The organism is Kitasatospora sp. NPDC001159, from assembly GCF_053598235.1.
Window position 1 is genome coordinate 1 of the sequence record NZ_JBSFJV010000015.1, and the last position, 97884, is coordinate 97884.

Genomic DNA, 97884 nt, shown 5'->3' on the forward strand with positions numbered 1-97884 from the left:
ATCGGCTCCGGCTCGATCGAAGGCGTGGACGGCGATACGCCCAGCTCGTTGGACAGACGGTTAGCGTCGAACCCGCCGCTGTTGTACTTCAGCTCGCGGGCGACCTTCGTCTGCTTGGCCTTGGCCCGGCCGCGCCCCATGGGTCGACCCCCTCAACGATGGGGCTCACGGCCCCGAGTCTGACACGTGTTCATGATCAGGACCGGCCTGCCCGAATGGGAGGACCGTCCCTTGGAGCATTAACGGTACCTGTTTCCGCCGCTGGACGGTACGTCGTCGGTGTGACGTGGCGCGCACCGACTGCACCCGAGACCGAGTCTTCCCAGGTCAGGGGATGTTTTGCGGCGATTTGCGCGCTGTCCGGAGGTGTCTGAGGTCCGTCGTTCCAGGACTGATTATCCCCCCTAGGGGGACCTCGGATCACCCGTTCGGGCGGAGAAGTGAGAATCCGGTTCCACATCGTGATGCGCGGGGAGCGGTTGGGTGGAGCCCCCCGCGCATCCGATCACCGGAGCGGGTCCGATCAGGCGCGGCGGGCGCCCGGCAGCAGGACCGTGCGCAGCGCGCTGATCTCGCGCATCCGCTTCTCGGCCAGGCGGTCGGCGGCGACCGCCGGCGGGATGCCGTCGGAGGTGGCCCGGGTGAAGATCTCCAGGGTGGTGTCGAAGATCTTGGTGGCCTTGTTCTTGGCCCGCTCGAAGTTGAAGCCCTCGATCTCGTCGGCGACCTGGATCACGCCGCCGGAGTTCACCAGGTAGTCGGGGGCGTACAGGATGCCGCGGTCGGACAGGTCCTTCTCGACACCCGGGTGGGCCAGCTGGTTGTTGGCCGCGCCGCAGACGATGGAGGTGCCGAACTCGCCCAGGGCGGCGACGACGGCGTCGGTCAGCGCGCCGCCGAGGGCGCAGGGGGCGTAGACGTCCAGCTTGGCCTGGAGCAGGGCGGCGGTGTCGGCGACCACCTCCACCTCCGGGTGCGCGGCGCGCACGCGGTTGACGGCGGCCTCGAAGGGGTCGGTGACGACGACGGTGGCGCCGTCCGCGACCAGGTGGCCGACCAGGTAGTGGCCGACCTTGCCGACGCCCGCGACGCCGACCCGCTTGCCGCGCAGGGTCGGCTGGCCCCAGCGGGCCTGGGCGGAGGCGCGCATGCCCTGGAAGACGCCGAAGGCGGTCAGGATGGACGAGTCGCCGGCGCCGCCGTGCTCGGGCGAGCGGCCGGTCACGAACCCGGTCTCGCGCGCGATGACGTCCATGTCCTGCACGTAGGTGCCCACGTCGCAGGCGGTGATGTAACGGCCGCGCAGGGACTCCACGAAGCGGCCGTAGGCCCGGAGCATCGCCTCGTTCTTGTCCTTGTTCGGGTCGCCGATGATGACGGCCTTGCCGCCGCCGAGGTCCAGCCCGGCCAGCGCGTTCTTGTAGGACATCCCGCGGGACAGGTTCAGCGCGTCCTCCAGGGCCGCCTCCTCGGAGGCGTACGGGAAGAAGCGGGTGCCGCCGAGGGCCGGGCCCAGCGCGGTCGAGTGGATGGCGATGATGGCCTTGAGCCCGGAGCTGCGGTCGTGGCAGAGGACGACCTGCTCGTGGCCGTCGCCGGGGGCGCCGTCCTGCTCGGTGCGGAAGATCCTGCTGAGCACGCCGGGTGCGGGGTGCGTGGCGGGGGTCTGTACGTCGGTCACTGTGGTGACTCCAGTAGGGAAGGCCCGCTGCTGTGGTGCGGGCGCCTATGGCGAAGAGTAGTCGCGCGCGGGCCGCTGATCCGCCCTCTTGTCCGAGCTTGTGCCGGTTGTCCGAGGGGTGAGACGAGAGGGGCTGCACGGTGCGGGCGCGAACGGTTCGGGGGCGCGCCCTCCCGGGGCCGGGCGGCCCGTGCGACCATGCAGGACGTGACCGTCGTACGCACTTCCGTACAGCCGCCCTACGCCGCCCACCTGCGGGTCTACGAGCCGCTGGCCGCGTACCCGGAACCCGAGCGGGCGCGTTGGCAGGCGTACGCGGCGGAGCACGGGCCGGACGCCGCGGAGGCGGCGCAACCGGTGGCGGCGGCGGTGCTGGAGGAGCAGCGGGAGGCGCTCGCGGAGGTGGCCGCCCGCACGCCCCGGGCGCTGCCGGAGCGGGAGAGCGAGCGGGCGTACCTGCGGGTGGTGGACGGCGTACTGTACGTGTGCCCGTGGGCGACCAGACTGCGGAGCTGGCAGGCGCTGGAGGAGCTGCGGGAGGGGGCTCCGGCGGCCCTGCTGGACACCGCGGTGCCGCCGGTGGCCCGGGCGGCCGCCGAGGCGGACCGGGAGCGCTGGTGGGCCGAGCACCCGGACGCCCGGCCGTGGATCCTGACCAGCCGGTGGGAGGTGCCGGTGCGCTGGTTCCTGCCGTTCGGGGACGAGGACCGGTGCTTCGTGCCGGGGGGAGCGGGAGCGGAAGGGACGCAGGGGGAGCGGGGGCGGCCGGCGGCGCTGTTCTACCTGGTGCCGATGGCCCAGGCACGGCGGCGGGTGGCGCGGGCCTTCCGGGCGCTGCGCGAGGCGGTGCCGGACGGGGAGTTGGTGCGGGGGGCGGAGCGGGTCGGGCGGTGGCTGGAGGAGTTCCACCCGCGCTCGCTGGTGGAGCTGGACTACGGGGGGCTGGTGCATCTGCTGGGGCCGGCACGGCTGTTGGCGGACCGTTCGGCGGGGGAGCTGGAGGAGGGGCTGAGCGCGCTGCGGGCGGGGGACACCGCGGAGGCGCTGCGCGTGTACGGGGAGCTGACGGCGCGGTGGCGCCGGGTGCTGGCGCTGCGGCATGCGAACTGACGTCACACCGCCCGTGTATGACTGCAAGAGGCCCTGGCCGCAACTCCGATGACCAAGGTCCCGGTTCGGGTCAATAGCTGCCGAACGTGACACTACTCACCGTTGACGCGAACTTACCCCTATGTGCAAAAATGGGACAACCAGCCCAACTTCACGTGAGCGTGCCCACTTTTGGGTGGTTCTGGAGTCGATGCGTGCTTTGTGGGGAAACGGAGGGTCTGGTCACCTCGTAACCGGATGTCACTGCAGTGTGACTGTCCGTTATGGGGTGGTCCATCGCCATCCGTCGGCCTTGAGCCCGTGAGGGGTCAATTTTGGCGGTTTGGTCGATAGGGCTGGACGGATGGTGTAGTTGTAGACACCAGGACAAGCCGTTCGTCCTATAACCGACTCGGCCCGTCTATGCCATTTCGGGCATCGCGGGCCAAGGTGCAGAATTTGAAGGATAGAACCGCCCTGGTTCGGTTCTCCCGAGGAGGCCGCTCATGACCGCTCGTACCCCTGATGCTGAGCCGCTGCTGACGCCGGCAGAGGTTGCCACCATGTTCCGCGTGGACCCGAAGACGGTTACCCGCTGGGCCAAGGCAGGCAAGCTGACGTCGATTCGCACGCTCGGTGGTCACCGCCGTTACCGCGAGGCGGAGGTGCGCGCTCTGCTGGCCGGGATTCCCGCTCAGCGCACTGAGGCCTGATAGGCCAAAGGCTCTTTAAAGGGGCCGCTAACCGGACTCCGCCGGGTCCGGTTGGCGGCCCCTTTGTCGTGCTCGGCTGCCGACTCCCGGAGGCCTTCCGGTCCGTCGGAATGTTGAGCTCCGGATACCGATTTGATGCGCGTGGGGCGGGGGGGATTTACAGTGAATAAAAGTGCAATTTTACATATTAAATTAGCAGGGTCTCCGAGAGGTCGTTCCGGGTCCGATTCGCGGAGGGGGGCGAGTGACGACTGTCACACGGTCTGTCACTTGCGGTCCGGGCCTGGTCCGGGGCACAGACCTGGACCACAAAAAGCGAGAGGCCCGGAACCTGACGGTTCCGGGCCTCTCGCGTTACGGCGATCCCGACGGGACTTGAACCCGCGACCTCCACCTTGACAGGGTGGCGAGCTAACCAACTGCTCCACGGGACCAGAGTGTTCTGATCTCGTTCACTCGCTTGCCGCGCTGCGAACAAGACAGATCGTAGCCCATGGTGGGCCCCCAGGTCGAACTGACTCCTGAAGGCCCACCCGCAGCTCAGGGCGTCGCCCCGCCGCCCGGGTCAGAGCGTCGCCCGGGCGGCCTCCATCGCCTTCACGATCCGCTTCTCCGAGACCGGGCTCGGCGTGCCCAACGACTGGGCGAAGAAGCTGACCCGCAGTTCCTCGATCATCCAGCGGATCGCCCGCACCTCCTCCGACGGTTGGCGTCCGGCCGGCACCGCCGCCAGCAGCTCCCCGTAGGCCTGCTGCACCTGCTGGACCTTCAGCAGCTGCTGGGCGTCCCGCTGGGGGTGGTTGGGCAGCGCCTCCAGCCTGCGGTCCACCGCCAGCAGGTAGCGCTTGAGGTCGGGCAGCCGCTGCCAACCGGTGGCCGTCACGAAGTCCGGGTGCACCAGCGAGGCCAGGTGCAGCCGGACGTCGTTCACCGCGTTCAGCAGCACCGGGCTGCTCACCGTCTTCAGCCGGGTCGAGGCCTTGTGGAAGGCGATCAGCGCGGTGGCCGTCTTCAGCGTGGTGTCCGCGGACAGGTCGTACAGGTCCGCGCGCACCTTGTCGTGCAGCTTGCCGAAGGCCGCCTCGTCCCAGGCCGGGCCGCCGTTCAGGGCCATCAGCCGGTCGGTCGCGGCCGACACGATGTCCTCGAAAAGGGCGGTGATCGAACCGTGCGGGCTGTGCGAGAGCGCCAGCTTCGCCTGGTTGCCCAGCCGTCCCTGGATCGACTTGGCCGGGGAGTTGACGGTCAGCATCAGCAGCCGGCGGGTGCCCTCCCACATCGCCCGGGCCTGCGCCTCCGGGGCGTCGAACAGCCTGATGCCGACCGAAGCCCCCTCGTCCACCAGCGCCGGGTAGGCGCGCAGCGCGTGGCCGCGGGAACGCTGCTCGAAGGTGCGCTGGAGCACCGGCAGCCCGGCCGGCCAGGCGGTCAGCCCGCCCTGCTCGATGCCCTGGCCGGAGGCCGCCGAGGAGAGCGTCTCCTTCAGCTTCGGCTTGAGCCTCAGCCGCAGCTCCTCCAGGTCCTTGGACTCGGCGAGCTTGCGGCGGCCGTCCACCACCCGGAAGGTCACCTTGAGGTGGTCCGGCACCCGCTCGTCGTCCCAGGCCTCAGGCGGCACGGTGACCGCCGTCAGCCGCTTCAGGGCGTGCTCCAGCGACGGCAGCAAGGGCTCCTGGCGGTCCTTCACCCCGCGCAGCGCCGCCTTGGCGAAGTCCGGCGCGGGGACGAAGTTGCGCCGGATCGCCTTCGGCAGCGACTTGATGTACGCGGTGACCAGTTCCTCCCGCAGACCGGGGATCTGCCAGTCGAAGCCCTCCGCGGTGACCTGGTTGAGCACCGGCAGCGGGATGTGGACGGTCACGCCGTCCGCGTCGCTGCCCGGTTCGAACTGGTAGGTCAGCTTGAAACGCAGCTTGCCCTGTTGCCAGTAGTCCGGGTAGTCGGCCTCGGTGACGCCGTCCGCGGCGTCGTTGATCAGCATCGACTTCTCGAAGTTCAGCAGGTCCGGCTGCTCGTGCCGGGCCTTCTTCCACCAGGAGTCGAAGTGCCGGGTGGAGACGATGTCGTCGGGCAGCCGGGCGTCGTAGAAGTCGAACAGGGTCTGGTCGTCCACCATGATGTCCCGGCGGCGGGCCCGGTTCTCCAGCTCCTCGACCTCGCCGAGCAGCTTGCGGTTCTCGGCGAAGAACCGGTGGTGGGTCTCCCAGTCGCCCTCGACCAGGGCGTTGCGGATGAACAGCTCGCGGCAGAGCTCCGGGTCGATCCGCCCGTAGTTGACCTTGCGCTGGGCGACCACCGGCACCCCGTAGAGGGTCACCTTCTCGTACGCCAGGACGGCGCCGGCCTTCTTCTCCCAGTGCGGCTCGCTGTAGCTGCGCTTGATCAGGTGGCCGGCCAGCGGCTCGACCCACTCGGGCTCGATCTTGGCGTTGATCCGCGCCCACAGCCGGGAGGTCTCCACCAACTCCGCCGACATCACCCAGCGCGGCGGCTTCTTGAACAGGCCGGAGCCCGGGAAGACCGCGAAGCGGGCGCCGCGCGCACCGCCGTACTCGCGCTTCTCCACGTCGAACAGGCCGATGTGGGAGAGCAGACCGGCCAGCAGCGACTGGTGGATCCGGTCCGCGTCCGGCTCGGCATCGAGGTGCGGCTCCTCGATTGTGACGCCCAACTGCTTCGCGACGGTGCGCAGTTGGGTGTAGATGTCCTGCCACTCCCGTATCCGCAGGTAGTTGAGGAACTCGGCCTTGCACATCCGGCGGAAGGCCGAGGAGGAGAGCTCCTTCTGCTGCTCCCGGATGTAGCGCCACATCGACAGGTAGGCGAGGAAGTCGGAGGTCTCCGAGTTGAACCGGCGGTGCCGGTCGTCGGCGGCCTGGCGCTTCTCGGCGGGGCGCTCGCGCGGGTCCTGGATGGAGAGCGCGGCGGCGATCACCATGACGTCGCGCACGCAGCCGTTGCGGTCCGCCTCCAGCACCATGCGGGCCATCCGCGGGTCCACCGGGAGCTGGGCGAGCTTGCGGCCGAGCGGGGTCAGGCGCTTGCGCGGGTCCTTCTCGTCCGGGTCCAGCGCGCCCAGCTCGTGCAGCAGGTGCACGCCGTCCTTGATATTGCGGGAGTCCGGCGGGTCCAGGAACGGGAAGGCGGCGATGTCGCCGAGGCCGGCCGCGGTCATCTGCAGGATCACCGAGGCCAGGTTGGTGCGCAGGATCTCGGCGTCGGTGAACTCGGGGCGGGAGAGGAAGTCCTCCTCCGAGTACAGCCGGATGCAGATGCCGTCCGAGGTGCGGCCGCAGCGGCCCTTGCGCTGGTTGGCGCTGGCCTGGCTGATCGCCTCGATCGGCAGCCGCTGCACCTTGGTGCGGTGGCTGTAGCGGGAGATCCGGGCGGTGCCCGGGTCGATCACGTACTTGATGCCGGGGACGGTCAGCGAGGTCTCGGCCACGTTGGTGGCCAGCACGATCCGGCGCAGGTTGGAGCGCTGGAACACCCGGTGCTGCTCGGCCGAGCTGAGCCGGGCGTACAGCGGCAGGACCTCGGTGTTGCGCAGCTTCAGCTTGGTGAGCGCGTCGGCGGTGTCGCGGATCTCGCGCTCGCCGGAGAGGAAGACCAGGATGTCGCCCGGGCCCTCGTCCTGCAGTTCCTGGGCGGCGTCGCAGATCGCCTGGACCTGGTCCCGGTCGCGGTCGGCGGCGTCGTCGTCCTCGTCCTCCTCCAGGATGGGCCGGTACCGGACCTCGACGGGGTACGTGCGGCCGGAGACCTCGACGATCGGGGCGTCGCCGAAGTGCCGGGCGAAGCGCTCCGGGTCGATGGTCGCGGAGGTGATCACGATCTTGAGGTCGGGACGGCGGGGGAGCAACTGCTTGAGGTAGCCGAGCAGGAAGTCGATGTTGAGGCTGCGCTCGTGCGCCTCGTCGATGATCAGGGTGTCGTACTGGCGCAGATCGCGGTCGGTCTGGATCTCCGCCAGCAGGATGCCGTCCGTCATCAGCTTGACCAGGGTGTCCTGGCCGACCTGGTCGGTGAACCGGACCTTCCAGCCGACCGCCTCGCCGAGCGGGCTGTTCAGCTCCTCCGCGACGCGCTCGGCCACCGTGCGGGCGGCGATCCGGCGCGGCTGGGTGTGGCCGACCAGGCCGCGCACGCCGCGGCCCAGCTCCAGACAGATCTTCGGGATCTGGGTGGTCTTGCCGGAACCGGTCTCACCCGCGACGATCACCACCTGGTGGTCCCGGATCGCCTCCAGGATGTCGTCCTTCTTCTGGCTGACCGGCAGCTCGGCGGGATAGCTGATCCTCGGGACGGCGTTCCGGCGCTGCTCGACCAGCAGCTCGGCGCGGTCGATGTCGGCGGCGATCTCGGTGGCGATCTTCTGCCGGGCCTCGGCCTTGCGGACCCGGCGGGCCCCCTCCAGCCGGCGCCCGATCCGGACCTGGTCGCGCAGGGTCAGCTCGGGCAGGCGGGCGGCCAGCTCACCGATTCCGGGACCCTCGGCGGGTGCGGGGGCGGACTGGACTGCGGGAGAACTCACTGCGGGCATCCCTCTAGGTTCGCAAGGAGGTGCGGCGGAGCGCACCTCGGTTTTCGAGCCCCTCCAGTGTCACAGCCGCCGGTGGGGAATCGCGAACGACGGGCAACGGTCGGCGCGGGTTCTGGGCTCTGGGGGGTCGAGGAGGTGCTCATGGGAGCCCAGAAGACCGCACGGGACGAGGAGTTCCGGGCGTTCACCGGCAGTGCGTGGTCGCGGCTGCTGCGGACGGCGTACCTGCTTGCGGGGGACCGGCACGGCGCCGAGGACCTGGTCCAGCAGGCGCTGGAGCGGGCCTACGTCGCCTGGAGCAGGGTCCGGGCGGCGGACGACCCGAACGCCTACGTGCGCCGGATCCTGATCAACGAGCACGCCCGGCGGTTCCGGCGCAGACCGGCCGAGTACCTGGTCAACGCCGTTCCCGACCGGCCCGCCCCGATCGGGCCCGACCCGGACGACCGGGCCGTGCTGCTGACCGCGCTCGCCGCCCTGCCCCCGCGCCAGCGCGAGGCCGTGGTGCTGCGGTACTGGGAGGACCTCAGCGAGTCCCAGACCGCGGCGGCGATGGGCTGCTCGGTCGGGACGGTGAAGAGCCAGGCGGCCAGGGGACTGGCCAAGCTCCGGGAGGCCTCCACACTCAACGGGCTGACGACCATCGGAGGCGGAAGATGAGCAACGAGGACATGGCCGGGGCCGAGGCCGCGGCGTCGTACGGGCTGAGCGACGTGGCCGAGAGCATCGAGATCGGGGCCGTTCCGTACGACCGGCTGATGGCCGGGGGCCGGCGCCGGCTGCGGCGCCGGCGGCTGGTCACCGCAGGGGCGGCCGCGGCGCTGGTCGTGGTCGTGGTCGGGGCGGGGACGGCGATCGGCGGGTACGGGCGGGGAGCCGACGGGGCCTCGGTGGCCGTCGTTTCCTCCGCGGCTGCGACCGCTTCGGGCACGCCGTCGGCCCCGGGTACCCCGACGGCCACCCCCACCCCGACGGCCATCCCCACCCCGACGGCTTCGGCCGCTCCGTCCGGGACCGCGCGGGACCCGTTCACACCGATCCGGGTCAAGGTCCGCGAGGGCACCGCGAACGGCCACGCCCTGGAGGCCTGGATCGCCCTGTGGCCGGCGGCCCCTACTGCTGAGGACGGCCTCAAGCAGGGCCAGCTGATCTGGGAGGAGCGGCACGCCGCCGACCCGAACCTGTCGCCGAGCTCCCAGCAGGACGTCGACGCGGTCTGGGACCCGCACATGGACCGGGTTGACGTCTATCTGACCGCGGACGGCAAGCGGCAGCCCGGCGACCACGTGGAGTCGACCACCGCCCCGGGCGGGACGGCGAAGGACGGCTCGGAGGCCGTCATCAACGGCGTGGTGCTCAACCGCGTGGTCGGGGCGGCGGGCATCCCGGAAGCGGTGGTCGTCCGGGTCAGGCCCGAGGTCGCGAAGGTCGTGGTCACCTGGAAGACCGGCGGCTCCGTCGAGGCGGTGCCGGTCGCGGTCGGGGACTCCCCGTTCCGCTGGTACGCCGTCGTCCGCAGGCCGGGTTCCACCGACAACACCGCCACCTCCTACGCCGCGGACGGGTCGGTGCTGCGGACCCAGACCACCTGGTGGTGATCCGGCGCCGGGTCGCGGGTTGAGCCGCCGCCGCACCCGATTGTCAGTGCCGTGCGTCACAGTGGACCGGTGGCGCGACGAAGCGTCAACGATCGGGAAGGCGGTGGCCGGTGAGCGGCGCGAAGGGTCTGTCCAAGGACCGGTGGGGGCGGATGCGCGACGTGTTGTCCGGGCACGTCGAGCGGGGCGGGGTGCCCGGCCTGGTGGCCGCCGTCGTGCGGGACGGCGACCTCCGCGTCGAGGTGCTCGGCAGCCGGGACGCGGCCGGCACCGCCCCGATGCGGCGGGACACCCTCTTCCGGATCGCCTCGATGACCAAACCGGTCACCGCGGTGGCCGCGCTCACCCTGGTCGAGGAATGCCTGCTGCGGCTGGACGACCCGGTCGACCACCTGCTGCCCGAGCTGGCCGACCGCCGGGTGCTGCGCCGGCCGGACGGCGAGCTCGACGACACCGAGCCCGCCGTCCGGCCGATCACCCTGCGCGACCTGCTCACCTTCGGGCTCGGCTACGGCTTCGCGATGCTCCCGCCGTCCGCGCCGATCGTCCGGGCGACGGCCGAGCGCGGCGTCGACGTCCGGCCACCCCGGACGGACTACCCCGAGCCGGACGAATTCCTGCGCCGCCTCGGCGAGTTGCCGCTGCTGCACCAGCCCGGGGCGGGCTGGCACTACCACACCGGCTCGACCGTCCTCGGCATCCTGCTCGCCCGCGCCTGCGGCAAGCCGCTCGGCGAGGTGCTGCGCGAACGCGTCCTCGACCCCCTCGGCATGCGGGACACCGGCTTCACCGTCCCCGCCGACCAGGTGCACCGGCTCCCCGTCGAGTACGTGCGCGACCGGGCGAGCGGGCGGCTCGTCCCGTACGACGACCCGGCCGACAGTGCCTGGGCCCGGCAGGCGCGCCTCGACGACGGCGGCGGCGACCTGGTCTCGACGCTGGACGACTACCTCGCCTTCGCCCGGATGCTGCTGGCCGGCGGCGAGGGCGCCGGAGGCGTCCGGGTCCTCTCCCGGCCGGCCGTCGAGCTGATGACCACCAACCACCTCAGTTCCGTCCAACTCGCCGTCTCCGCACCACTGTTGGGGCGCAAAGAGCTCACCGGCTGGGGCTTCGGCGTCTCCGTCGCCACCACCCGCACCGGCCTCGCCGCCCCCGGCCGCTACGGCTGGGACGGCGGACTCGGCACGGTCTGGTTCAACGACCCGACCGAACGGCTGACCGGCGTCCTGCTCACCCAGCGGATGTTCGAGAACCCCGCTCCACCGGCCGTGGCGCGCGACTTCGAGGTGCTCGCGTACCAGGCCCTGGCGGGGTGAGCGCGGCCTCATCGGCGTCCGGGAGCCAGTCGCGGGCCGGGTCGTACTCCAGCCACCGGCTGCGGGCCGCCTCCGTCGTGAACGCCTCCAGCAGCTCTTCCAGCCGGGGGTGCGGGTCGGTGCCCGCGCCAGCTCGCCAGAGCAGCGACCAGGCGTAGAGCGGGGTCGGACCGGCCAGCGGGATGGTCCGGACGCCGGGACGGTCGGGGAGCGGGCCGTCCGCGGGGACGAGCGAGAAACAGGTCGGATCGGCCCGGACCTGATCGACGAAGTGCTCCAGGCCCAGATTGGTCGAACCGACCCGGTCGGTGATGCCGAAGCGGGCGGCGAAGCGGGTCAGGAAGTCCAGCCGGTCCACCGCCGCCGGATAGCGCAGCACACTGCCGCGCAGCTCCGCCGGACTCAGGGTGTCCCGGCCCGCCAGCGGGTGGTCGGCGGACAGCAGCGCGTCCACCGGCTCCAGCCGGACCAGCCGGTGCGTCAGCCCGGCGTCGGCGCCGTCCGGCAGGGCGTGCACCCGGCCGAACCCCGCGTCCGACTCCCCGCGCAGCAGCGCTGCCGCGACCGACGGCAGATCCCGCCCCGGCACCGGCTCCACCTCCAGCCCCGGCGCCGCGTCCACCGCCTGCGCCAGCGTCCGCATCGGCGCGTACAGGTGCCCCCACACGTCGATCCGCAACGGCCGCCCGGCCCCCCGCACGGACGCCACCGCCCGCTCCCCCTGCGTCAGCACCCGCCGGGCCGGCTCCAGGAACCGCCGCCCCGCCCCGGTCAGCCCCACCCCGCGTGCGTCCCGCTCCAACAACCGCACCCCGAGCGCCGCCTCCAACCGCGCCACCCGCTTCGACAGCCCCTGCTGACTGATCCCCAGCCGCCCGGCCGCCCGCCCGAAGTGCAACTCCTCGGCCGTGACGACGAACGCCCGCACCTGCCCCAGATCCAGATCCACCCGGGCACCTTAGGCGGTGGGCCGGGCGCGGTGGCGGTGAGGGAGGCGCCGTGGGTGGGGCGTTCACGTGTGGGCCTTCGCGGCGTTGCTCGGGGGCGGTGCTTTCCGGCCCGTGGCGCACCCCCTTCCTCCTCGCCCGACAACCGTCGGTTGTCATCGCCCGTCGACGGTTGTTGGACCGGCCGGTGGTGGGCGCGGTGAGCTGGGGGTCCGATCGAGCGGAGGGAGTGCGGGGATGAAGGCACTGGTGGCGGAGGGCGGGGCGGTGCGGTTCGCGGAGGTGGAGCAGCCGCGGCCGGGGGCCGGGGAGGCGCTGGTGAAGGTGGAGGCGTTCTCGGTGAACCGTGGCGAGACGTTCCAGCTGGAGGCGCCCAGGCCCGGGTGGCGGCCGGGGAAGGACGTCGCCGGGCTGGTCGTGCAGGCCGCCGCCGACGGGTCGGGGCCAGGGGCGTGCCGGCGGGTGGTCGGCCATCCGCCGGCAGGGGGGTGGGCCGAGTACGTGTGCGTGCCGACCTCCTCGCTCGCCGAGCTGCCCGACAGCCTGGACGCCGTACGGGCCGCCGCGCTGCCGCTCGCGGGCCTCACCGCGCTGCGGCTGCTGCGGACCGCCGGGGCGCTGGCCGGGCGGCGGGTGCTGATGACCGGGGCCTCCGGCGGGGTGGGGCACTACTTCACCGAGCTGGCCGCCGCGGCCGGGGCCGAGCTGACCGTCGTCACCGCCTCCCCGGAGCGCGGCCGCCGGCTGGCCGAACTGGGGGCCGCCGAGGTGCTGCACGACCTCGGCGAGGCGCGCGGCCCGTACGACCTGGTGCTGGAGTCCACCGGGGGCGCCGCCCTGCCGCTCGCACTGGCCCGGCTGGCCCGGCGCGGCACCCTGATCTGGTTCGGCCAGGCCTCCCGGACGCCCGCCACGCTCGACTTCTTCGACTTCTTCGAGGGCCCGGAGTCGGCCACCCTGCGGCACTTCCACTACGCCGACTCCGACGTGCCCGACGGCGCCGACCTGGCCACCCTGGTGCGCCTCGCGGCGGAGGGCCGGCTGACCCCGGAGCTCGGCCGGGTGGCGCCCTGGGCGGAGACCGCCGCCGTGCTCACCGACCTGCGCGAGCGCCGGATCCGCGGCAAGGCCGTCCTGACCGTCGCCTGAACCCCCCTCCTTCCGGAAAGGAACTCCCACCGTGTCCTTCGTCGACGACGCCGACCAGCTGCCCGCCTTCGTGGCGGCCAACCGCCCGCGCGCCCACGGCGCCGGCCTCGACCCGTACGAGTACGCCCGGGTGACCGCCCCACTGACCACCCTGCGCGACTGGCCGGCCGCCTTCGGTGCCGTCGGCCGCCGGTACGCCGTGGCGGCCGAGCGCGCCGCCGTCGAGGGCCGTACGGTCACCGCCGGCACCGCCTACCGCGACGCCGCCCGCTGGTTCCACGCCGCCGGGCTGCTCCCGCACCCCGACCGGGCCGCCGCCGCCCGCCTCGCCGCCGAGGCCGACGAGGCGATGCGGCGGGCGCTGGCGCTGCTGGACCCGACCGCGGAGCGCGTGGAGGGCGAGGGCTTCGCGGGCTGGCTGCGCCGCCCGGCCCCGGCGGGGGAGCCGGCCCCGGTGGTGGTGGTCGTACCGGGCATGGACTCCGGCAAGGAGGAGTTCCACGCGGTCGCCGAGGCCCTGTTGGTTCGGGGTGTCGCGGTGCTCGCGATCGACGGGCCCGGGCAGGGCGTCCTGGCCGCCACCAGCGCGCCGGAGCCGGACTACCACCGGGTGGTCGGCCGTGCCCTGGACGCGCTCGCCCACCGCGACGGCCTGGACCCCGCCCGCACCGCCGTGATCGGCCTGAGCCTGGGCGGCTACTACGCCGCGACGGCCGCCGCCCGTGAGCCGCGGCTGCGCGCCGCGGTGACCGTCAGCGGCCCGCACCGGCTGGACTGGGAGCACCTGCCCCCGTTCGTCACCGAGACCCTCGCCCAGCGCTGCGGCGGCCCCGAGGCGGCCCGCGCGTTCGTCGAGCGGCTCGACCTGACCGCCCTCGCCCCGGCGATCACCCTCCCGCTCCTGGTGGTCGAGGGCGGCGAGGACCGCATCCCGGGCGTCACCAACGCGACCGCCCTCGCCTCACACGCCCCGAACGCCGAGCTCCTCCTCGTCCCCCACGGCAACCACCTCCTGGGCACCGCCCTCCCCGACTGGCTCCCCGCCGCCGCCGACTGGCTCACCACCCGGCTCGCCTGAGCGGACCAGAATCCGCCGACGCCGGACACCCGGCGTCGGGACCCGACCGCCCGGAACGGCGAAAGCCCCCTGGAAACCGTCAACTCGCCACGGGGGCTTCCCGGTTGTGGCCAGGGTCGGGGTCGAACCGGTGATCTTCCGCTTTCCAGGCCAGGCCGGGGCGTTGATATGCCCCAGTTCGGGAGATCCTGCTGTCCGTAGAAGGCCGCCTTCGGACACCGTCGTTCGGGCCGATCGGCGTCAGCGTTGCCGGCTCGACGACCGGGCTCTGCGCGGGTGACGCCATCACTTCGTGAGGGACCACCGTCCGCAGGAGTGCGTCTTCGGATGCCCCGTCCACGTCTGGTTGCGTCAGCGTCGGCGTCAAACGACGGTGGAAGGGTCCCTGGCTTCAAACCTCTGGTCCCGTCCCCGCTGGCGGTTCACTACGCTTGGTGTGGTGAAAGCAGCACGAAGCCTCGCGATTTGGCTGGCCGACCGTACTCCTTCGCAGCTGACCGAACTGCTGGAGCAGCGCGAACTTCCCTACGCGGCCAGGGTGGCGAGCCTGACCGACCTGGCCGGCCACCTGCTGACGGACGCCTCGACGGCCCTGGGGCTGAGCGAGATCAGCCTCGGGGACCTTCAACTGCTGGTCGCCGTGGCGACCTTGGCCGAACGATTGCACGGTCCGCTACCGGCCGTCCCGCCGGCACATCACCTGTTCATGGGCTACGGCGGCCGTTCACCGCGGCTCGACGCGTCTGCGGTCGACCCCGCTGACCGGTCCGTGACCCGGGACCAGCTCTTCCGGTTCCTGCAACTCGACGGCGCGGGTCGGTCCGCGGCCGAGGCCGCGCTGTCGCGGCTGACCGAGCGGGCCCTGGTGCTGCCCTCGTCCGGAAGCAGGGTCACCGTTCCGATCCTGGTCCACCGTCAGGCGGCCGAAGGCGGCGGTTACGGCCGGCCCGCCGAACAACTGCTCACCGAGGCCTTCAACGCTCCGGAGATTCACCGCATCGCGCAGGGGCTGGGGCTCGCGAAGACGCGGACTCGAGACGAGGCGCAGCGGCAGATCGTGGACGTGCTCAGGGACGCGAAGCGCGTGCGCGCCATGGCCGCCGAGGCGCCGCCCGCGGCCTTGGACCTGCTGGACAAACTGGTTCCGGGCCCGCCACTGCTGCGCACGCACTGCTTCGTCTCCCGGTACGGCGGCGGCTTCTACCCGGGCTCCGGAGGCAAGTTCACCTTCCGGGAAGGCGGCTCGGGAGATCCCGGTACGGACTGGCTGGCCGCCCGCGGCCTGGTCGTTCCGGTGGATGAGGACCTGGTGGAACTGCCGCGCGAGGTGGCCGACGCGTTGCGTGACCACGACCGTGCGCCGAGTTACCAGTCTGCCCCGCCCCCGGTCGAGGGCACGGTGGAGATCCCCGGTGGTGCGGTCGAGAGTCAGGCGCAGGCGGCGTTGGCCGGGGCGGCCTCCCGGGTCGAGCTGATGCTCCGCCAGATGGTCGTGCAGCCGCTCGCTGTGCGCAAGGCGGGCGGAATCGCAGTCCGGGACACCCGCCGGCTGGCGAAGGCGGTCGGCATGCCGGAGGAACAAACCCGGTTGTGGCTCGACCTGGCGAACAACGCGGACCTGATCACCCCTTGCGCCGAGGAACCGGAGGCCCCGGCGAGAGGACGGGGCCGCGCGCGTCGGCCGGAATCCGAGCCACCCGCCCGGATGCTGCCCACCGAGCGGTACGACGAGTGGCTGGCGGCTCCACCCGCTCAACGGCTGCTGCCGCTCGTCGCCACCTGGGCGGTGGTGCCCGAGGTGTTCAGCTATTGGCCGGACGAGAACGACACCCCGGTCGCGCTGGTCACGCCGGAGGACGGCGAGGCTGTCGATCTGCGCTATGCCGTGCTGGAGGCTCTGGCCACCGTTCCGGCCGGGCACGGAGTCGCCACCGGCAAGTCCGCTCGCGCGCGGGCGACCGCTCTCGCCGGTCTCATCGCCACGGCCGCCTGGTTCCGCCCGACTGCCCTCGCCCAAGGTTCGTGGGAGACCGAGCGGGTCGAGGCGACCCTGGCGGAGGCGGAGCTGCTCGGGGTCGTCGCCCACGGAGCGCTGACTTCGCTCGGGCACGCCGTGCTCGGGCTCCTGAGGTTGGGTGCACACCGCCACTTCCCCGCCGTTCCGGGCGCCGGGCCGGCGCTGCGCGACCGTCCCGCTCTGGACGACGCGGTTCGGCAGTTGTCCGCGGCCCTCGACGCGCTGCTGCCCGCGCCGCAGACCACCGCCCGGTTCCAGGCGGACCTTACGGCCGTGGTCGCCGGAGCTGCCGCACCAGAGCTGACCGACCTCCTGGCCGCCTGTGCGGACCGGGAGTCGGAGGGCCATGCCGTGGTGTGGCGGATCACCCCTGTGGCGGTCCGCCGGGCGCTGGACTCCGGATGGGAAGCCGCCGACCTGCTGGCTCGACTGGCCGACGTCTCCGAGGGCGGGCGGCCGCTTCCGCAGCCCCTGGAGTACCTGATCAAGGACACCGCGCGGACCCACGGCCGGATGCGAGTGGTGCGCTCCGCCTGCTGCATCCGCTCCGACGACGAGGCACTGGTGTCGGAGCTCGCCGCGGCCCGTGCGCTGTCGAGGCTCGGGTTGCGACGGATCGCGCCGACCGTGCTGATCAGCACGGCCGAGCCCGAAGCGACCCTTGCCGCGCTTCGGGCTGCCGGCTACGCCCCCGTGCTGGAGGCGGAGACCGGGACGACCGTCATCGAGAAGGCCCGTCAGGAACGCGGTCCCAAGCGCATGCCGTCACTGTCCGGAGCGCGATCGCGCCACAGCAAGGGACCGGGCACTGCCCAGTCGCTGGCGGGCGCGTTGCTGGCCGGCCGGTGACCAGGAGGATCGCCCCAAGTGCTCGGGCAGGGCGATGTGCGCGGCATCGTGGCGGTGTAGTCGCCTCGGAGCCCCCGGACCCGGGGTGGGAGCTCGGCACACCGGGCGTGTTGAATCGGCAGCGAGGGCAGCGTGTCAGTGGCCCTCGGTCCAGAATTGTTGGATCCGGGCGATCGCTCCTGCCCTGTCCATTTTCGCGATCTCGTCCTCCGCGAGCCCTACGCGGTTGATCAGCATGTGGACCAGGTCCGCAGGAAGTGCCTCACGTGGCGGCTCCGGTGCGCCACGGTCGGGCAAAGTGCCGTCCAGGACGCAGGGCCAGAACTCGTCCTCTGCCACGTCCAACTGGTCGCGGAGGATGTGTGCCCACATGCTCGCGCCGTACACCGTCCGGTCCACTGGGTGGGACACCCGGGTTCGGAGGATTCGCCCGTCGTAGAGGCCGAGCTCGTACGTCACATGGTGGGTACCCGTTCGGCCGCGCGCGTCACGTACGCGGTCCCAGCCTTCAACCTTGCAGAACTGCTCGTGCCGTTCGCGGGTCGGCTGAGGCCAGGTCACTTCGCGACTCCGAGCAGCCAGTCGCGGAGCTGCGCGTCGTCGCTGAGGCCGATCAGCTGAACCAGGCCCCAGTTGTCGCGGTGGTTCGGAGCGCTCAGGAGTCGGTCCTGCCAGTCCTCCGCGTACTCGCGGAGCGCGTCGACCATCTCGTCGATGGCCTCATCGAACGTGCCGCCGTCTGCGGCGACCGGGAGGCCGGGGAAGAACACCGACCAGCCGCCACCCTCGGCGACCACCTCGGCCTTCGACGGGCACAGCAGCGTGAGGGCGTGGCGCAGCCGCCCCGCGTCGACCACGGCCGCACGGCCGGTGTCTCGGCGAACGGTCGCGACCCTGCCCTGCCCGGCTGCGTCCAGCAGGTCCTTCAGGTGTGCTCGGGCTTCGGTGTAGCTCTCGTAGTGGACTGCTGTCATTGGGAGCCTCCTCGTCCGAGAACCAGGGTCGCGCCCCGCTGCGAAGTACGTCAAGTACGTCACGTACCTGCCGTCGGGCAGGAAGATGGTGATCGTCCGCTGTCCCGTTGGCGTCAAACGACGCGAAAATGCCCCCGAAGCGATCTGCTTCGAGGGCATCATGCCTGGTCAAACACTGTGGCCAGGGCCGGGGTCGAACCGGCGACCTTCCGCTTTTCAGGCCAAGCCGGGGACGCTATATGCGCCGGTTCGGGCGATTCTGCCGTCCGTGGAAGGCTGCCTTCGGCCCTCGTCGTTCATGCCGGTTGGCGTCAGCGTTGGCGTCATCCGGTACGCACGAGCCGGTTGGGCTCACCAGCCGAGAGCGCGGAGCCGCTGGTTCGTCCGGTGCAGGTCGAAGCGGGTCGGGTCGAAGCCGGCCGCTGTTTCGAGGCCGAGCCAGCACAGCAGATCCTCGCGCTCGGGATGGGAGGGGTCGCTGAGGGCCTGCTTGAGGTCGTCGTAACCGGGCGCGCCGCCGCAGTCCTCGGGCGGGCAGGCTCCTGCCCCGTCGATGCACAGAGGGTAGTGGTGGCCCGCCTCGGCAGCCAATTGGCGCTCGACGAGGATGCGGTGCTCCCACGAGTCACCGAAGTCGTAGGTGTAGTCGAGGAACTCTCCCTCCTTGACCACGGCGTCCAGGGCGGCGGCGGTCTCGTCGACGAAGTCGAGTTCGGAAGAGGGATGGCCGTAGTTGACGCCTTTCACGTCGAACGCGTGCAAATGGCAGTTCTGCCAGCCCATGGCGGCCTGGATGACCAGGTGCAGTCGGTCGAGGCGGAATCCGGCGGGGACCTGAACGCGGCGCCAGACAGCGGGCTGTTCCACATCGGCGAGTTCGATGCGGAGCTGGTAGACGGGATCACCGGGACGTGCTTCCCCGCGCAGCTGGGCCATGGCTTGACGGCCCCGCGAGGTGAGGGCGACGGCGTCGCCGACGTGCTGGACCGAGCCGAGGCCGAGGAGCGTCGCGAGGACGCGGTCCACGTCGCGGTCGTTGCTCCGGCGCAGCAGCCGGAGGCGGTCCTCGGGAAGATCGTCGAGGACGTAGAACCCGGAGACCTTGTCCCACACCGCAGCCTGCAGCTCGTGCTCGGGAACCAGGTCGTCGGCGGCATACAGGCTCGTCAGCAGCACCCGAAGCCCGGCCGGGTACTCCTCGGCGAAGATCGAGCCGAGCCACCCGGAGGGGAGCACCGCCTCGCTGATGCGCGGCAAGGCCTCGAACAGTGCGTCGAGGATAAGCTCGGGGTTCTCCAGCATGCGCGCGTTCTTCTTGACCGGCACCAGACGGCCGCCGACGACCCGCAGCAGCCGGGCCGCCTTGGCCCATTCCACCAGTAGGTTCAGGTGGTGGAGCTCCTGGCTCGACTTGGTCTTGAAGGTCCTGTCACCGATGGCCGGGTCGATGGTGTCGCCGGTCTCCAGGAGCGCGACCAGGGTTCGCGCATCCGCGAGGGTGACCTTGCCCGTCTGGGTGAGCTTGCGCCCCGCGCCGATCCAGCTGACGAGACCTCGGATCTGCTCGACGGTGCGTGGCTGCTCGGATTCCATCATCGGTTCCTGACTGCCTTGGGCTTGACGGATTCCATCATCGAGGATCGGCAGACCCGCTAGGGTCGCGGCGATGAGCGAGTACCAGTACTACGAGTTTCTGGCGATCGACCGCCCGCTGACTCGAGAGGAGCAGGAAGAACTGCGATCGCTGTCGACTCGGGCCCGGATCACCGCGACCAGATTCACCAACGAATACCAGTGGGGCAACTTCCGAGGCGACCCCAGGCGGATGGTGGAGCAGTACTACGACGCTCATCTCTACCTGACCAACTGGGGCACCCACCAGGTGATCCTGCGCGTGCCCAAGGGACAGCTCGCACAGCGAGCGGTGGAGCCGTACTGCTTCGACGAGTGTTTCGAGGCATGGACGACCGAGACCCACCTCATCCTCGACCTGCGCAGTGAGGACGAGAGCGGAGACTGGGACGAGGGTGCCGAGGACTCGCTCGGCGCCATCGCCGGGGTTCGGGCCGAGCTGGCCTCCGGGGATCACCGCGCCCTGTACCTCGCATGGCTGTCCGGCATCGGCGCCTGGGCACTCCAGGACGACGACGAGGAGGCTTACCAGGCAGTGGTCGAGCCCCTGGTCCCGGCTGGGCTCGATCGGCTCACCGCACCGCAGCGGGCGCTCGCGGACTTCCTGCGCGTCGACGCTGACCTGCTGGCGGTCGCCGCCCAGGCCAGCCCGCCCGCCCCCGCGCCTCGAAAGCGGCCCGGGAAGAAGGAGCTGACGCCGCTGATCGCCGCGCTTCCCGAGAAGGAGAAGGACGATCTCCTGTTGCGCCTTGCACTGGGTGATGAGCCTCGCCTGGGAGCCGAACTGTTGCGCCGCCTGCTCGGCGAGCCGTCTGTTGTGACCGTGCCGGGACAGCGCTCAGCCGCAGAACTGCTGGATGCCGCGCACGCGCGAGCCACTGAGCGCCGGCAGCGCGGTGAGCGCGTTCGAGTCGAGGCACGGGCGAAGAAGCTGACCGCTCTGGCCGCCGAGGAGGAAGCGATCTGGCGTGAGGTCGAGAACCACGTCGCCCGTAAGCAGACGGCCCGCTACGACGTCGCCGTGGCCCTCCTGGTCGAGCTCCGTGACGCCTGTGACCACGTCGGGCGCGGCCTTGAGTTCCGGCAGCGGCTCGCAGCACTCCGCGACCGGTACCAGCACCTGCCGGCCTGCTGCGCCGACTCGACGAACGGGCACTGCGGGGCTGACGCCCGTCCGTCAGTTGATCACTTCGATGACGCACCGCGCCCCGGAGCCTCGCTGCAGCTTGGCGTCGCCAGTGACCAGGGGTACGCCCAGATGCTCGGCAAGGGCTACATACGCGGCGTCATATGCGGTGAAGTTGCCTCGGAGTTCCCAGATCCGCGGCAGGAGCTCCGTGTGCTGGGCTCGCTGAATCGGCAGTGAAGGCAACAGCCGAAGCGCGCGATCCGCGTCGGCGAACTCGATCTTTCGGCCGAGCAGAAGTCCTCGGATGGCACTCGTGGCCTCGATGTCGATCAGCGCCGGGGCGGCGAGGCGTTCTCCCGAAATCCGGCTCGCGCAGGCCTTCCCGACCGGACCCCGATCAACCAGCGCGGCCACGAGCACCGAGTTGTCGACGACGATCACTCGCCCCGGCCCTCCCGCTGTGCGGCGAGGATGTCGGCCATCGAGACACTGCTCGACAGGTTCTCGCGGGCGGTGGTCAACACCTCCTCGACGGTCGGTTGCGCAGCATCCTCCTCGAGTCGTAGCCGGAGGTACTCCTGCAGCGATCGTCCCGACTCGTCTGCGCGCCGACGCAGTATCGCGTAGGCCTCGTCGTTCAGGTTCCTGATCTGCACAGTAGCCATGCATGCATAGTAGCGCTGCTCGGCCTTGAATTCAGCGCTATTGCTCTGGAGGTCTGACCGTCCGCCGTGCCGTTGGCGTCAAACGACGCGAAAATGCCCCCGAAGCGAGCTGCTTCGAGGGCATCGTGCCTGTTCAGGCGATGTGGCCAGGGCCGGGGTCGAACCGGCGACCTTCCGCTTTTCAGGCGGACGCTCGTACCAACTGAGCTACCTGGCCGTACTGCACCGTCTCTTGCGAGACGAGCGATCCCGACGGGACTTGAACCCGCGACCTCCACCTTGACAGGGTGGCGAGCTAACCAACTGCTCCACGGGACCTTGTAGTGGCGAACCACTAAGGTCTTGCGGCACTGCACTTTACTACGGTACTGCGTGCCCCCAACGGGATTCGAACCCGTGCTACCGCCTTGAAAGGGCGGCGTCCTGGGCCACTAGACGATGAGGGCTTGCGGCCTGTCCCGCTGTTTCCAGCGTTCGGGGACGTCGAGAAGCATATGGGATGCCGGGCGGATCGCCAAAACGGGTTTGGGCCGGGTGGGGGGCAGGGCCTCGGTGGGGGGTCAGGACCAGCCGAGTTCGTCGAGCTCGTGGTCGTCGAAGCCGAAGTGGTGGGCGACCTCGTGGATGACGGTGGTGCGGACCTCCTCGACCACCTGCTCGCGGGTCTCGCAGTGGCGCAGGGTGGGGCCGCGGTAGATCAGGATGCGGTCGGGCAGCACGCCGGCGTACCACTCGCCGCGCTCGGTGAGCGGGGTGCCCTCGTAGAGGCCGAGGAGTTCCGGGTCGCCGGGATCGGGTTCGTCCTCGACGAAGACCGCGACGTTGTCCATCATGGCGGCGAGCTGCGGGGGAATCTGGTCCAGGGCGTCGCTGACCAGCGTCTCGAACTCTTCCCGGGTCATCTCCACCGGATCATTGTCGGGTCTGGGGTGACGGTGTGCCAGGCAGCGGGCGCCGGTGTTTGATGGGGCTATGGCGACCTCGGAGGATGCGTTGGACGACACCGCGGAGGGGCCGGCGCGGACCGGTCCGCCGCCCGCGGCGGTGCGCGGTCGTCCGCCGGTGCCGCGCGGGCAGGGGCCGGCGGTGGCGGTGGTCGCGGTGGGCGGCGCGATCGGGGCGGTGGCGCGGTACGCGGCCGGGCTCGGCTGGGAGACCGGGCCGACGGCGTTCCCGTGGACGACGCTGCTGATCAACGTGGTCGGCTGCGCGGTGATCGGGGTGTTCCTGGTGGCGATCACCGAGGGGCGGCCGGCGCATCCGCTGCTGCGGCCGTTCTTCGGCACCGGGGTGCTGGGCGGGTTCACCACCTTCTCGACCTACTCGGTGGACATCCGCCGGCTGCTGGAGGCGGGGCGGTTCGGGCCCGGGCTGGCGTACCTGGGGCTGACCCTGCTGGGCGCGCTCGGCGCGGTGTGGGCGGCGGCGGTGCTGACCCGGCGTCTGATCCGCCGTCCGGTCCGTGTCGGGGGTGTCCGGTGAGCCGGCTGAGCGGGCCGGCGCTGCGGCTGACCGTGCTGGTGGGCGAGAGCGACACGTGGCACCACCGCCCGCTGTACAGCGAGATCGTGCACCGGGCGCGGGCGGCCGGGCTGGCCGGGGCGAGCGTGTTTCGGGGGATCGAGGGGTTCGGCGCCTCGTCGCTGGTGCACACGGCGCGGCTGCTGTCGCTGAGCGAGGACCTGCCGGTGGCGGTGGTGATCGTGGACGAGGAGGAGCGGGTGCGGGCGTTCCTGCCGCAGCTGGAGGAGCTGGTGGCCGAGGGGCTGGTGGTGCTGGACCACTGCGAGGTCGTCCGGTACACGGGCCGTAGGGCTGGCCGGGGCGGGGGAACGGAGTGAACTGGCTGCTGGTGGTGGCGGGCGCGGTGGTCGGCGCGCCGCTGCGGTACCTGACCGACCGGGCGGTGCAGTCCCGGCACGACTCGGTGTTCCCGTGGGGCACCTTCACGGTGAACGTGTTCGGCTGCCTGGTGCTCGGCCTGCTGACCGGCGCGGTGGCGGCCGGGGCGGCCTCCTCGCACGTCCAGCTGCTGGTCGGGACGGGCTTCTGCGGGGCGCTGACCACCTACTCGACCTTCTCGTACGAGACCCTGCGGCTGGCCGAGTCCGGCGCCGGGCGGTACGCGGTGGCGAACGTGGCCGGCAGCCTGGCGGCCGGTCTGACCGCGGTGTACGCGGGCGCGGAGCTGGCCTCGGCGCTCTGGGGCTGAGCGGGCCCGGCCGGGCCCCGGCCCGGGGGTGATCGGGAGGCGCCGGGAACTGCCCTGCGGCCCGTGTCCCGCCGTACCCGGCGCGCGTTGGGCACCGAAAGAGCGGCCGCGCGCCAGTGGGCGGCCCGGGTGGGGTGGCAGAGAGGGAGCTCGGTGGCTTCGGTGCGGGCGGTGCGGGCGGTGCGGGTGCGGGTGGCCGCGCCGGTGCGGGAGACACGGGAGCCGGCGGTCCGGCGGTCGCGCGCGGTACGGGCGGCGGCGGTGCTGGCGGTGGCCGGGCTGGGGCTGACCGGCTGCATGTCGGTCGGTCCGGCGGCGGAGGAGAAGCACGGCGGGGTGGCACCGGTCGGGCAGGCCGGTCCGGCGGGCAAGCCGGGCGCGACGGGCGGGCCCTCGGCCTCGCCGACCGCCGGGCACCCGGGTGGGGCCTCGGGGCGCCCGGAGCGCCAGGGGGGCCTGCAGTCGGAGAACGCGCCCGTGGGGGCCACGGCCACCATGGCGGGCGAGGTCGCGCCCGGTGCGAACGGCGCGGTCGCCGGCGTGGTCCCGGTGCCGGGGGCGGGCACTCCCGAGAACGCGCCGGGCGCCAACAGCTCGACGGGGGGCGGGAATCAGAGCCCCGCGCCACACCCGGGCGGCGGCACCTCGACCGGTACCGGCGGCACCGCGGGCCCCGGCGGTACGGGCGGCACCGGCGAGGGCCGCTCCGGCGGCTCGGCCGGGACCCCGTCGGCCACCCCGAGCAGCCGCCCGTCCAGCTCCCCCGAGCCGGGACACACCACGCCAGCCGCGACCGTCCCGCCGGGCCCCCAGCCCTCCTCGGGAAGCTCCGGTTCCTCGGCCCCGAGCCCCCGTGCGGGTGGGCAGTAGCGGTCTGGCCAGGGCATTTGCCTCCGATCCCTCGGGTCCTCTATGGTGGTAGATCGTTCGTTTGATTCATTTGACTGGCGCCCCATTCCCATCGGCGCCCTTGGCGCGTTCCGGCGATCCGTGGCTGACCGCATAGAGGCGGTTGTGAAACAGAACCCCGGACTTTGGCGCGTGCCACTTCCGGAAGGTTTTGCATGTCTCTCGTTGACGACGCCCGCTTCGCCATGCCTGCGAGCGAGTCCGCCGCCGATGTCACCGACACCACCGCCCCCACCACCGAAGCCGTCGAGGCCGCCGACGTCGAGCTGAACACCGACGCCGTCGAGGCCGAGGAGGTCGTCGAGCCCACCGTCACCTTCGGCGACCTGGGCCTGCACGACGACGTCGTGCGCGCCCTCGCCAAGCGCGGCGTCACCACCCCGTTCCCGATCCAGGCCGCGACCATCCCGGACGCCCTGGCCGGCAAGGACGTACTGGGCCGTGGCCGTACCGGCTCCGGCAAGACCCTCAGCTTTGGCCTGCCGCTGCTGACCCGCCTCGCCGACGGCGAGCGCACCAAGCCCAAGCACCCGCGCGGCCTGATCCTCGTCCCGACCCGTGAGCTGGCCATGCAGGTGGCCGACGCCCTGGAGCCGTTCGGCTCGGTGCTCGGGCTCAAGCTCAAGGTCGTCTGCGGCGGCACCTCGATGTCGAACCAGATCTACGCGCTGGAGCGCGGCGTCGACATTCTGGTCGCCACCCCGGGCCGCCTGCGCGACCTGATCAACCGCGGCTCGGCCAAGCTGGCCGACGTCCAGACCGTCGTGCTCGACGAGGCCGACCAGATGGCCGACATGGGCTTCCTGCCCGAGGTCACCGAGATCCTCGACCAGGTGCCGGCCGGCGGCCAGCGCCTGCTGTTCTCCGCCACCCTGGAGAACGAGATCGACACCCTGGTCAAGCGCTACCTGAAGAGCCCGGTCACCCACGAGGTCGACCCGTCGGCTGGCGCGGTCACCACCATGACCCACCACATCCTCGTGGTGAAGCCCAAGGACAAGGCGCCGATCACCAACGCGATCGCCGCCCGCAAGGGCCGCACGATCATCTTCGTCCGCACCCAGATGGGCGCCGACCGCGTCGCCGAGCAGCTGATCGAGGCCGGCGTGAAGGCCGACGCGCTGCACGGCGGCATGACCCAGGGCGCCCGCACCCGCGTCCTCGGGGACTTCAAGGACGGCTACGTCAACGTCGTCGTCGCCACCGACGTCGCCGCCCGCGGCATCCACGTCGACGGCATCGACCTGGTCCTCAACGTGGACCCGGCCGGCGACCACAAGGACTACCTGCACCGCTCCGGTCGCACCGCGCGGGCCGGGCGCTCCGGCGCTGTCGTCACCCTGGTGCTGCCGCACCAGCGCCGTGGCGTCTTCCGCCTGATGGAGGACGCGGGCGTCGACGCCAGCCGCCACATCCTGGACCACGCCTTCGACGCCGAGGTCGCCCGGATCACCGGCGCCCGCTCGCTCACCGAGGTGCAGGCCGAGAGCGCCGCCAACATCGCCGGTGCCGCCGAGCGCGAGCTCGCCGACATGACCCGCCAGCTGGAGCGCGCGCAGCGCCGCGCCACCGAGCTGCGCGAGGAGGCCGACCGCCTGGCCGCCCGTGCGGCGCGCGAGCGGGCCGAGCTGGGCATCGAGGACGAGGCCCCGGCCGCCGACGAGGCGGGCGAGCAGGCCGCCCCCGAGACCCCGGCCGCCGCTGAGGCCGCCCCCGCCGCGGCCGCGCCGCAGACGGAGGAGCGCACCCCGTCGTACCGCGAGGCGCGCACCGAGCGTCCGGCCTTCGCGCGTGACCGGGACCGCGACCGGGACCGGGACCGTGACGAGCGTCGTTCGGGCGGCTTCAACCGGGACCGTGACGACCGTCGTTCGGGCGGCTTCGCCGGCCGTGACCGTGATGACCGTCGCTCGGGCGGTTTCGACCGTGACGAGCGTCGTTCGGGCGGCTTCAACCGGGACCGTGACGACCGTCGTTCGGGCGGCTTCGCCGGCCGTGACCGTGATGACCGTCGCTCGGGCGGTTTCGACCGTGACGAGCGTCGTTCCGGCGGCTTCAACCGGGACCGTGACGACCGTCGTTCGGGCGGCTTCGCCGGCCGTGACCGTGATGACCGTCGCTCGGGCGGTTTCGACCGTGACGAGCGTCGTTCCGGCGGCTTCAACCGGGACCGTGACGACCGCGGCGGCCGATCCTTCGGCGACCGTCCGGCCCGCTCCTTCGGTGACCGCCCGTCCTTCGGCCGGGACCGCGACGAGCGCGGCGGCAGCAGCCGTCCGTTCTCGCGCCGCGACGACCACCGCTCCGGCGGCCGTCCGCAGGCCGACCGCGGTGGCTTCAACCGTGACCGCGGCGGCTTCGGCGACCGTGACCGCGGCGGCTTCAACCGCGACGACCGCAAGCCGCGCTGGAAGAACTGATGTCGTACGGCCGGTGGTTGACCGCCGGTCGGGCTGACTGACCTGAACACACGAAGGGCCCGCTCCGTCCCCCGGAGCGGGCCCTTCGCGTTCCCCCGATACCCCCCCAACACCTCTGCGTGTGCGCCCCCCCGAGGTGTTGTTCTGGAAGTGAGAATAACCTGTGGCGCGGCATGGCGGTAGTCCCGTAGCGTCACGACCATGAGCAGCAGACTGCATGAAGTGGCACGGGTGAACGAGGAGATCGCCGAGCGGGGGAGCTACCGGACGGCCGGGGGCGAACTCGTGCAGGTGGGGGAGCAGTTGACGGCGGCGAAGGCCGGCACGGTGTCGTACGCGCCGCAGGCACTGGACAGGCTGCTCGTCTCCGCCGAACCGGGGCCGGGGCCGGCGTCCGGGCGGATCGAGGTGACGGCCGAGGGGAGCATCCAGGCCGCCCGGCGGCTGGTCGCGGCCGGCGCCGGGCCGGTCGGGGTGCTGAACTTCGCCTCCGCGCGCAATCCCGGCGGCGGCTACCTGCGCGGCGCCCGCGCCCAGGAGGAGGACCTGTGCCGCAGCGCGCTGCTGTACTCCTGCCTGCTGGAGGCGCCCGACTACTACGAGGCGCACCGGGCCTCGACCGACCTGCGGTACAGCCACCGGGTGATCGTCTCGCCGGGGGTCCCGGTGATCCGGGACGGGCGCGGCGCCCTGCTGGCCCGGCCGTACCCGGTCACTTTCCTGACCTCGCCCGCGCCCAACGCCGGTCAGCTGGAACGGCGTTCGCCCGGGACGAACGTCCGCGGCGTGCTCGCCGAGCGGGCCGTCCGGGTGCTCGCGGCGGCGGCCCGGCACGAGGTCCGCGCCCTGGTGCTCGGCGCCTGGGGCTGCGGGGTGTTCCGCAACGACCCGGCGGAGGTCGCCGATGCCTTCGAGGGCGCGCTGAAGCGGTACGGGGCCGCCTTCGACCAGGTGGTGTTCGCGGTCTGGGACCGCTCACCGGTCTCGGCGAACCGGGCCGCCTTCGAGGCCCGGTTCGGCGCGGCAGTGGTGCCCTCCGTGCCCTCCTGAGCTACCGCTTGCGGGTGGCCAGCACCGTCGCGGCCGTGGAGGCGGCCGCGACCACACCCGTGACGGCGAAGACGGACGGCCAGGCGCCGATCCGCTTCGCCAGCGGGTGCGAGCCGCCGAAGGCCGCCACGTACAGGCCGGTCAGCGCCGCCGCGGTGGCCGTGCCCGCGCTCCGGCGCCACTGCGCGGCCGCGCCGGCACCGGCCACCGCCAGCACGGCGCCACCCAGCTCACGCCGGCCGCTCCAGCGGGCGACGCCGTAACCGCCGACCAGACCGCTCGCCGCGGTCAGCGCGGCGGGCGCGGCGGCCGCGAGCGCGTTCGGGACCTTCGCCATCGTCGACTCCACTCCTTGGGGCGTGCACCGGATTCCGACCATAACCCGGCGAACAGCGCGGCCGTCCGGTGCCTCCTACCCGAACGCCCCCACCACGGACATCCCCGGCACCATCCGGGCCAGCAGCCGCGCCGCCTCCGCCGGGTCGAGCACCCGCTCCAGCCGCAGGTCGCCCGGGACCTCCTGGATGAACCGCCCGGCCGACCAGCTGCGCTCGTACGGCAGCGGCTCCAGCACCAGGGTGCGCACGCCGTCCAGCACCGGGATGTCGGCGGGTGTCCCCTCGTTCCAGAGCCAGGAGCCGTCCGGCGCGACCAGGTTGAAGGCGCCGGTCGCGATCAGCCGGCGGCCGTCCAGGAACTCGGTCCGGGCCAGCGCCACCACCTCCGGGTCCTGCGGGGCGCCGGGCAGGTGGCCGCCGCCGATCAGCACGTCGGCGAGCAGGGTGTGCAGCTGGAAGGTGTCGCTCAGGCCGCTCATCCGCAGCAGGTAGCCGGTGCCGGTGGGGCGGTCGAGCACCAGCAGCGGCTCGTCGTCGAGCATCTGCGCCAGGTAGGTGAGGCCCTTGAGGTCGTGCTGCTCGCCCTCGTACCGGCCGGCCAGCTCCAGCAGCACCTCGGTGACGCCGGAGGCGCGGGCCTCGGCCCGGACCGGGGCGTGGGAGTAGACCGCCCAGGCGGCCCGCTGCCACAGGTGCAGCGTCCACCAGGCGATCACGGCCAGGTGCGCGTGCCACTCGTCGAGGTGCGCCGGGTCCTCGATCCGGGCGTGTGCCTCGGCCGGATCGTCCTCATCCCAGTCCGGCAGCGGGCCGCCGCCGGTCTGCGCCCAGCGCTCGACCAGCCGCTGGGCGCCGGTCAGCGCCCCGCGCAGGCCGGCCAGCACCGGGCCGGCGCAGGCCACCGGGTCGGCGCCGTACTCCACGCAGGCACCCACCACCATCGCCAGGTGCGCCCGGGGGAACGGCGGGGCGTCCGGGAGCAGCGCGGCCAGCCGGGGCCCGGCGGCCTGCCGCTCGGCTGGCTCGGCCGGGCCGAACAGCCCGCCGACCAGGCCCAGGGCGGGGCCGAAGTCCTCGTCGGCCCCGGCCTCGACCACCGCCTCCAGCTCGGCCACCGCATCGAGGAGGGTGGTCTGCTGACGCTGCGACGGGAACTGACTGACGGTCTGATCCGCGTTCTGCGCGGGGTTCAGCTCTGGATTCTGCTCGGTGGACATTTGCCGCAGCATAGGCGGCGGAGCCCGTCCACCGGAAACGCCCGCGCGCTCGGCGACGATGACGGATACTCGCGCGGTGACCGCGTCCCCCGTTTCTCCTGATGCTCGCGGTGTCCATGGGGCACCCGAGGCCCATGTACCCCATGAAGCTGCCGAGCCGGCCCTGAAGGTGGCGCCGCTGGAACTCTTCCTGGACCTCGTCTTCGTCTTCACCATCACCCAGCTCACCGGCAGCCTGGTCCACCACCTCACCCTCGACGGCTTCGCCCAGGTGCTGGTGATGCTCGGGGTGATCTGGTGGATGTACGACGCCTTCATATGGCTGACCAACGCGATGCCGCCGCGCACCCACGGGCGGCGCGGGCTGCTGATGCTCGCGATGGGCGCCTTCCTGGTGATCGCGCTGTCCGTGCCGCACGCCTTCGAGGGCAGCGGTGCCGCCTTCGGCTGGGCGTACCTGCTGGTGGTCGCCCTGCACACCGGGATGTTCATCGCCGCCGGGGTGACGCCCGCCGCGGTGCTGCGGATGGGCGCGTCCAACCTGGTCGTCGCCGCGCTGGTGGTGGTCGGCGGCTATCTCACCGGGACGGTCCAACTCGGCTTCTGGGTAGCGGCCTTCGCGATGCAGTTCGTCACCCCGAAGGTGGACCGGCTGCCCGAGTTCCGGCTGCGCGCGGACCACTTCGTGGAGCGCCACGGGCTGATCGTGATCATCGCCTTCGGCGAGTCGGTGATCGCCATCGGGGCCGGCACCGGGACGACCGGGCTCGGGCCCGCGCTGATCGCGGTCGCGCTGCTCAGCCTGACCGTCTGCGTCGGGCTCTGGTGGGCGTACTTCGGGCACGACGACGATGCGCGCGCCGAGCACCACATGGCCGCGCTGCCCTCCGCCGACCGCAACCGGGCCGCCGTCACCGTCTACTACCTCGGCCACTTCGGGCTGCTGCTCGGCGTGTTGCTGTTCGCCGCCGGGGTGAAGTCGGCGGCCGCCCACCCCGGCGCCGCGATGACCCTCCCGCAGGCCTGCGCGCTGGCCGGGGGCGTCACGCTGTACCTGGTGGTGAACACGGCCGTGCGCCGCTTCTTCGACCTGGGCCCCAACCTGCCCCGGCTGCTCGGCGCGGTCGCGGTCGCGGCGACCGTCCCGCTGGGCACCGACGTCTCGGCGCCGGCCCAGGTGGGTGCCGTGGTGGCGGTGCTGGCGGCTGTATTCGGACACGAGGCCGCCTGTCGGCGCCCGGTGGGAGACTTCGGACATGACTGACCGAGCGACTGACCGAGTGACTGGCCGCGCGACCGACAGCGCGGCCGACCCCGCGATCACCGACGGCCGCTACCGGATCCGCAACGTCGGCGGCGGTCTGCTGCTGGAGGTCGCCGGGGCCTCCCGGCGCAGCGGCGCCCGCATCCGGGTGGGCGCGGACGACGGCTCCGACACCCAGCTCTGGCAGCTCACCGCCGTCCATCCGGGTGGCGCGCTGTTCCACATCGAGAACGCCGCCAGCGGCAAGCGCCTGGACGTCACCGGCGCCTCCCCGGACGACGGAGTCCCGGTCCAGCAGTGGTCCGCCAACGCCTTCGGCGCCCAGGAGTGGCTGCTGGAGGCCCACGTCGACGCGCCGGGGACGTACACCGTCACCAGCTTCATCAGCGGCAAGCCGCTGACCGTCTCGGCGGAGCCGGACGCGGGCGTCCAGCAGTGGGAGGACGTCGACGCGCCGACCCAGTGGTGGCGCTTCGAGCGCCAGTAGCGGAGTCCTCGCCGCCGTCAGGCCGAGAGGTTGGCGTGCAGGGCGTCCAGTTCGGCCTCGGTGACGCCGTGGGTTTGCAGGTAGGCCGGGACGGTGCCGTGGTGGGTGCGGATCCAGCCGAGGGAGGAGGCGATGAGTTCGGCGCTGATCGGGCGGGAGACCCGCTCGGTGCCGGTCTCGTCGATGTACGGGACGGGGCCCCTGTCCAGGCCGAGGCCGACGTTGGAGCGCAGGAAGTCGGCGGTGATGTCGGCGTCGGAGGCGCCCAGCAGGGACTGCAGGACGGCGACGGTGAGGCCGGTGCGGTCCTTGCCGACCGCGCAGTGCACGACCACCGGCAGCGCCTCCGGGGCGGCCAGGCGGCGGATGACCGCGGTGAGCGAGGGCCCGGCGGTCTCCGGCATGAAGGTGTAGAGGGCGGCCTGGTCCTCGGGCCAGGGCCGGTCGACGTCCTCGCGGTTGGCGGGCAGGGTCGGCAGGTTGAGGGACTCGTGGTCGAGGCCGTGCCGCTGGTCCGGCCAGACCTCCAGCTCGAACGGGCTGCGTAGGTCGATCACCGTCCGCAGGCCGAGGTCCTTGAGCTTCCGGGCGCCCTCCTCGGTGAGCGTGTGGAAGGACCCGGAGCGGTACAGCACACCCCGGCGGAGGGCGCCGATCCCGCCCGCGTCACGGAAGTTGCGCACACCGGCGATGTCGATGAAGGCGTCGGTCATGGCCTACACCGTACGGGCGCGGACGGACCGGCGGAAGGAAACCGGAGGGGGCGGTCCGCTGAAGCCCCGCCCCGGGGAACGCGGCCCCCCGGGGAACCCGGCGCCCCGGCGGGGGCCTCAGCGCCCGCCGGAGACCTCCAGGAACGCGCCCGTGGTGTACGAGGCGGCCGGGGAGAGCAGGAAGAGGATCGCCTCGGCGACCTCCTCCGGCCGTCCGCCGCGCTGCATCGGCAGGCCCGGCGCGACCCGGTCGACCCGGCCCGGCTCGCCGCCGAGCGCGTGGATGTCGGTGTGGATCAGGCCCGGACGGACGGTGTTGACCCGGATGCCCTCGGCCGCGACCTCCAGCGCGAGTCCGCGGGTCATCGAGTCCACCGCGCCCTTGGCGGCCGCGTAGTCGACGTACTCGTTCGGCGAGCCGATCCGGGAGGCGGCCGAGCCGACGTTGACGATCGCGCCGCCGCGCCCGCCGTAGCGGGTGGACATCCGGCGGACGGCCTGGGCGGCGCAGAGGAACGGGCCGGTGATGTTGGCGGCCCAGATCCGGTTCAGCCGCTCCTCGTCGATCTCCTCCAGCCGGCACTGCTTCTCCAGCGTGCCCGCGTTGTTCACCAGCCCGGTGAGCTCGCCGAGTTCGGTGTCCACGGTGGTGAACAGCCGCTCCACCTCGGCGGTGCGGCTGACGTCGGCCCGGACGGCGAGAGCGGTGCCGCCCTCGGCCCGGATCGCGTCCACCACGGCGGTGACCGAGGCTTCGTCCGCACGGTAGTTGACGCAGACCCGGTAGCCGCGGCGGGCGGCCAGCAGGGCGGTGGCGGCGCCGATGCCGCGGCCGGCGCCGGTGACGATCAGGACTTCGTCGGTGCTGGTGGTCGACATGGTCCGTAGGCTACCCGGAGAGTCAGCCGCGGACACCCGGCGACGTCGCCCGCAGCGCCGCGATCTTCGGTGCGCGGCTCCTCGGCGAGTCCAGGCTGAAGCCGCGGGCGTCGCCGAGTTCGTCCCGGACGAAGGCCTCGGTCCGGGCCAGCGCCCCGCGCAGCGCGTCGTCGGGCGGGACGAACAGCTGGTGGACGATCTCGGCCCGCTCGGTGTCGTACTCCCACAGGCCGACGATCCGGCCGCGGTCGAGCACCAGGTGGGTCTGCGGGTCGGTCTCACCGCCGAAGGTGCGCCCGGCCCTGCCGGCCGGCAGCCGGCGGGCGGCGTCGGCCGGGTCGAGCAGCCGGGACAGGTCGCGGTGCAGCAGGTGGATGCCGTCGATGCCGGCCAGCAGGGTGTAGTGCGGTTCGGTCGGTGCCTTGAACTCGGCGAACTCCTCGGCGAGTTCGGGCGGCAGCAGGAGTTCCGAGCCGGGCGCGAGCGGGACCAGTCCGGCCTCGGCGACGGCCCGTCTGGCGGTGGCGGCGGAGAAGCCGGAGAACCAGCGGAAGTGTTTGAGGGTGGCCGGGCCGGCCCAGGAGAAGTAGCGGCGGGCGAGGTCGACGGCGTCCCCGCGGACCGGCTGGTCCCAGCCGACGTAGCTGTAACGCTGCTGGTCCAGGCGGCCGTTGACCGGCACCCGGCGGATCCGGCCGCGCGACTGCATCAGCCCTAGGGCGAACGGCAGGGTGGTCGCCACACCACGCTTCCGGCCCGCCTCGCCGAGCGGCCGGACGGCGTCGCCGACCGCCTCCCGGATCGTCGTCGGGTCCAGCGGCCCGCCCTCGGTCAGCACCCGCTCGACGGCCAGGCAGAGCTGCTCGATCTCGTCCCGGCTGACCCCCAGGTGCTTCTCCGCGGCGGCCAGTTCACCCGCCGGGGCGGCCGCGCCGACCGCCAGGCCGAGCGCGAAGTCGGCGGCCGGCAGCACGTACGTACAGCCGCGTGCGGACGGCAGCTCGTGCACCTCCAGGGCGGCCACCGCCGCGTCCACCGCCGCCCGCCCGAGCCCGGCCCGGGCGAACAGGCCCAGGTACGGGGCCGCGCCGCCCACCGAGCGGGCCCAGCCGGTGGCGGCCAGCACCTCGGCGGCGGACGCCCCGGTGCGCGGGCGGTCCAGCCACTGCCGGTGCGACCACCAGGCCCGCAACTTCCCGAGGCCCACCGGCTGGTTCTCCGCGCGGGGACCGCGCTCCGGATCGTGCTCCATGGGGCCAGTATCGGCGGACGGGCGGACGCCGGACCGGAATTCGCTCGCCCGGCGCGGCCCGCTCCGGAGAGGATGCGGTACCCGCTCGCACACCTCAGGCGGTACCGCCCGTCCGTTCGAGAGGAGCCTTCGCATGCTCTCCGCCCCCGGCACCGTCCTGCTGTCCGGCATCGTCGGCTCCACCGCGTACGGCTTCGCCCACGCCGGCTCCGACCTCGACCGGCTGGGCCTGTTCGCCACCCCCACCGAGGAGTTGCACGGCCTGCACCGCCCGGCCGAGTCGCACGTCACCACCGCGCCGGACGTCACCCTGCACGAGGCCGCCAAGTGGTGCCGGCTGGCGCTGTCCTGCAACCCGACCGCCTCCGAACTCGTCTGGCTGCCGGAGGACCTGTACGAGACCGCCACCCCGCTCGGTCGCGAACTGATCGGGATCCGCTCGACCTTCCTCAGCGGCCCGGCCGTCCGCAAGGCCTATCTCGGTTACGCCGACCAGCAGTTCCGCAAGCTGCTGACCCGCGACACCGGCGACCCGGTCACCCGCCGCCGGGCCGCCAAGCACGCCCGGCACCTGGTCCGGCTGGTCGAACAGGCCGTCCGGCTGCACGAGACCGGCCACCACCTGATCCGGCTGCCCGACCCCGAGCGCGTCCGTGACCTCGGCGAACGCATCGCCGACCGCCCCGAGACCGCCGAACCCCTGCTCGCCGACGCCGCCGAACGCCTCGCCCGCCCGGGCGTCCTGCCCGACGCCCCCGACCCGCGCCCCGCCGAAGCGTGGCTGCGCCGGGTCCGCGCCGCCCACTACACCCCGCCTCAAGCCCCGCCCCACGAACCCGGCGCGCCCACCCAATCCACTGGCGGAGCCCTGGGCCCCACCGGGTAGGATCGCCGTGGCCCTCCCCACCCGGGACCCCCGGGATCCAGTCGGGACCAAGGGCCGCGGGCCACTAGCTCAATTGGCAGAGCTGCGGACTTTTAATCCGTAGGTTCAGGGTTCGAGCCCCTGGTGGCCCACTCTTCCCGGAGGTGGTCTTACCCCCGCTGACCTGCGACTCAGCGCCCCGACTCGGTTTTGCCGGTCGGGGCGTTTTCGCTTTCCCGGGGGCAGGTGAAGCCCGACGGTTCCGCCGACTGCCGTCTGACGGGCCCGGGAACCAGTCGTGCGGCGGCCTCGGACACCTCCCGGTCGATCTCCGGGAGGAGGCTGGTGTCCGTGTCGGACGTGAGCGTGATCGTGGAGTCTCAAGGGACGAGACCCTTCGAGTGAAGAACCGGAGCAAGGCCGCCTGATTGGCGGTTCGCTGGCTGCCGGCGGGTTTTCCAGACCATACGTTCAACTCCGGTGCTCACAGCGGCGGCGCTCGTGCGCAGAGTTCGTCCACACCCGCCACAGACCACAAAGCCAGGAGGAAAAGTCATGCGCCTGACCCGCTGCGCTCTCGTTGCTGCAACGGTGGCGGCTTCCGCCTCAGCCTTTGGCCTGCCCCTCTTCTTCATGGGCCGGATGTCCCACGGGTCCGATGCCACGCGGGTCCGCATGGTCAGCGCCTCCGGCACCTCGTGGAGCAAGGCCGAATCGTCCTGGGCACTCTCCACGAATCCGGGCCCGCAGGATTCAGTGCGCCCCTGTCACAGCTACGGCGGCCCCTACTGCGGGTGGGTGGGAGCATACTGGGGCGGCTGTGACAGGGAGTGGGGCCTGAGCTACGGGGTCAAGAACCCTGCCTGGATCTGTCCCCACGACCCCCGCCCGAGTTCCTCGGCCACGCCGGACGCTGCCGAAAGCAGCAGTTCCTCCTGACAGTTCCGCCGGGAGGACCACGTTCTCGCCTGGCCGGCGGCCACGTGGGCCGCGGGACGGTGCTGCATGGATGCGGCACCGTCCCGGGGAGTCCGGGCCGGCCTCCCCGGGGAGGCCGGCCGTTCGCTATTGGTACGGCTGGGCTGGCGGCGCATCAGGCTCCTGATGCGATGTGACGTCAGGGGCCGAAGGTGCTGCCGGTTCCTGTTCCGGCCGAGCGGCACGCTGCCGACGACGTCGGCGAAGCCAGGCCGTAGCCAGCACTCCGAGAACCAGCAGCGAGCTGCCAGCCGCGATCCCGATGCGCTTCGCGCTCAGACGACCAGCGCTCCTACCGGCAGCCGGATCATCAGGCGGAAGAGGGAGGTTGGTGCCCCCGGAGGCGAGAGCCTCCGGCGCAGGCTGGCCGTTTTGATGGTGGTCCCCTTCCTGGGGCGACGGGGCGCCGGACGGGCCACCCCCGTCGGCAGCTTCACCATCGTGCGGACGGGCATGGTCGCCGCGGTCGCCGTCGTGGTGGTCGTCGTCCCAGCCGTCGACGCAGTGGGCGGCGGGGAAGGGGAAGACTCGCTCGTGGCGGTCGAAGGCCTTCACCACGAAGACCGGGTGCTCCCTGAAAAAGCCATGAATCTTGAACTCGTACTGGTTGCTGGTCTGGGTGGGATAATTCACGTCCATATACGTTGAAACAGTGAAGTTGTTCCATGGTGCTTCCGGCGGCGCGGACGAGGATGACGGGGACCCCTGGAGAACGAGAGCCTCCGGCCCGCGCCGGCTGTTGGTCAGAATCGCCCTGAAGTTTCGGTCGATGAGTACGACACGGCGGGGACTGAAGCAGTGGCGCCAGGGATTGTGGTGATGGTGGCGTCCTTCCCCTTCCCCTTCCCTTTCCCCTTCCTCGTCCCCTTCCCTTTCCTGGAGCCACGGGAAGCCGGACGCGTGCCGTGTGGGCGTCTGCGCGGCGACGCCCGTAGGCGCAGACGCAAGGGCGATAGCCGCACCTGCCAGCGACGCTGCGACCCACGGTCGAAGATTCATCCAATGACCTCCATGGGCGGCGGACGCAGGCAACCGCCTGCTGGGAGACACAGTCGGGTGTCAGAAGAAGTTAAGAGGAGTCGACTCATCACATCGTGAACATCCTCGGGGAGCCGCACCCTTGTCACTCAGCCGCAGCAGTTTCGTGCCCTGCCTGGCCAGGATGGTGTGGTTCAGACGCTCGGCCAGAGCCGAGCTGTGTGAGCGATGCGTGAGCGGACCCTGCGGCAGCAACGTCCGACCTGGGCGTTCTCCCATCGGGGAGGGCGCCCTTTCGTCGTTTCCGGGGCAGCCGGGTACCCGGCGGAGTTGGGTGACTGGGACTCAACTATCTTGATGCCATGGGACCTTTGAAGCCAGATACTGCCCAGCTCGTCGTCGGACTTGTCTGTTTCTTTCTGATATTCGGGGTTCTCGGGGCGCTGCTGCTGCCGCGCATCGAGAAGACCCTGGCCGAGCGCCGGGATGCCACCGAGGGTGGTGTCGAGCGGGCTGAGGAGGCGCGGGCGGAGGCCCAGCGCGTGTACGAGGAGTTCCAGGCGGAACTCGCCGCGGCCCGGCACGAGGCGGCGCTGATCCGGCAGACCGCGACCGAGGAGGGGGCGGCGCTGATCGCGCAGCTGCGGGCCGAGGGGCAGGAGCTGCGGGACCGGATGCTGGCGGAGGCCAAGGTCCAGCTGGAGGCCGGCCGGGTGCTGGCCGAGGCCGAGCTGCGGGAGGACGTGGTCCGGCTGGCCGGCGAGCTCGCGGGCCGGGTCGTCGGCGAGCCGGTCGCCGAGCTGCCGCGCACGCGGGCGATCGCCGACGAGTTCTTCGCCGAGCACGACGCGAAGGCGGGCGCGCGCGCCTGAGGCCCCGCAGGTGTCCTCCCGGCGGATCGGGCCCCGGTCAGTGGTACAGCCACCGACGGGGCCCGATCCGTTCGCGGTCAGCTCTCGGTGGCGAGGGCGGTGGCGAGGGCGGGGGTGCGCTGGGCCGGGGCCGGGGCCGGGGTGGGGGCCGGGGTGGGGGCCGGGGCCTTGGTGGCGCGGGCGTGGGTGTGGTGGTCGAGGACGGCGAAGTAGGTTGTCAAAAGCGCCGTCGGATCACGCGACCCGCCCCCGCCCCGGCCCCGCTGCGCATGCGTATGCGGGCGGCCGGGACGTGCGTAAACGGGGATTTCAGTATGTACCGGGCGTCCGCACGCGTGGTCGAATGACCGGGTAGTCGCTGGCGCCGGGGGCAGGCGGCCGGCCCTGGCGGGGTGCGGGAAATCCCCCCGCGTACGGGCCGGAAATACCTCGTCCTGACAGAACCTGGCAGACCGAGGAAAAAGAGGTAACCGTGGCCGAGCATTTCCTTTCCGCCTATCTCACGCCGCCGGGGCCGGGTGCGGTCTTCTCGGTCCGGCACGACCAGAATGTCGCGCTGTGGCGCCGCGAAGGGGGCGACGTCGAACTGGTCCGGGTCTGGGAACTGGAGCGGGTCAGCGGGCAGAAGCACCATTTCTGGCCGCTCTACACCGAGGGCCGGGCCGAGGCCTTCCTGTCGGCGCTGCTGGCCGAGGAGGGGCTGACCCTCGGCGACATCACCGCCACCTGGGGCACGCCGGGCCTGCCGAAGGCGCAGCCGGTGCCGAAGCCGGCCGGCGCGGAGGAGTTCCCGCTGCACAGCCTGGCGCACCTGTTCAGCGGCGTGCTGCGGGACGTCCCGCTGTTCCGCACCGGGCAGATCATCGGTCTGGGGATCGACGCGCTGCCCGACTACGCCCAGGAGAGCCGCCCCAACACCTACTGGTACGCCGGCTGCGTGGTGAAGCAGGGCCGGATCACCTTCGAGCCGGTGGAGTCGCCCGGCCCGCTGTACACCGCGGCCGAGACCGTGTTCGGGCTGGAGCCCGGCTCGCTGATGGCGCTCGCCTCGGCCTCGACCGCCGCGATCGAGTTCGACGCCGAGGCCGCGATCGCCGACGTCACCTTCTTCGGCGGCTCCGCGACCCAGCCCTGGAAGGCCGCGCACGACCTGGTGCGCTCGGTGGTGGACGCCGCCGAGCAGCAGCTCGCGGACGTGGAGCTGGACGGCACCCTCAGCCGCGAGGACCACCTGCGCAGCGCGGTGATGAAGGTCATCCAGCGCTGCTGCGAGGGCGTCGCGATCCGCAACGTGGAGCGGCTGCTGGAGGTCGGCGGCATCCGCGCCGAGGACACCCACCTCGCCACCACCGGCGGCTACGCGCTCAACTGCCCGACCAACACCCTGCTGATGGACCGCTTCGGTTTCAGGGGCCTGGCCACCCCGCCGTGCGCCAACGACTCCGGCCAGGGCATCGGCCTCGGCCTGCTCGGCCTGTACGGGGCCGGTGCGCTGGAGGAGGCCGAACTGCGGATCGTCTCGCCGTACTACGGCCGGGACGTCCTGGACGTCGAGGAGGCGCTGGCCGAGTTCGCGCCGTGGATCGTCTCGGTGACGGACTTCGAGGACGAGCGCTTCGTCGCCGATGTCTCGGACGGCGTGATCGCCTGGGTGGACGGCCGGGCCGAGCTCGGGCCGCGCGCGCTGGGCCACCGCAGCCTGCTCGGCGACCCGCGCTCGCAGAAGGTCAAGGACCTGCTGAACGAGTACAAGCGGCGCCAGTGGTGGCGGCCGGTCGCACCGATGGTGATGGCCGAGCACGCGGGCGAGTGGTTCGCCTCCGACCGTGAGTCGCCGTACATGCTGGAGGCGGTCCAGGTCCGGCCGGAGGTACGGGAGTTGGTGCCCGCGATCGTCCACCTGGACGGTTCGGCCCGGCACCAGACCGTCACCGCCGGGTCCAACCCGTCGCTGCACCGGGCGCTGAACGCCTTCCGGGCCGCGACCGGGGTGCCGATCCTGTGCAACACCTCGCTCAACGACAAGGCCGAGGCGGTCGTCGACCAGGCCGCGCAGGCGCTCAATTTCTGTGTCCGCAAGGGAGTTTCGGTGCTCTACCTGTGCGGGCGCCGGGTCGAGCTGCGGTCCGAGCCGGTGCCGGCCGTCGCGGCACCGACCGAGCCGCGACCGCGCGCCCTGGAGTACTTCGCCGGGCAGGAGGCGGACCGCGACGCGCTGTGGCAGGGCTGGCTGGACGCCGGCTACACCGTCGAGGGCATGTACCACCTGTCGCGCAGCCACCAGATGCGCGCCGAGCAGGAGCTCTCCACACCGGAGCGGGTCAACATGCTGGCCGCGTACCGGGCGAAGGTGGACCCGTCGTTCGCCGGGCTGGTCGACAACTTCCGCCGGACCCACGGGCCGGGCGGCTCCTTCGTCGACCCGTCCACGCTGACCGGGGCGTTCGGGGTGATCAACCCGCTGCGCAAGAGCCGGTAGGCGGGATCCGACAAGCGGGATCCGGGACGGAACGGGTCGGGGGGTAAGGCTTTCGAAGCCTTACCCCCCGACCCGTTGTCGCTGCTAAGTCACCGGGCGTCGACACCACCGTCAGTAGCGCGGCTTCCGGGTCAGTGCCAGGCCGCCCAGCAGGAAGGCCACGCCCAGCACGCCGGCGACCACCGCGGAGGTGGTGTCGGCGGGCTTCTGGCTGGCGTCCATCACGGCGGTGACCAGGCCGGCGACGGCGCTGATGTAGCAGAAGATGGTGATGAAGATCTTCACCTTGGGGTGCATGAAGGTGTTTCCTTTCCGGGAGGGGTGCTGCCGTCAGGCGGTTGCGGTTTCCTGCGGTCCGCGGCCCGCGGGTGCGGTCGCGGCGGCGGTGAGGCCGAGCAGCATCACCCAGGCGTCGGGGTCCGACCGGAAGCGGTTCCAGCGGTCCGCGGCGAGGGCGAGCTCGGCCAGGGAGAGGAGGCCCCGGGCCACCAGCGGCTCCAGCCGCTGCGGGCCCAGCTGCGGGGCGAAGGCGTCGGTGGGGTGGTCGTCGTTGGTGGTGGCGAACGGGCGCAGCACGACCTCCTCGAAACCGGCCGCGCGCAGCAACCGGGGGAGTCGGCGCCCGATCGAGCGGTCACCGCCGTCGGCGCGCTGGGCGGCGGCCATCTTGGCGTGCACGCCCGCGAGTTCGGGGTACGAGGGCTCGGCGGCGCCCCACAGCGCGGAGTCGACCTCGGTGCAGGCGACCCGGCCGCCGGGGCGCAGCACCCGGCGGACCTCGGCGAGCACCGCGACGGGGTCGGGGACGTGCTGGAGGACGTAGCGGAGCAGGACGAAGTCCACGCTGGCGTCCGGCAGCGGCAGGTCGGCGCCGTCGGCGACCAGCAGGGTCACGTCGGGCCCGGCCGCGTGGGCGAGCAGTTCGCCGTCGATGTCGGCGGCGACCAGGGTGGTGCCGGCGGGCAGCGCGGCGCGCAGCCGTCGGGTCACCGCGCCCGGCCCGGCACCGAGTTCGAGCACGGTGCCGCCGTCCATGCCCAGCTCGCGCAGGATGCGCAGTTCCTCGGGGAAGGAGAGCGCGGCCTGCGCCTCCAGCCTGTCGAGCTCGGCGGTCAGGCCGCCGCCGGTGGTGCGGGCGGGGTCGTAGGACCCGCCGACAGGACGTACAGCTGTGCTCATCGGGGCCTCGCGATCATCGTCATGCCGTGCTTGGGGCGGAGGGTGACCAGGGCCTCGGGTTCGACCGGGAAGCCCTCGACCAGTTCCAGCCGGACCGACTGGAGCAGGGAGGCGAGCACCAGGACGGCCTCCAGCATCGCGAAGTGCTGCCCGACGCAGATCCGGTCGCCGCCGCCGAACGGCAGGTAGAGGTGGCTGGGGAGGTCGGCGCCGTCGAAGCGGTCCGGTCGGTACGCGTCCGGCCGGTCCCAGTAGTCGGGGTGGCGGTGCAGCACCCACTGGCTGACGCAGACCAGGGTGCCGGGCTCGACCTCGTACCCGCCGATGACGTCGGGGCCGGCGGCCCGGCGGGAGATCAGCCAGACCGGCGGGTAGAGCCGCATCGCCTCCTGGATTGCCCGCCGGCAGGCCGGGAGGTCCTGGAGGTCGGCGGCGGTCGGCGGGCGGCCGCCGAGCACGCGGTCGACCTCCTCGCGGACCTTGGCCAGCTCCTCGGGGTGGCGGTCGAGCAGGTAGAGCGTCCAGGTCAGGGACTTGGCGGTGGTCTCGTGGCCGGCCATCACGATGGTCAGCACCTGGTCGCGCAGGTCCTCGTCGGAGACCAGGTGGTCGCTGGACATCATGGTGTCCAGCAGGTTGCCGCCGGCCCCGCCGCTGCCGCCCGCGCGCCGGGAGGCGATCAGGGTGCGGGTGACGGTGTTGAGGAAGACCCGGGCGCGGCCGAAGTCGGCGTACCGGCGGGCGGTGTCGGCCGGGTCGGGGTCCGGGTTCGGTACGTAGTGGCCGATGCAGCGGTTGACGGCGTCCACCGCGCGGCCGAAGCCCTCGCCGATGCCGTCGATGTCGGTGCCGAGGATGGCGTGGGTGAGGATGCCCAGGGTCAGTGCGGTGAGGTGCTGGTCCACCTCCAGCGGGGCGCCGGACTCGACGGACGGGCGCCAGCGCTCCAGCATCCCGGCGGTGGCGTCGGTGACGATCCGGTCGAAGGTGCGTACCGCGCTGGGGCGGAACGCGGGCGCGGTGAGGTGCCGCTGGCGGGCCCAGTCGGCGCCGTTGCTGGTCAGCAGCCCGTTGCCGAGCAGCGGGCGCAGCATGGCGTCGTCCGGGGTGCCCTCCTTGGTGTAGTTGGCGCCGTTGTCCTTCAGTACGTGCCTGGCGTACTCGGGGCGGTTGAGCAGGTAGACGGTGTCGCCGTCGGCCCGGTGACGGGTGACGTCGCCGTAGGTGCGGGCCAGGCCGGTGATGAAGTCGAGCGGCGACTCCCTCATCAGCGCCATGTCGACGTCGTCGGCAGGGCCTGGCGGGACGGTGTGCGTAGGCACGGTGCGGACCACCCCCGTGATTCCTCTCGATGCTCACCCGGGACTTCCGGAATACGTACGCGCCCGTCGAATGCTTACGTACGCATTTCCCGGTACGTATTCGGATGCGTATTCCGATACGTATTCTGATGCGTATTCATGGGCGCGTGACGGCTGAAATCTACCGCACCAGCCGCACGTGCTCAATACTTAGTCCGGGCACCGGAAGTGAGGTCTTGGCGGCCAATTGCGGCCGTGTCATTCTTCATTTGTCGGCGGCGCCGGGAAGCACCAAGCACCAAGCACCGCCGGCAAACCGGAAACCAGAGAAAAGGAAAAGTCTCATGGCTTTGGACCAGAGGAAGCGGGCCGAGTTCGTCAACGGCTACACCCGCGCCCTGATCAGCGCCTGGTCGAGCGAGGAGTACGCGGCCCGCCTGCGTACCGACGCCCGCGCCGCCCTCGCCGAGGCCGGCCTGGAGCTCCCGGCCGACGCCGAGATCGTCATCGTCCAGACTGCCGCCGAGGGCGAGCAGGAGGGCAACCTCGAGGTGCAGGTCGAGCTGTACGAGATCGGTCTGGCGACCGGTCGTTACGAGTTCCACATCCCGGAGACCCCGCAGATCGACACCGCCGAGCTGAGCGAGGGCGACCTGTCGGACATCGCGGCCGGCGGCAACTCCTGCTGCTGCCCGTGCTGCTGCTGCACCTGATCCAGCCGGGAAACCCGCCCGCCGGGCAAGGCGCCCGGCCGGTCGACCTGAGTGTCAGGTCGGCCTGAACACCCCACCAAGGAGCGATCCACAGTGGCGACTGCCGTCGGGGACCACCCCGTCTCAGTCCGCGGCCTGCGCAAGAGTTACGGCGACTGGCACGCGGTCCAGGGTCTGGATCTGGACATCTACCGGGGTGAGGTCTTCGCCCTGCTCGGGCCGAACGGCGCGGGCAAGACGACGACCGTCGAAATCCTGGAGGGCGTCCGCCAGCGAACCGGCGGTGACGTGCGGGTCCTCGGCTGTGACCCAGCCGAGGACCGGCGCGAGTGGCGCGCCAGGATCGGGGTGGTCCCGCAGACCACCGGCGCCTACTCGGACCTGACCGTCCGTGAGGTGGTCGAGCACTTCGCGGCGTTCTACCCGAACCCGCTGCCCGTCGGCCAGGTCATCGACATGGTCGGACTGGGCAAGCACGAGAAGAAGCAGAGCACGGACCTCTCCGGGGGCCAGGCCCGCCGACTCGACGTCGCGGTGGGCATCGTCGGCGACCCGGACCTGATCTTCCTGGACGAACCCACCACCGGGTTGGACCCGGTGGCTCGCCGGGAGGCCTGGGACCTGGTCCGCTACTTCTCCGAGCGCGGTCGCACCACCGTGCTCACCACGCACTACCTCGACGAGGCCGAGGCGCTGGCCCAGCGCGCCGCGGTGATCGTCGCCGGCCGAGTGGTCCAGTACGGGCCGCTGGCCGAGTTCGGCGGCCGCTCGCAGACTCCGACCACGGTCTCCTTCCGGATTCCGCCGGAGCTGGCCGGCCGCACGCTGCCGTCGTTGCCACCCGGGGCCGAGCCGGCCCCGGTGGGCGCGGACGGTCTGCTCAGGATCGCCACGCACGCCCCGACCGCGCTGCTCGCGACGCTGGTCCCGTGGGCGCACCAGGCGGGGGTCGGCGAGCTGCCCGAACTGCGGGTGCACCGGCCCACCCTGGAGGACATCTACCTGGACCTGATCCGGGAGAACGTCGACGGAACGGACCGCGGCGCCGACACCACCCAGCTCATCTCCGAGGCGGGCAAGCGATGACCCTCACCCAACCCACCGCCACCGCCTCCGCGGGCGGGACCATCGAGGCGCCCCGACGCGCCGCCCGGATGCCCGGCATCTGGCGGGCCGGCGCGGCCCGTTCCAAGGTGGAGCTGAGGGCGTTCTTCCGGAACAAGCAGTCGCTGGTCTTCACGCTGATGTTCCCGGTGATCCTGCTGGTCGTCTTCGGCTCGATCTTCTCGGGCAAGGTGGCCGGCACCGACACCGACCTCAAGCAGGTCTTCATGGCCGGCATCATCGCCGCCGGCGTGATGAGCACCGCCTTCTCCGGCCTGGCGATCAACATCGCGATCGAGCGCGACACCGGTACCGTCCGCCGGCTCGCGATGACCCCGATGCCCAAGTCGGCGTACTTCGTCGGCAAGCTCGTGCGGGTCATCGTCACCACCGTGCTGGAGGCGGTGCTGCTGATCGGCATCGCGCTGGCACTGTTCGGACTGCCGCTGCCCAGCACCCCGGAGCGCTGGTTCACCCTTGGCTGGGACCTGGCGCTCGGCACCGTCGCCTGCGCGATGGCCGGCGCCGCCTACTCGGCGCTGATCCCCAACAGCCGGTCGGCGGCGGCGATCGTCACCCCGGTCTTCATGGTGCTGCAGTTCATCTCCGGCGTGTTCTTCCCGTTCGGCCAACTGCCCGCCTGGATGCAGACGGTGGCCGCGTTCTTCCCGGTCAAGTGGATGGCCCAGGGCTTCCGCTCGGTCTTCCTGCCGGACTCCTTCACCGCCGTGGAACCGGCCGGGAACTGGGAGCTGGGGCACATCGCGATGGTCCTGGTGGCCTGGTCGCTGGCCGGCCTGGTGCTGACCGCCTTCTCCTTCCGCTGGCGCGGACCCCGGGTCCGCTGAGACCTGATAGGAGCTGGACCATGAGCACGACGGCGCCGGTGCGCCTGCCGGAGCACCTGATCCACCCGTTCGCCCCGGCCGGGCGGGCGAACCCGCACCCGGCGTACCGGTGGCTCCGGGCCAACGACCCGGTCCACTACGACGCCGCGTCCCGGCTCTGGCTCGTCACCGCGCACGCCGACTGCGCGACGGTGCTGCGCGACCCGCGCTTCTCCGCCGCGCAGGGCCAGCGGGAGCGGGCCCGGGACGACGCGCTGCCGCCGTCCATGCTCACCACCGACCCGCCGGACCACCACCGGCTCCGGGCCCCGGGGGCGCTGCTCCTGGGGCCGGCGGCCGTCCGTTCCCTTTCTGGCGGGCTCGCCGCCGACGTGGACGCGCTGCTCGACCGGCTGCCCGTGGGCGGGAGGGCGGACGCCGTCGCGGATCTCGGACGGCCGCTCGCCACCGCCGTCTACGCCCGGCTCTTCGGCCTGCCCGCAGGGGAGTTGAAGCGCTTCGAGGCGCTCGCCCGGGCCGCGTCCGTCAACCTCGACCCGATGGTGCCGCCGGCCCGCGCCGCCCTCGGGCGCAGCGCCGCGACCGCGCTCACCCACTACCTGGACGGGCACACCGCCCGTGCCACCGCCTCCGGGGCTGAGGTGCCGCTGACCGCCCTGGCCGCCGACGACCGGCTCAGCCGGGCCGAGATGCTCGGCATCCTCAACCTGGCCGTGATCGGCGGCTGGCAGCCGCTCGCAGAGTTCATCGGCAACGCGCTGCACCTGCTGCTGCCCGACCGTACGGCGGTCGCCAGGCTTGCTGAGGCCGACGAGGATCTCGCCCGGCTCGCGGTGGACGAACTGCTGCGGCTGGAGGCGCCGATCCCCTTCACCGCCCGGGTCACCACCGACCGGGTGGAGCTCAACGGCGGCGTGCTGCCGTCCGGCGCCCGGGTGCTCGCGGTGCTCACCGCCGCCAACCGCGACCCGGAGGTCTTCGCCGACCCGGACGCGCTGCGCCTGGACCGCAGCCCCAACCCGCACCTCGGCTTCGGCGGCGGCCCGCACTTCTGCCTGGCCGCCCCGCTGGTCCGCCAGACCGCCGCCCTGCTGCTGCCGCGCCTGGTCAGCCGCTTCCCGGCGCTGCGCGGCCCGGCGGGCGCCCCGGACTGGGACCAGTGCCTGGTCCCGCGCCGGCTGCGGGCCTTCCCGATCGAACTCGGGGGCGAGCAGTGACCACGTACGACGTGATCGTGGTGGGTGCCGGGGCGTCCGGTCTGAACTGCGCCCGACTGCTGTCCCGGGAGGGGCTGCGCGTCGTGGTGTACGAAGCCCGGGAGCGGCTCGGCGGCCGGATCCACACCTTCCACCCCGCCGACGGCGGCCCGCCGCTGGAACTCGGCGCCCAGGTGGTGCACGGGGACCGCAACCCGGTGCACGAGCTGGTCGGCCCCGGCCGCACCACCGCCGTACCGCGCCGGGTCACCGCCCGGATCGTCGAGGACGGCGCCGACCGGCCGATGGGCGCGCTGAGTGCTGGCCGTCGCGCACCCTGGCAGCTGGAAGCCATGCTGCACCGCGCCCCCGGCGTCACCGGCCTGTCGGTCGGCACCTGGCTGCGGGCGCATGGCAGCGCCGGCGCCGAGGCGGCGGCCGCCACCGAGTGGTTCCGGCAGAACTGGGCCACCGAACCCGAGCAGCTGAGCGCCGCCGCCGTCGCCGAGGCACACCGGCAGGACACCGTCGGCGAGGGCGAGTTCGCGATCGAGGGCGGCTTCGCCCGGCTGCCCGAGCGGCTGGCCGAGGGCCTGGCGGTGAGGCTCGGCGAGCCCGTCCGGGAGCTGGCGTACGAACCCGGGCGGGTCACCGTACGCACCGACACCGGGACGGCCGTCGCCCGCGCTGTGGTGATCACCGTCCCGCCCGCAGCCCTGGGTGAGGGCGCGATCGCCGGGCTGCCCCAGCACAAGCTGCAAGCCGCCTCTGGGCTTCCCGCCGGAGACGGCTACTGCGCGGTGGTCACCCTGGACCGGCCCGCGACCGACACCGTGATCGTCTTCGACGTGGACGGCCGCACCGGTTTCACCCGCTGTGCCGCCGGCCGCCCCGAGGTACTGGTGGTCGCCAAGGCCGACGCCGCCGCCGAACTGCGCGCGGCCGCCGACGACTCGGCGGCGCTGGCTGCCCTGCTGGCCGCCGCGCTGCCCTGGACCGAGGGGGCGTCCGTGCTCGATGTCGCCGTCGCCGACTGGGGCCGGGACCCGTACGCCGGCGGGGCGTTCACCGCGCCCCGGGCCGGGCTGGAGGACGCCGCCCGGCGGTGGGCGGAGGCGGTGGACGGCACGCTCTTCTTCGCCGGCGAGGCGACCGTCGCGGGGGAGCGGCTGCCCTGGGTGCAGGGCGCCCTGGAGAGCGGCGAGCGGGCCGCCGAGCAAGTCCTCAAGGCACTTCGATGAACGTGAGTCCGATGACCGTGCACCACGGCTGGTACCTGCTGGCCTTCCGATCCGAACTGACCGACGAGATCACCCCGTTGGCGATCGGCCCGCGCCGCCTGATCGCCGTCCGCGAGGGCGAGCGGATCCGCGTCCTGGACGCCAACTGCCCGCACCGCGGTGCCCACCTGGGCTACGGCGGGCGGCGCGAGGGCGACTGCCTGGTCTGCCCGTTCCACGGCAAGCGGATCGGCCTCGGGGATCCGTCCAAGCACTGGTCGGTCGCCGAGCACCGGGTGCTGGAGTGGGGCGACGCGCTGTTCGTCCGGCTCTCCGACGACCCGGACGGCGACCGCGGCTTCGAGCAGGCGGTCAAGGGCTGGGAGATGGACTATCCGCTGGCCGCGGCGGTGAGCCTGCCGGTGGACGTGCCGTCCGAGTACGTGGTGGAGAACGCCTTCGACCCGGACCACTTCAAGGCCGTGCACGGGGTGCCCGGCAACCGGGGGATGACCACCCGCCTCGGCGAGAGCGGCGAACTCGTCATCGAGGGCGAGTTCCTGATGCAGACCTCGCCGTGGCAGGACGCCCGCAAGCTGGAGGAGATCCGCTGGGAGGCGGTCCGCACGGGCCGGGTCCGCTGGGACTTCACACCGCGCTTCCACGCCCAGGCGTTCAGCCCCAACGTGGTGGTCACCGAATTCGGCCCGGAGGCGGAGCGGCAGGTGATCGTCACCGGCTCGGTGCCGACCGCCGACGGCGGTTGCGTCGCCCGGGTCGCCGTCGGCGTGCGCGAGAACCAGCGGGCCGCCCTGCCGGCCCTGCTCGGCGGCAGCGAGAAGGCGCTCGCCGAGGACAAGGTGGTCTGGGAACACCTGGACCACGACATGACCCCGCGCTACGACGCCCGGGACGAGCCGGTGCTCGCGTTCCGGGCCTTCTGCGAGGACTTCTACGGAGGCAACGGTGCCTGAGGGCCTGCACCTGCACTGCCAGGGCAGCGGCCCGGCCGTGCTGTGGATCCACGGCTACACGATGGACTCCACCACCTGGCAGCCGCTGTGGGACCGCCTGCCCGGCTGGACCCACATCGGGGTCGACCTGCCCGGTCACGGCGGCTCCGCGCCGCTGACGCCTGGGCTGACGCTCACGGCGTTGGCCGGGCAGCTGGCCGAGGTGGCGAAGGAGACCGGCGCCCGGCGGCTGATCGGGCTCTCCTTCGGATCGATGTCGGCCATCCAACTCGCCTTCCAAGAGCCCGATTTGCTCGATCGTCTCGTGCTCGCCGCCCCCACCCTCGCCGGCACCCCCAACGAGGACTCCGCCCGGGTCCGCTACAAGCAGCTGTCGATGCTCTACCGCTTCGCCGGGCCGGGCGAGCAGCTGGCCGACCTCTGGATGCAGTCCCCGCCGGACATCTTCACCGGCACCGAGCGCCACCCCGAACTCCGCGCCGCTCTACGGGAGGTGGTCGCCCGCCACAGCTGGGCCGAGCTCGGCAACCAGGCCATGGACGCCCTCACCGCCCACCGGCACACCGAGGACGACCTGGGCCGCATCACCGCTCGCACCCTGATTGTTCTTGGCGACGAAGACATGCCCGCGTTCGTCCGCAACGCCGAACTCCTCCGCGACACCGTCCCCGACTGTCGCCTGGAGACCCTCCCCGAAACCGGCCACCTCCCGCTGCTGGAGCGCCCGGACGCGTGCGCCCCGCTGATTGCCGCGCACCTGGCCTGAAAGTCTCCTGGTCAGCGGGGAGGGGCGGGAGCCGACGGAGACCGGCCGGAGCCTCAGTCGTCCAGAAATCCGCTGACCAGCTCGCGGAACGCCGTCGGCTCGTCGATCCAGGGCCAGTGCCCGCAGCCGGCGAGCACCTCCAAGCGGCCGACCGGGTAGCAGGACGCGACGCGCCGTGCCGCTCTGACGCCCGCCACCCCGTCCTCCGAACCGGCGACCACCAGCACCGGGCTGAGTACGGCAGCACGACGAGCGACCTCGGTCGCAGCGGCCGCCTCGGAGGCCGGGCGCACGTAGAAGGCGTCACGCAACCACGACGGGGGCGGCTGCGGATAGGTGGCTTCGGCCTCGTGGTGCCTGCGCGCCGCGTCCGACCACGCGCCGTAACTCCAAGGCTGGGGCCTCTCCAATCGGGTTGGCTCTGCTCGCCTGGGAGGACGAGCGGTAGTGCTTAGACCGTAGGGAGGAGGCGAAAAGCGACGGCATGTAAGCCTTCGGCCCGCCGCTCGGGAGCAGCGCGCCGTTGAGGGGAGGTCTGGGTCAGACCTCGATGGTGGCGGCGAAGGTCACGAACGCCTTCCAGGCGGCCCGCTCGAAGGCCAGCTGGAGGAGCGGGAAGTCGGCCTCACCGACTTCCCGCTCCTCTCGCCGTGCGCGCGCATGCGGGTCGCCCCGCGCTCGGCTCGTCGGCCCGCCCCAGCGCTGGGGCGGTTACTCCTGCAGGAAGGTTTCGGTGAAGCTGGTGCCGCTGGAGCCGAGCGCGCTGGTGCGGGCCTCGTAGGTGCCGTTCGAGCTGGGGTCGAGGGCGACCGGGCCGGAGGAGCCGAGGGACTTGCCGTCGACGGTGGCCGAGGTGAAGCTCAGGGTGCCGAAGTCGGGGTAGGACCCGGTCGGCGACTCGATGATGACCTCGGCGCTGGCCCGTTGCGCGGAAAGGGACTTGGTCGTGCTGTAGGTCCAGCCTCGCGAGGAGTCGGTCAGCTTGAGGGTGTACCTGCTGCTCCCGACGTAGGTCACCGAGGCGGTGATGTGGTCGCCGGCCGACACCGGGTACGAGCTGAGGCTCAGGTAGACCGGGTTCGCCGGGTACATCTCGTACCAGGCCTGGTTCACGGGGCTGCCGCTGGAGCAGTCGGTCGCCACCCCGGTCTGCTCCACGGTGGAGGAGCCGTACCCGTCGATGCCGACCCAGGGGGCGTAGAGGTCGTTGGTGGAGTTGCAGGTCGCGCTCGGCTCGGTCCAGGACGCCGAGACCGAGCTGAAGCCGCTGCCCGTGGCGGCGTAGCCGCCCCAGTTGTAGCCGTTGGTGTTGTACTGCAGGGGGCGGAACGAGAGTCCCTGTGCGGCCACCGCAGTGGTCGGCGCGGCGGGGACGGCGAGAGTCGTGGCCGCTGCCGCGAGGGTGGCGACACGTATCAGGAATCTGCGCATGCTGGCTCCTTCGTGAGGGGACGAACAGGAGGCTCACGCGCCAACCCGGGCCGTGGGGGCAGCCGTTGAGGGGTGGCAGTACAGGATGGCCGACTGTCATGAGCGGGGCAAGGGGCGCAGTGGGAAGGTTGGTGAAGGCATTGCCGTGTCAGGTAAACGGCTTGACGATGCATCTGGACGCTTACGCGGAGGGCCCGTCGTCCCGGGACACGGCCCAATGACGCACCGCGCCCCGTCGAGCACCGAGGCGCTCGACGGGGCGCGGCGAAGTGGGATCAGGTCACCCGCACCGGCCGGACCTCGACCAGGTCGCCCGGCGCCGCCGGCATCCGGCGGGCCCAGGAGACGGCCTCCTCCTCGTCGGCCACGTCGATCACCCAGAGCCCGCCCAGGTGCTCGTGCCCCTCCCGGTACGGGCCGTCGGAGACCGGCGTCTCCGGGCCCGGCACCACCAGCCGGGCGCTGCAGGCCCGCCGCAGGCCGCCGCCGTACCGTACGGTGACCCCGGCTTCGTGCATCTCGCGGCCGAACCGCGCGTGCGCGGCGTCGAGTTCGGCCTCCTCCGCGTCGCTCAGCCCGTTCCAGACCCGCTCGTCGCCGTGAATGAGCAGGGTGTATTCCATGGTTCTCAGTTCTCCGTTCCCAGCGGCCGGTTGGTGCGTGGAGGTCCGTCGCAGCGACGGACCTCCACCCGGCCTGATTCGCTGACCGGCAGTTTCGCCGCCCAGCGCAGCGCCTCCTCCTCGGAGGGCACGTCGATCACCCAGAGGCCGCCGACCTCCAGCACGCCTTCGGCAGAACGGGCCTCGCCCTCGGCGACCGTCGGCCGGGCCAGCCGCGCGCCGTAGACGATCCGCACGCCGGCCTCGGCCAGCTCGCGCCCGAAGGCGCGGTTTGCGGCGAAGCGCTGCTCGCGCTCCTCGGGCGTCATCCGGTCCCAGTCCGTCTCCTGGCCGAAGACCAGCAGGGCGTACTCCATGTCCCCTCCCGAAGCGGATGCGTCACATTTGGCGGTGCGCCAGGCGGGCGAACAGCCCGTCGCGGTCGGCCAGCAGTTCCTCGTACCGGCCCTGCTGGACCACCCGCCCCTGGTCCATGACGATGATCCGGTCGGCCTCGGCAACCGTCGACAGCCGGTGGGCGATCACCACCCGGGTCGCGTTGAGCCGTCGGGTCGACTCGGTGACCAGCCGCTGGGTCGGGTTGTCCAGCGCACTCGTCGCCTCGTCGAAGAAGACGATGCGGGGCCGGGAGACCAGCGCGCGGGCGATCATCAGGCGCTGCCGCTGGCCGCCGCTGAGGGTGCTGGTGCCCTCCGAGAGCACGGTGTTCATGCCCATCGGCATGGCCGCGATGTCCTTGTCGATGCCGGCCATCTCGGCGGCCGCCCAGGCGTCGTCCAGGGTGTGGTTGGTCGAGCCGACGATGTTGGCCTTGATGTCGCCGGCCAGCAGCGCGCCGTTCTGGAGCACCACCCCGCACTGGCGGCGTACCGCGGAGACTTCCAGCTCTCCCAGGTCCTGGCCGTCGTACAGGACGGTGCCGCTCTCCGGCCGCTCGAAGCCGAGCAGCAGCCGCAGCACGGTGGACTTTCCGCTGCCGGACGGGCCGACGACCGCCACGAACTCACCGGGCTCGATGCTCAGCGTGACGTCCTGCAGGGCCGCCGGGCCGTCCTCGCCGTAGCGGAAGGTGACGTGGCTCAGGCCGAGCCGGCCGGAGAGGTCGCCCGGGTCCGCCTTGCTGTCGTCGACCTCGGGCTTCTCCTCCAGGATCGGCCGCAGCCGTTCCAGCATCGGCACCACGCCCATCGCGGTGACCGCCGCCGAGGTGAACTGCAGGCTGGAGGCGATCAGCAGGTTGAAGGCGGTGAAGAAGGAGAGGAAGACGGGGATCGGCACCGCGCCGTCCAGCGGGCCGGCGATGATGCCGAAGATGACCACCGAGCAGACCAGCGGGAAGCCGGCGTTGAAGGTGGTGACGGCGTTCTGCACCCGGCGCGAGGAGGCGGCCAGGCCCCGGCCCTTGCCGAGTTCGGCGGCCCACACCCCGAACACCCGGTCCTCGGCCGCGGTCACCCGCAACTTGGGTACGGCGGTGAGCAGTTGGAAGACCCGGGCGGACATGGTCTGCTCGTGCGCGTACAGCTTGCGCTGCCAGCGGACCTCCAGCCGGCCGGCGGCCAGGCCGACGCCGACGCCGACCAGCACCAGCAGGGTGGCCAGTCCGGCGAGCCGCAGGTCGTAGAAGAAGACCAGCACCAGGTTGGCCAGACCGGTCAGCAGCCCGAGGGTGGCCGTGGTCATCATCCCGGAGAGGGTCTCCTGGGCGGCGCTGACACCGAGCACCGTGGTGCCCAGCTCGCCGGTGGAGTAGTTGGCGAAGAACGGCGCGGGCAGCGACAGCAGCCTGGTCCAGACGCCGACCTGCATCGCGGCGGTGGAGCGGCTCTCGATCCGCAGCACGGCGATGTTCTGCACGATGGACAGCGCGGCCACCGCCATCGCTGAGCCGATCACCACCAGCGCGCCCTCGGTGATCAGGTTGCGCTCGGCGTGGGCGACGAAGGTGCCGAGCACCTCGCCGGTCATGATCGGGACGAGCAGGCCGATCAGCGCGACCAGGGTGGCCATGCCGGTGAACATCCACAGGTCCTGGCGGTTGTTGCGCAGGCCGAAGCGGAGCAGCCCGGCGACGGACCGTACGGAGAGCGGCAGCGGCCGGTACAGCACGGTGGCCTTGTTCTGCAGCTCGGCGGCCAGCTTCGGGGTCAGCGGGGTGACCTTGCCGCCCTCGGCCAGGACGTAGCCGTTGCCCAGCGGGAGCAGGGCGACCGGGGCGCCGGCCTTGCGGTACCCGACCATCGCGCCGAGATCGTTGCGCCACCACGCGCCGTCCAGCCGTACGGACCGGGTGCGGACGTTGGAGGCCAGGGCGATCGCCTGCAGCCGGTCCAGCCGGCGGTCGTGGCCGTTGCCGGCCACCGGGGCGGTGACGCTGAAGCCCTCGTGCGCGGCGACCAGCCGGGCGGCGGCCAGGGTCGGTTCGTCGCCGGTCGCGTCGCCGATCCGCAGCCGGGAGGAGGTGTCGCGCAGGATGGTCTCGAAGCCACGGGCGGAGTCGGCGAGCGTCCCGGCGTCGCGTTCCTGGCGGGTGGCGATCAGCTCGGTCTCGGTGCCCCGGCGGGCCTCGATCCGGCGGTCGACGGCGTCCAGCAGCCGCCCGCAGTGGGCGGCCAGCCGCTCCCAGAGGCCGCCCTCGTCGAGCAGTTCGCGCGGGGAGCGGGCCCGGACGGTGGCCGGGCCGGTCGCGACCAGCCAGTCCCGTTCGGTGAGGCAGAGCTCGGCGCCCTCGGCGAGTTCGCCCTCCGCCCCCTCGGGGGCCTCGACGGCGCCCTCCTCGACCCGCACCCACTGCAGGCCGTCCACCGAACGGAGCGCCTGGCCCCTCTTGAGGACGGTCGGCTCCGCCGGGTCGAGCGGGGTGAACTCGCGCGGCGGCAGGGTGTCGCGCATCGCGCCGGCCAGCGCGGTGAGGCCGCGGCCCAGCCCGGCCAGGAACTGGTCGGCGGCGAGCTGCTGTTCGTCCTCGGGCAGGGCCCGGACGGCGGCGCCGGCCGCGGTGCCGCATTCCCGGCCGCGGGCGGACAGGCCCTCGACCCAGGAGGTGGCGAGGAAGGACAGCTCGGCGCCGAGCACCGGGCGGGCGACGATGCCGCGCCGGGGCCCGGCGGCCGCGCCGGGCACCAGGGTGCCCGCCTCGATCCGACAGAGGAAGTGCCAGCGGCCCTGCGGCGCACCGGAGTCGAGGTGGACGGCGAACAGGTCGACGGCGCCCGAGCGGACCAGCAGCATCCGCCCGGGGTCGTCCAGCGCGAGGTAGCGGTCGGCCAGCGGCTCGACCTGTTCGGCCGCCTCGGTGAAGAACGGTGAGAAGACTTCCACGGCGACACTCACAGCTCATCCTCCTCTTCGCGGCGCGCGGACTCGATGAGCGCGGTGTAGTGCCCGCCGAGCGCCAACAGCTCGTCGTGGGTGCCGCGTTCGGCGATGGAGCCCTCGTGCAGCACGATGATCTCGTCGGCGTCGCGGACGGTGGAGAGCCGGTGCGCGATGATCAGGCAGGCGCAGCCGCGGCGGCGCAGGTTGTCCGTGATCACGCGTTCGGTCTCCGGGTCGAGTGCGCTGGTCGCCTCGTCCAGCACCAGCAGGGTCGGTTCGGTGGCCAACGCCCGTGCCAGCTCCAGTCGTTGGCGCTGGCCGCCGCTGAAGTTGCGGCCGCCCTCCAGGACCGGGCTGTGGATGCCGCCGGGGCGGGTCATCACGGTGTCGAAGACGGCGGCGTCGCGCAGCGCGGCGGTGACCGCCTCGTCGGGGACGTCGTCGTTCCAGAGCGTCAGGTTGTCCCGGACGGTGCCCTCGAACAGCGAGATGTCCTGGTCCACGTAGGCCAGTGAGGAGGCCAGGACGGTCCGGGAGATCTCCTCGCGCGGCCGCCCGTCCAGCAGGATCCGGCCCGACCACGGGGTGTAGAGGCCGGTCAGCAGCCGGCCCAGGGTGGACTTGCCGCTGCCGGAGCCGCCGACCACGGCGATCCGGCGGCCGGGGACCACGGTCAGGCTGAGGTCCTTGATGATCGGGTCGGAGAGCGGGCTGTAGCCGAAGCGGACGTTCTCGAACTCCAGGTTGCCGTCCAGCTTGGGCCCGGCCGGCGGCTCGGGCTTGGCGAAGGCGGCGGCCACCGGGTAACGCTCGACGTCGTACAGCCGCTTGATGTCGGCGGTGACGTCCTGCAGCCGGCCGCCCAGGTTGGTGAGCTGGGTGACCGGGCGGCTGAGCGCGGCCAGCAGGGTCTGGAAGGAGACCAGGATGCCGACGCTCATCGCGCCGTCCACCACCCGCTGGCCGCCGACCAGCAGGATCAGCCCGCTGTTGAGCGCGGCCAGCATCGGCGGCACCACGGTGAGCACGGCGCTGGGGATGCCCAGCTTCTGCTTGGCGGTGACCACCTTGGCCAGGAAGCCGGCCCAGCGGCTGAAGGCGTCCTGCTCGGCGCCGGTGGCCTTGACGGTCTCGATCAGCGCGAGGGTGGTGAAGGTGGTCGCGGTGAGGTTGCCGCGGTCGGTGCGCAGCGCGGCGACCGCGTCGGTACGGGCCCGGGCGACGGCCTGCAGCACGACGACGTTGAGCAGCGCCATGCCGACGCCGACCACGCCGAGCAGGATGTCGTAGCGGATCAGCACGGCCGCGTAGAACAGCACCAGGCCGAGGTTGATCACGGTGAGCGCGAGGTCGCGGGAGAGGATCTCGGCGACCACGTCGTTGCCGGACACCCGCTTGGCCACCTCGGCCGGGCGGCGCTGCAGGAAGAAGTCGACCGGCAGTCGCAGCAGGTGCCGGAAGAACCGGGCGGAGCTGACCAGCCCCATCCGGATCTCGATCCGCAGCAGGTAGTGCCGTTGGACGGAGGTCAGCACGAACACGACGACGGCGGTGGCGGTCATGGCGGCCAGCAGCGGGAGGAGGTAGCCGCTTCCGCTGCCGGCCAGGACCCGGTCGATGAACACCCGGGTGTACGCGGGGATCGCGATGCCGGGCAGCACCAGCAGCAGGCTGGCGAGCAGCACCAGCGGCATCGCGCGTCCGGTGGGCAGCCGGCGTTCCAGCAGGGCGCGGCCGATGCCGCCCTTGTCGCCGCCGGGCTCGAAGTCGGGGCCCTTCTCGAAGGAGAGCACGATCCCGGTGAAGCCGGAGTCGAACTCGTCCCACTCCATCAGGCGCGGGCCGCTGGCCGGGTCGTTGACCGCGACGACGGTGCGGCCGTACCGGGTGCGGATGCCCTCGACGACCATGAAGTGCTGGAAGGCCCAGAAGATGATCACCGGGCCGTCGAGGTCGCGGAGGTTCTCGGCCTCGGTCTGGTAGCCGCGCGCCTTCAGCCCGTACGTCCGGGCGGCGTTCAGCAGGGTGGAGGCACGGGCGCCGTCGCGGGAGACGCCGCAGACGCCGCGCAGGTCCTCCAGCGGGACCCAACGGCCGTGGTAGGCGAGGATCATGGCGAGGCTGGCCGCGCCGCACTCCACCGACTCCATCTGCAGGACGGTGGGGACGACGTGCCGCCAGCGCCGCGGCGCGGCCGCCCGGGTGGGGCGGCCGCGGCGGCGCTTCTTGTCCGGCGTGGGCGCGGGAGCTTCGGCCGGGGTGGTCTCCGGGATCGTGGCTGTCATCGGAGCCCCCCTCAGCGGCCGAGGATCAGGTTGAACGGTGTCTGCTTGCCCACGTTGATCGTGGCGGTGACCGCGACCTGGGTGCCCAGCGGGTTCGGCGGGCCGCTCTGCGAGGTCCAGGAGTAGCCGGTCGGGGTGTTCGGGTCGGGCGTCAGCTCGACCACGACCAGGCGGGGCGCGTCCTTGCCCAGGTAGCGCTGGGCGGCGAGGTCGCCGCCGACCAGGCCGGAGACGGCCTCCTTGGTGAGCGCGTACGGGCTGACCGAGCTGACCGTGCCGCGCAGCAGGCCGAAGGCGCCGGCCGGGCTGGTGGACACGTTGAGGTCGACCTGGTCGCCGGGCGCGAGCCCGACGGTGTGGGTCGCGGGCACGAAGACCATCGCGACCATGCCCTCCTGGGGGTCGTCGATCCGTTCGACCGAGACCACCGGGGAGCCGGGGGCGACCACCTGGCCGTCGGTGACCGACAGGCCGACCACCCGCCCGCCGAACGGGCTGGTGATCTCCCGGCTGTGGCCCTCGGCGTCCTCGACCCGGGCCACCGACTGGCCTTGCTTGACCTGGTCGGAGGGCTTGGCCAGGACGGTGCGGACCATCCCGCCGAACGGGCTCTGGATCATCGCGGTGCCGTGCGGGCGGCTCAGCAGACCGGGGGCGTCCACGGTGATCGGGATGGTCCCGGCGAAGGTCCACAGCAGCGCCGCCGCCATGGTGATCATGACGACGAACAGGGCGATCCAGCCCCGCGGTGCGGCGAGCAGGGTGGGTGAGTCGAGCTCGTCCGGCTCGCGCATCCGCTGCAGTGCCTTGAAACGGAACTTCATCGTCTGGCTTCTCTCCTCGGGACGCCGACGTCCTGGCGCAGCGTCGGCGGTCGGCTGCCGATGACCAGCTCACCGACGGTGCCCTCGGTGAAGTAGTCGAGGCCGCTGGCCGCGGCGAAGTCGGCCGCGTCACCGCCGCCGAGGCCGCAGACCGCGAGGTCCATGGCGGTGCCGACCAGGTAGAGGGTCTGGTAGAGCGCGCCGACGTGCTTGAGGATCAGCGGGTAGGCGACCGTCTCGTACTTCCACATCACCCGGCCGAAGCGCGCGGTGACCAGCAGCACCACCTGCGGGTCGGCCGGCATCAGGCTCGACTCGCGGGCGCTCTTGACCAGTTGGGCGGTCGCCTGGTTGGGCTCGCTGACCAGCTCCAGCTCGTGCCGGTCGGTCGCGTAGTGCCACAGGCCGGGTGCCAGGCCCGCGCAGGAGGTCACCAGCGGGTACACCTCCAGCTCGTGCACCGCGCCGCCGCTCGGGTACGGCCGGTCGGCCAGCTCCTGGCCGTCGCCGCCGGTGAAGGTCTGCCGCCGCCGGACGCTGCGGTAGAGCAGCTCGCCGAGCTGCTCCAGCGTGATCGGCGCCTGCTCGTCGTGGTCGCGCACCGAGCGGCGCTGCTCCAGCACCTCGGTGAACGGCCGGTCGGCGCGGGCGAGTTCGTCCAGGTCCGGGATGGACAGCGCGACCTTCTCGCCCGGGAAGGGCGCCGGCGAGGCCGGCTCGGGGTCGAAGCGGTCGCCGAACCGGTAGGTGCCGCCGTACCCGGCGACGCTGGTGGGCCGGCGGGTGCGGGAGTGGAAGGCGAGGTCGGCGGCCTGCCACTGGGCGAAGCGTTGCTCCTCGGCCTCCGGCTCGGCGCCGGGGGAGCCGTACGCCAGCAGCCCGGCGGCGGCGAACAGCCGCAGGGTCTGCCGGACGGCGTCCAGCGGCAGGCCGCCGGGCAGTTGGGCGAGCGCCGCGGGGCTGGTCCAGCCGGCCAGGGCGGCCAGCAGGCCGGCCGCCCTGGCGGTCAGCTGGACGGCCAGCGGGCTGCCCGGGGCGCGTACCAGCAGGGCGCCGTCCTCGACCGCGGCGGAGGCGAAGCGGGACAGCTTCACCTGGCCGGTCGGGTCCGGGGTGGGGCCCGGCTCGGCGGCGCCCCGGCCGACCGGCCGCAGCCGGGCCAGCGGCTCGACCGCGCTGTCGGTCGCGGTGCAGGTCGCGAGGTGGACGGAGTGCTCCAGCATCCCGGCCATCCCGAGCCGGCGACGGGTCAGCTGCCAGCGCAGCAGTCCGGCGTCGCCGTCCCGGGCCGCGACCAGGGCGGCCAGTTCCTCCTCGGTCTGCTCCCCGGCGGCCAGCGCGGCCACCGCCTCCATGGCGCCGGGCGCCAGGTCGGGCAGATTCAGCGCGCCGACGGGCGCGGTCAGCCGTACGGCCCGGGGGCCGAGCGGGGCGAGCGCGCCGTCGGGGCGCAGCCGCAGCCGGCGGACCGTTCGGGCGGCCGCGGGCAGGTGGATCTCGTCGAGTTCGGTGGTCATCGCGTCAGCACCCGGCCGTTCCTAGAAGAAGACGTTCTTCGGGTTGAGCTGCTCCTCGGTGTGCGCAGCGGCCAGTCGGCCCTGGCGCACCGGCACGTCGTAGAGCCGGCCGGGGGCGAGGCGGCGCCAGAAGTGGCGCATGCCGGGGGCGATCACCTTGACCACGCTGAGGTCGAGGTCGGGGCGGCTCTGGTCGAGCACGATCACCTCGACGCCGGCCTTGGCGGCGCGCTCGACGCAGTCCCGGACGTGTCCGGCAAGGTCGTCACCGACGAGCGGGGCGAAGTCGGCGAGGGTGCTGGCGGCCTGGTCGCGGTCGGGCAGCAGCCAGGGCTCGTCGGCGATCGTCGCCGTCTTGCACCACTCCAGGGTCTCCAGGTCATCGGTGCGGTAGAGGGTGTTGCCGTTCTCGTCCCGGCGGTCGACGAAGGGGAGGAACTGGTTGACCTCGGTGAGGGCGCGGATCGCGGCGATCCGCGGGTCCGGGTGGGCGCCGAAGCCGACCATGATGTCCTCGACCTCGTGCTTGCGCCGGGAGACGGCGGCGAACACCGGCACGCCGAGGTCGGAGGTGAGGTCCAGGACCCACAGCTCGCGGTCCACCGAGGCGTAGAAGGCGCGCATGGTGTCCACGTACGGGTCGTTCAGCGAGTCGAGGTCGAACTCGGGCTGGGCGAGCCGGTTGTACCACCACAGGGCCACCGCGTCGCGCTCGACGACCTCGCAGAAGCCCTGCAGGATCGCCTCCTCCAGGGTGTTGCCGCTGGCGCAGCCGTTGGAGTCGCCGACGCAGTAGAAGTGCTGCTGGAGGTCCGGGTGGCCGTACCAGGCGTAGCCGGAGGGGACGAGCCGCTCCGCGTCGTGGGTGAGCGACCAGGCGCGCGACCAGTCCAGCTCGGCGTCGACCGGGAACGGGTCGGGCACCAGGTGCAGCCGGTGCTTGGGGTCGGCGTTCCACTCGGCGCGGCCGGCGAACTGGGCGTCGGAGAACTGCAGCAGGGTGTCCATGTGGACGGCCACGGCCGGGTCGAGGTCGCGGTAGGCGGCGCGCACCACCGGCTCCTCGCCGCGCCAGACCGCCGAGTAGCGCTCGATCGCCTCGCAGATCGCGCTGACCTTGGCCTGGATCTCGGAGCGGCCCTTGCCGCCGCTCTGGCCGCGCATGTTGCGGCGCAGCAGGTCCATGTTGTCGTTGACCATGGCGAAGTTGTGGCCGGCGGTGAAGCTGTAGGTGATGCCGTTGCCGGTGTCCTCGTGCGCGCCGAGGCGGGTGATCGCGCCCAGGTGCGGGCTGATGTGGTGCTTCAGCCGGTCGTAGGTGAACTGCGGGGCCTGGACGCGGTAGCCGCCGTCGGTGGTGTGCCGGGCGGGGCTGGGCTGCAGCACGACCTTGGGGCTGCGCTCGGTGAGCAGCGCCGGATCGCCGCAGCTCGGGCACTGGGGCTGGCGCACCAGGGTGTGCTCGGTGGTCTGCAGGGTGTTGAGGTCGAGGCTGACCATGGTGCCGGACAGCGCGGAGCAGCATTCGTCGGCCAGGATGCGGGCGGTCTCGGTGGCCAGCAGCTGGGCGGCCATCGCCGGGCCGGCCGGGATCGCGGCGCGGGTGGGGTGCAGCGGCACGGTCTCGCCGCGCTTGCCGGCCAGGTAGCGCTCGACCTGGCGGTTGCCGCTGATCCGCTGCGCGAGGCAGCTCCAGCAGCCGGTCTCGCCGGGGCGCAGCAGCGGGCCGAGCCAGGGGGCGGTGCCGGTGGGCTTGGCGAGCAGCCAGGGGCGGCCGTCGGCCAGCCGGGCGGTGTTCAGCCGCTCCAGGGCGGTGGCCAGGTAGTCGTCGGTCAGCGCGATCACCAGGGTGTCCGGGCCGGCGGCGACCGCCTCGTCCTCGGTCGCGGCGCGGGCCCGCAGGCCGGTGGCGGTCAGTGCCTCGACCAGCGGGGCGGCCTCGGCGGCGCCGAGGGCCAGCACCAGCAGCTCGGTGGCCCGGGCGGCCTCCAGGGCGACGGCCGGGTCGACGCCCTGGGCGTCCCAGTAGGCGAGTACGTGGTCGGGCAGGTCGGGCCGGCCCTCGGCGAGGTGTCCGGCCGCCTCGTAGCGGCGCAGCGCGGTCAGCGCCTGGCCGAGCGGGACCTCGGTGCCCAGTTCCTGGAGGATCTCGGCGACGGTGCGCCGTCCGTCCAGGTAGGGCAGGAGGCGCACCGCGGCGGCCCCCGGGACGAGGTAGTCCTGACCCTCTCCGAGCAGGAAGACCTTTTCGCCCACCGTCTCGGTGAGGAAATGGGCCTTGAGCCGCGGACGCTCCATAAGTCATCCCCCTGTGTTCACAAGTTCGTTGCAGATATTCGAACACGGCGTCAAAAGGGATGTACATACTGCATATTCGGTGGGGCGGCGGAGTTACGCATCGCGCAGAATTACGTATTCTGTGCCGCTGGTACGTAGTGCCGTACGTATTCGTCCCGAGCGTTGACAGGTGGGTCGGGAAGGCGATACTGGTGTGTCCGCGCGAGGGTGTCGACGGGGGGTTGCGGTGCCGACTGGAGTTTTGCTGCACCGGGAAACGGAGCTGGCCGAGCTGGCCCGCGCGGTGGCCGGCGCGGGGGCGGGTCGATCAGCGGTCGTGCTGGTCAGGGGCCCGCGAGGGATCGGGAAGAGTGCGCTGCTGCGCGCCGCGCTGGCCCGAATACCGGGCGAGGCGGTGGTCCTGCGGGCTCGATGTCACGACAACGAACGGGACTTTCCGTACGGCGTGGTGCGTCAGCTCTTCGACCCCTTCATGCGCATGACAAGTGGCCCGGCGGCGTCCGCGCAATTCCCCGGGGAATCACCCGGCGAATTTCTCGCCGAGGCCCTTCCGGAGAGTTCCGAAAGCGTCGGCAACGGCCGCGAGCGGGTCCTGAACAACCTTTTTCACGCGGCCCGTTCACTCACCTCCCGGACCCCGGTGGTGATGGCCGTGGACGATCTGCACCTGGCCGACGAGGAGTCCCGGCAGTGGTTCTCCTACCTCGCCCGCCGCCTCGACGGCCTGCCCGTCGCGCTGCTCGCCACCAGCGCCGACGAGGCCGACGACCCGCTGGCCGCCGAACTCGGCGCGCTCGGCCACGCCCGCACCCTCACCCCCGGCCCGCTCTGCGACAGCTGCGTGGCCGAACGGGTCGCCGAGGAGTTCGACGCCCCCGTCGACCCCGAGCTGGCCGCCGTCTGCCACAACCTCTCCCGCGGCAACCCGCTGGTGCTGGAGGAGCTGACCGCCCGCCTGGTCGCGGCCCGGATCTCGGCCGGCTCGCCCGACCTCGACACCGTGCGGCGGATCGGCGCCGCCACCCTCGCCGACACCACCCTCAGCTGGCTGCGGCGCAGCCACCCCAGGGCCGCCGAACTGCTCACCGGCCTCGCCGTGCTGGGCGCCGACGCCGACCTCGCCGCCGCCGCCCTGCTCACCGGCCAGGGCGAACTGCTCGCCGACGAGGCCCGCGAGGCGCTGCGCCGCACCGACCTGATCGAACCCGGCCCGCCCGAGACCTTCCGGCACGAGCTGGTCCGCACCGCCGTCCTCGCCCGCACCGACCCGCGCGTCCTGGTCGCCCTGCACGAGCGGGCCGCCGCCCTGCTGGTCCGGCTCGGCGCCCCCGCCGCCCGCACCGCCGAGCACCTGATGTCCTCCGGCACCACCGGACTGGACTGGGCCGTCCCGGTGCTGCGCACCGCCGCCAAGGAGGCCGCCGCCGACGGCCACTGGGACGACGCCGCCCGCTACCTGCAGCGCGCCCTCGCCGACGCCGCTGACCCCGAGCTGGTCCGCTCGCTCACCGGGCAGCTCGGCACCGTCGAACTCCACCGCGACGTGGCCGCCGCCGCCCGCTGCGCCGCCGGCCTCGCCGACGCCGCCGACCCGGTCGAACGGGCCCGGCTGCTGCGCCCGTTCGCCGGCCCGGTGCTCGCGCTCAGCGCGGCCGGCGCCGCCGCCGTCCCCTTCGCCGAGGCCGCCGGCGCGCTCGCGGCCACCCCCGACCCCCCCGCCGAACTGCTGCTGCCGCTCGCCGCCCAGACCCTGCTGACCGGCCGGCGCACCGCCCTGCGGCCCGCGCTCGCCGCGCTGCGCGCCCGGGCCGCCGAACCCGCCGCACCCGGCATGCTCGGCGCGCTGGCCGCCCTGGCCGCCGCCGGGGGCCTGCCCCGTACGGCGGTCCGGCTGGCGGCGCGCTGCGTGCGCAAGGTCTCGCCGGCCGAGGCCGGGTCGGACGTGCTCGGCGCCGCGATGGCCTACGCCTGGACCGGACGGCTGGACGAGGCGGCCGCCTGGGCCGGCCGCGCGGTCCGCTCCGCCCAGCGCTGGAACCATCGCGGCGAACTCGCCCTCGCCCTGCTGGCCCGTTCCGACATCGCCCACCGCCAGGGCCGGCTGGACGCCGCGCTGGCCGACGCCGAGCGGGCCGCCGAACTGGCCCGGCAGGTCCGGGCCGAGGAGCTCGCGGGCGCCGCGAAGGCCCTGGTCGTACGGGCCCGGCTGCGCCGGGGTCTGCCGGTGGACGCTGCCGAGCTCGCCGCGGTCGACCTGCCCGCCGAGGCCCACCCGCTGCTGCGCGCGGTCGTCCTGGAGGCCCGCGGCCTGGTCGCCGCGCACCGCGGCGACCACCAGGAGGCGCTGCGGCTCTTCCTGGAGTGCGGGCACCAGCTGGCCGCCCGCGGCGTCGCCAACCCGGCCTGCGTGCCCTGGCGCGCCCATGCGGCTCAGGCCTACCAATCGCTCGGCGAACACGCCGCCGCCCGGACCATCGCGGCCGACCCGCTGCCCGGCGGCGACGCCAGGCCGCGCCCGGCCGAGGAGCGCAGTGGCCCGGCCATCGGCACCCGCGACGCCGGGCCGGTCCGGCTGACCCCGAGCGAGCGCCGGGTCACCGAGCTGGTGCTGCAGGGCCTGAGCAACCTGGAGGTCGCCGAGCGGCTCTGCCTGAGCAAGCGCACGGTGGACACCCACCTGGGGCGGATCTACCGCAAGCTGGCGATCAAGGGGAGGCCAGAACTCGGCGCCGCCGTCAAGGCCCTGTGACCTCAGGCAAGTACGGGCAGGACGCCGAACTCGGCGCCCCACGGGTCGCGCAGCACCGGCGCCTCCTCCCGGCCGGGCCGCACCAGCCGGGCGCCCAGGTCCACCGCCCGGCGGACGGTGTCCGCCGGGTCGGCCGCGCCGAAGTGCGGCAGCCACAGCGGTCGGCCCTGGTCGCTCACGACCACCCGGGCGTGGGCGGCCCCGTCCAGCTCGAAGTCCCCGCCCGGGGCGAGCCGGTAGCCGAACAGCGCGCCGTAGAAGGACTCGGCGCGCGAGGCGTCCGGCACCCGCAGCTCGTGGCCGCAGATCGCGCCCGGCTCGTCGGCCAGCACCACGCCCTCGGCCCGGTTGCCCTCCCAGAAGCCGACCGTGACCTCCGAGGGGTCGACGGCGAGCAGGAGGCGCCCGTTGTCCCCGGCGGGCACCGGCGGCATCACCACCCGCCCGCCCAGCTCCCCGACCTGCGCGCAACTGCGGTCCGCGTCCTTGGTCGCCAGGTAGACGTTCCAGGAGGCCTGCGGCGGCAGTCCGGCCGGGGCGGCGCCGAAGCCGCCGATGATCTCCCCGTTCAGCGTCGCCAGCTGGTAGTCCGGCGACTCCGTGACGAACTCCCATCCCAGCAGCGCCGAGTAGAACTCCCGGCTGCCGCTCAGATCGGGAGTGATGCAGTCAGCCCAGCACGGTGCGCCGATGGCATAGCGGGTACGTCGAGGCACGACTCGTCCTTCTCCTTGGTCATTGCGTGATCGATCAGACCCGCCGCCTCCTCCGCCCCGCTCACGCCGGGCAGGTACAGGCAGTGGGTCGGTGCCCCGGAGAGCAGCCCGGCGGACCCGGCCGGCCAGGTCTGGGCAGTGAACTCCCATGGTGTCAGCCTGACTTCCTCGTCGGCGCTGCGACACAGCCGGACCAGCGCCGGCGGGGCCAGTCGGGCGCGCACCGGCACCGTCGGGCCGAGGCACTCCGGTCGCACCTGCAGCACCTCGCCGCCGACCGGCGAGGTGACGGTGCGCCACATCCCCTCCGGCAGCCCGGCGGCGCGCAGTCGGGCGGCGGCCGGGCCGCGCGCCTCCAGCGGCGCGAGGTACGGCAGTACGTGCCCGGTGCGACGGTCCAGCACCAGCAGCCGTCCGGAGGCGAACTCCCAGGAGCGCTGCGCCAGCGCGGCGCCCACATTGGCCTGCTCCGAGTACGGCCCGCCGATCAGTGCGACGGTGGTGCCGCCCTTCGCCAGCACCACCGCCTGGGCCAGGCAGAACCGGTCCTGCAGGGCCGCGAACGGCGGCACCGCCGGGGGCAGGTTCCCCCAGCCCCGAAAGGTCCGGCGGAGCAATGGCGTGCCGTCGCTGCGGCGCACCAGGAAATCACCGGGCACGCCCTTCCCCGGGGTGCGGGAGAATTCCACCCGTAGCTGGTCCGGGTGCCGGGAAATCCCGGTGAGGTGCGGCCCGAATTGGAACGAGATCTCGTCGCGGTCGGCCTGGACGAGGGCGATCTCGATGCCGAAGAAGTTCAGCACAATCGGCTCGATAACCGGCACTGTCACTCCTGACAGATTTGTTGCACATTCAATTTCTGAGGGGGTCCGGAGTTCGTCCCGGCCGCGGCCGCCCGGGTGGGGCGCGCGGAGCCGGGGAGCGCCCGTCAGGGGCCCGTCCGGGCGGGGCCGGGTGCGGACCGGGCGCGGACTGCGGCCGGGGACCTCCGCCACCGTCCGATCTGGCTGCCCGTCAGTCGGGGACGATGAGGAAGCGTCAGGTGTCCTTGCCGAGAACGGCTGTTACCCCCAGCGCCAGTCGGCCGGGGTGGCCGCACCGGTCAGCATCAGGAGCTGGGACTCGCGGATCTGGCGGGAGGGACCGTCGGTGATGTGGTGCGCCGTGCCGGGAATCGAGGCGGTGGTGCCGGCGGCGGGTGCGGAGCCGGTCGAGGCGTGCGCGGAACCGGCCAGGACGCCGCAGGAGACGGCCAGCGCGGCGGCGACGGTACAGGCGAACTTGCGGGAAGAAAGCAGCATGACATCCCCCAGGACATGTGTTTCGGACGCGGTGTCGGCCAATTCAACGACCTCGTCGGTCGACCGTCGGCGATGACGGCCCATGGTCATTGGCGGGCCCGGCGGGGGAGCTCGCGGCTCCCCGGCAACGGAAAGTCTGGACGACGCCGAGGGGCATCGGAAGGTGTTCGGGGCGGCAGGAAGATCGCCGTGGCACCTTGGTGCCATTGCCTTTCCATTACCCTGTTCGCGGCGGGCCGATCCGGAACCCGGAAACAGAGCGTCACCGCGGTTGTCCTGACCACTCCGTCCTGGCATGATCGGGCGCGGACTTGTCCGGCGAGGTGCGGGTGATCGGAACACGCTGCGGGGGGTGTTGCACCGATGATGCGGGGGATCGACGACTCCGCGCAGGCGGTCTACCGGTTGATGCTGACCGATCATCAGCTGGATGCCAAGGGCCTGGCCGAAAAGCTCGGCCTGGCCGAGGGGCAGGTCCGCGCGGCCCTCGACCAACTCGCTGACCTCCGCCTGCTCCGTCCCGCCGAGGACGCGCCCGGCGAGCCGCCCGGCGGCCTGCGGCCGGTCGACCCGAGGGTCGGGCTGCCGGCCCTGCTGCGGTACTACGAATCGGTCCAGCAGCGCGCCCAGCTGGAGTTCGAGCGGCGCCAGGCCGAGATCACCACCATGCTCGCCCAGTTCCGCGACGACTCGGCGAACGAGGACGCCAGACTTGAGCGGCTGATCGGCATGGCCACCGTGCAGGCGCGGATGGAGGAGTTGGTCGGCGCGGTCCGCGACGAACTGCTCACCTTCAGCCCCGGCGGCGCCCAGTCCGCCGCCTCCCTCCAGGCCAGCCGCCCCGACAACGAGGCGCTGCTCGCCCGCGGCGTGACCATGCGCACCGTCTACCTGGACTCGGTCCGCAAGGACCGCGCCACCGTCCAGCACGCCGAGTGGCTGACCGGACTGGGCTGCGAGGTGCGCACGGTGCCGGCGCTGCCACTGCGGATGCTGGTCATCGACCGTCAGGTGGCGCTGGTCCCGATCGACCCGGCCAACACCCTCAAGGGCGCCGTCCAGATCTCCTCCCCGGGCGTGCTCACCGCCCTGGTCTCACTCTTCGAGCAGACCTGGTCCGACGCGACCCCCTTCGGAGCCCCGCGCGAGCGCGACGAGCAGGGCCTCACCCGCCAGGAACAGGAACTGCTCCGCCTCCTCGGCCAGGGCTACACCGACGAGGCGGCCGGCAAGCACCTCGGCCTCTCCCTGCGCACCGCCCGTCGCATGATGGCCGACCTGATGGACCGCCTCGGCGCCCGCAGCCGCTTCGAGGCCGGCCTGCTGGCCGGGCGCCGCGGCTGGCTCTGAGCGGTCCGCCCCGCCCCTCAAACCGGGTGGACTGATGGCAATGTGACGCCGAAGCGCTTTGGCTGGCCGGTTTCGTGTGTTTCGCTGGCCGGACCTACCTGTCGAACACGGACCGACCGGTCCGGGAACCGGGGGACGCGCCATGGCGGAGAACGCCGAGCAGCAGGGGGGCGGCCGGGCCGCCGCCCGCAAGGCCGCGAGCGGAGGCGGCCGTTCCCCGCTGCTGATCGCGGGCCGGGTGGTCGCCTGCACGGTCGGCTTCGCGGTGTTCGCGGCGAGCGGCGTGGTCTGGTACGAGTACACGTCGCTGACCGACGGGATGACCACGTCCAACGCGATCGCGGAGACCAAGAAGGACGCTCCCAAGCACCTCGACAACTCGGTCAACCTGCTGCTGATCGGCCTCGACAGCCGCAAGGCCATGGACGGTTCGGACCTGCCCTCGGAGATCGTCGAGAACGAGCTGCACGCCGGCCACGACTCCAACATCGGCGGTTACAACACCAACTCGCTGATCCTGCTGCACATACCGGCGAACGGCGGCAAGGTGCAGTCGGTGTCGATCCCCCGCGACGACTGGGTGATGACCTACGACGGGAACGGTGGCCAGATGGGCATGGCCAAGATCAAGGAGGCCTACGGCAACGCCAAGGACCTGTTCGACAAGAGCCCGAAGGCCAAGGGGCTCAAGGGCGCCGACCTGGAGAAGGCCGGCCGGGACGCCGGTCGCGCGGCCACCATCCGCACTGTGCAGAAGTTCCTCGACCAGCCGGTGGACCACATCGCCGAGGTCAACCTGAAGGGCTTCTACGACATCGCCAAGGTGCTGCAGCCGATCGACGTCTGCCTCACCCACCCGGTGGACGACCCGATCAAGTCCAGGACGGCCACCCATGAGGGCGGCGGTACCGGGCTCAAGCTCCCGGCCGGGGTCAGCCACCTCGACGCCGCCGACGCGCTCTCCTTCGTCCGCCAGCGCCACAACCTGGACGACGGTCACGGGGACTCGGACGACTTCGCCCGCACCCACCGCCAGCAGGCCTTCATCTCCTCGGTGATGCACAAGCTCAAGCAGCAGGGCGTCATCGGCGACCTCGGGGCGATGCAGAAGCTGTTCGGAGTGGTGCAGCAGGACCTGGTGATCGACAACGAGTGGAACATCCTCGACTTCGCCCAGCAGGCTCCGGCCCTGACCGGCGGCAACGTCGAGTTCAACACCCTCACCTTCGACCGGGAGGACAAGAAGGGTGATCCGCCGCAGGACGTCAACATCGTCACCCCGTCGAAGATCCAGAAGGTGGTCAAGCAGGTGTTCGGCGGCGCCGACGCCGCCCCCGCTCCCGCCCCGAGCGACGCCCCGAGCGGCGATGCGACCACGACCGCCGCCCCGACCCAGACCCCGACTCCCACGCCCACCAAGGCGGTCTCCCCGGCCACCGTGGACGTGTTCAACGCCTCCTCCGCCGCCGGGGTCTCCTCCTCCAACGAGGCCAAGGTCCTGGTCGGCATGGGCTTCAAGGAGGGCAGGACCGGCCCCGCCGCCACCAGGCCGAAGAACACCACCGTCACCTACGGCAAGGGCGCCAAGGAGGCCGCCGACCAGATCGCCGCCCGCTACGGCGCGACCGCCGCCGAGTCCGCCTCCGACGGCGCCGGCCACGTCGTGGTCATCCTCGGTACCTCGTTCACCGGTGTCGCGTCCGACCGGCCTGCCGCCCCCAGCGCCGCTCCGACCGACCCGGCCGCCAACCTGCCGATGCAGGGTCCCAAGGTCGAGGCCCAGTCCGACGGCGGGATCCCCTGCGTCTTCTAGGCGGTACGAACACGTCCGAATCAGGTGTTTTTGGGCGTTCTGTAGCGGGATCGTCCAGTAACTGCCGGGGTCGTTGGTGCACCGGGGGTCGGAGATCGCTTGTGGTCTCAATATGATCGGAAGCCACGATGGTCGGTCTGTACTGACTTTCGTACGTGCAACCTGGGAGGGGCCTCGTCCGTCTCTTCTCTGTGCGGTGCGCCAGATCGTCCGGGGCGTCGCTTCCGTCGGTGAAAGGTACGCGCATGTCAGGTCGGAGGGGCGAGAGCCCGGCTCGGGGCGAGGACGTGCCCACGACGGAAGGTGCGACGGGCTCCGTGCCCGGGCCGCGCAGCGGCGGCCGGGCGGAGGCCCGCCGCGCCGCGCAGGGCAAGGGCGGCGGCGGAGCGGACGCCACGGCCGGCGGCCGGGCGGCGGCACGCAAGAACGCCAAGCCCAAGAAGAACGTGAAGAAGATCGTCGCCTGGTCGGCGGCGGGCGTCCTGGTGCTGATCGCGGGCGCCGGCGGCGCGATCTACTTCAAACTGAACGCCAACATCAAGTCCTTCGACGCGGACGCGATAGCCACCGACCGCCCGCCGGAGGCCAAGGCGGACGCGGACGGCAACAAGCCGGTCAATGTGCTGCTGATCGGCTCGGACAGCCGGGGCGGCAACAACTCCGACCTCGGCGGCGGCGAGGACGGCGGCGCCCGCTCGGACACCACGATCCTGCTGCACGTCTACGCCGACCACAAGCACGCCGTGGGCATCTCGATCCCGCGCAACACGATCGTCCCGATACCGTCCTGCAAGCTGCCCAACGGCAAGTGGACCAAGGGCGGCAACGACCTGTTCAACGCCGCCTTCTCGGTCGGCGGCAGCGACAACGGCAACCCGGCCTGCACCCAGAACACGGTGGAGAAGGTCACCGGCATCCGGGTCGACCACACCATGGTGGTCGACTTCAACGGCTTCGCCGCGATGACCAAGGCCGTCAACGGCGTGGACATCTGCCTGCCGAAGCCGATCTACGAGGGCGACATCAACCCCAACCTGCACAAGAAGGGCGAACTCGTCCTGCCGCAGGGCAAGCAGACCGTGGACGGCCAGAAGGCGCTCGACTACGTGCGCCTGCGGCACGGCATCGGCGACGGCTCCGACATCGGCCGGATGAAGCGCCAGCAGGCCTTCATGAGCTCGCTCGCCACCAAGATGAAGAAGGACGGGCTGAGCCCCACCAACCTGCTGCCGCTGGCCGACGCGGCGACGAAGTCGCTGACCGTCGACCCGGGGCTGGACTCCGCGGACAAGCTGCTCTCCTTCGGCCTGTCGCTGAAGAACATCGACATGCACGACCTCAAGTTCGTCACCGCACCATGGCGCTACCGGACCCAGGACGCCAACATCGACCTGGTCCAGCCGGACGCCAACAAGCTCTGGGAGACCCTCAAGGCCGACCAGACCATCGACGGCCAGAACGCCACCGGTCAGCAGCCGGACGCCCCCGGCAGCACGAGCGCCGCGCCGTCGCAGGCCGCGCCCAGCACCCCGCCCGCCCCGGCCGGGGACCCGGCCAACTCCTCGATCAAGGTGGCGGTCTACAACGGGACGACCGCCAACGGCCTGGCCGGGAAGGCGACCGAGCAGCTGAAGGCCGCCAAGTTCACCGCCACCACGGCCGGCCAGGCGGCGAGCACCAAGCAGAAGACCACCACCATTGAGTACAGCTCCAGCCAGAAGGCGAACGCCGAGAAGGTCGCCGCGCTGTTCCCGGGCGCCAGCCTGGAGCCGAGCAGTGCGCGCGGCATCTCGGTCATCGTCGGCCAGGACTTCGCGGCGGCCAACGGCATGGGGACCGGCACGCCCACCGCGGGCAGCGCCGCCCCGGGCACCCCGACGCCCCCGCAGCCGCTGCCCACCACCGTCACCAACGACGCCCGCTCGGCGGACGACGACATCTGCGCGAACACCACCTACGGCAGCGGCGGCTGACCGCCACCACCGGACAGCGCGGGGACGACCCCCGGGACCGGCGCCCTCCGGGGCGCGTGGGCCCGGGGGTCGTGCCATGGTGGGCCTGGGGCCCGTGTGCCCCGGGAGGGGACCACCACGGCACCGAAAGGCGGACCCCATGCCCGAGATCGCCATGCAGCTCGACATCGCCGCACCCCGGGACGTCGTCCTTGCCGCGCTCAACACCCACGACGGGCTGACCAGTTGGTGGACCACCTCCGTGGACCGCGAGGGCGACGTGCTGCTCTTCGACTTCCCCGGTGCCCCCGAGCCCTTCCGGCTGCGCCGCGAGCGGGCCGACCCGGACCGGGTGGTGTGGGCCAACGCCGGGGCCTTCCCGCCGCACTGGGCCGGCACCTGGATCAGCTGGGACCTCGCCGACCAGCCCGACGCGCCCGAGCGCACCCGGCTGCTGTTCCGGCACGGCGGCTGGCAGCCGGGCAGCGAGGAGGGCATCCCGATGGTGGCCGGCACCTGGGCCGAACTGCTGGTCCGGCTCAAGGACTATGCGCAGAGCGGCAAGGTGCAGCCGTACTTCGTCACCACCAAGCGGCACGACACCGAGTGAGCGCCCGGTGACCGGGTCGCGGCCGGTCGCCCGCCAGGGCGCCGTCCGGTGGCGGGAACGCGGCGACGGGCCGAAGGTGGGCGGTGTACCGCCGTCGTACGGCCGTCCGCGCGGACGGCCGTGCCGGTCGGGCCGGGCCGCCGCCCGCCCGACGACCACAGCCGGCCACCACCGCCTCCGGGAGGCCCAGCAATGCCCGTAGTGACCGATCCGTACAAGCCCGGCACCCCGTGCTGGATCGACCTGATGGCGAGCGACCAGCAGGCCGCGCTCGACTTCTACCGTGACCTGTTCGGCTGGCAGGGAGAGATCGGCCCGGCCGAGTTCGGCGGCTACGCCGTGTGCACGCTCAACGGCCGCCCGGTCGCCGGGATCATGGCGCAGTCCGCGCCCGAGGGGCAGCCGGTGCCGCCCGTCGCCTGGACCACGTACCTCGCCTCGGACGACGCGGACGAGGCCAACCGGGCCATCGCCGCGGCCGGCGGCACGATCCTCTACGAGCCGATGGACATCGGCACGATCGGCCGGATGCTGGTCGCCGCCGACCCGACCGGCGCCGTGTTCGGCGTCTGGCAGGCGATGGACTTCATCGGCGCCGGCGTGGTGAACGAGCCCGGCGCGCTGGTCTGGAACGAGCTCAACACCGCCGACACCGACGCGGCCGGCCGCTTCTACCGGTCGGCGCTCGGGCTGCGCCCGGCCACCATCCAGGGCATGGACGGCTACTTCTCGCTGAACGTCGGCGACCGCACGGTGGGCGGCATGCAGAAGATCCCCGGGTACCTGGCGCAGGGCACGCCCTCGCACTGGATGACCTACTTCTCGGTGGACGACACCGTCTCGGTGGTGGACGCCCTGGTCAAGGCCAGCGGTGCGGTGATCCAGCCGCCGTTCGACATGCAGTCCGGCCGGATGGCCGTGGTCCAGGACCCGCAGGGCGCGGTCTTCGCGGTGATCCAGTCGCCCGAGGCGCAGATGCCCGACTCCCCCTGATCCCGCTGCCTGCTGATCCCGCTGCCTGATTCTGCCGTGGCAACCGGAAGCCGCCCTTCCCGCGACGCGCCGCCGGGAATGGGCGGCTTCCCCCGCGTTCCCGGGTAAGACTGCACCCATGCTGGGGCTACCGGACGACATCCGCGCTTTCCTCTTCGACCTCGACGGGGTGCTCACCCAGACCGCCACGGTCCACGCCGCGGCCTGGAAGGACACCTTCGACGCCTTCCTGCACGCCGAAGCCGCCCGCACCGGCGGGCAGTTCGTCCCCTTCGACGCCGTCACCGACTACGACACCTACGTGGACGGCCGCCCGCGCCTCGACGGCACCCGGGCCTTCCTGCACAGCCGGGGCATCGATCTGCCCGAGGGCGCGGCGGACGACCCGCCGAACGCCCGGACCGTGCAAGGGATCAGCCGGGCCAAGAACGACGCCGTGCTGCGGCTGATCCGATCGCAGGGGGTCAAGCCCTACGACGGCTCGGTCGCCTACGTGCACCGGTTGCGCGCGCTCGGGCTGCCCAGCGCGGTGGTCTCCTCCAGCGCCAACTGCCGGGACGTGCTGCGCTCGGCGGGCATCCTGGAGCTGTTCGACGTGATCGTGGACGGCGTGGTCGCCAAACAGCAGGGCCTGCCCGGCAAGCCCGCCCCCGACACCTACCTGTACGCCGCCCGCGAGCTCGGCGTCGAGCCCGCGCACGCCGCCGTCTTCGAGGACGCGCTCGCCGGGGTCGCCTCCGGCCGGGCCGGCGGCTTCGGTGCGGTGGTCGGGGTCAACCGCACCGGGCAGGCCGCCGAACTGCGCCGCGACGGCGCCACCGTGGTCGTTGACGACCTTTCCGAACTGCTGGGGGAGCAGTCATGAGCGAGCGAAGCGAGAGAGCCGTCAAGAGGTGCGTGCGGGCGAATGCCCCTGCCGAGCGTGGCGAGGCGGGCGCATGAGTCCCGCGGACAACTTCACGATCGACCCCTGGCAGATCACCGAACGCGGCCTGGACCTGGCTGCGCTGGCCCGGGCCGAATCGGTCTTCGCGCTCTCCAACGGCCACATCGGCCTGCGCGCCAACCTGGACGAGGGCGAGCCGCACGGCCTGCCCGGCACCTACCTCAACGGCGTCTTCGAACTGCGCCCGCTCCCGTACGGCGAGGGCGGCTACGGCTACCCCGAGTCCAGCCAGAGCGTCATCAACGTCACCAACGGCAAGATCATCCGGTTGCTGGTGGACGACGAGCCGTTCGACCTGCGCTACGGCGAACTCCTCAGCCACAAGCGATGGTTGGACTTCCGCGAAGGCATGCTGCACCGCGAGGCCGAGTGGACCTCCCCGGCCGGGCGGACCATCCGGGTGCGCTCCTCCCGGCTCGTCTCGCTCACCCAGCGCGCCATCGCCGCCGTGGAGTACAGCGTCGAGGCGGTGGACGGGCCGGTGCGGATCGTGCTCCAGTCCGAGCTGGTCGCCAACGAGCAGCTGCCCGGCGGCCCCGAGGGCGACCCGCGCGCCGCCGCCGTCCTGGAGGCCCCGCTGCAGCCCGAGGCGCACCATGCCGGCGGCACCAAGGCCGTCCTGGTGCACCGCACCCGCTTCAGCGGCATCCGGGTCGCGGCCGGGATGGACCACGTCATCGAGGGCCCGGAGAAGCTCGACACCGTCGCCGAGGCCGAGGCCGACCAGTGCCGGATCAGCGTCACCACCGTGCTCGGGGCCGGACAGAAGCTACGGCTGGTCAAGTTCATGTCCTACGGCTGGTCCGGCACCCGCTCGCTGCCCGCCGTCCGGGACCAGGTGGAGGCCGCGCTGACCGCCGCCCGGTACACCGGCTGGGACGGCCTGGTCGCCGAACAGGCGGACTACCTCAAGGGGTTCTGGGAGACCAGCGACGTCGAGATCGAGGGCGACGTCGAACTCCAGCAGGCCGTCCGGTTCGCCGTCTTCCACGTCCTGCAGGCCGGCGCCCGCAGCGAGGAACGGGCCATCCCCGCCAAGGGGCTGACCGGACCCGGCTACGACGGGCACAGCTTCTGGGACACCGAGACCTTCGTCCTGCCGGTGCTCACCTACTGCCTGCCCAACGCCGTCAACCAGGCCCTGCGCTGGCGGCACACCACCCTCCCGCTCGCCCGCGAGCGGGCCGCCCAACTCGGCCTGGCCGGCGCGGTGTTCCCCTGGCGGACGATCCGCGGCGAGGAGTGCTCCGGCTACTGGCCGGCCGGCACCGCGGCCTTCCACATCGGCGCCGACATCGCCGCCGCCGTCGCGCGCTACGTCCGGGCCACCGGGGACGCGGAGTTCGAGCGCGAGTACGGCCTCGAACTCCTGGTGGAGACCGCCCGGATGTGGCGCTCGCTCGGCCACCACGACACCGCCGGGAAGTTCCGGATCGAGGGCGTGACCGGCCCCGACGAGTACAGCGCCGTCGCGGACAACAACGTCTTCACCAACCTGATGGCGCAGACGAACCTGCGCGCCGCCGCCGAGGCCGCCGTCCGCCACCCGCGCGAGGCCGCCGCCCTCGGCGTCGACACCGAGGAGACCGCCGCCTGGCGCGACGCCGCCGCCGCGATGTACATCCCGTACGACGCGGACCTCGGCGTCCACCCGCAGGCCGACGGCTTCACCCACCACCAGGTCTGGGACTTCGAGAACACCCCGCCGGAGAACTACCCGCTGCTGCTGCACTACCCGTACTTCGACCTGTACCGCAAGCAGGTGGTCAAGCAGGCCGACCTGGTGCTCGCCATGCAGGTCCGCGGCGACGCCTTCACCGACGAGCAGAAGGCCCGCAACTTCGCCTACTACGAGCAGCTGACCGTCCGCGACTCCTCGCTCTCCGCCTGCACCCAGGCGGTCATCGCCGCCGAGGTCGGCCAACTCGACCTCGCGTACGACTACACCGCCGAAGCCGCCCTGATGGACCTGCACGACCTCGGCGGCAACACCCGCGACGGCCTCCACATGGCCTCGCTCGCCGGGGCCTGCGTCGCCCTGGTGGCCGGCTTCGGCGGCCTGCGCGACCACACCGAGACGCTCTCCTTCCGGCCCCGGCTGCCCTCCGGGCTGATGAAGCTCAGCTTCTCGCTGCTGGTGCGCGGCCACCTGCTCGGCGTGCAGATCACCCACGAGGGGACGACGTACGCGCTGCGCCGGGGCGAGGTGATCCACCTGCGGCACGACGGCGAGACGGTGCAGGTCAAGGCCGGTTCCCCGGTCACCCTGCCCACCACCGCCCCGCCCGCCCAGGAACGCTGCGCCCAGCCCCCCGGCCGCGAACCCGCCCGCCGCCAAGCCCAGTCGGGCCTGGCCGCCGGCAAGCTGGGGCAACAGGAGCACCTGGCGGCCGAGTAGCTCACCTGTCCGGGCCCGCTCCGGATGCGGAGCGGGCCCGGACGCCGGAGGGTGCTGGTGTCCTGTGGCAACCGGCGCCCGGCCGCACTCCCGGCGCCCGGCGAAGGGGTACACCGTGGCGAGCGTGGCCGAACAGATGGTGGAGGTGCTCCGGCAGGCCGGGGTGGAGCGGGTCTACGGCGTCGTCGGCGACAGCCTCAACCCGGTCGTCGACGCGATCCGCCGGGCCGAGGGCATCAGCTGGGTGCACGTCCGCAACGAGGAGGCCGGCGCCTTCGCGGCCGCCGCCGAGGCCGAGCTCTCCGGCCGTCTCGCGGTCTGCGCCGGCTCCTGCGGCCCCGGCAACACCCACCTGATCCAGGGCCTCTACGACGCCCAGCGCAGCGGCCTGCCGGTGCTCGCGCTCGCCTCGCACATCCCGTCCGGGCAGATCGGCACCGGCTTCTTCCAGGAGACCCACCCCGAGCGGGTGTTCACCGACTGCAGCAACTGGTGCGAGATGCTCTCCACCCCCGCCCAGCTGCCCCGGCTGCTCCGGGTCGCGATCCAGCACGCGCTCGGCTCGCACGGCGTCTCGGTGCTCGCCTTCCCCGGGGACGTCGCCGCCCTCTCCGCCGCCGGGCCCACCGGCACCAGCCACTTCCTCACCGAGCAGGCGGTCGCCGCGCCGCCCTGGTCCCAGGTGCAGGAACTGGCCCGGCTGCTCAACGCGGCCCGCCGGGTGGTCCTGTTCTGCGGCGCCGGGGTGCGCGGGGCGCACGCCGAGGTGATGGAGGCGGCCCAGGCGCTGAACGCGCCGGTCGGGCACTCACTGCGCGGCAAGGAGTGGATCCAGTACGACAACCCGTACGACGTCGGCATGAGCGGCCTGCTCGGCTACGGTGCCTGCCACGAGGCGCTGCACTCCGCCGACCTGGTGCTGCTGCTCGGCACCGACTTCCCGTACGACTGCTTCCTCCCGCAGGCGAACACCGTCCAGGTCGACCACGACGCCACCCGGCTCGGCCGTCGCACCGCGCTGGAACTGGCCGTGCACGGGGACGTCGCGGCCACCCTGCGGGCCGTCCTGCCGCTGCTGGACGTGAAGCAGGACCGGTCCTTCCTGGACGGCATGCTGCGCAAGCACTGCCGGGCGCTGGAGGACGTGATCGGCGCCTACACCCGGGACATCGAGAAGCACCTGCCGATCCACCCCGAGTACGTCGCCTCGGTGCTGGACGAGGTGGCCGCCCCGGACGCGGTGTTCACCGTGGACACCGGCATGAACAACGTCTGGGCCGCCCGCTACCTGCAGCCGAACGGTCGGCGCCGGGTGATCGGCTCCTTCCTGCACGGCTCGATGGCCAACGCCCTCCCGCACGCGATCGGCGCCCAACTCGCCTGCCCCGGGCGACAGGTGATCGCGATGGCGGGCGACGGAGGGATCGGCATGCTGCTCGGCGAACTGCTCACGGTGGCCAAGCACCGGCTGCCGGTGAAGACGGTGGTGTTCAACAACGGCGCGCTCGGCATGATCAAGCTGGAGATGCTGGTCTCCGGCTACCCGGAGTCCGAGACCGACAACGGGGACGTGGACTACGCGGGCATCGCGCGGGCCATGGGCGTCCCGGCCAAGCGGGTCGCCGAGCCGGGGCGGGTCCGGGAGGTGCTCGTGGAGGCGCTGGAACGGCCCGGCCCGGCGCTGGTGGACGTGGTCACCGACCCCAACGCGCTGTCCATCCCGCCGCACATCACCGCCGGTCAGCTGAAGGGCTTCGCGCTGGCGGCCGGGCGGACGGTGCTCTCCGGCGGCGTCGGTCGGATGATCGACCTGGCCCGCAGCAATCTGCGCAACATTCCCCGGTCGTGAACGGGGCGAAGGTGTGTTCCCGGGGTGATCCCGCGATGCTTTTGCCTACTAGGCAAATTTCTTGCCCCTGCGGCACGTGAGGTGTCCACTGGTCACATGACCACCAGCCCCGCCGGCACCCCCGCCGCCGGCGAGCAGCTCGACGACCAGGAGGTCGCCGGACTCGCCGCCCGCCTCCGCGAGCACCGGCTCAGCAGCCGCCTCACCCTGGAGGTCGCCGCGGCACGGGTCGGGCTCTCCCCAGCGTATCTGTCCCGGCTGGAGACCGGCCGCCGCCAGCCCTCCCTGCCCGTCCTGCTCGGTCTCGCCCGCGCCTACGGCACCTCGGTGTCCGGCCTCCTCGGCGAGGCCATGGTCGAGCCGGACCCGGTGGTCCGCGGCGGCGCCATAGAGCCCGGCCGGGCCGGCGGCTGGGGCTACCGCCGGGCCGGCGCCCCCGGTCGCGCCATGCAGGCGCTGCGGGTGCACGTCCCGCCGGGCGTCCAGGACTCGGTGGTCCGGGTGCACCCCGGCGAGGAGTGGCTGTACGTCCTGCGCGGCGCGCTCCGCCTCACCCTCGGCGACCGCGTCCACCACCTCGACGTCGGCGACTGCGCCCACTTCGACTCGCTCACCCCGCACTGCATCGCCGCCGCCTCCGAGGCCGGCGTCGAACTGCTCTTCGTCCACACCCTGCTGCAGAGTCCCGGCGGCGAACTCTGCCTCGGCGGCGGCCCCGCCGCGACCCACTGACCTGCCGTCAGACCCCTGGAGGAGATCCCCGTGGCCGATCCCACCACCACTGCCACCCCGGCCGCTGCCGCTGACACCGCCGCCGGCCCGAAGACCATGGACGCCGGCAAGTGGGCCAACAAGCGGGTCTACCTCCGACTGGTGATCTACACCGCCGGCATCCACGTCTTCGCCGGCTTCATCATGCTCCTGTTCGAACTGGGCAACCGCAACAAGTAGTCGACCCACCCCGGACCGCGCCCGCCGCCGCCCCCGTCGGAGGCGGGCGCTCGCCCGCTTCGGAGGCGGACCGTCCGGCGCGCGGCAACTCGCCGAGCACGCCGGGCCCGCGCAGCCGGCGGCCCCCCTCACGCCTCGCGCAGCAGCTCGCAGAGCGCGTCCAGGGCCGCCGGGAAGGCGTGTTCCGGTGGGGTGGCGTAGCCGATCACCAGGGCTGGCGGGGCATCGTCGTCCGCCGGGGCGGCGCGGTGCCAGGTGAGGCCGCTGAGGGCGAGGCCGACGGCTTCGGCGCGGGCCAGGAGTTCGGGTTCGGGGGTGGAGCCGGGCGGGAGTTGGAGGACGGCGTGGAGGCCGGCGGCGATGCCGGTGACCTCGATGTGCGGGGCGTGTTCGGCGAGGGCGGCCACGAGGCGGTCGCGGCGGCGCCGGTAGTGCAGGCGGCAGCGCCGTACGTGCCGGTCGTACGTCCCGGAGGTGATCAGTTCGGCAAGGGTCAGCTGGTCGAGCACCGGGGACATGGTGTCGGCCAGCACCTTCAGCCGGGCGACCGGTTCGACCAGCGCGTCGGGAAGGGCCAGCCAGGCCAGCCGCAGGCCCGGCGCGAGGCTCTTGGCGGCGGTGCCCGCGTACACCACCCGCTCCGGGTCGAGCGCCTGCATCGCGCCGAGCGGCTGCCGGTCGTAGCGGAACTCGCCGTCGTAGTCGTCCTCGACCACGAACCGGTCCCGCTCGCGCGCCCACCGCACCGCGGCCGCCCGGCGGTCGGCGGACAGCGGTGCGCCGGTGGGGTACTGGTGGGCCGGGGTGAGCAGCACGGCACCGCTGCGGGCGTCGAGGTGGTCGACCCGGGCGCCCTCGCAGTCCAGCGGCAGCGGGACGGTGGTCAGCCCCGCGGCCCGCACCACGGCGTGCTGCGGCGGCAGCCCGTACGCCTCGACCGCCAGGGAGCGGGCCCCGCGTTCCCGCAGGGCCGTGCAGAGCAGGCCCAGGCCCTGCTGGACGCCGTTGCAGATGAGCAGGTGGTCCGGGTCGGTGCGCACGCCGCGGACCCGGGCCAGGTAGTGGGTGAGTGCCTCCCGCAGTTCGATCCGGCCGAGCGGGCTGCCGTAGCCGAGGGCCTCGTGCGGCGCGGTGGCGAGGGCGCGGCGGGCGGCGGCGAGCCAGGCGGTGCGGGGGAAGAGCGACAGGTCGGGCCGTCCGGACATCAGGTCGTGCCGGACGGTCCGCCGCCGCGCCTGCGGCCGGGACGGCCGGACGGGCGGCGAGGGCACGGGCCGCCGGGCGACGGTGGTGCCGGAGCCCTGCCGGGAGCTGAGCCAGCCCTCCGCGGCGAGCTGGCCGTACGCCTCGACGACGGTGTTGCGGGCGATGCCGAGGTCCTCGCCGAGGGCCCGGGAGGACGGCAGCCGGGTGCCGGGGGCGAGCCGGCCGTCCTGGACGGCCTCCCGCAGGGCGTCCTCCAGGGCCGCCCGCAGCCCGGTACCGGCGCCGCGCCGCTCGGTGAGGTCCAGGTGCAGATCGCCGCCGAAGGAGGTCCAGGAGCCTTTCACGGCCCCATTCTCGCCCGCCGACGGGCCCTCAGCTCCAGGTGGCGCCGGCCGGCTCCTCGACGCCCTGCTGACCCTGCTCGACCGCGAGGTGGCGGCCTGCTCCGACGGCGGCACCGTGGTGCCGAGCGTGCTGCGCCGGGGCGCCGCCGACGTCGCCTCGCAGGCGGTCGGCAGGTGTCCGGTCGCGCCCGGCCGGTCGGACTCGCGCGGGTCCTGGCCGGGGCGGCTCGGACGGATCAGACGGACAGGTAGACCGCGCTTCCGACGCCGGCCAGGAAGCAGTACACCGCGAACGGCGTCAGGCTGCGGGTCTCGAAGTACTTGGTGAGGAAGCGCACCGAGATGTAGCCGGCCACGAAGGCGGCGACGCTGCCCGCGGCGACCGGGCCGAGCACGGCGGAGTTCTCCGGCTTGAACAGCTCGGGCACCTTCAGCGCCGAGGCGGCCAGGATGACCGGGGTGGCGAGCAGGAAGGAGAACCGGGCGGCGTCCTCGTGGTGCAGTCCGCGCAGGATGCCGGCGCTCATGGTGACGCCGGAGCGGCTGATGCCGGGGAAGAGCGCGAGGATCTGGGCGGCGCCGATCCAGGCGCCCTGACCGAAGCTGAGCTTGGTCAGCCGCGCGTCGGAGGCGATCGCCGGGTCCAGGCCCGGCTCGTCGACCGGGGCGGCGTGCCCGGCCCGCCGGCGTCCGCTGCCGCCGCGCTTGAGTCGCTCGGCGCCGAGCAGTACGAGGCCGTTGAGGGCGAGGAAGACGGCGGCCGGGACGGGCTTGCCGAGCGCGTGCCGCAGCGCCTTCTCCAGGACCAGGCCGGCCACGCCGACCGGGATGGTGGAGATGATGAGCAGCCAGGCGAGCTTCTCGTCCCGGGTCCGCACCCGGCGGTGCCGGGCGGAGCTGATCAGGCCGCTGATCACCCGGACCCAGTCGCGCCAGAAGAAGACCACCAGCGCGAGCGCGGTGGCCAGGTGCAGGGCGACCAGGGCGGCGAGGTAGGAGGAGCCGTCGGCGGTCATGTCGAGGTCCTGCTGGATCTTCCCGCCGATCACGGCCGGGAGCAGGATGCTGTGGCCGAGGCTGGAGACCGGGAAGAGTTCCGTCACACCCTGCAGCAGGCCGACGCCTATCGCTTCGGGGTAGGTCAGGGTGGACATCGCGCACCTTCGCTCGGGGGTCTGCGGGCCGGCCGATTCCGGGGGTCCCCGCGAAGCTACTACGGGCATGTAGACGCCCGGCAGCCTTGCTGCCGGAAGTTCATCGAGCGTACGTCTGGGCGACACCGGCCCCGAGTCGGTGGACCAGCACCCCGGCCACGGCGCCCGGGAGGGCGGTGGCCGGAACCGCCCGGTGGACGGCGCCGCCGAGCAGCACTCCGGCGGTCACCGCGAGCGGGGTGCCCACCAGCGGCAGGGCGACGGCCAGGACGGCGGGCAGCAGGGCGGACGGACGGCGGGGACGGTCCGTCGCGGGCGGGGTGGGCATCGTGGGCCTCCGGCGGGGGCGAGGGGTCGACGGACGCCCACGATGCCGCCTCCCGCAGCGTCAGGTTCAAGTCCTTTTCCGCACCGTCCGTTCAGAGCGCGACCTGCTTCGGAGCACGACCTGCTTCAGAGCACGACCCCTCAGGGCGCGACCCGCCGCCACCCCGACCCGTCCGCCGGCACCGGAGCGGTCGCGAAGTCGTAGCGCAGCCGCTCCGGCCCGAGCGCCAGCAGGGAGATCGAGGAGGAGCCCCAGATCCGCCCGTCGCCGAAGTCCCGCCGCTGGATCAGCGCGGCGTCCTCGTCGAGCGCCAGCCCGCCGCCGGTGACGATCGGCAGCCAGCCGCCCCAGGCCTGTCCGGCCGTCCCCTCGCCGGTCGGCTCCGGCCGGGGCGCGGCGGCGAAGCGGGCCCGGAAGTGGTCGGCGCGCGCGGCCATCAGGCTCCGGATCCGTTCCGAGGCGGTGCGGTTGGCGGCCGTCCCCTCCAGCCCGTCGTTGAGCACCACGCTGAGCCCGGTGGGCAGTTCGTTCTCCTCCAGCCTCCCGCCGCCCCAGCTGGTGACCCGGGCGCCGTCCGGGTGGACCTGGACGAGGTGGAAGGGGTCGTACGGGGTGAGGTCGAGGTGCCCGATCCCACCCTGCCGGACGGCGGTGAGCGGCAGTTCGCCGCGGCTGAGCCGGGTGTCGGTGGGGGCGAGCGGGCCGAAGCCGTTGAGCAGGCAGGCGGCGGTGCGCCGGGCCGGGTCGACGGCCAGCCAGGTGCCGCCGGCCGCGAGGTCCAGCCCGCCGAGCAGCCCTGGGCGGTCCGGCCAGTGGTGGTCGGGCGGCAGCCAGCCGCGTCCGAGGTACTCGTCCCGGACGGACAGCAGCAGCACCGGTACCGCCGCCTCGGGCTCGATGCTGACGAACGCCGTGCACACGGTCCCGTCTCCCCCTACTCTCGACCTGGAAGTCCTGCTCGAAGTCCTGCCCGAGGTCCCGGGGGAATCCGGCGGACCCCCTCAGTGATCATCGCACCCCTGTTCACAGGCCGGAAGTGGCCCAGGAAGCCGGGCGCCGAATGCACCAGGGCGGCAGGCCACTGTGCTTCTAGGCTGGCAGTCATGACGACGACGAACGAGACCGTGACGACGAACGGGGCCCCGGTGCCGGCGCCGCGGCAGCGCCTCGCGATGCCGAGGCTCGCCCCCGCCTTCTACGAGGCCATGATCGCCGTGGACCGGGCGTCCCGACAGGGCGTCGACCCGGTGATCGCCGAGCTGGTCAAGGTGCACGCCTCGATGATCAACGGCTGCGCCTTCTGCATCGACATGCACGCCACCGACGCCCGCAAGAACGGCGAGCAGGACCACCGGCTGGTCTCCCTCCCGGCCTGGCGCGAGACCCCCTGGTTCACCGCCCGTGAGCGCGCCGCGCTGGCCCTCACCGAGTCGGTGACCCTGCTGACCCGGGGCCATGTGCCGGACGCGGTGTACGACGAGGCCGCCGCGCAGTTCGACGAGACCGAACTCGCCCAGCTGATCGCGCTGATCGCCACCATCAACGCCTGGAACCGGATCGGCGTGTCCACCCGCATGAGCCCGGCAGCGAAGTGAGCGGAGCCGAGATGAGCACCCAGCAGGAGAAGGCCCGGCTGCTCAAGGAACTGCACCGCCCGGGCGAGCCGGTGGTGCTGGCCAACGTGTGGGACGCGGCGAGCGCCCGGCTGGTGGCCGCGGCGGGCGCGAAGGCGGTGGCGACGGCCAGCGCCAGCGTGTCCTGGTCGCTCGGCAGCCCGGACGGCGGCGGAGCCGACCGCGATCAGGTGCTGGCCCGGACCGCCGAGGTGGTCCGCTCGGTCGGTCTGCCGGTCACCGCGGACCTGGAGAGCGGCTACGCGGACACCGCAGCAGGGGTCGGCGAGACCGTCGCCGCGCTGCTCGCCACCGGCGCGGTGGGGGTGAACCTGGAGGACGCCGAGTACGCCCCGGAACAGGCCGCCGAGCGGATCGCGGCCGCCCGGGCGGCCGCCGACGCGGCCGGCGTCCCGCTCTTCGTCAACGGCCGTACCGACGTCTTCCTGCACGGCCTGGGCGAGCCCGAGGGCCGGCTCGACGAGGCGGTCCGCCGGCTGCGGTTGTACGTCGAGGCGGGCGCGGACGGCGTGTTCGTGCCCGGCGTCGCCGACCCGGAGGCCATCGCCGCCCTGGTCGCGGCCGTCCCGGCCCCGCTGAACGTGCTGGCCGCCCCCGGTTTCCCGTCGGTCGCCGAGCTGGCGAAGCTCGGGGTGGCCCGGATCAGCCTGGGCCCCGGCCTGGCCAAGGCGGCGTACGCGGCGGTCCGCCGCGCGGCCGAGGAGGTGTACGCGAGCGGCACGTACACCTCCCTGGACGGTGGACTGACCTACCAGGAGCTCAACGTCCTCTCCGCGGGCTGAGCACCTGAGGGTGACCGGCTGACCGGACGGGGGTCGGTCGGCCGGTCACCCGAGCCGTTCCGGTGAGTCCTTCCGGTGGGTTGTTCCGGTGGGTCGTTCCGGGGCTCAGCCGATCTGCCCGCTGAGCCCCGGGTGGGACATCTGGTTGGTGCCGATGGCCTCCACCTCGTCGGCGGTGTGCCCGACCACCGGGAGCTTGCCTGCGGTCTGGAGGGCGAGGTCGGCGGGGGAGAGGTTGAGACCGTCGGTGAGGCCGCCGGTGGCGTCCGGCGAGCTGGCGGTCTGGGTGGTGGCGGACGCCGCCGGGGCGGCGAGGGCGAGGCCCGCCATGGTGAGGGCGGCCAGGGTGGCGAGTTTCTTCATGCCCTGCCGAACGACCCGGGCCGGCCTCAGGTAACCGGCTGGCCCGGACCGTCACCCTCGGACCGTCACCCTTCGGACACCCTCAGACCGTCACCCGCAGGGTCCGCACGCTGTTGCTCACGAACGAACCGATCGGCTCCGGCCGTTCGCCCTCCGCCAGGGCCAGGTCCGGGAACCGCCCGAACAGGTGCCGCAGCGCCGTCTCGGCCTCCAGCCGGGCCAGCCCCGAGCCCAGGCAGAAGTGCGGGCCGTGGCCGAGCGACAGGTGCCGGGCCGGCTGCCGGGTCAGGTCGAAGCGGTCGGCGTCCGGGTAGTGCCCGGCGTCGCGCCCGGCCGCCGCGTACGAGGCGAGCAGCGCCTCCCCGCGCCGGATCACCACGTCGCCGACCTCGATGTCCTCGATCGCGTAGCGCAGCGGGAACTGGCCGACCGGCGAGTCGTAGCGCAGCGTCTCCTCCACCACCGCCGACCACGGCTGCGCGCCGTCCAGGACCAGCCGCAGCTGGTCGGGGTGGGCGAGCAGGGCCCGCACCGCGTTGGTGATCAGGTTGAGCGTGGTCTCGTGCCCGGCGACCAGCATCAGCAGCAGGGTGCCGACGAGTTCGGCCTCGCTGAGCCCCTCCCCGGCCTCCCGGGCGGCGATCAGGTCGGTGGTCAGGTCGTCGGCGGGCTCGGCCCGCTTGGCCGCCACCACCGAGGCCAGCAGCGCGTTCAGGTCCCGCTGCGCGGCGACGGCCGCCGCCGGGGTGGCCGAGCTGGAGACCAGGGTGTCGGAGAGCGCGTGCAGTTCGTCCTGCTGCTCCACCGCCAGGCCGAGCAGCTCGCCGATCACCTGCATCGGCAGCGGGTAGGCGAAGTGCTCGCGCAGGTCGAACTCGCCCTCCAGCTTCGCCACTTCGGCGACCGAGTCGAGCAGGGCGACCGCCCGGGCCTCGATCGCGGGCGCCAGCGCGGCTATTCGGCGCGGGGTGAAGGCCTGGCTGACCAGCCCGCGCAGCCGCCGGTGGTCCTCGCCGTCGGCGGTGACCATGCCGGGCACGGTGACGAAGTTGAGCAGCGGCCACCCCTGCGGCAGCCGCCCCTCCCGGAAGGTGGTCCACAGCCCGGCGTTCTTGCCGACCCGCGGATCGGCCAGCAGCGACTGCAGGGTGTCGTGACGGGTTACCGCCCAGACCACCACCCCACCAGGGAGTTCCACCAGGACCGCTGGACCGGCTGCTCGGAGCCGGGCGTTCTCGCCGTGCTGGTCGCGTCCGAAGGGGTCGAGCCGGACGGGCTCGGGGCGGGCTCCGGGGGAGTCTGCGGTGGTGTCCATGCGGGCCTCTCGGGGGCTGGCGGGCGGGGCGGGGTGAAGGCGCTGTACAGCACCGGCAGGGCGACCAGCGCCCGCGACCACGGGGACGGCCGCCAGGCCAGCTCGCACGGTGGGACGGCGAGTTGGAGGTCCGGAAGGCGGTGCAGCAGGGTCTCGACGGCGGTCTCGACGATGATCCGGGCCGGGTGCTGGGCCGGGCAGACGTGCCGGCCCGCGCCCCAGGCGAGGTGCGCCCGGTTGCCGCCGAGCGAGCCCTGTGTGGCGGAGGCGGCACCCTGGGCGGCCGGGTCGGCGTTGGCCGCGGCCAGGCCGAGCACCAGCATGTCGCCGGCGCTGATGTACTGGCCGCCGAGCACGGTGTCGCCGGTGGCCCAGCGGCCCGGGAAGTTCTGCGTCGGCGGGTCGCGCCAGAGCACTTCCTCCAGCGCGTCGGAGACGGTCAGCCGTCCGCCGGTGAGGGTGGCCCGGAAGCGCCGGTCGGTCAGCAGCAGCCGCAGGGTGTTGCCGATCCAGTTGATGCAGGTCTCGTTGCCCGCGACCATCAGCACCACCAGGTGGTGCACCGCCTCCTCGTCGGTCAGCCCGGCCGGATGGGCGAGCAGCCAGGAGGTGAGGTCGGCACTGGGCGCGGAGCGGCGGCGGCGCACCAGGTCGGTCAGGATCGCCTGGAACTCCCCGGCGGCGCGCACCGATTCGGGCCCGCTGTCGACGAAGTGGCTGATCAGCTCGACCATCCGCGGCCCGGCCCCGGTCGGCAGGCCGACCAGCTGGGTGGAGACCAGCAGCGGCAGCGCCCGGGCGTACTGGCCGATCAGGTCGGCGGTGCCGTCCGGGCCCCAGCTGTCGATCAGGCCGTCGGCGGCGGCCTCGGTGGTCTCGCGCAGCTGCCGGTGGTCGATCTGGGCCAGGGTGGCCGAGACGGCGGCGCGCAGCCGCTGGTGCTCGGCGCCGTCGAGGTTGAGCAGGGTGGGCCGCCACGCGGTCATCGGCTGCAGCCGTGAGTCGGGGGCGAGCCGGCCCTCGGCGGGTACCCGCCAGTGCCGCGAGTCCTTGGAGAACAGGGCCTCGTTGCGGGTGAGTTCGAGCAGCTCGCCGTAACCGAGGACGAGCCAGGCCTCCACGCCGGGCTCCAGCTCGATCGGCGCGACCGGCCCGTACCGCTCGCGCAGCCGGGCGTACAGGCCGTGCGGGTCGTCGGCGACGGCCTGTCCGTACAGCGGGGTCAGCGGCACGCCGACCGGCAGCCCGCCGCCGTACGGGGCCGCGAGGTAGGAGGCTCCGCCGTGCGCGACCGGGCAGCCGGCGGCCCGCGGGGGCTCGGGAACGGTCATTGCCGCAGCTCCAGGAGCGAGCTGCGGTGCAGGTGGTCCACGAAGTCGATCAGCAGGTCGTACGACTGCCGCCGGTCGCGCGCGTCGCAGTACAGGATCGGCACCTCGGGCAGCAGGTCCAGCGCCGAGCGCAGCTCCTCCTCCGGGTAACTCGGGGTGTCCGGGAAGGTGTTGACCGCCACCGCGAAGGGGATGCGCTGCTCCTCCAGCCGGCCGAGCACGTCGAAGCTCTCGTCCGGCCGCCGCAGGTCGACCATCGCGATGGCGCCGAGCGCGCCGCGCGACAGGTCGTCCCAGAGCGGCCAGAACCGCTGCTGCCCGGGCGTGCCGAACAGGTACAGCGCGAGCCGGGAGTTGAGCGTGATCCGGCCGAAGTCCAGCGCGACCGTGGTGGTGGTCTTGCCGCTGTGCCCGGTCAGGTCGTCCACGCCGCTGCTGGCGGCGGTCATGGTCTCCTCGGTGCGCAGCGGGGTGATCTCGCTGAGCGAGCCGACCAGGGTGGTCTTGCCGACCCCGAACGGGCCGGTGACCAGGATCTTCACCGCACCCTGCACCGAGGACGGCAGGTACGTCGGCTCGGGGACGTGGGTGTCAGCGGAGTTGGCGGAGGCCAACGAGCACCTCTTCCAGGAGGGTTGTGGGCAGGCGTTCGGCCTGCGGGACGGGCGGGAGCACCTGTACGGCGCCGAGGTCCCAGAGGTCGCCGACCAGCACCTTGACGACGCCGAGCGGCAGCCCCAGGTGGGCCGCCACCTCGGCGACGGAGAGCAGGCTGTGGCAGAGCCCGAGGATGCGCCGGTGCTCCCGGTTGAGCACGTCGTGCTCGGGCAGTTCCGGGGGTTCGGATAACGCGCTGACCAGGCTCTCGATGGCCAGGTCGACCCGGGTGGGGCGGCTGCGCCCGCCGGTGATGACGTAGGGCCGGACGGGCCCGCTCACCGGTGGCCCCCCGCCGCGTGGTCGACCCGCGGCGGGCTGGTGAGGTGGGTTCCGATCCGCTCGACCAGGACCTGCATCTGGTACGCGACCAGCCCGGCGTCCACCGCCTCGCCGGTCACCACGGCCAGGTGGGCGCCGGCCCCGGCGGCGACGATGAAGAGGTAGCCGCCGCCGTACTCGATGATGATCTGGCGGGTGGCGCTGCCCGGTCCGCCGAAGCCCGCGGCGACGCCGCGGGCCAGCGACTGCAGTCCGGAGCAGGCGGCGGCGAGCCGTTCGGCGTCCTCGCGGGGGATGTCGGCGCTGCGGCCGATCTCCAGGCCGTCGTTGGAGACGACGACGGCGTGCTGGACCTGCGGGACGGCGATGATGTCGGCGAGCAGCCAGCCGAGGTCAGGGGTGGTGGTCATGGAACTCTCCGGAGGGCTGGGGCAGTCGGGGGGAAGCAGGGGAGGAAGGGTCGGTGGGGCTGGGTGGGGTCTGGGCCTGGGCCCGGGCGGCCGATCGGCCGCTGGCGGTCCCGGCCTGGAACATCGCCATGAACGCCTGCGCGTCCCGGGCCGAGCGGTACGGCGGGGCGGGCTGCGGCGGGGGAGCGGCGTGCTGGGCGGTCCGGTTCGCGCGGTCGCGCCGGTGGCTCCGGCGGGGCAGCGGCGGTGGGGTGTCGCCGGTCTGGGGCCGACCGGTGGGTGGGGTCTCCACCATCGGGTGACCGGCCGTCGGGTGACCGGCGGGGAAGGCCGGCCGGGGGTCGGGGTTGAACGCCCGGTCGTCCGGTCCGAGGCCGGGGACGGTGGGTGGCAGCGGTTCGGTGAGCAGGGCGTTCGGCAGCAGGACGACGACGCGCACGCCGCCGTACGGCGAGGGCGCCGAACTGAGGGTGACCCGGAAGCCGTACTGCTCGGCGAGCCGGCCGACCGCGGCCAGGCCCAGCTGCGGGACCTCGCCGAGCCGGGAGACCTCCAGGGTGCTGCCCCCGGAGAGCGCGGCGGCGGCCTTGGCGACGGCCTGTTCGGGCATGCCGACGCCGCCGTCGTCGATCTCGATCACCGCGCCGTTGTGCACCGGCATCAGCGTGACGAACACCTGGGTGCTGGGCGGGGAGTAGCGGGTGGCGTTGTCCAGCAGTTCGGCGACGGCGTGGATCAGCGCCTCGGCGGCGGCGCCGACCACCGCGGTCTCGATCCGGCTGCGGACCGCCACCCTCTGGAACGGCAGGATGCGCGACTGGGCGCCGCGCACCACGTCCTCCAGGGGGACCGGTTCCGGCCAGTGCCGGCCGGCCCGCGCGCCGCACAGGACGGCCAGGGTCTGGGCCAGCCGGGCCTGTTGGGCGGCGGCGTGGTCGGCCTTGAGCAGGCCTTCCAACAGCGCCGGGTCGTCGTGGGTGCGCTCCATCTCGTCGAGCAGGGCCTGCTGGTCGTGGGCCATGACGAGGATCCGGCGGGCGACGCTGAGGAAGGCCCGCTGGGTGGAGGCGGTGAGCTCCTGCTCCTGCTGGACGGCGGCCAGGTCGGCGCCGCGGCGGGAGAGTTCGGCGCTCAGCTGGTCCTGGAGCCGGGTGAGTTCGTCCTGCAGCCGGTCGGCCCGGCCGCGCTGGGTGACGGACACGGCGTGGTACCGCGCGGCGGCCACGAGGGCGAGGACGGCGAGTACGCCGGTTGCCGTTACGGACCACTGAGTCATCGTCACGCGGCGAATTCTAGGGTGATGATCCTACGAAGGTGTGAACGGATCTCGCCAAGTGACCGGATCTCGTCAATATCGAGTCAATACACCGTCAGCCCTGTGTCGTTCGACCCCGATCCCGGGAGCCTGGCGAGGTCTCCGATCGTTCGTCCAGGGCCTTTCGACCCACGTCGATGTGACGGGTGATGGCCGGATCGCGTTCCGGGTTGTGTGGGACGTGTGTGCACGGTGTTGCGGAACGGACGGGGCCCGGTGCAGGAGCGGCAGCGCCACGTCGTCCGGCCGGGACCTCCGGTCGACGGCCGGCTCTCGTCCTCGGAGGGGGCACTGAATCCTCGGACCCCGTGTCCACGGTCGGCGACCGGTGTCGGACTGGTGCGGCTCAGCCGGTCACGGCCGGCCCGGCCGTACCCGGCCGCCGCACCAGCGCCAGGGTCCGGTCGTCCGCGACGTCCTGCGTCACCGCGTGCACCAGTCGGTTCGCCGCTCTAGGCTGCCCGCCGGCGCCGCACACACCGGCACCAGCAACTGCCAGCGCCGCAATACCGGCCCGCCACCCACCACCGGCAGCACCAGCGCCGACGGCGGCCACCCGTACGGCCCGTATGTCCCCGTCCAGCAGCCGCCCGGCCCGGCCCGACTTCTCGCGCGTGCGGTGCCGGCCCGTCCACTTCTCGCCGTGCCCGCTCCGGCCGCTGGCCGGCGCCGGAAGCCGGCCGGTCCGACTTCCCGTGCGGGCGGGGCTGCCAGGGTGGGTGGATCAGGACCCTTCCGCGGAGGAGGCCGGTGGGCCCGACGTCCTACTCCTCCCCCTTCGGCCAGGTGTGGAGGCCGGTGGTGAGGGTGGTGATGAGGCGGTTGTGGGTGGTGGTGAGGTCTTCGGCGAGTTGGAAGGCGCCGGTGATGGAGAGGGAGGCGAAACCGTGGGCGAGGGAGCGGACGGTGCGGGCGGCGTGGATGGCTTCGGGGCCGTCGAGGCCGTAGGAGCGGAGGACGGCGATGATGACGCCGACGAGGCGGGTGGCCGCGCGGGTGAGGTCGTCGTCGGGTCGGGGGGCCTGGGGGAGGGCGGTGTAGCGGTGCGGGTGTTCGGTGGCGTAGGCCTGGTAGGCGCGCAGGACGGCGGTGACGGCGTCGTCGCCGCTGCGGCCGACCGCGGCCCCGGCGAGCCGGTCGGCCAGTTCCTCGGTGACCCGGACGGCGATCAGCCGGCGCAGTTCGGTGACACCGCCGCTGACGTGCTTGTACAGGGAGGGGGTGGCGACCCCCGCGCGGGTGGCGACGGAGGCCAGGGTGAGGGCCTCGGCGCCCTGCTCGTCGATGAGGGCGAGGGCGTGGTCGACGACCTGGTCGGGGGTCAGTCCTACACGGGGCATGGGGTGGGGTTCTCCGTACGGGTGCGGATGCGGGTGCGGCGGGTTCAGCCGAGTTCGGCGAGGAAGGGCAGCAGGGCGTCCGCGACGGCCTGCGGGTTGTCGGCCATCGGGTAGTGGCCGGACCCTTCGATCATCACCTTCCGGGTGCCGAGCGCCTCGGCCTGCCGGTCGGCGACGGCCTCCGGGTTCGGGAAGTCCGGGTCCTTGCTGCCCATCAGGACGAGCGAGGGGCAGCGGACGGCCGCGCACCAGCCGATCGGCGCGGAGTCCCCGGTGACGTGTCCGCGGGTGGCGGTCCTGCGCCCGGGGGCGTGCAGGTCGGCGACCAGTCCGGCCACGTAGTCGTCGAGGTCGGCGGGGCGGGGGCCGGGGAAGGCCATCTTGCGCAGGTAGAAGCCCCAGACGGCCGGCCAGTGGACTATCGCGCTGCCCATCACGGACGCGACGCCCTGCATCAGGGCGTTGGCCCGGTACTCGACGAAGGCGTCGATCAGCGCGATCCCGGCGACCCGCTGGGGCGCGTCCCCGGCGAGCTTGACGACCGTCGCGCCGGTGTAGGACTGCCCGACCAGGACGGCCCGCTCGATGCCGAGGTGGTCGAGCATGGCGAGGACGTCGGTGGCGACGGCGGTCGGGCTGTAGTCGTCCCAGGCGATCGAGGACTCGCCGAAGCCACGCACGTCCATGCTGATGACCCGGCGCCCGGCCGCGGTGAGCAGCGGGTGCAGGTGCCGGTAGGTCCGGCGGCTGTCGAGCATCCCGGGCAGCAGGACGACGGGGGTGCCGTCGCCCTGGCGGGTGTCGTCGAAGGCGATCCGGCCGCCGGGGACGTCGAGGTACTGGGTGCTCGGGGCGGTGCTGCCGTTCACGGTGGGCCTCCACGGGGGTCGCTGCTGCCGATAGCCATAAAGCTATGGCTAATAGCCTTAGCCGTCAACCCCTCAGACCCCCGGTTCCCGAGGGCTCAGACCCCCTCGACCCTGAACGGATCGTGCTCGCTGAGCAGCTTCTCCAGCCGGGCCTGGTCGACCCGGGCGACGGTGTCCGACGACTCCTGCCGGTCCCGGATCACCTTGGCCAGCGTGAACGCGGAGGTGACGGTGTAGAGGAGGCCGATCCCCAGGAAGGCCCGGGTCCACCCGCCGACGGGCAGGTAGGCGATCCCGACGGCGAGGGCCGAGCCGGAGACGGCGAAGGAGAGGACGGCCTGGATGTAGTACGCGGCCGTGGTGCGTGTCTGCATCGGTGCGCTCATGGCGCCAGGATGCGGCTGCGCGCCGTGGCTGCACATGAGTAGGAGTACTCAGATGGACTGGGTGAACGGCGGGTGGTTCGTTGACGTCCGATCACCTGCTCCCCAGCCGTCCCGGGCGGATGGCTTGGAATCAGGGCGGCCTGGGATTAACGTTTGATAACGCAGCGCGGTCGTCAACGCCGTACCCAGACGGCACCGTGCGCCGTCGCCTAATCCCGCCGGCCGGCCTTCGGGCAGGTCAGGGAGCCGGGGAACCACGTTCCTTGGGGTGAATCGGTGGGGCTCCGGCCCGGCCGTAGGAGACCTTCCTGCTCCGAACCCGTCAGCTAACCCGGTAGGCGCGAAGGAAGGAAAGGAGCGCGCCTCCGTGGCGTCGACGCACACCCCGGCACACCCGGCCGGCCCCGTAGCCGGTACCCAGCTCCTCGACCACCCCGGCCCGGACGGCACCGAGTCCGCCGATCCCTTCGCCCCGGAGGCCGAGGCCAACCGCCACCGGATGCCGCGTCAGACCCGCGGGGCCTCCCCGCTGCTCGGCGTGACCGCCGTCGCCGCCACCCTGGGCGCCACCGGTTTCGCCTCCGCGACCCCGGCCGCCGCACCCGCCATCGAGGCCCCGGACGAGACCCCGGTCGCCCTGGCCGCCGACCCCGGCCTCGCGCTCGCCGCCCGCATCCAGCAGCAGGCCGACAGCCAGCGCACCGCCGCCGAGGAGGGCGCCCGTCTGCAGGCCGCGCAGGAGGCCGAGGCGAAGGCCGCCGTCAAGGAGGCCGAGGCCAAGCGCGCCGCCGACGAGGCCGAGCGCGCCAAGGCCGCCGCCCTCACCCTGCCGGTCAAGGACTACAACCTCTCCGCCCACTACGGCCAGAGCGCCCGCTACTGGGCCCACCTGCACACCGGCCTGGACTTCGCCGCCGACACCGGCACCCCGGTCCACGCGGTCGGCCAGGGCACCATCACCTCGGCCGGCTGGTCCGGCGCGTACGGCTACCGGATCGTCGAGACCCTGCCCGACGGCACCGAGATCTGGTACTGCCACCTGTCCTCGATCATCAAGGGCTCCGGCCAGGTGGGCTCCGGCCAGCAGATCGGCAAGGTCGGTGCGACCGGCAACGTCACCGGCCCGCACCTGCACCTGGAGGTCCGCCCCGGTGGCGGCGCCCCGGTCGACCCGGAGACCTGGCTCCAGCAGCGCGGCCTCAACCCCTGACGGGAACCCCTGACGGGAACCCTCGACGGTCCCCGGAAGAACCCCGACACAACGCCCGTGAGCCCCGGACATCCGGGGCCCACGGGCGTTCACTCCGTCGGCATCACTCCGTCGGCATCACTGCGCCGGCACCTGCGCCAGGTACGCTTCGATCTCCTCCTGCCCCGGCTCCGGCGCCAGCTCCGGGAACTCCTCCACCAGCAGCCGCGCCAGCCCGGGCACCGTCCACTCGCCGAACAGGTCGAGCGCGACCTCGGCCGCCGCCGCCTCGAACGCCCCGAAGTCCCCGGTCAGTTCGTCCGGCATCGGTCGCCCCAGCGCGTTCAGCTCGGCCAGGTTGCGGTAGCTGCGCCGCATCAGGCCCTGCTCCAGCAGCAGCCGCGCGCCGTCGGTGGCCATGCCGAGCGACAGCAACCGGCCCGGCCCCCAGCCCTGCTCGTCCGGTTCGTCCAGCCAGCCGGCCGGTGCCAGCGCCTCGTACACGGCCAGCCGCTCCTCCTCGCCGAGTCCGGCGAAGCCGGCCAGCCAGCCCCGGACCGCTGCCCGGTCCGCAGTGTCCACCCCGTGCGCGTGCAGCAGTACGGCGTACAGCCGGGGCCAGGTGAGCAGGTCGGCGCGGCGCAGCAGCCCGGCCGCGACCTCGCCCTGCCACTCGGCCTCGGCGTGCAGCCGCTCCTGGCGCTTGGCGTTGAGCCGCTTCGCCGCCCGCTGGTGGTCGATCAGCAGCCCTACGGCGTCGCCGTACGCGAGCGGGTCCGCGTCCGGCGCGGGTTGGACGTACAGGTGGAGCCGCTCGTACAGCAGGTTCTCCACCACGTTGGAGGTCAGTTCGGGCCAACCGTCGTGCATCCTGCCGTCGCCCAGTTCCAGCAGCGCCAGCACCGTGCGCAGCGGCGCCTCGGCCACCGGCGCGCGGTCCTGCTCGGCCGCCCAGGCGAGCAGGTCGGCGGCCCGGGTGCGCGGGGCGAGCCGCAGGTCTTCGTCGTTCATATTCCGAACGGTAGCCCGCCGGGCGCGGGTAGGGTCGGCAGCCATGGTCCCCGTACGACTCACCGGCCCCCGGCTCGCCGTCCGCGAGTACCACCACACCCCGGAGGACGTGGACGCGCTGTACGCGCTGTTCAGCGACCCGGAGGTGACCCGCTACCTGCCCTTCGAGCCGCGGGACCGCGAGACCTGCGCCGACCAGATCGAGCTCTACCTGGAGGAGGCGATGGCCGAGGAACGGGACACCTACCGGCTCGCCGTCTGCCGGCGGGAGGACGCCGAGGACCCGGCGGACGCGGTGCCGATCGCCCACGCCAGCCTCACCCTCGGCACGTGCCGCTCCGCCTACCTCGGCTACGTGCTGGGCCGCGAGGTGTGGGGCCGCGGCTACGCGGGCGAGATCGCCGGACTGCTCTGTGAGTTCGCCTTCGGCCCGCTCGGGCTGCACCGGCTGGCCGCCCGGGTCGACGTGGACAACCCGGCCTCGGCCAGGGTGCTCACCAAGCTCGGCTTCCAGCTGGAGGGGCGGGTGCGGCACGACCTGTACAAGGGCGGCGTCTGGTCGGACTCGTACCTGTACTCGTTGCTCGTCGACGAGTGGCCCGGTCCTTCGGTGCCGTCCTGACCCCGGAAGCGGACCGGACCGGGGGTTAACCCCACCCCCGATCCGCCGGTCCCCCGGATGCCCCTTGAGCCGCGGTTCGCCCAGACTGAAGGACGTCAGCGAGCACGAACGACCGTGAGATAGAGGGGCCGGGGGCCGGGAGATGAGCAGCAGCCGAAGCATGCTGGACCAGGAGTGGGACGTTCTGGGCGGTTACGGCGACGACGGCCCGCGCCCCGCCCGGGCCCGCCGGACGGAACGGGCGCCGTCCTTCTGGCGGTCGCCGTTCTCCGCGTACTACTACCGGGAGATTGGCTACGCGCTCACCGGTCTGCCGGTGGCGATCGCCGGCTTCGCCGTCGCGATCACCATGTTCTGCCTCGGCCTCGGCACCTTCATCACGGTCCTCGGCCTGCCGGTGCTGGCGGGTCTGACCACCGTCGCCCGCGGCTTCGGCCGGCTGGAGCGGGCGCGGGTGCGCGGCCTGCTCGGCGTGGACGTGCCCGGTCCGGCGCCGGTGCGCCGGGTCCGGTCGGGCAGCTGGGGCGCGATCACCGCGCGGCTGGCGGACGTGGCGGGCTGGAAGGCCGTGCTCCACCAGCTGGTGATGTTCCCCTGGGCGGTGTTCAGCTTCGCCATGACGCTGGTGTTCCTGCTGCTCGGCTGGACGATGGCGCTCTACCCGCTCTACCACTGGGTCTTCCCGACCTTCACCGACTGGCACGGCTACCGGCTGTTCGACTTCACCGACAGCGACCACGTCCGGCACGTCTACGACGTCGAGGGCACCTGGCAGATCGCCGCGTTCTCCGCGGTCGGACTGCTGCTGGTCTTCCTCACCGCGCAGCTGGTCCGCGGCCTGACCAACGTCAACCGGGCCGCCGCCCTGGGCCTGCTCGGCCGCTGAGACCGCCCGCCCAGGCACTGCCCAGGCACTGCCCCGGCCCCGCCCGCGCTCCGGACGCGGACGGGGCCGCCCCGTGTTCGGATGGCCGGGTGGCCGCCGCACGCACCCCCGGCGCCCCAACGTCCCGGTCACCTCCCGTCCGCTGGACGAGTACTGCGCGCTCTTCGGCCTCACCCGGGCTCAGCTCGCCGCCCTGCCCGCGCCGCTGCTGGACTGCCCCGGCGGTGCGGCGGGCCGCCGACCACCGCCGCCGAGGAGTCGGTAATGGTCACTAGGCATATATGGTCCTATACTCGCCCGCATGAGCGAGACCACGATCCGGCCCGCACACCCGGCCGACGCCGACCGGCTCACCGCGCTGATCCAGGCCTCCAGTGCCTACCGCGGCACGTACTTCGCGATGATCGACGGCTATGTCGTGACGCCCGACTACGTCGAGCGCCACGAGGTGCGGATGGCCGTGGACGCCGGCGACCGGTTGCTGGGCTTCTACGCGCTGATCCGCGAACCGGCCGAGCTGGACCTGATGTTCGTCGCCAACGAGGCCCAAGGACTGGGCATCGGGCGGCAGTTGATCACCGACATGCTGGGCCGTGCCCGCGCGGCCGGGATCGAGGCGGTCAAGGTCGTCTCCCACCCGCCCGCCGAGGGCTTCTACCTGCAGATGGGCGCCGAGCGCACCGGCACCCGCCCGCCGCAGGTCAAGACTCCCTGGGAGCAGCCCGAACTGCGCTTCACCGTCTAGGAGTTGTCGCCATCCGGCGGAGCGGACGGTACTGACGGAGCGGGCTGAGCCGACCGCTCCACCGGCTGAGCCGACCGCTCCACCGGCTGCGCCGACGGCACCGGCTGCGCCGACGGCACCGGCTGCGCCGACGGCACCGGCTGCGCCGACGGCACCGGCTGCGCCGACGGCACCGGCTGCGCCGACGGCACCGT

The 97884-nt window shown here is 72.8% G+C and carries 90 protein-coding genes, 5 tRNA genes, 2 pseudogenes and 1 riboswitch; of the genes and pseudogenes, 46 read left to right on the forward strand and 51 right to left on the reverse strand.

Features of this window, described 5'->3' with window-relative positions; all coding sequences use genetic code 11:
- A partial coding sequence (locus ACWC9T_RS10420) for a DUF3073 domain-containing protein (protein WP_449820741.1) occupies positions 1–140 on the reverse strand: 140 nt, incomplete at its 3' end.
- A gap of 383 nt (positions 141–523) precedes the next feature.
- Complete coding sequence (locus tag ACWC9T_RS10425) at positions 524–1681, reverse strand: Glu/Leu/Phe/Val dehydrogenase dimerization domain-containing protein (protein WP_449820645.1); 1158 nt, start codon at positions 1679–1681, stop codon at positions 524–526.
- A 198-nt stretch (positions 1682–1879) separates the two neighbouring features.
- On the opposite strand from ACWC9T_RS10425, the gene ACWC9T_RS10430 reads away from it, so the two are divergent.
- Both ACWC9T_RS10430 and bldC read left to right on the forward strand, forming a co-directional pair.
- Positions 1880–2791 carry a hypothetical protein gene (locus ACWC9T_RS10430; RefSeq protein WP_449820646.1) on the forward strand — a complete coding sequence of 304 codons (912 nt, stop codon included), beginning with the start codon at positions 1880–1882 and terminating at the stop codon, positions 2789–2791.
- 485 nt (positions 2792–3276) lie between these two features.
- Complete coding sequence (gene bldC, locus ACWC9T_RS10435; protein ID WP_014137253.1) at positions 3277–3483, forward strand: developmental transcriptional regulator BldC; 207 nt, start codon at positions 3277–3279, stop codon at positions 3481–3483.
- A 360-nt stretch (positions 3484–3843) separates the two neighbouring features.
- Here bldC and ACWC9T_RS10440 read toward each other — a convergent pair.
- Positions 3844–3917: transfer RNA gene (locus ACWC9T_RS10440), tRNA-Asp, on the reverse strand.
- A 131-nt stretch (positions 3918–4048) separates the two neighbouring features.
- Positions 4049–8026, reverse strand: a complete 3978-nt coding sequence (hrpA, locus tag ACWC9T_RS10445) for an ATP-dependent RNA helicase HrpA (RefSeq protein WP_449820647.1) — start codon at positions 8024–8026, stop codon at positions 4049–4051.
- A gap of 141 nt (positions 8027–8167) precedes the next feature.
- On the opposite strand from hrpA, the gene ACWC9T_RS10450 reads away from it, so the two are divergent.
- The 3 genes from ACWC9T_RS10450 to ACWC9T_RS10460 all read left to right on the forward strand — a co-directional run bounded on the left by ACWC9T_RS10450 (position 8168) and on the right by ACWC9T_RS10460 (position 10943).
- Complete coding sequence (locus ACWC9T_RS10450) at positions 8168–8686, forward strand: SigE family RNA polymerase sigma factor (RefSeq protein WP_449820648.1); 519 nt, start codon at positions 8168–8170, stop codon at positions 8684–8686.
- Positions 8683–9624: a hypothetical protein gene (locus ACWC9T_RS10455; protein WP_449820649.1), complete on the forward strand. Its 942-nt coding sequence runs from the start codon at positions 8683–8685 to the stop codon at positions 9622–9624. The genes ACWC9T_RS10450 and ACWC9T_RS10455 overlap by 4 nt, the downstream gene beginning before the upstream one ends.
- Before the next feature lie 110 nt (positions 9625–9734).
- Positions 9735–10943 carry a serine hydrolase domain-containing protein gene (locus ACWC9T_RS10460; protein ID WP_449820650.1) on the forward strand — a complete coding sequence of 403 codons (1209 nt, stop codon included), beginning with the start codon at positions 9735–9737 and terminating at the stop codon, positions 10941–10943.
- Here ACWC9T_RS10460 and ACWC9T_RS10465 read toward each other — a convergent pair.
- Positions 10858–11892: a LysR family transcriptional regulator gene (locus tag ACWC9T_RS10465; protein ID WP_449820651.1), complete on the reverse strand. Its 1035-nt coding sequence runs from the start codon at positions 11890–11892 to the stop codon at positions 10858–10860. The two genes, ACWC9T_RS10460 and ACWC9T_RS10465, sit on opposite strands and share 86 nt — an antisense overlap.
- Positions 11893–12127: 235 nt before the next feature.
- Between ACWC9T_RS10465 and ACWC9T_RS10470 the strand changes: the two genes are divergently transcribed.
- The 3 genes from ACWC9T_RS10470 (at position 12128) to ACWC9T_RS10480 (ending at position 16983) form a co-directional block, all read left to right on the forward strand.
- Positions 12128–13039 carry a zinc-binding dehydrogenase gene (locus tag ACWC9T_RS10470; RefSeq protein ID WP_449820652.1) on the forward strand — a complete coding sequence of 304 codons (912 nt, stop codon included), beginning with the start codon at positions 12128–12130 and terminating at the stop codon, positions 13037–13039.
- A 31-nt stretch (positions 13040–13070) separates the two neighbouring features.
- Positions 13071–14117, forward strand: coding sequence for an alpha/beta hydrolase family protein (locus ACWC9T_RS10475; protein ID WP_449820653.1), 1047 nt, complete (start codon positions 13071–13073; stop codon positions 14115–14117).
- Between the two features lie 439 nt (positions 14118–14556).
- Positions 14557–16983, forward strand: coding sequence for a helicase-associated domain-containing protein (locus tag ACWC9T_RS10480; RefSeq protein WP_449820654.1), 2427 nt, complete (start codon positions 14557–14559; stop codon positions 16981–16983).
- A 135-nt stretch (positions 16984–17118) separates the two neighbouring features.
- Here the strand turns inward: ACWC9T_RS10480 and ACWC9T_RS10485 are convergent, their stop codons facing one another.
- From ACWC9T_RS10485 to ACWC9T_RS10525, 9 genes are all read right to left on the reverse strand, one after another.
- Positions 17119–17544 (reverse strand): cytotoxic translational repressor of toxin-antitoxin stability system, encoded by a 426-nt coding sequence (locus ACWC9T_RS10485; RefSeq protein ID WP_449820655.1) that lies wholly within the window; start codon positions 17542–17544, stop codon positions 17119–17121.
- The gene (locus tag ACWC9T_RS10490; RefSeq protein WP_224283296.1) at positions 17541–17957 is read right to left on the reverse strand and encodes a type II toxin-antitoxin system HicB family antitoxin; all 417 of its coding nucleotides are present in this window, start codon (positions 17955–17957) and stop codon (positions 17541–17543) included. The genes ACWC9T_RS10485 and ACWC9T_RS10490 overlap by 4 nt, the downstream gene beginning before the upstream one ends.
- A 351-nt stretch (positions 17958–18308) precedes the next feature.
- Positions 18309–19550, reverse strand: a complete 1242-nt coding sequence (locus ACWC9T_RS10495) for a plasmid pRiA4b ORF-3 family protein (protein WP_449820656.1) — start codon at positions 19548–19550, stop codon at positions 18309–18311.
- 1216 nt (positions 19551–20766) lie between these two features.
- Complete coding sequence (locus tag ACWC9T_RS10500) at positions 20767–21159, reverse strand: type II toxin-antitoxin system VapC family toxin (RefSeq protein ID WP_449820657.1); 393 nt, start codon at positions 21157–21159, stop codon at positions 20767–20769.
- Positions 21156–21383: a FitA-like ribbon-helix-helix domain-containing protein gene (locus tag ACWC9T_RS10505; RefSeq protein ID WP_449820658.1), complete on the reverse strand. Its 228-nt coding sequence runs from the start codon at positions 21381–21383 to the stop codon at positions 21156–21158. Before ACWC9T_RS10505 ends, ACWC9T_RS10500 begins: the two co-directional genes overlap by 4 nt.
- Positions 21384–21526: 143 nt before the next feature.
- Positions 21527–21600: transfer RNA gene (locus ACWC9T_RS10510), tRNA-Phe, on the reverse strand.
- A 27-nt stretch (positions 21601–21627) separates the two neighbouring features.
- Positions 21628–21701, reverse strand: a tRNA-Asp gene (locus ACWC9T_RS10515).
- A 55-nt stretch (positions 21702–21756) separates the two neighbouring features.
- Positions 21757–21829 (reverse strand) — tRNA-Glu (locus ACWC9T_RS10520).
- A 114-nt stretch (positions 21830–21943) separates the two neighbouring features.
- Positions 21944–22285, reverse strand: a complete 342-nt coding sequence (locus ACWC9T_RS10525; RefSeq protein WP_360257883.1) for a metallopeptidase family protein — start codon at positions 22283–22285, stop codon at positions 21944–21946.
- A gap of 70 nt (positions 22286–22355) precedes the next feature.
- On the opposite strand from ACWC9T_RS10525, the gene crcB (ACWC9T_RS10530) reads away from it, so the two are divergent.
- The 6 genes from crcB (ACWC9T_RS10530) (at position 22356) to ACWC9T_RS10555 (ending at position 27974) form a co-directional block, all read left to right on the forward strand.
- On the forward strand, positions 22356–22865 hold the full coding sequence (gene crcB, locus ACWC9T_RS10530) for a fluoride efflux transporter CrcB (RefSeq protein ID WP_449820659.1): 510 nt from the start codon (positions 22356–22358) through the stop codon (positions 22863–22865).
- Positions 22862–23224, forward strand: coding sequence for a DUF190 domain-containing protein (locus ACWC9T_RS10535; protein ID WP_449820660.1), 363 nt, complete (start codon positions 22862–22864; stop codon positions 23222–23224). Before crcB (ACWC9T_RS10530) ends, ACWC9T_RS10535 begins: the two co-directional genes overlap by 4 nt.
- Complete coding sequence (gene crcB, locus ACWC9T_RS10540) at positions 23221–23595, forward strand: fluoride efflux transporter CrcB (protein ID WP_449820661.1); 375 nt, start codon at positions 23221–23223, stop codon at positions 23593–23595. Before ACWC9T_RS10535 ends, crcB (ACWC9T_RS10540) begins: the two co-directional genes overlap by 4 nt.
- Positions 23596–23748: 153 nt before the next feature.
- Positions 23749–24465, forward strand: coding sequence for a hypothetical protein (locus ACWC9T_RS10545; protein WP_449820662.1), 717 nt, complete (start codon positions 23749–23751; stop codon positions 24463–24465).
- A gap of 194 nt (positions 24466–24659) precedes the next feature.
- The gene (locus ACWC9T_RS10550) at positions 24660–26924 is read left to right on the forward strand and encodes a DEAD/DEAH box helicase (protein WP_449820663.1); all 2265 of its coding nucleotides are present in this window, start codon (positions 24660–24662) and stop codon (positions 26922–26924) included.
- Between the two features lie 201 nt (positions 26925–27125).
- The gene (locus ACWC9T_RS10555; protein ID WP_449820664.1) at positions 27126–27974 is read left to right on the forward strand and encodes a TIGR02452 family protein; all 849 of its coding nucleotides are present in this window, start codon (positions 27126–27128) and stop codon (positions 27972–27974) included.
- Between the two features lies 1 nt (position 27975).
- Here ACWC9T_RS10555 and ACWC9T_RS10560 read toward each other — a convergent pair whose 3' ends face one another.
- Both ACWC9T_RS10560 and ACWC9T_RS10565 read right to left on the reverse strand, forming a co-directional pair.
- Positions 27976–28311, reverse strand: a complete 336-nt coding sequence (locus ACWC9T_RS10560; RefSeq protein ID WP_449820665.1) for a hypothetical protein — start codon at positions 28309–28311, stop codon at positions 27976–27978.
- Between the two features lie 75 nt (positions 28312–28386).
- Positions 28387–29529, reverse strand: a complete 1143-nt coding sequence (locus ACWC9T_RS10565) for a hypothetical protein (protein ID WP_449820666.1) — start codon at positions 29527–29529, stop codon at positions 28387–28389.
- A gap of 169 nt (positions 29530–29698) precedes the next feature.
- Between ACWC9T_RS10565 and ACWC9T_RS10570 the strand changes: the two genes are divergently transcribed.
- Together ACWC9T_RS10570 and ACWC9T_RS10575 are read left to right on the forward strand one after the other, a co-directional pair.
- A complete protein-coding gene (locus tag ACWC9T_RS10570) occupies positions 29699–30793 on the forward strand; it encodes a low temperature requirement protein A (protein WP_449820667.1) in 1095 nt (364 codons plus the stop codon).
- A gap of 16 nt (positions 30794–30809) precedes the next feature.
- Positions 30810–31280 carry an RICIN domain-containing protein gene (locus ACWC9T_RS10575; protein ID WP_449820668.1) on the forward strand — a complete coding sequence of 157 codons (471 nt, stop codon included), beginning with the start codon at positions 30810–30812 and terminating at the stop codon, positions 31278–31280.
- A gap of 17 nt (positions 31281–31297) precedes the next feature.
- Here ACWC9T_RS10575 and ACWC9T_RS10580 read toward each other — a convergent pair whose 3' ends face one another.
- The 3 genes from ACWC9T_RS10580 to ACWC9T_RS10590 form a co-directional block, all read right to left on the reverse strand.
- Positions 31298–31993 carry a tyrosine-protein phosphatase gene (locus ACWC9T_RS10580; protein WP_449820669.1) on the reverse strand — a complete coding sequence of 232 codons (696 nt, stop codon included), beginning with the start codon at positions 31991–31993 and terminating at the stop codon, positions 31298–31300.
- Positions 31994–32110: 117 nt separating this feature from the next.
- On the reverse strand, positions 32111–32872 hold the full coding sequence (locus ACWC9T_RS10585; RefSeq protein WP_449820670.1) for an SDR family oxidoreductase: 762 nt from the start codon (positions 32870–32872) through the stop codon (positions 32111–32113).
- 22 nt (positions 32873–32894) lie between these two features.
- Positions 32895–34124, reverse strand: a complete 1230-nt coding sequence (locus tag ACWC9T_RS10590; RefSeq protein WP_449820671.1) for a DNA glycosylase AlkZ-like family protein — start codon at positions 34122–34124, stop codon at positions 32895–32897.
- Positions 34125–34257: 133 nt separating this feature from the next.
- On the opposite strand from ACWC9T_RS10590, the gene ACWC9T_RS10595 reads away from it, so the two are divergent.
- The 4 genes from ACWC9T_RS10595 (at position 34258) to ACWC9T_RS10610 (ending at position 37817) form a co-directional block, all read left to right on the forward strand.
- On the forward strand, positions 34258–35010 hold the full coding sequence (locus ACWC9T_RS10595; RefSeq protein WP_449820672.1) for a nucleotidyltransferase domain-containing protein: 753 nt from the start codon (positions 34258–34260) through the stop codon (positions 35008–35010).
- 58 nt (positions 35011–35068) lie between these two features.
- Positions 35069–35141, forward strand: a tRNA-Lys gene (locus ACWC9T_RS10600).
- 1279 nt (positions 35142–36420) lie between these two features.
- Positions 36421–36615, forward strand: coding sequence for a hypothetical protein (locus ACWC9T_RS10605; RefSeq protein ID WP_449820673.1), 195 nt, complete (start codon positions 36421–36423; stop codon positions 36613–36615).
- A gap of 692 nt (positions 36616–37307) precedes the next feature.
- A complete protein-coding gene (locus tag ACWC9T_RS10610; RefSeq protein ID WP_449820674.1) occupies positions 37308–37817 on the forward strand; it encodes a F0F1 ATP synthase subunit B family protein in 510 nt (169 codons plus the stop codon).
- Positions 37818–37894: 77 nt separating this feature from the next.
- On the opposite strand, the gene ACWC9T_RS10615 is transcribed toward ACWC9T_RS10610, so the two are convergent.
- A complete protein-coding gene (locus tag ACWC9T_RS10615; RefSeq protein WP_449820675.1) occupies positions 37895–38038 on the reverse strand; it encodes a hypothetical protein in 144 nt (47 codons plus the stop codon).
- 251 nt (positions 38039–38289) lie between these two features.
- On the opposite strand from ACWC9T_RS10615, the gene ACWC9T_RS10620 reads away from it, so the two are divergent.
- On the forward strand, positions 38290–40296 hold the full coding sequence (locus ACWC9T_RS10620; protein WP_449820676.1) for a carbamoyltransferase C-terminal domain-containing protein: 2007 nt from the start codon (positions 38290–38292) through the stop codon (positions 40294–40296).
- 111 nt (positions 40297–40407) lie between these two features.
- Here ACWC9T_RS10620 and ACWC9T_RS10625 read toward each other — a convergent pair whose 3' ends face one another.
- Genes ACWC9T_RS10625 through ACWC9T_RS10635 form a run of 3 tightly spaced genes read right to left on the reverse strand, consistent with a single transcriptional unit; the run spans position 40408 to position 42797 of the window.
- Positions 40408–40593: a hypothetical protein gene (locus ACWC9T_RS10625; protein ID WP_030289436.1), complete on the reverse strand. Its 186-nt coding sequence runs from the start codon at positions 40591–40593 to the stop codon at positions 40408–40410.
- A gap of 33 nt (positions 40594–40626) precedes the next feature.
- On the reverse strand, positions 40627–41475 hold the full coding sequence (locus tag ACWC9T_RS10630; RefSeq protein WP_449820677.1) for a class I SAM-dependent methyltransferase: 849 nt from the start codon (positions 41473–41475) through the stop codon (positions 40627–40629).
- The gene (locus ACWC9T_RS10635; RefSeq protein ID WP_449820678.1) at positions 41472–42797 is read right to left on the reverse strand and encodes a cytochrome P450; all 1326 of its coding nucleotides are present in this window, start codon (positions 42795–42797) and stop codon (positions 41472–41474) included. The genes ACWC9T_RS10630 and ACWC9T_RS10635 overlap by 4 nt, the downstream gene beginning before the upstream one ends.
- A 323-nt stretch (positions 42798–43120) precedes the next feature.
- Here ACWC9T_RS10635 and ACWC9T_RS10640 point away from each other — a divergent pair, with 323 nt between their 5' ends.
- The 7 genes from ACWC9T_RS10640 (at position 43121) to ACWC9T_RS10670 (ending at position 49597) form a co-directional block, all read left to right on the forward strand.
- On the forward strand, positions 43121–43489 hold the full coding sequence (locus ACWC9T_RS10640) for a hypothetical protein (protein WP_223886012.1): 369 nt from the start codon (positions 43121–43123) through the stop codon (positions 43487–43489).
- A 93-nt stretch (positions 43490–43582) separates the two neighbouring features.
- Positions 43583–44575 (forward strand): ABC transporter ATP-binding protein, encoded by a 993-nt coding sequence (locus ACWC9T_RS10645; RefSeq protein ID WP_449820679.1) that lies wholly within the window; start codon positions 43583–43585, stop codon positions 44573–44575.
- A complete protein-coding gene (locus ACWC9T_RS10650) occupies positions 44572–45441 on the forward strand; it encodes an ABC transporter permease (protein ID WP_449820680.1) in 870 nt (289 codons plus the stop codon). The genes ACWC9T_RS10645 and ACWC9T_RS10650 overlap by 4 nt, the downstream gene beginning before the upstream one ends.
- 20 nt (positions 45442–45461) lie before the next feature.
- Positions 45462–46658, forward strand: a complete 1197-nt coding sequence (locus ACWC9T_RS10655) for a cytochrome P450 (protein ID WP_449820681.1) — start codon at positions 45462–45464, stop codon at positions 46656–46658.
- Positions 46655–47878 (forward strand): flavin monoamine oxidase family protein, encoded by a 1224-nt coding sequence (locus ACWC9T_RS10660; protein WP_449820682.1) that lies wholly within the window; start codon positions 46655–46657, stop codon positions 47876–47878. The genes ACWC9T_RS10655 and ACWC9T_RS10660 overlap by 4 nt, the downstream gene beginning before the upstream one ends.
- Before the next feature lie 11 nt (positions 47879–47889).
- A complete protein-coding gene (locus ACWC9T_RS10665; RefSeq protein ID WP_449820683.1) occupies positions 47890–48831 on the forward strand; it encodes a Rieske 2Fe-2S domain-containing protein in 942 nt (313 codons plus the stop codon).
- Complete coding sequence (locus tag ACWC9T_RS10670; protein WP_449820684.1) at positions 48824–49597, forward strand: alpha/beta fold hydrolase; 774 nt, start codon at positions 48824–48826, stop codon at positions 49595–49597. Before ACWC9T_RS10665 ends, ACWC9T_RS10670 begins: the two co-directional genes overlap by 8 nt.
- Positions 49598–49650: 53 nt before the next feature.
- Here the strand turns inward: ACWC9T_RS10670 and ACWC9T_RS10675 are convergent.
- The 9 genes and pseudogenes from ACWC9T_RS10675 to ACWC9T_RS10715 all read right to left on the reverse strand — a co-directional run.
- A pseudogene (locus ACWC9T_RS10675) lies at positions 49651–50040 on the reverse strand (alpha/beta fold hydrolase); the annotation flags it as partial.
- 268 nt (positions 50041–50308) lie between these two features.
- Positions 50309–51028, reverse strand: a complete 720-nt coding sequence (locus tag ACWC9T_RS10680; RefSeq protein WP_449820685.1) for a G1 family glutamic endopeptidase — start codon at positions 51026–51028, stop codon at positions 50309–50311.
- Positions 51029–51303: 275 nt separating this feature from the next.
- The gene (locus tag ACWC9T_RS10685; RefSeq protein ID WP_449820686.1) at positions 51304–51651 is read right to left on the reverse strand and encodes a YciI family protein; all 348 of its coding nucleotides are present in this window, start codon (positions 51649–51651) and stop codon (positions 51304–51306) included.
- 5 nt (positions 51652–51656) lie between these two features.
- On the reverse strand, positions 51657–52007 hold the full coding sequence (locus ACWC9T_RS10690) for a YciI family protein (protein ID WP_449820687.1): 351 nt from the start codon (positions 52005–52007) through the stop codon (positions 51657–51659).
- Between the two features lie 22 nt (positions 52008–52029).
- Positions 52030–54984 (reverse strand): NHLP bacteriocin export ABC transporter permease/ATPase subunit, encoded by a 2955-nt coding sequence (locus ACWC9T_RS10695; protein ID WP_449820688.1) that lies wholly within the window; start codon positions 54982–54984, stop codon positions 52030–52032.
- The gene (locus tag ACWC9T_RS10700; RefSeq protein ID WP_449820689.1) at positions 54981–57254 is read right to left on the reverse strand and encodes an NHLP family bacteriocin export ABC transporter peptidase/permease/ATPase subunit; all 2274 of its coding nucleotides are present in this window, start codon (positions 57252–57254) and stop codon (positions 54981–54983) included. Before ACWC9T_RS10700 ends, ACWC9T_RS10695 begins: the two co-directional genes overlap by 4 nt.
- An 11-nt stretch (positions 57255–57265) precedes the next feature.
- Positions 57266–58078 (reverse strand): HlyD family efflux transporter periplasmic adaptor subunit, encoded by an 813-nt coding sequence (locus ACWC9T_RS10705; RefSeq protein WP_449820690.1) that lies wholly within the window; start codon positions 58076–58078, stop codon positions 57266–57268.
- Positions 58075–59595, reverse strand: a complete 1521-nt coding sequence (locus ACWC9T_RS10710; protein WP_449820691.1) for a SagB family peptide dehydrogenase — start codon at positions 59593–59595, stop codon at positions 58075–58077. The genes ACWC9T_RS10705 and ACWC9T_RS10710 overlap by 4 nt, the downstream gene beginning before the upstream one ends.
- Before the next feature lie 21 nt (positions 59596–59616).
- On the reverse strand, positions 59617–61893 hold the full coding sequence (locus tag ACWC9T_RS10715; protein WP_449820692.1) for a TOMM precursor leader peptide-binding protein: 2277 nt from the start codon (positions 61891–61893) through the stop codon (positions 59617–59619).
- A gap of 226 nt (positions 61894–62119) precedes the next feature.
- On the opposite strand from ACWC9T_RS10715, the gene ACWC9T_RS10720 reads away from it, so the two are divergent.
- On the forward strand, positions 62120–64642 hold the full coding sequence (locus tag ACWC9T_RS10720) for an AAA family ATPase (protein WP_449820693.1): 2523 nt from the start codon (positions 62120–62122) through the stop codon (positions 64640–64642).
- Positions 64643–64644: 2 nt separating this feature from the next.
- Here the strand turns inward: ACWC9T_RS10720 and ACWC9T_RS10725 are convergent, their stop codons facing one another.
- The 3 genes from ACWC9T_RS10725 to ACWC9T_RS10735 form a co-directional block, all read right to left on the reverse strand.
- Positions 64645–65358, reverse strand: coding sequence for a VOC family protein (locus ACWC9T_RS10725; RefSeq protein WP_449820694.1), 714 nt, complete (start codon positions 65356–65358; stop codon positions 64645–64647).
- Positions 65292–66182, reverse strand: a complete 891-nt coding sequence (locus tag ACWC9T_RS10730; RefSeq protein ID WP_449820695.1) for a hypothetical protein — start codon at positions 66180–66182, stop codon at positions 65292–65294. Before ACWC9T_RS10730 ends, ACWC9T_RS10725 begins: the two co-directional genes overlap by 67 nt.
- Positions 66183–66422: 240 nt before the next feature.
- Positions 66423–66659 (reverse strand): hypothetical protein, encoded by a 237-nt coding sequence (locus tag ACWC9T_RS10735; RefSeq protein WP_449820696.1) that lies wholly within the window; start codon positions 66657–66659, stop codon positions 66423–66425.
- A 363-nt stretch (positions 66660–67022) separates the two neighbouring features.
- On the opposite strand from ACWC9T_RS10735, the gene ACWC9T_RS10740 reads away from it, so the two are divergent.
- From ACWC9T_RS10740 to ACWC9T_RS10785, 10 genes are all read left to right on the forward strand, one after another.
- A complete protein-coding gene (locus tag ACWC9T_RS10740; protein ID WP_449820697.1) occupies positions 67023–68009 on the forward strand; it encodes a helix-turn-helix transcriptional regulator in 987 nt (328 codons plus the stop codon).
- Between the two features lie 142 nt (positions 68010–68151).
- Positions 68152–69822, forward strand: coding sequence for an LCP family protein (locus ACWC9T_RS10745; RefSeq protein ID WP_449820698.1), 1671 nt, complete (start codon positions 68152–68154; stop codon positions 69820–69822).
- A gap of 317 nt (positions 69823–70139) precedes the next feature.
- Positions 70140–71795, forward strand: a complete 1656-nt coding sequence (locus ACWC9T_RS10750) for an LCP family glycopolymer transferase (RefSeq protein ID WP_449820699.1) — start codon at positions 70140–70142, stop codon at positions 71793–71795.
- 139 nt (positions 71796–71934) lie between these two features.
- The gene (locus ACWC9T_RS10755; protein WP_449820700.1) at positions 71935–72384 is read left to right on the forward strand and encodes an SRPBCC family protein; all 450 of its coding nucleotides are present in this window, start codon (positions 71935–71937) and stop codon (positions 72382–72384) included.
- Between the two features lie 192 nt (positions 72385–72576).
- Positions 72577–73377 carry a VOC family protein gene (locus ACWC9T_RS10760; RefSeq protein WP_449820701.1) on the forward strand — a complete coding sequence of 267 codons (801 nt, stop codon included), beginning with the start codon at positions 72577–72579 and terminating at the stop codon, positions 73375–73377.
- A 118-nt stretch (positions 73378–73495) separates the two neighbouring features.
- Positions 73496–74242 (forward strand): HAD family hydrolase, encoded by a 747-nt coding sequence (locus ACWC9T_RS10765; protein ID WP_449820702.1) that lies wholly within the window; start codon positions 73496–73498, stop codon positions 74240–74242.
- Positions 74243–74315: 73 nt separating this feature from the next.
- Complete coding sequence (locus ACWC9T_RS10770; RefSeq protein WP_449820703.1) at positions 74316–76721, forward strand: glycoside hydrolase family 65 protein; 2406 nt, start codon at positions 74316–74318, stop codon at positions 76719–76721.
- Between the two features lie 115 nt (positions 76722–76836).
- Positions 76837–78570: a pyruvate dehydrogenase gene (locus ACWC9T_RS10775; protein ID WP_449820704.1), complete on the forward strand. Its 1734-nt coding sequence runs from the start codon at positions 76837–76839 to the stop codon at positions 78568–78570.
- A gap of 96 nt (positions 78571–78666) precedes the next feature.
- Entirely contained in the window at positions 78667–79302 is a 636-nt protein-coding gene (locus ACWC9T_RS10780; protein ID WP_449820705.1) for a helix-turn-helix domain-containing protein, read from the forward strand.
- Positions 79303–79332: 30 nt separating this feature from the next.
- Positions 79333–79521, forward strand: coding sequence for a DUF6126 family protein (locus ACWC9T_RS10785; RefSeq protein WP_449820706.1), 189 nt, complete (start codon positions 79333–79335; stop codon positions 79519–79521).
- 128 nt (positions 79522–79649) lie between these two features.
- Here ACWC9T_RS10785 and pdxR read toward each other — a convergent pair whose 3' ends face one another.
- From pdxR to ACWC9T_RS10805, 4 genes are all read right to left on the reverse strand, one after another.
- Positions 79650–81071 carry a MocR-like pyridoxine biosynthesis transcription factor PdxR gene (gene pdxR, locus ACWC9T_RS10790; protein ID WP_449820707.1) on the reverse strand — a complete coding sequence of 474 codons (1422 nt, stop codon included), beginning with the start codon at positions 81069–81071 and terminating at the stop codon, positions 79650–79652.
- 236 nt (positions 81072–81307) lie between these two features.
- Positions 81308–82225 carry an undecaprenyl-diphosphate phosphatase gene (locus ACWC9T_RS10795; protein ID WP_449820708.1) on the reverse strand — a complete coding sequence of 306 codons (918 nt, stop codon included), beginning with the start codon at positions 82223–82225 and terminating at the stop codon, positions 81308–81310.
- Positions 82226–82325: 100 nt separating this feature from the next.
- Positions 82326–82553, reverse strand: coding sequence for a hypothetical protein (locus ACWC9T_RS10800; protein ID WP_449820709.1), 228 nt, complete (start codon positions 82551–82553; stop codon positions 82326–82328).
- Between the two features lie 140 nt (positions 82554–82693).
- Positions 82694–83473 carry an NRDE family protein gene (locus ACWC9T_RS10805; RefSeq protein ID WP_449820710.1) on the reverse strand — a complete coding sequence of 260 codons (780 nt, stop codon included), beginning with the start codon at positions 83471–83473 and terminating at the stop codon, positions 82694–82696.
- A 183-nt stretch (positions 83474–83656) separates the two neighbouring features.
- On the opposite strand from ACWC9T_RS10805, the gene ACWC9T_RS10810 reads away from it, so the two are divergent.
- The gene (locus ACWC9T_RS10810; protein WP_449820711.1) at positions 83657–84148 is read left to right on the forward strand and encodes a carboxymuconolactone decarboxylase family protein; all 492 of its coding nucleotides are present in this window, start codon (positions 83657–83659) and stop codon (positions 84146–84148) included.
- Between the two features lie 11 nt (positions 84149–84159).
- On the forward strand, positions 84160–84969 hold the full coding sequence (locus tag ACWC9T_RS10815) for an isocitrate lyase/PEP mutase family protein (RefSeq protein WP_449820712.1): 810 nt from the start codon (positions 84160–84162) through the stop codon (positions 84967–84969).
- 105 nt (positions 84970–85074) lie between these two features.
- On the opposite strand, the gene ACWC9T_RS10820 is transcribed toward ACWC9T_RS10815, so the two are convergent.
- From ACWC9T_RS10820 to ACWC9T_RS10865, 10 genes are all read right to left on the reverse strand, one after another.
- Complete coding sequence (locus ACWC9T_RS10820) at positions 85075–85332, reverse strand: hypothetical protein (RefSeq protein WP_396252572.1); 258 nt, start codon at positions 85330–85332, stop codon at positions 85075–85077.
- Positions 85333–85414: 82 nt separating this feature from the next.
- On the reverse strand, positions 85415–86530 hold the full coding sequence (locus ACWC9T_RS10825; protein ID WP_449820713.1) for a cytochrome P450 family protein: 1116 nt from the start codon (positions 86528–86530) through the stop codon (positions 85415–85417).
- On the reverse strand, positions 86494–87978 hold the full coding sequence (locus tag ACWC9T_RS10830; RefSeq protein ID WP_449820714.1) for a cytochrome P450: 1485 nt from the start codon (positions 87976–87978) through the stop codon (positions 86494–86496). The genes ACWC9T_RS10825 and ACWC9T_RS10830 overlap by 37 nt, the downstream gene beginning before the upstream one ends.
- A complete protein-coding gene (locus ACWC9T_RS10835; protein ID WP_449820715.1) occupies positions 87975–88592 on the reverse strand; it encodes a GTP-binding protein in 618 nt (205 codons plus the stop codon). Before ACWC9T_RS10835 ends, ACWC9T_RS10830 begins: the two co-directional genes overlap by 4 nt.
- Positions 88570–88917 (reverse strand): DUF742 domain-containing protein, encoded by a 348-nt coding sequence (locus ACWC9T_RS10840; RefSeq protein WP_449820716.1) that lies wholly within the window; start codon positions 88915–88917, stop codon positions 88570–88572. The genes ACWC9T_RS10835 and ACWC9T_RS10840 overlap by 23 nt, the downstream gene beginning before the upstream one ends.
- Positions 88914–89327 carry a roadblock/LC7 domain-containing protein gene (locus ACWC9T_RS10845; protein ID WP_449820717.1) on the reverse strand — a complete coding sequence of 138 codons (414 nt, stop codon included), beginning with the start codon at positions 89325–89327 and terminating at the stop codon, positions 88914–88916. The genes ACWC9T_RS10840 and ACWC9T_RS10845 overlap by 4 nt, the downstream gene beginning before the upstream one ends.
- Entirely contained in the window at positions 89311–90603 is a 1293-nt protein-coding gene (locus ACWC9T_RS10850) for an ATP-binding protein (RefSeq protein WP_449820742.1), read from the reverse strand. Before ACWC9T_RS10850 ends, ACWC9T_RS10845 begins: the two co-directional genes overlap by 17 nt.
- Before the next feature lie 803 nt (positions 90604–91406).
- Positions 91407–91982, reverse strand: coding sequence for a TetR/AcrR family transcriptional regulator (locus tag ACWC9T_RS10855; protein ID WP_449820719.1), 576 nt, complete (start codon positions 91980–91982; stop codon positions 91407–91409).
- 44 nt (positions 91983–92026) lie between these two features.
- Positions 92027–92851 (reverse strand): alpha/beta fold hydrolase, encoded by an 825-nt coding sequence (locus ACWC9T_RS10860; protein WP_449820720.1) that lies wholly within the window; start codon positions 92849–92851, stop codon positions 92027–92029.
- A gap of 95 nt (positions 92852–92946) precedes the next feature.
- Entirely contained in the window at positions 92947–93237 is a 291-nt protein-coding gene (locus ACWC9T_RS10865; RefSeq protein WP_449820721.1) for a YiaA/YiaB family inner membrane protein, read from the reverse strand.
- Between the two features lie 196 nt (positions 93238–93433).
- A riboswitch (cyclic di-AMP (ydaO/yuaA leader) is annotated at positions 93434–93592 on the forward strand.
- Between the two features lie 12 nt (positions 93593–93604).
- Between ACWC9T_RS10865 and ACWC9T_RS10870 the strand changes: the two genes are divergently transcribed.
- Positions 93605–94447 carry a M23 family metallopeptidase gene (locus tag ACWC9T_RS10870; RefSeq protein ID WP_449820722.1) on the forward strand — a complete coding sequence of 281 codons (843 nt, stop codon included), beginning with the start codon at positions 93605–93607 and terminating at the stop codon, positions 94445–94447.
- A 117-nt stretch (positions 94448–94564) separates the two neighbouring features.
- Here ACWC9T_RS10870 and ACWC9T_RS10875 read toward each other — a convergent pair whose 3' ends face one another.
- On the reverse strand, positions 94565–95437 hold the full coding sequence (locus ACWC9T_RS10875; protein ID WP_449820723.1) for a hypothetical protein: 873 nt from the start codon (positions 95435–95437) through the stop codon (positions 94565–94567).
- Positions 95438–95480: 43 nt separating this feature from the next.
- On the opposite strand from ACWC9T_RS10875, the gene ACWC9T_RS10880 reads away from it, so the two are divergent.
- The 4 genes from ACWC9T_RS10880 (at position 95481) to ACWC9T_RS10895 (ending at position 97690) form a co-directional block, all read left to right on the forward strand.
- On the forward strand, positions 95481–96059 hold the full coding sequence (locus ACWC9T_RS10880; protein WP_449820724.1) for a GNAT family N-acetyltransferase: 579 nt from the start codon (positions 95481–95483) through the stop codon (positions 96057–96059).
- 142 nt (positions 96060–96201) lie between these two features.
- On the forward strand, positions 96202–96945 hold the full coding sequence (locus tag ACWC9T_RS10885; RefSeq protein WP_449820725.1) for a sensor domain-containing protein: 744 nt from the start codon (positions 96202–96204) through the stop codon (positions 96943–96945).
- Between the two features lie 73 nt (positions 96946–97018).
- Entirely contained in the window at positions 97019–97210 is a 192-nt protein-coding gene (locus ACWC9T_RS10890) for a hypothetical protein (protein ID WP_449820727.1), read from the forward strand.
- A gap of 36 nt (positions 97211–97246) precedes the next feature.
- Complete coding sequence (locus tag ACWC9T_RS10895) at positions 97247–97690, forward strand: GNAT family N-acetyltransferase (protein ID WP_449820728.1); 444 nt, start codon at positions 97247–97249, stop codon at positions 97688–97690.
- Here ACWC9T_RS10895 and ACWC9T_RS10900 read toward each other — a convergent pair.
- Positions 97687–97884 (reverse strand): annotated as a pseudogene (locus ACWC9T_RS10900) (autotransporter outer membrane beta-barrel domain-containing protein); the annotation flags it as partial. The gene ACWC9T_RS10895 and the pseudogene ACWC9T_RS10900 sit on opposite strands and share 4 nt — an antisense overlap.

Excerpts from the sequence above, each read along its gene's own strand:
- ACWC9T_RS10430 (WP_449820646.1), top strand. The coding sequence starts at position 1,880 with ATGCAGGACGTGACCGTCGTACGCACTTCCGTACAGCCGCCCTACGCC.
- bldC (WP_014137253.1), top strand. The coding sequence starts at position 3,277 with ATGACCGCTCGTACCCCTGATGCTGAGCCGCTGCTGACGCCGGCAGAG.
- hrpA (WP_449820647.1), bottom strand. The coding sequence starts at position 8,026 with ATGCCCGCAGTGAGTTCTCCCGCAGTCCAGTCCGCCCCCGCACCCGCC.
- ACWC9T_RS10450 (WP_449820648.1), top strand. The coding sequence starts at position 8,168 with ATGGGAGCCCAGAAGACCGCACGGGACGAGGAGTTCCGGGCGTTCACC.
- ACWC9T_RS10455 (WP_449820649.1), top strand. The coding sequence starts at position 8,683 with ATGAGCAACGAGGACATGGCCGGGGCCGAGGCCGCGGCGTCGTACGGG.
- ACWC9T_RS10470 (WP_449820652.1), top strand. The coding sequence starts at position 12,128 with ATGAAGGCACTGGTGGCGGAGGGCGGGGCGGTGCGGTTCGCGGAGGTG.
- ACWC9T_RS10490 (WP_224283296.1), bottom strand. The coding sequence starts at position 17,957 with ATGACAGCAGTCCACTACGAGAGCTACACCGAAGCCCGAGCACACCTG.
- ACWC9T_RS10495 (WP_449820656.1), bottom strand. The coding sequence starts at position 19,550 with ATGGAATCCGAGCAGCCACGCACCGTCGAGCAGATCCGAGGTCTCGTC.
- ACWC9T_RS10505 (WP_449820658.1), bottom strand. The coding sequence starts at position 21,383 with ATGGCTACTGTGCAGATCAGGAACCTGAACGACGAGGCCTACGCGATA.
- ACWC9T_RS10525 (WP_360257883.1), bottom strand. The coding sequence starts at position 22,285 with ATGACCCGGGAAGAGTTCGAGACGCTGGTCAGCGACGCCCTGGACCAG.
- crcB (WP_449820659.1), top strand. The coding sequence starts at position 22,356 with ATGGCGACCTCGGAGGATGCGTTGGACGACACCGCGGAGGGGCCGGCG.
- ACWC9T_RS10550 (WP_449820663.1), top strand. The coding sequence starts at position 24,660 with ATGTCTCTCGTTGACGACGCCCGCTTCGCCATGCCTGCGAGCGAGTCC.
- ACWC9T_RS10555 (WP_449820664.1), top strand. The coding sequence starts at position 27,126 with ATGAGCAGCAGACTGCATGAAGTGGCACGGGTGAACGAGGAGATCGCC.
- ACWC9T_RS10560 (WP_449820665.1), bottom strand. The coding sequence starts at position 28,311 with ATGGCGAAGGTCCCGAACGCGCTCGCGGCCGCCGCGCCCGCCGCGCTG.
- ACWC9T_RS10565 (WP_449820666.1), bottom strand. The coding sequence starts at position 29,529 with ATGTCCACCGAGCAGAATCCAGAGCTGAACCCCGCGCAGAACGCGGAT.
- ACWC9T_RS10580 (WP_449820669.1), bottom strand. The coding sequence starts at position 31,993 with ATGACCGACGCCTTCATCGACATCGCCGGTGTGCGCAACTTCCGTGAC.
- ACWC9T_RS10585 (WP_449820670.1), bottom strand. The coding sequence starts at position 32,872 with ATGTCGACCACCAGCACCGACGAAGTCCTGATCGTCACCGGCGCCGGC.
- ACWC9T_RS10590 (WP_449820671.1), bottom strand. The coding sequence starts at position 34,124 with ATGGAGCACGATCCGGAGCGCGGTCCCCGCGCGGAGAACCAGCCGGTG.
- ACWC9T_RS10595 (WP_449820672.1), top strand. The coding sequence starts at position 34,258 with ATGCTCTCCGCCCCCGGCACCGTCCTGCTGTCCGGCATCGTCGGCTCC.
- ACWC9T_RS10605 (WP_449820673.1), top strand. The coding sequence starts at position 36,421 with ATGGTCGCCGCGGTCGCCGTCGTGGTGGTCGTCGTCCCAGCCGTCGAC.
- ACWC9T_RS10610 (WP_449820674.1), top strand. The coding sequence starts at position 37,308 with ATGGGACCTTTGAAGCCAGATACTGCCCAGCTCGTCGTCGGACTTGTC.
- ACWC9T_RS10625 (WP_030289436.1), bottom strand. The coding sequence starts at position 40,593 with ATGCACCCCAAGGTGAAGATCTTCATCACCATCTTCTGCTACATCAGC.
- ACWC9T_RS10630 (WP_449820677.1), bottom strand. The coding sequence starts at position 41,475 with ATGAGCACAGCTGTACGTCCTGTCGGCGGGTCCTACGACCCCGCCCGC.
- ACWC9T_RS10640 (WP_223886012.1), top strand. The coding sequence starts at position 43,121 with ATGGCTTTGGACCAGAGGAAGCGGGCCGAGTTCGTCAACGGCTACACC.
- ACWC9T_RS10650 (WP_449820680.1), top strand. The coding sequence starts at position 44,572 with ATGACCCTCACCCAACCCACCGCCACCGCCTCCGCGGGCGGGACCATC.
- ACWC9T_RS10655 (WP_449820681.1), top strand. The coding sequence starts at position 45,462 with ATGAGCACGACGGCGCCGGTGCGCCTGCCGGAGCACCTGATCCACCCG.
- ACWC9T_RS10665 (WP_449820683.1), top strand. The coding sequence starts at position 47,890 with ATGACCGTGCACCACGGCTGGTACCTGCTGGCCTTCCGATCCGAACTG.
- ACWC9T_RS10680 (WP_449820685.1), bottom strand. The coding sequence starts at position 51,028 with ATGCGCAGATTCCTGATACGTGTCGCCACCCTCGCGGCAGCGGCCACG.
- ACWC9T_RS10685 (WP_449820686.1), bottom strand. The coding sequence starts at position 51,651 with ATGGAATACACCCTGCTCATTCACGGCGACGAGCGGGTCTGGAACGGG.
- ACWC9T_RS10690 (WP_449820687.1), bottom strand. The coding sequence starts at position 52,007 with ATGGAGTACGCCCTGCTGGTCTTCGGCCAGGAGACGGACTGGGACCGG.
- ACWC9T_RS10700 (WP_449820689.1), bottom strand. The coding sequence starts at position 57,254 with ATGACAGCCACGATCCCGGAGACCACCCCGGCCGAAGCTCCCGCGCCC.
- ACWC9T_RS10705 (WP_449820690.1), bottom strand. The coding sequence starts at position 58,078 with ATGAAGTTCCGTTTCAAGGCACTGCAGCGGATGCGCGAGCCGGACGAG.
- ACWC9T_RS10710 (WP_449820691.1), bottom strand. The coding sequence starts at position 59,595 with ATGACCACCGAACTCGACGAGATCCACCTGCCCGCGGCCGCCCGAACG.
- ACWC9T_RS10715 (WP_449820692.1), bottom strand. The coding sequence starts at position 61,893 with ATGGAGCGTCCGCGGCTCAAGGCCCATTTCCTCACCGAGACGGTGGGC.
- ACWC9T_RS10735 (WP_449820696.1), bottom strand. The coding sequence starts at position 66,659 with ATGCTGCTTTCTTCCCGCAAGTTCGCCTGTACCGTCGCCGCCGCGCTG.
- ACWC9T_RS10740 (WP_449820697.1), top strand. The coding sequence starts at position 67,023 with ATGATGCGGGGGATCGACGACTCCGCGCAGGCGGTCTACCGGTTGATG.
- ACWC9T_RS10745 (WP_449820698.1), top strand. The coding sequence starts at position 68,152 with ATGGCGGAGAACGCCGAGCAGCAGGGGGGCGGCCGGGCCGCCGCCCGC.
- ACWC9T_RS10755 (WP_449820700.1), top strand. The coding sequence starts at position 71,935 with ATGCCCGAGATCGCCATGCAGCTCGACATCGCCGCACCCCGGGACGTC.
- ACWC9T_RS10760 (WP_449820701.1), top strand. The coding sequence starts at position 72,577 with ATGCCCGTAGTGACCGATCCGTACAAGCCCGGCACCCCGTGCTGGATC.
- ACWC9T_RS10765 (WP_449820702.1), top strand. The coding sequence starts at position 73,496 with ATGCTGGGGCTACCGGACGACATCCGCGCTTTCCTCTTCGACCTCGAC.
- ACWC9T_RS10770 (WP_449820703.1), top strand. The coding sequence starts at position 74,316 with ATGAGTCCCGCGGACAACTTCACGATCGACCCCTGGCAGATCACCGAA.
- ACWC9T_RS10780 (WP_449820705.1), top strand. The coding sequence starts at position 78,667 with ATGACCACCAGCCCCGCCGGCACCCCCGCCGCCGGCGAGCAGCTCGAC.
- ACWC9T_RS10795 (WP_449820708.1), bottom strand. The coding sequence starts at position 82,225 with ATGTCCACCCTGACCTACCCCGAAGCGATAGGCGTCGGCCTGCTGCAG.
- ACWC9T_RS10800 (WP_449820709.1), bottom strand. The coding sequence starts at position 82,553 with ATGCCCACCCCGCCCGCGACGGACCGTCCCCGCCGTCCGTCCGCCCTG.
- ACWC9T_RS10810 (WP_449820711.1), top strand. The coding sequence starts at position 83,657 with ATGACGACGACGAACGAGACCGTGACGACGAACGGGGCCCCGGTGCCG.
- ACWC9T_RS10815 (WP_449820712.1), top strand. The coding sequence starts at position 84,160 with ATGAGCACCCAGCAGGAGAAGGCCCGGCTGCTCAAGGAACTGCACCGC.
- ACWC9T_RS10820 (WP_396252572.1), bottom strand. The coding sequence starts at position 85,332 with ATGAAGAAACTCGCCACCCTGGCCGCCCTCACCATGGCGGGCCTCGCC.
- ACWC9T_RS10830 (WP_449820714.1), bottom strand. The coding sequence starts at position 87,978 with ATGACCGTTCCCGAGCCCCCGCGGGCCGCCGGCTGCCCGGTCGCGCAC.
- ACWC9T_RS10845 (WP_449820717.1), bottom strand. The coding sequence starts at position 89,327 with ATGACCACCACCCCTGACCTCGGCTGGCTGCTCGCCGACATCATCGCC.
- ACWC9T_RS10850 (WP_449820742.1), bottom strand. The coding sequence starts at position 90,603 with ATGACTCAGTGGTCCGTAACGGCAACCGGCGTACTCGCCGTCCTCGCC.
- ACWC9T_RS10855 (WP_449820719.1), bottom strand. The coding sequence starts at position 91,982 with ATGCCCCGTGTAGGACTGACCCCCGACCAGGTCGTCGACCACGCCCTC.
- ACWC9T_RS10865 (WP_449820721.1), bottom strand. The coding sequence starts at position 93,237 with ATGAGCGCACCGATGCAGACACGCACCACGGCCGCGTACTACATCCAG.
- ACWC9T_RS10875 (WP_449820723.1), bottom strand. The coding sequence starts at position 95,437 with ATGAACGACGAAGACCTGCGGCTCGCCCCGCGCACCCGGGCCGCCGAC.
- ACWC9T_RS10880 (WP_449820724.1), top strand. The coding sequence starts at position 95,481 with ATGGTCCCCGTACGACTCACCGGCCCCCGGCTCGCCGTCCGCGAGTAC.
- ACWC9T_RS10885 (WP_449820725.1), top strand. The coding sequence starts at position 96,202 with ATGAGCAGCAGCCGAAGCATGCTGGACCAGGAGTGGGACGTTCTGGGC.
- ACWC9T_RS10895 (WP_449820728.1), top strand. The coding sequence starts at position 97,247 with ATGAGCGAGACCACGATCCGGCCCGCACACCCGGCCGACGCCGACCGG.